This is a genomic window from Sphaerisporangium fuscum (assembly GCF_018531465.1).
Lineage (GTDB): Bacteria > Actinomycetota > Actinomycetes > Streptosporangiales > Streptosporangiaceae > Sphaerisporangium > Sphaerisporangium fuscum.
Genome location: NZ_JAHDTF010000003.1, coordinates 287,673 through 403,015 on the forward strand (window position 1 = coordinate 287,673; position 115,343 = coordinate 403,015).

At 72.0% G+C, this 115,343-nt stretch carries 95 protein-coding genes (2 of these 95 cut by a window edge); 52 read left to right on the forward strand and 43 right to left on the reverse strand.

From position 1 onward, the window contains the following. Positions 1-11, forward strand: partial view of an alpha/beta fold hydrolase gene (locus tag KIK05_RS04130; protein WP_214409171.1) — the final stretch only. 766 nt of this gene lie to the left of the window's left edge; 11 of the gene's 777 nt are visible here — the last part of the coding sequence; its start codon lies beyond the left edge, outside the window; it ends in the stop codon at positions 9-11. Positions 12-148: 137 nt separating this feature from the next. Here KIK05_RS04130 and KIK05_RS04135 read toward each other — a convergent pair whose 3' ends face one another. The 3 genes from KIK05_RS04135 to KIK05_RS04140 all read right to left on the reverse strand — a co-directional run bounded on the left by KIK05_RS04135 (position 149) and on the right by KIK05_RS04140 (position 2,432). Continuing rightward, positions 149-1,288: a CASTOR/POLLUX-related putative ion channel gene (locus tag KIK05_RS04135; RefSeq protein WP_308249738.1), complete on the reverse strand. Its 1,140-nt coding sequence runs from the start codon at positions 1,286-1,288 to the stop codon at positions 149-151. 44 nt (positions 1,289-1,332) lie between these two features. Beyond that, positions 1,333-1,647, reverse strand: coding sequence for a hypothetical protein (locus KIK05_RS46570; protein WP_250562193.1), 315 nt, complete (start codon positions 1,645-1,647; stop codon positions 1,333-1,335). Positions 1,648-1,817: 170 nt separating this feature from the next. Beyond that, complete coding sequence (locus KIK05_RS04140; protein ID WP_214409172.1) at positions 1,818-2,432, reverse strand: TetR/AcrR family transcriptional regulator; 615 nt, start codon at positions 2,430-2,432, stop codon at positions 1,818-1,820. A gap of 283 nt (positions 2,433-2,715) precedes the next feature. On the opposite strand from KIK05_RS04140, the gene KIK05_RS04145 reads away from it, so the two are divergent. Beyond that, positions 2,716-3,084, forward strand: coding sequence for a YciI family protein (locus KIK05_RS04145; protein ID WP_214409173.1), 369 nt, complete (start codon positions 2,716-2,718; stop codon positions 3,082-3,084). A gap of 503 nt (positions 3,085-3,587) precedes the next feature. Here the strand turns inward: KIK05_RS04145 and KIK05_RS04150 are convergent. After that, the gene (locus tag KIK05_RS04150) at positions 3,588-4,046 is read right to left on the reverse strand and encodes a MerR family transcriptional regulator (RefSeq protein ID WP_214409174.1); all 459 of its coding nucleotides are present in this window, start codon (positions 4,044-4,046) and stop codon (positions 3,588-3,590) included. 55 nt (positions 4,047-4,101) lie between these two features. Between KIK05_RS04150 and KIK05_RS04155 the strand changes: the two genes are divergently transcribed. Together KIK05_RS04155 and KIK05_RS04160 are read left to right on the forward strand one after the other, a co-directional pair. Next, positions 4,102-5,043, forward strand: coding sequence for an SDR family NAD(P)-dependent oxidoreductase (locus KIK05_RS04155; RefSeq protein WP_214409175.1), 942 nt, complete (start codon positions 4,102-4,104; stop codon positions 5,041-5,043). Positions 5,044-5,325: 282 nt separating this feature from the next. Then, positions 5,326-5,892, forward strand: a complete 567-nt coding sequence (locus KIK05_RS04160; RefSeq protein WP_214409176.1) for a hypothetical protein — start codon at positions 5,326-5,328, stop codon at positions 5,890-5,892. A 13-nt stretch (positions 5,893-5,905) separates the two neighbouring features. On the opposite strand, the gene KIK05_RS04165 is transcribed toward KIK05_RS04160, so the two are convergent. Further along, on the reverse strand, positions 5,906-6,799 hold the full coding sequence (locus KIK05_RS04165) for a helix-turn-helix transcriptional regulator (RefSeq protein ID WP_214409177.1): 894 nt from the start codon (positions 6,797-6,799) through the stop codon (positions 5,906-5,908). An 88-nt stretch (positions 6,800-6,887) separates the two neighbouring features. Here KIK05_RS04165 and KIK05_RS04170 point away from each other — a divergent pair, with 88 nt between their 5' ends. After that, positions 6,888-7,268 carry a nuclear transport factor 2 family protein gene (locus tag KIK05_RS04170; protein ID WP_214409178.1) on the forward strand — a complete coding sequence of 127 codons (381 nt, stop codon included), beginning with the start codon at positions 6,888-6,890 and terminating at the stop codon, positions 7,266-7,268. A 98-nt stretch (positions 7,269-7,366) separates the two neighbouring features. Here KIK05_RS04170 and KIK05_RS04175 read toward each other — a convergent pair whose 3' ends face one another. Then, entirely contained in the window at positions 7,367-8,398 is a 1,032-nt protein-coding gene (locus KIK05_RS04175; RefSeq protein WP_214409179.1) for a saccharopine dehydrogenase family protein, read from the reverse strand. Between the two features lie 109 nt (positions 8,399-8,507). Between KIK05_RS04175 and KIK05_RS04180 the strand changes: the two genes are divergently transcribed. Further along, positions 8,508-9,503, forward strand: a complete 996-nt coding sequence (locus KIK05_RS04180) for a helix-turn-helix domain-containing protein (RefSeq protein WP_214409180.1) — start codon at positions 8,508-8,510, stop codon at positions 9,501-9,503. Here the strand turns inward: KIK05_RS04180 and KIK05_RS04185 are convergent. Further along, positions 9,455-10,126 (reverse strand): response regulator, encoded by a 672-nt coding sequence (locus KIK05_RS04185; protein ID WP_214409181.1) that lies wholly within the window; start codon positions 10,124-10,126, stop codon positions 9,455-9,457. The genes KIK05_RS04180 and KIK05_RS04185 overlap by 49 nt on opposite strands. A gap of 225 nt (positions 10,127-10,351) precedes the next feature. Between KIK05_RS04185 and KIK05_RS04190 the strand changes: the two genes are divergently transcribed. Further along, entirely contained in the window at positions 10,352-11,368 is a 1,017-nt protein-coding gene (locus KIK05_RS04190; protein WP_214409182.1) for a carboxymuconolactone decarboxylase family protein, read from the forward strand. A 48-nt stretch (positions 11,369-11,416) separates the two neighbouring features. On the opposite strand, the gene KIK05_RS04195 is transcribed toward KIK05_RS04190, so the two are convergent. The 3 genes from KIK05_RS04195 to KIK05_RS04205 form a co-directional block, all read right to left on the reverse strand. Beyond that, on the reverse strand, positions 11,417-12,571 hold the full coding sequence (locus KIK05_RS04195) for a UDP-N-acetylglucosamine--N-acetylmuramyl-(pentapeptide) pyrophosphoryl-undecaprenol N-acetylglucosamine transferase (RefSeq protein WP_214409183.1): 1,155 nt from the start codon (positions 12,569-12,571) through the stop codon (positions 11,417-11,419). A gap of 166 nt (positions 12,572-12,737) precedes the next feature. After that, a complete protein-coding gene (locus KIK05_RS47930) occupies positions 12,738-13,319 on the reverse strand; it encodes a TetR/AcrR family transcriptional regulator (RefSeq protein WP_308249739.1) in 582 nt (193 codons plus the stop codon). Between the two features lie 54 nt (positions 13,320-13,373). Further along, on the reverse strand, positions 13,374-14,078 hold the full coding sequence (locus tag KIK05_RS04205) for a TetR/AcrR family transcriptional regulator (protein ID WP_214409184.1): 705 nt from the start codon (positions 14,076-14,078) through the stop codon (positions 13,374-13,376). 68 nt (positions 14,079-14,146) lie between these two features. Here KIK05_RS04205 and KIK05_RS04210 point away from each other — a divergent pair, with 68 nt between their 5' ends. Further along, positions 14,147-15,121 carry an LLM class flavin-dependent oxidoreductase gene (locus KIK05_RS04210; RefSeq protein ID WP_214409185.1) on the forward strand — a complete coding sequence of 325 codons (975 nt, stop codon included), beginning with the start codon at positions 14,147-14,149 and terminating at the stop codon, positions 15,119-15,121. Between the two features lie 49 nt (positions 15,122-15,170). Here the strand turns inward: KIK05_RS04210 and KIK05_RS04215 are convergent, their stop codons facing one another. Further along, the gene (locus KIK05_RS04215) at positions 15,171-16,346 is read right to left on the reverse strand and encodes an MFS transporter (protein ID WP_308249740.1); all 1,176 of its coding nucleotides are present in this window, start codon (positions 16,344-16,346) and stop codon (positions 15,171-15,173) included. Between the two features lie 269 nt (positions 16,347-16,615). Here KIK05_RS04215 and KIK05_RS04220 point away from each other — a divergent pair, with 269 nt between their 5' ends. The 13 genes from KIK05_RS04220 to KIK05_RS04280 all read left to right on the forward strand — a co-directional run bounded on the left by KIK05_RS04220 (position 16,616) and on the right by KIK05_RS04280 (position 32,858). After that, positions 16,616-17,734 (forward strand): phosphotriesterase family protein, encoded by a 1,119-nt coding sequence (locus KIK05_RS04220; RefSeq protein WP_214409187.1) that lies wholly within the window; start codon positions 16,616-16,618, stop codon positions 17,732-17,734. An 8-nt stretch (positions 17,735-17,742) separates the two neighbouring features. Beyond that, on the forward strand, positions 17,743-18,498 hold the full coding sequence (locus KIK05_RS04225; RefSeq protein WP_214409188.1) for a TetR/AcrR family transcriptional regulator: 756 nt from the start codon (positions 17,743-17,745) through the stop codon (positions 18,496-18,498). Positions 18,499-18,620: 122 nt separating this feature from the next. Next, positions 18,621-21,587 (forward strand): aminotransferase class III-fold pyridoxal phosphate-dependent enzyme, encoded by a 2,967-nt coding sequence (locus KIK05_RS04230; RefSeq protein ID WP_214409189.1) that lies wholly within the window; start codon positions 18,621-18,623, stop codon positions 21,585-21,587. 228 nt (positions 21,588-21,815) lie between these two features. Beyond that, complete coding sequence (locus KIK05_RS04235; protein ID WP_214409190.1) at positions 21,816-23,462, forward strand: ABC transporter substrate-binding protein; 1,647 nt, start codon at positions 21,816-21,818, stop codon at positions 23,460-23,462. Positions 23,463-23,468: 6 nt separating this feature from the next. After that, complete coding sequence (locus KIK05_RS04240) at positions 23,469-24,413, forward strand: ABC transporter permease (protein ID WP_308249741.1); 945 nt, start codon at positions 23,469-23,471, stop codon at positions 24,411-24,413. Then, complete coding sequence (locus KIK05_RS04245; RefSeq protein WP_214409191.1) at positions 24,410-25,315, forward strand: ABC transporter permease; 906 nt, start codon at positions 24,410-24,412, stop codon at positions 25,313-25,315. Before KIK05_RS04240 ends, KIK05_RS04245 begins: the two co-directional genes overlap by 4 nt. Beyond that, on the forward strand, positions 25,312-26,334 hold the full coding sequence (locus tag KIK05_RS04250) for an ABC transporter ATP-binding protein (protein WP_214409192.1): 1,023 nt from the start codon (positions 25,312-25,314) through the stop codon (positions 26,332-26,334). Before KIK05_RS04245 ends, KIK05_RS04250 begins: the two co-directional genes overlap by 4 nt. Then, on the forward strand, positions 26,327-27,136 hold the full coding sequence (locus KIK05_RS04255) for an ABC transporter ATP-binding protein (RefSeq protein WP_214409193.1): 810 nt from the start codon (positions 26,327-26,329) through the stop codon (positions 27,134-27,136). The genes KIK05_RS04250 and KIK05_RS04255 overlap by 8 nt, the downstream gene beginning before the upstream one ends. Next, positions 27,133-28,593 carry an amidase gene (locus KIK05_RS04260; RefSeq protein ID WP_214409194.1) on the forward strand — a complete coding sequence of 487 codons (1,461 nt, stop codon included), beginning with the start codon at positions 27,133-27,135 and terminating at the stop codon, positions 28,591-28,593. Before KIK05_RS04255 ends, KIK05_RS04260 begins: the two co-directional genes overlap by 4 nt. Positions 28,594-28,616: 23 nt before the next feature. Beyond that, positions 28,617-29,504 carry an amidohydrolase family protein gene (locus tag KIK05_RS04265; protein WP_214409195.1) on the forward strand — a complete coding sequence of 296 codons (888 nt, stop codon included), beginning with the start codon at positions 28,617-28,619 and terminating at the stop codon, positions 29,502-29,504. Beyond that, positions 29,501-31,057, forward strand: a complete 1,557-nt coding sequence (locus KIK05_RS04270; RefSeq protein WP_214409196.1) for a class I adenylate-forming enzyme family protein — start codon at positions 29,501-29,503, stop codon at positions 31,055-31,057. The genes KIK05_RS04265 and KIK05_RS04270 overlap by 4 nt, the downstream gene beginning before the upstream one ends. Positions 31,058-31,089: 32 nt before the next feature. Next, positions 31,090-32,523 (forward strand): gamma-aminobutyraldehyde dehydrogenase, encoded by a 1,434-nt coding sequence (locus KIK05_RS04275; RefSeq protein WP_214409351.1) that lies wholly within the window; start codon positions 31,090-31,092, stop codon positions 32,521-32,523. Positions 32,524-32,615: 92 nt separating this feature from the next. Continuing rightward, positions 32,616-32,858 (forward strand): oligopeptide/dipeptide ABC transporter ATP-binding protein, encoded by a 243-nt coding sequence (locus KIK05_RS04280; protein ID WP_250562262.1) that lies wholly within the window; start codon positions 32,616-32,618, stop codon positions 32,856-32,858. Between the two features lie 53 nt (positions 32,859-32,911). Here the strand turns inward: KIK05_RS04280 and KIK05_RS04285 are convergent, their stop codons facing one another. Next, the gene (locus KIK05_RS04285) at positions 32,912-33,592 is read right to left on the reverse strand and encodes a DJ-1/PfpI family protein (RefSeq protein ID WP_214409197.1); all 681 of its coding nucleotides are present in this window, start codon (positions 33,590-33,592) and stop codon (positions 32,912-32,914) included. 69 nt (positions 33,593-33,661) lie between these two features. Here KIK05_RS04285 and KIK05_RS04290 point away from each other — a divergent pair, with 69 nt between their 5' ends. The 3 genes from KIK05_RS04290 to KIK05_RS04300 all read left to right on the forward strand — a co-directional run bounded on the left by KIK05_RS04290 (position 33,662) and on the right by KIK05_RS04300 (position 37,969). Next, a complete protein-coding gene (locus tag KIK05_RS04290; protein ID WP_214409198.1) occupies positions 33,662-35,212 on the forward strand; it encodes a GMC family oxidoreductase in 1,551 nt (516 codons plus the stop codon). A gap of 198 nt (positions 35,213-35,410) precedes the next feature. Beyond that, positions 35,411-36,880 carry a DUF2079 domain-containing protein gene (locus tag KIK05_RS04295; RefSeq protein WP_250562194.1) on the forward strand — a complete coding sequence of 490 codons (1,470 nt, stop codon included), beginning with the start codon at positions 35,411-35,413 and terminating at the stop codon, positions 36,878-36,880. 108 nt (positions 36,881-36,988) lie between these two features. After that, positions 36,989-37,969: a D-alanyl-D-alanine carboxypeptidase family protein gene (locus tag KIK05_RS04300; RefSeq protein ID WP_214409199.1), complete on the forward strand. Its 981-nt coding sequence runs from the start codon at positions 36,989-36,991 to the stop codon at positions 37,967-37,969. Here KIK05_RS04300 and KIK05_RS04305 read toward each other — a convergent pair. Genes KIK05_RS04305 through KIK05_RS04320 form a run of 4 tightly spaced genes read right to left on the reverse strand, consistent with a single transcriptional unit; the run spans position 37,941 to position 42,227 of the window. Continuing rightward, positions 37,941-39,293, reverse strand: a complete 1,353-nt coding sequence (locus KIK05_RS04305; RefSeq protein ID WP_214409200.1) for an alpha-L-fucosidase — start codon at positions 39,291-39,293, stop codon at positions 37,941-37,943. The two genes, KIK05_RS04300 and KIK05_RS04305, sit on opposite strands and share 29 nt — an antisense overlap. Before the next feature lie 9 nt (positions 39,294-39,302). Further along, a complete protein-coding gene (locus tag KIK05_RS04310) occupies positions 39,303-40,124 on the reverse strand; it encodes a carbohydrate ABC transporter permease (protein WP_214409201.1) in 822 nt (273 codons plus the stop codon). Beyond that, positions 40,114-40,956: a carbohydrate ABC transporter permease gene (locus tag KIK05_RS04315; RefSeq protein WP_214409202.1), complete on the reverse strand. Its 843-nt coding sequence runs from the start codon at positions 40,954-40,956 to the stop codon at positions 40,114-40,116. The genes KIK05_RS04310 and KIK05_RS04315 overlap by 11 nt, the downstream gene beginning before the upstream one ends. After that, the gene (locus KIK05_RS04320) at positions 40,953-42,227 is read right to left on the reverse strand and encodes an ABC transporter substrate-binding protein (protein ID WP_214409203.1); all 1,275 of its coding nucleotides are present in this window, start codon (positions 42,225-42,227) and stop codon (positions 40,953-40,955) included. Before KIK05_RS04320 ends, KIK05_RS04315 begins: the two co-directional genes overlap by 4 nt. Before the next feature lie 108 nt (positions 42,228-42,335). On the opposite strand from KIK05_RS04320, the gene KIK05_RS04325 reads away from it, so the two are divergent. After that, positions 42,336-43,472 carry an ROK family transcriptional regulator gene (locus KIK05_RS04325; protein ID WP_214409204.1) on the forward strand — a complete coding sequence of 379 codons (1,137 nt, stop codon included), beginning with the start codon at positions 42,336-42,338 and terminating at the stop codon, positions 43,470-43,472. A 60-nt stretch (positions 43,473-43,532) separates the two neighbouring features. Here the strand turns inward: KIK05_RS04325 and KIK05_RS48700 are convergent, their stop codons facing one another. After that, positions 43,533-44,489, reverse strand: a complete 957-nt coding sequence (locus KIK05_RS48700) for a GNAT family N-acetyltransferase (protein ID WP_308249742.1) — start codon at positions 44,487-44,489, stop codon at positions 43,533-43,535. A gap of 50 nt (positions 44,490-44,539) precedes the next feature. On the opposite strand from KIK05_RS48700, the gene KIK05_RS04335 reads away from it, so the two are divergent. Then, positions 44,540-45,130, forward strand: coding sequence for a TetR/AcrR family transcriptional regulator (locus KIK05_RS04335; protein WP_214409205.1), 591 nt, complete (start codon positions 44,540-44,542; stop codon positions 45,128-45,130). Here KIK05_RS04335 and KIK05_RS04340 read toward each other — a convergent pair. After that, positions 45,120-45,326: a hypothetical protein gene (locus KIK05_RS04340; RefSeq protein ID WP_214409206.1), complete on the reverse strand. Its 207-nt coding sequence runs from the start codon at positions 45,324-45,326 to the stop codon at positions 45,120-45,122. The two genes, KIK05_RS04335 and KIK05_RS04340, sit on opposite strands and share 11 nt — an antisense overlap. A 169-nt stretch (positions 45,327-45,495) precedes the next feature. Here KIK05_RS04340 and KIK05_RS04345 point away from each other — a divergent pair, with 169 nt between their 5' ends. Next, entirely contained in the window at positions 45,496-46,620 is a 1,125-nt protein-coding gene (locus KIK05_RS04345; RefSeq protein WP_214409207.1) for a glycosyltransferase family 4 protein, read from the forward strand. Here the strand turns inward: KIK05_RS04345 and KIK05_RS48705 are convergent. Continuing rightward, entirely contained in the window at positions 46,604-47,218 is a 615-nt protein-coding gene (locus KIK05_RS48705) for a trimeric intracellular cation channel family protein (RefSeq protein ID WP_214409208.1), read from the reverse strand. The two genes, KIK05_RS04345 and KIK05_RS48705, sit on opposite strands and share 17 nt — an antisense overlap. A gap of 248 nt (positions 47,219-47,466) precedes the next feature. Here KIK05_RS48705 and KIK05_RS04355 point away from each other — a divergent pair, with 248 nt between their 5' ends. Further along, positions 47,467-48,096 (forward strand): TetR/AcrR family transcriptional regulator, encoded by a 630-nt coding sequence (locus tag KIK05_RS04355; protein ID WP_308249743.1) that lies wholly within the window; start codon positions 47,467-47,469, stop codon positions 48,094-48,096. A 14-nt stretch (positions 48,097-48,110) separates the two neighbouring features. On the opposite strand, the gene KIK05_RS04360 is transcribed toward KIK05_RS04355, so the two are convergent. The 7 genes from KIK05_RS04360 to paaA are packed head-to-tail and all read right to left on the reverse strand — an operon-like array spanning position 48,111 to position 54,251. Further along, a complete protein-coding gene (locus KIK05_RS04360; RefSeq protein WP_214409209.1) occupies positions 48,111-48,959 on the reverse strand; it encodes a 3-hydroxyacyl-CoA dehydrogenase family protein in 849 nt (282 codons plus the stop codon). After that, entirely contained in the window at positions 48,956-49,708 is a 753-nt protein-coding gene (locus tag KIK05_RS04365) for an enoyl-CoA hydratase/isomerase family protein (RefSeq protein WP_214409210.1), read from the reverse strand. The genes KIK05_RS04360 and KIK05_RS04365 overlap by 4 nt, the downstream gene beginning before the upstream one ends. Further along, positions 49,705-50,883 carry a thiolase family protein gene (locus KIK05_RS04370; protein WP_214409211.1) on the reverse strand — a complete coding sequence of 393 codons (1,179 nt, stop codon included), beginning with the start codon at positions 50,881-50,883 and terminating at the stop codon, positions 49,705-49,707. Before KIK05_RS04370 ends, KIK05_RS04365 begins: the two co-directional genes overlap by 4 nt. 54 nt (positions 50,884-50,937) lie before the next feature. Continuing rightward, positions 50,938-52,029, reverse strand: a complete 1,092-nt coding sequence (paaE, locus tag KIK05_RS04375) for a 1,2-phenylacetyl-CoA epoxidase subunit PaaE (RefSeq protein ID WP_214409212.1) — start codon at positions 52,027-52,029, stop codon at positions 50,938-50,940. Positions 52,030-52,070: 41 nt separating this feature from the next. Beyond that, on the reverse strand, positions 52,071-52,982 hold the full coding sequence (gene paaC, locus KIK05_RS04380) for a 1,2-phenylacetyl-CoA epoxidase subunit PaaC (RefSeq protein WP_214409213.1): 912 nt from the start codon (positions 52,980-52,982) through the stop codon (positions 52,071-52,073). A 16-nt stretch (positions 52,983-52,998) separates the two neighbouring features. After that, entirely contained in the window at positions 52,999-53,292 is a 294-nt protein-coding gene (paaB, locus tag KIK05_RS04385; RefSeq protein WP_214409214.1) for a 1,2-phenylacetyl-CoA epoxidase subunit PaaB, read from the reverse strand. Further along, a complete protein-coding gene (gene paaA, locus KIK05_RS04390; RefSeq protein ID WP_214409215.1) occupies positions 53,289-54,251 on the reverse strand; it encodes a 1,2-phenylacetyl-CoA epoxidase subunit PaaA in 963 nt (320 codons plus the stop codon). The genes paaB and paaA overlap by 4 nt, the downstream gene beginning before the upstream one ends. A 139-nt stretch (positions 54,252-54,390) precedes the next feature. Between paaA and paaZ the strand changes: the two genes are divergently transcribed. Then, positions 54,391-56,445: a phenylacetic acid degradation bifunctional protein PaaZ gene (paaZ, locus tag KIK05_RS04395; RefSeq protein ID WP_214409216.1), complete on the forward strand. Its 2,055-nt coding sequence runs from the start codon at positions 54,391-54,393 to the stop codon at positions 56,443-56,445. A gap of 45 nt (positions 56,446-56,490) precedes the next feature. On the opposite strand, the gene KIK05_RS04400 is transcribed toward paaZ, so the two are convergent. The 3 genes from KIK05_RS04400 to KIK05_RS04410 all read right to left on the reverse strand — a co-directional run bounded on the left by KIK05_RS04400 (position 56,491) and on the right by KIK05_RS04410 (position 58,965). Further along, a complete protein-coding gene (locus KIK05_RS04400) occupies positions 56,491-57,798 on the reverse strand; it encodes an MFS transporter (protein ID WP_214409217.1) in 1,308 nt (435 codons plus the stop codon). 77 nt (positions 57,799-57,875) lie between these two features. After that, on the reverse strand, positions 57,876-58,355 hold the full coding sequence (locus KIK05_RS04405; protein WP_214409218.1) for a GNAT family N-acetyltransferase: 480 nt from the start codon (positions 58,353-58,355) through the stop codon (positions 57,876-57,878). A 100-nt stretch (positions 58,356-58,455) separates the two neighbouring features. Further along, on the reverse strand, positions 58,456-58,965 hold the full coding sequence (locus KIK05_RS04410; RefSeq protein ID WP_214409219.1) for an Lrp/AsnC family transcriptional regulator: 510 nt from the start codon (positions 58,963-58,965) through the stop codon (positions 58,456-58,458). A gap of 119 nt (positions 58,966-59,084) precedes the next feature. Here KIK05_RS04410 and pdhA point away from each other — a divergent pair, with 119 nt between their 5' ends. Genes pdhA through KIK05_RS04425 form a run of 3 tightly spaced genes read left to right on the forward strand, consistent with a single transcriptional unit; the run spans position 59,085 to position 62,507 of the window. Continuing rightward, positions 59,085-60,191: a pyruvate dehydrogenase (acetyl-transferring) E1 component subunit alpha gene (gene pdhA / locus KIK05_RS04415; protein WP_214409220.1), complete on the forward strand. Its 1,107-nt coding sequence runs from the start codon at positions 59,085-59,087 to the stop codon at positions 60,189-60,191. A gap of 1 nt (position 60,192) precedes the next feature. Then, the gene (locus KIK05_RS04420) at positions 60,193-61,209 is read left to right on the forward strand and encodes an alpha-ketoacid dehydrogenase subunit beta (protein ID WP_214409221.1); all 1,017 of its coding nucleotides are present in this window, start codon (positions 60,193-60,195) and stop codon (positions 61,207-61,209) included. Beyond that, positions 61,206-62,507 carry a dihydrolipoamide acetyltransferase family protein gene (locus tag KIK05_RS04425; protein WP_214409222.1) on the forward strand — a complete coding sequence of 434 codons (1,302 nt, stop codon included), beginning with the start codon at positions 61,206-61,208 and terminating at the stop codon, positions 62,505-62,507. The genes KIK05_RS04420 and KIK05_RS04425 overlap by 4 nt, the downstream gene beginning before the upstream one ends. Positions 62,508-62,702: 195 nt before the next feature. On the opposite strand, the gene KIK05_RS04430 is transcribed toward KIK05_RS04425, so the two are convergent. Then, positions 62,703-65,528, reverse strand: coding sequence for an AfsR/SARP family transcriptional regulator (locus tag KIK05_RS04430; protein ID WP_214409223.1), 2,826 nt, complete (start codon positions 65,526-65,528; stop codon positions 62,703-62,705). Positions 65,529-65,887: 359 nt separating this feature from the next. Here KIK05_RS04430 and KIK05_RS04435 point away from each other — a divergent pair, with 359 nt between their 5' ends. The 4 genes from KIK05_RS04435 (at position 65,888) to KIK05_RS04450 (ending at position 82,879) form a co-directional block, all read left to right on the forward strand. Then, a complete protein-coding gene (locus KIK05_RS04435; protein WP_214409224.1) occupies positions 65,888-71,764 on the forward strand; it encodes an RHS repeat domain-containing protein in 5,877 nt (1,958 codons plus the stop codon). A gap of 200 nt (positions 71,765-71,964) precedes the next feature. After that, on the forward strand, positions 71,965-76,164 hold the full coding sequence (locus KIK05_RS04440) for a LamG domain-containing protein (RefSeq protein WP_214409225.1): 4,200 nt from the start codon (positions 71,965-71,967) through the stop codon (positions 76,162-76,164). A gap of 59 nt (positions 76,165-76,223) precedes the next feature. After that, positions 76,224-82,349, forward strand: a complete 6,126-nt coding sequence (locus KIK05_RS48710) for an RHS repeat domain-containing protein (RefSeq protein WP_214409226.1) — start codon at positions 76,224-76,226, stop codon at positions 82,347-82,349. After that, positions 82,346-82,879, forward strand: coding sequence for a hypothetical protein (locus KIK05_RS04450; protein WP_214409227.1), 534 nt, complete (start codon positions 82,346-82,348; stop codon positions 82,877-82,879). Before KIK05_RS48710 ends, KIK05_RS04450 begins: the two co-directional genes overlap by 4 nt. A gap of 106 nt (positions 82,880-82,985) precedes the next feature. Here the strand turns inward: KIK05_RS04450 and KIK05_RS04455 are convergent, their stop codons facing one another. Further along, on the reverse strand, positions 82,986-83,399 hold the full coding sequence (locus KIK05_RS04455; RefSeq protein ID WP_250562195.1) for a DUF6223 family protein: 414 nt from the start codon (positions 83,397-83,399) through the stop codon (positions 82,986-82,988). A gap of 277 nt (positions 83,400-83,676) precedes the next feature. Between KIK05_RS04455 and KIK05_RS04460 the strand changes: the two genes are divergently transcribed. The 4 genes from KIK05_RS04460 to KIK05_RS04475 all read left to right on the forward strand — a co-directional run bounded on the left by KIK05_RS04460 (position 83,677) and on the right by KIK05_RS04475 (position 87,491). Further along, positions 83,677-84,930, forward strand: a complete 1,254-nt coding sequence (locus KIK05_RS04460) for a sensor histidine kinase (protein ID WP_250562196.1) — start codon at positions 83,677-83,679, stop codon at positions 84,928-84,930. Further along, complete coding sequence (locus tag KIK05_RS04465; protein WP_214409228.1) at positions 84,927-85,625, forward strand: response regulator; 699 nt, start codon at positions 84,927-84,929, stop codon at positions 85,623-85,625. The genes KIK05_RS04460 and KIK05_RS04465 overlap by 4 nt, the downstream gene beginning before the upstream one ends. Positions 85,626-85,726: 101 nt before the next feature. Next, positions 85,727-86,062: an enoyl-CoA hydratase-related protein gene (locus KIK05_RS04470; RefSeq protein WP_214409229.1), complete on the forward strand. Its 336-nt coding sequence runs from the start codon at positions 85,727-85,729 to the stop codon at positions 86,060-86,062. Between the two features lie 10 nt (positions 86,063-86,072). Further along, positions 86,073-87,491, forward strand: a complete 1,419-nt coding sequence (locus KIK05_RS04475) for a PI-PLC domain-containing protein (protein WP_214409230.1) — start codon at positions 86,073-86,075, stop codon at positions 87,489-87,491. A 66-nt stretch (positions 87,492-87,557) separates the two neighbouring features. Here KIK05_RS04475 and KIK05_RS04480 read toward each other — a convergent pair whose 3' ends face one another. Continuing rightward, positions 87,558-88,403: a M55 family metallopeptidase gene (locus KIK05_RS04480; protein ID WP_214409231.1), complete on the reverse strand. Its 846-nt coding sequence runs from the start codon at positions 88,401-88,403 to the stop codon at positions 87,558-87,560. 189 nt (positions 88,404-88,592) lie between these two features. Between KIK05_RS04480 and KIK05_RS04485 the strand changes: the two genes are divergently transcribed. Genes KIK05_RS04485 through KIK05_RS04505 form a run of 5 tightly spaced genes read left to right on the forward strand, consistent with a single transcriptional unit; the run spans position 88,593 to position 95,127 of the window. Continuing rightward, a complete protein-coding gene (locus KIK05_RS04485) occupies positions 88,593-89,954 on the forward strand; it encodes a serine hydrolase domain-containing protein (RefSeq protein WP_214409232.1) in 1,362 nt (453 codons plus the stop codon). A gap of 55 nt (positions 89,955-90,009) precedes the next feature. After that, entirely contained in the window at positions 90,010-91,584 is a 1,575-nt protein-coding gene (locus tag KIK05_RS04490; RefSeq protein WP_214409233.1) for an ABC transporter substrate-binding protein, read from the forward strand. After that, the gene (locus KIK05_RS04495) at positions 91,581-92,537 is read left to right on the forward strand and encodes an ABC transporter permease (protein ID WP_214409234.1); all 957 of its coding nucleotides are present in this window, start codon (positions 91,581-91,583) and stop codon (positions 92,535-92,537) included. Before KIK05_RS04490 ends, KIK05_RS04495 begins: the two co-directional genes overlap by 4 nt. 2 nt (positions 92,538-92,539) lie before the next feature. Continuing rightward, positions 92,540-94,408 (forward strand): dipeptide/oligopeptide/nickel ABC transporter permease/ATP-binding protein, encoded by a 1,869-nt coding sequence (locus tag KIK05_RS04500; protein ID WP_214409235.1) that lies wholly within the window; start codon positions 92,540-92,542, stop codon positions 94,406-94,408. Continuing rightward, positions 94,405-95,127, forward strand: coding sequence for an ABC transporter ATP-binding protein (locus KIK05_RS04505; protein WP_250562197.1), 723 nt, complete (start codon positions 94,405-94,407; stop codon positions 95,125-95,127). The genes KIK05_RS04500 and KIK05_RS04505 overlap by 4 nt, the downstream gene beginning before the upstream one ends. Before the next feature lie 36 nt (positions 95,128-95,163). Here KIK05_RS04505 and KIK05_RS04510 read toward each other — a convergent pair whose 3' ends face one another. Next, positions 95,164-96,102 (reverse strand): alpha/beta hydrolase, encoded by a 939-nt coding sequence (locus tag KIK05_RS04510; protein WP_214409236.1) that lies wholly within the window; start codon positions 96,100-96,102, stop codon positions 95,164-95,166. A gap of 268 nt (positions 96,103-96,370) precedes the next feature. Between KIK05_RS04510 and KIK05_RS04515 the strand changes: the two genes are divergently transcribed. Together KIK05_RS04515 and KIK05_RS04520 are read left to right on the forward strand one after the other, a co-directional pair. After that, positions 96,371-96,973, forward strand: a complete 603-nt coding sequence (locus KIK05_RS04515; protein ID WP_214409237.1) for a PadR family transcriptional regulator — start codon at positions 96,371-96,373, stop codon at positions 96,971-96,973. Then, complete coding sequence (locus tag KIK05_RS04520; RefSeq protein WP_214409238.1) at positions 96,974-97,948, forward strand: glycoside hydrolase family 5 protein; 975 nt, start codon at positions 96,974-96,976, stop codon at positions 97,946-97,948. A 46-nt stretch (positions 97,949-97,994) separates the two neighbouring features. On the opposite strand, the gene KIK05_RS04525 is transcribed toward KIK05_RS04520, so the two are convergent. Both KIK05_RS04525 and KIK05_RS04530 read right to left on the reverse strand, forming a co-directional pair. Then, positions 97,995-99,062 carry an alkene reductase gene (locus KIK05_RS04525; RefSeq protein ID WP_214409239.1) on the reverse strand — a complete coding sequence of 356 codons (1,068 nt, stop codon included), beginning with the start codon at positions 99,060-99,062 and terminating at the stop codon, positions 97,995-97,997. 54 nt (positions 99,063-99,116) lie between these two features. Further along, positions 99,117-99,857, reverse strand: a complete 741-nt coding sequence (locus KIK05_RS04530) for an MFS transporter (protein ID WP_250562198.1) — start codon at positions 99,855-99,857, stop codon at positions 99,117-99,119. Here KIK05_RS04530 and KIK05_RS48715 point away from each other — a divergent pair. Beyond that, positions 99,840-100,706, forward strand: coding sequence for a nitroreductase/quinone reductase family protein (locus KIK05_RS48715; RefSeq protein WP_308249744.1), 867 nt, complete (start codon positions 99,840-99,842; stop codon positions 100,704-100,706). The genes KIK05_RS04530 and KIK05_RS48715 overlap by 18 nt on opposite strands. A 169-nt stretch (positions 100,707-100,875) precedes the next feature. Here the strand turns inward: KIK05_RS48715 and KIK05_RS04540 are convergent, their stop codons facing one another. After that, the gene (locus KIK05_RS04540; RefSeq protein WP_250562273.1) at positions 100,876-101,298 is read right to left on the reverse strand and encodes a MarR family winged helix-turn-helix transcriptional regulator; all 423 of its coding nucleotides are present in this window, start codon (positions 101,296-101,298) and stop codon (positions 100,876-100,878) included. A 533-nt stretch (positions 101,299-101,831) separates the two neighbouring features. On the opposite strand from KIK05_RS04540, the gene KIK05_RS04545 reads away from it, so the two are divergent. Then, a complete protein-coding gene (locus KIK05_RS04545) occupies positions 101,832-103,508 on the forward strand; it encodes an ABC transporter ATP-binding protein (protein ID WP_250562199.1) in 1,677 nt (558 codons plus the stop codon). Next, positions 103,505-105,367: an ABC transporter ATP-binding protein gene (locus tag KIK05_RS04550; RefSeq protein ID WP_214409242.1), complete on the forward strand. Its 1,863-nt coding sequence runs from the start codon at positions 103,505-103,507 to the stop codon at positions 105,365-105,367. Before KIK05_RS04545 ends, KIK05_RS04550 begins: the two co-directional genes overlap by 4 nt. Before the next feature lie 67 nt (positions 105,368-105,434). On the opposite strand, the gene KIK05_RS04555 is transcribed toward KIK05_RS04550, so the two are convergent. The 6 genes from KIK05_RS04555 to KIK05_RS04580 form a co-directional block, all read right to left on the reverse strand. Continuing rightward, positions 105,435-106,391: a YbgA family protein gene (locus tag KIK05_RS04555; RefSeq protein ID WP_214409243.1), complete on the reverse strand. Its 957-nt coding sequence runs from the start codon at positions 106,389-106,391 to the stop codon at positions 105,435-105,437. Positions 106,392-106,408: 17 nt separating this feature from the next. Next, positions 106,409-106,933, reverse strand: coding sequence for an RNA polymerase sigma factor (locus KIK05_RS04560; RefSeq protein ID WP_214409244.1), 525 nt, complete (start codon positions 106,931-106,933; stop codon positions 106,409-106,411). A 146-nt stretch (positions 106,934-107,079) separates the two neighbouring features. Continuing rightward, on the reverse strand, positions 107,080-108,021 hold the full coding sequence (locus tag KIK05_RS04565; protein WP_214409245.1) for a MerR family transcriptional regulator: 942 nt from the start codon (positions 108,019-108,021) through the stop codon (positions 107,080-107,082). A gap of 236 nt (positions 108,022-108,257) precedes the next feature. Then, complete coding sequence (locus tag KIK05_RS04570; protein WP_214409246.1) at positions 108,258-109,148, reverse strand: carbohydrate ABC transporter permease; 891 nt, start codon at positions 109,146-109,148, stop codon at positions 108,258-108,260. Positions 109,149-109,150: 2 nt separating this feature from the next. After that, positions 109,151-110,068 carry a carbohydrate ABC transporter permease gene (locus KIK05_RS04575; RefSeq protein ID WP_308249745.1) on the reverse strand — a complete coding sequence of 306 codons (918 nt, stop codon included), beginning with the start codon at positions 110,066-110,068 and terminating at the stop codon, positions 109,151-109,153. After that, positions 110,065-111,420 carry an extracellular solute-binding protein gene (locus tag KIK05_RS04580; protein WP_308249746.1) on the reverse strand — a complete coding sequence of 452 codons (1,356 nt, stop codon included), beginning with the start codon at positions 111,418-111,420 and terminating at the stop codon, positions 110,065-110,067. The genes KIK05_RS04575 and KIK05_RS04580 overlap by 4 nt, the downstream gene beginning before the upstream one ends. 345 nt (positions 111,421-111,765) lie before the next feature. Here KIK05_RS04580 and KIK05_RS04585 point away from each other — a divergent pair, with 345 nt between their 5' ends. Then, positions 111,766-114,183: a beta-xylosidase/alpha-l-arabinosidase gene (locus tag KIK05_RS04585; RefSeq protein WP_214409247.1), complete on the forward strand. Its 2,418-nt coding sequence runs from the start codon at positions 111,766-111,768 to the stop codon at positions 114,181-114,183. 53 nt (positions 114,184-114,236) lie between these two features. Here KIK05_RS04585 and KIK05_RS04590 read toward each other — a convergent pair whose 3' ends face one another. Further along, positions 114,237-115,085, reverse strand: coding sequence for a CAP domain-containing protein (locus tag KIK05_RS04590; RefSeq protein ID WP_308249747.1), 849 nt, complete (start codon positions 115,083-115,085; stop codon positions 114,237-114,239). A gap of 194 nt (positions 115,086-115,279) precedes the next feature. Between KIK05_RS04590 and KIK05_RS04595 the strand changes: the two genes are divergently transcribed. Beyond that, a protein-coding gene (locus KIK05_RS04595) for an NAD-dependent protein deacetylase (protein WP_214409248.1) crosses the window boundary here: on the forward strand, positions 115,280-115,343 show its 5' portion. It continues 797 nt past the right edge of the window; 64 of the gene's 861 nt are visible here — the first part of the coding sequence; it begins with the start codon at positions 115,280-115,282; its stop codon lies beyond the right edge, outside the window.

Genomic DNA, 115,343 nt, shown 5'->3' on the forward strand with positions numbered 1-115,343 from the left:
CGCCCCGCTGATCATCGGGGTGCACCGGCCCCTTCCCTCACGCGCCGCGCGGAAGGGGCCGGTGCGCACGCAGCACGCCCTCGAAGGGGATGCCGAGCCGCTCCAAGGCCCGGCGGCGGTGGTCGCGCGTAGCCGACATCGGCGTCGCTCAGCTCTGGGCCACGATGATCACGCTGTCGTCGGGGGAGAAGGTCAGCGGCCCGGTCTTCGACGGGTTGAGTACGACCCCGTAGGAGGTCGGCTCGTCGTGGAGGTGCTTCAGCCGGTAGCCGATGGCGGTCTCCTGCCGGCGCCGGGCCGCCTCGATGACCGTCGCGAAGTTCACCTCGGTACCGGGCTTGACGTAGTCGTCCGCGGGCCTGAGATAGATCTCCGATCCGTCCGGGTCGAACAGGTCGGCGAACACCGCCTGCAGATGGGGGTTCTCGACGAGCTGGGTGAGCAGCAGGCTGATCAGCTTGTTGCTGACGATGAAGTCGTCGGCCTTGGTGACCTGGGCGACCTCCCGGTTGCTGTCGTCGTTCATCTCGGTCACGATCGAGTACGGGTCGCCCAGCCGTACTTCGATGTCACGAAGGTGCAGAAGTGTCACGAGTGTGCGGTCGTCGGCGTGGTCGGCGTCGACGCTCTCGTCCGAGAGCACCACGATGTGCTGGTAGCCGCCCAGTTGAAGCCCTTCCAGAGATCGCCTGCTGGTGGGCACGCACGGCTTGTAGCCGACCGTCAGATTGGCTCGTCTGCCCAGAGCCGTCTCCGCCGGCTCGAGCGGAGCCGCGATGTCCACCGACGATCCGGGTGCCACCCAGCGGTCGAGCAGGTCGATGATCTTGGGGGCGCGCGAGTTCCAGCCGATGAGGAGTGTGCGGTCGGGGGCGGGCCGGACGCCCGGCTCGGAGATGATCGCTTCTTCCGCTATGTGAGGCGGCGTGGTGGCGAGCTGGATCAGAAGATCGTCCTCGGCGATCACGATGATCTCGTCGCCGGCGTTCACCGGTGTTTCCATCGGCGGGTTGACGGTCACGCCTGCGCTCGCGCTGCGCAAGCCGATGGGAATGCCGCGCTCGTAGGCGTTCAGCGTCTCCCCGTAGGTCCTGCCCACCAGCGAAGGTTCGGGCCGCATGTAGATCTCGTTGCCGGCGAAGTCGAGGAGATCCGCGCAGACGGTGGACAGGCCGGTCTGCCGGTGGGACTGCACGACCAGGCGTACGGCGATGTCGTCGGCGTCGATGACCTGCGCCTCCGGGCCGGCGGCCAGCCGGGCGGCCGCCATGTTCTCGCTGTCCTGCACCGCGGCCACCACGTGGGGGCGTCCGTTGGGCCAGGGGCGGGTGTTCAGCAGCAGCAGTGCCTTGATGACGTCGATGTCCCGATGGTGACCGCGAACATCAGGGCGAGGAAGGCGACGCTTCCCTTGTCCCCGCCGATGGTCCCGGGATCGATGGCGCGGAGCAGGGTCATCCATGCGACGTTGAGCCAGCCGTCGTTGTCCTTGGCGTCCTCGGGGGCCAGTAACAGGACCAGACCGGTGACCAGGACGATCAGCGCGGCCGACGCCAGGCCGAGCCAGCCGATCAACGCGGGCGTGCCCCGGTCCATGGTCCCGTCGAACCAGTACCGCAGCCGGTTCCGCAGCCTCAGCTTCTTCACGTTTCCCCCGCCGGTTCATGAGCTCCTGCGGGGAATGTATCGGTCGGATCTCCGGTCCAGCAGGCGGAATGAGGACAACGCCGCGCCGCGGCTGGGAGCCCGCCACCCCGCCCGTGACCCGCCGTCACCACTGATCGAGCGCGGACCTGGGACTGGGCGGCACGGCGGGGTCATTCCGCGTGCCGGGCCAGTCCTGCGGCGACGATGTCGATGAGCAGGTCGAGGATCTTCGGGTGGAGGGCCGGTTCGCCGAGCCGTTCGACGAACATCGGTACCAGCAGCACGCACTGCAGGACACCGATGATGACGGCGGGCTCGGCGGCGACCAGCTCGCCCTGAGCCCCGCGGGCGGCGACGTACTCGGTCAGGGCCGTGGCGGGGCTGTCGGACATGGCGGCGACCCGTTCGGGGTCCAGCTTCCGGGCCACGGCCTGCATCTCCTCCGGATGGGTCATCAGGCGGCGCCACAGCGGGTTGACCGCCAGTTCCTCGATGGTGGCGCGCAGGAAGCGGCGCAGCCCTTCACGGGGGTCGTCTGCGCTCAGCAGCGCGCCGTCGATGACCCGGCGTTTCACCTCGCCGGACTGGCGCAGCATCAGCTCCAGGTACAGCGCCTCCTTGGAGTCGAAGAAGACGTAGAAGCTGCTCTTGGCGACTCCGGCGGGCGCCATCAGCTCCTCCAGGGAGGTCTTGCGCAGCCCTTGACTGGTGAACAGCTTCTCGCCGGTCTCCAGCAACAGGGCGGTGATGCGGGCCTTCTCCTCGGCGGTGAACGCGGGCGGCATGGGAGACAACCTTCCGGTAAATGTACGTTTCGTTCATATGTTTTCACGGACACGTGCGGACACCGCCCCGCGCCGGCGGCGGCCATGGCGATCGGCCAGGGCCTCGAAGGCTCCTCCCTCCGTGGCCGTTGAGCGGGTAACGGCCCAGGTCGGGAGCCCTTCCGGATATAGGTTGGGCCTGCGGCGGAATTCGTGCCGTCCGGCGGCGCAAGAATGCCGACCCGGCTCCGACTCCATGGTGAACGGCGTCCGGGGGACGCAAGCCGAGCATCGAGGAGATGACATGAAATTTCTGTTGATCATGCACGTGAACCCGCGGATCTGGGACACGCTGACCGAGGAGGAGCGCAACGAGGTGATGAGCGGCCACGGGGCGTTCATCGAGACCATCACCGAGTCGGGGGAGATGATCAGCACCGTCGCGCTGGCCGACCCGTCCCAGAGCGCCGTGGTGCGGGTCCGGGGCGGCGTCCCGGTGGTGACGGACGGACCGTACCTCGAGGTCAAGGAGTACTTCGGCGGCTATTACCTGGTGGAATGCGACAGCCGGGAGCGCGCGCTGGAACTGGCCGGGCTCATCCCGGACGCCGGCGTGGAGGGGCTGGGCATCGAGGTGCGGCCGGTGGTCTTCGCGGGCACGGCCGGCGACTGAGCCCACCGTGAAGTTCCTGCTGAACGCCTACCTGGACGCCAGGGCCTGCCCGGGGAAGGGCACGACCCCGAGCGGTTCCTGGCCACGGCCGGGCAGACGGGGGAGCTGATCTGCGGAACGTGCTCGCCGACCCGTCCATCAGCGCCGTCGTCCGGGTCCGGGACGGCGTGGTGACGGTGGCCGAGGGCCCGTACCTGCGGACCCCGGATCATGTCGCGAACCAGTAGACGCTCGACTGCGAGAGCCGGGAGCGCGCCCTGGAGCCGGCCGCCCTGATCGTGAACGGTCAGGGCGGCGTTGAGGTGCGGCCACTGATGGACTCGGCCGGGATGGAGATGTGAGCACGTCCGAACATCTCGGGGACCTGCTGCGCGAACCGGCGCCGCAGGTCCTCGCCTCCACGCCGTCCGGGCCCACCTGCAGGAGCTGACGGGGGAGTACGCCGCCGCACGGGAGAACTACCGGCCGGCGGCCCGGCGCACCACCAGCCTCCCCGAACAGCGCTACCTGCGGGACAGGGCGGCGGGGGTGGGCGCCCACAGTCCGGCCGCCGTGCCCTCGCGCACGTGCTTCTCGTAGATGACGACCTTCCCGTGGATGATCTCGAGGCACGTGTTCAGCGTGGCGACCCTGGCCCGTACGGCCTGTTCGTGCTCCCGGAGCAGCGCCAGCCGTTCGGGTTCGTTGCCGGGACCCGAGCGGACCAGCCCGGCGAACCTCTTCAGCGTGGCGATCGGCATGCCCGAGTCGCGGAGGCGGTTGCAGAGCAGCAGCCAGTCGACGTCGGCGGGGTCGTAGACCCGCTGCCCGCCGGCTGATCGGGGGATCGGACGCAGGAACAGGCCCTCGCGTTCGAAGAACCGCAGCGCGTGCACGCTCAGGCCCGTCGCCTCGGCGACCTCCCCGATGGACAGCCCGCGGGAGCCGACGCCGGCACCGTCCTCACCCACGTCCTCGCCCATGCGGACGACTGTACAGCTTGACCTAGAGAGAACTCTAGGTTTTAGCGTCGACGGCATGACAGTGAAGCAACACAAGATCGGCTCCGGTTTCGGCCCCACCAGTACGGCGGACGATGTGCTGGCGGGCATCGACCTGTCGGGCAGTACCGCGCTGGTGACCGGCGGCTATTCCGGGCTCGGGCTGGAGACGACGCGTGCGCTGGCCCGGGCCGGCGCACGCGTCGTCGTCCCCGCCCGGCGGCTCGCCGTGGCGCGGGAGGCGCTGCGCGGCCTGCCCGGCACGGAGGCGGAGGAGGTCGACCTGGCCGACCTGGAGAGCGTCCGCGCGTTCTGCGACCGGTTCCTGGAGACCGGCCGCGCCCTCGACATCATGATCAACGGCGCGGGGGTCATGGCCTGCCCCGAGACGCGCGTCGGCCCCGGATGGGAGGGGCACTTCGCCATCAACCACCTCGGACACTTCGCCCTGGTCAACCGGCTTCGCCCGGCGCTTCCGGCCGGGGCGCGCGTGGTCTCGGTGTCCTCGTCGGGGCATTTCCTGTCCGGCATCCGGTGGGACGACACGCAGTTCACCGGTGGCTACGACGGGTGGCTGGCCTACGCGCAGTCGAAGACCGCCAACGCGCTCTTCGCCGTGCACCTCGGCACCCTGGGCGTGCGGGCGTTCGCGGTGCACCCCGGCAGCATCCTGACCCCGTTGCAGAGGCACGTACCCCCTGAGCAGCAGCGCGCCCTGGGGTGGGTCACCTCCGCCGGCGAACCGGCGCCGGGATTCAAGACCCCGCCGCAGGGCGCGGCGACGGCCGTGTGGGCGGCGACCTCGCCGCTGCTGGAGGAGTACGGCGGGGCGTACTGCCAGGACTGCGACGTGGCCGACCCCGCGACCGGCGACGACATGCTCGTCGGGGGAGTGAAGCCCTGGGCGGTCGACCCGGCCGAGGCCTCCCGGCTGTGGGAGCTCTCCAGTGAGCTGACCGGGCTGGACGCCTTCTCGTAGCCGATCGCGCTCGGGGGGACGGGGGCGGGCGGCCGCCCGCCCCCTGCCTGTCCGGCCGGATCCGGCCAACGGTCCTCGCGCGCCACCGGAAGCCGAGGCGGACCCCAGGTCAAGGCCATATCGGCTGGATCGTCAGCCCTCGGGACGCGGGTGATCCCCCCTTGCCCCACCGTGGAATATCACTTATGGTCATCGACTGATTACGGAAGGTGCCGCCCATGGTTCCTCGGCATGACAGCCGGACCACGGCACAACCCCCGATCCGTTTCCAGGAGTGATGTGATGATGTCCTGCAAACTCGTCCGTGCGGCGCTGCCGGCGCTGCTGGCCGTTACCGTGCTCGCCACCCCCGCCGCGGCCGCCTCCCCCGCCGCGCCCGTGCCGGCGGCCGTCACGGTGCTCGACTACAACAGCACCGGCTGGCGGTACCTCCAGGTGGCGTCCAACACCACAACACCCACGTTCCAGGATCCGAAGTTCGACGACAGCGAATGGCCCACCGGACAGGCGGCGTTCGGCACCAGCACCGGCTGCGCGTTCAACGCCTCGGTCAAGACCTCGTGGCAGCCGAACACCGACATCCTGGTGCGTCACTGGCTCCATATCCCGGCCGGCGCGCGAGACGTCCGCATCCAGGGCACCATCGACAACGACGCCCAGATCTACCTGAACGGCCGGCTCCTGCAGACCGTCCGCAGCGGCTACTGCCGCGCCGACAACATCGACGTCAGGGTCCCGGCCGACGCTCTGAGCTGCACCTGCGACCTGCTCGCCATCCGCGGCCACGACTACGGCGGCTCCACCTTCCTCGACGTCCGCGTCACCTACACCAGGCCCGACCGTCCCTGACCCGGCCGGCAGGTCAGCCCGCGGTTCCTCCCCGGGCGCCCGAACCGGTACGGGCCGGCCTGGGACCGCCCCCCAGGCCCGTCGCCCGCGGTCCTGTCCATCCCGAGGCTTCGGTGTCCGGCGCCACCGAATCGGCCCCGCCGCGCAACGCGAGCGCGGTGCGGGCGTCGGCGGGGAAGTACGCCTCGATCGCGATCTCCTCGAGCGTGACGTCGAAGGCGGCGCCGAACGTCGTGATCGTGTTGATGAGGCTCAACTCGGCCCCCCGGTGCCGGATCCGGATGGGCATCGCGATGTCGGCGGGATCCGGCGGCCGCACCGGGTCGGGAGCACCATAGGAGAGGAGTTCCGAGTAGAGGTCGCTCAACTGCGGGTCCCCGGTCCGGTGCACCTGCCGTGCCAGGCGTGGCAGCAGGAATCCGCGAACCTGATCCAGGTTGAGCAGCCGGGGCGCGAACCCGGCGGGATGCAGGCCCAGCCGCATCATGTTGACCGGTGGTTCCAGCAGGGCAGGTGCGACACCGTCCAGGAACACGTCGGCGGCGGAGTTGGCGAACACCAGGTTCCAACGGCGATCCACCACCAGCGCGGGGTTCGGCTCGTGCCCCCGCAGGATCTGGTGGAGGGCTTCGCGCGCCGCGGTCAGATCCGGGTCGTCCAGCGGGCGCTCCTGGTAGACGGGGGCGTAACCCGCGGCGACCAGAAGCCGGTTCCGGTCGCGCAGCGGAACCCGCAGATGTTCGGCCAGATGCAGGACCATCGGGCGGCTGGGGATCGTGCGGCCGGTCTCCACGAAGCTGACGTGGCGGCTGGAGACCTCCGCCTGGATGGCCAGGTCGAGCTGGCTCAGCTGCCGCCGGCGGCGCCACTCGCGCAGGAGCTCACCGACAGGACGATCCTTCGACATGGACCCGGTTCTATCGTGAGCGCGCGCCGCATCGCCATTACAAGGCATGTAATCGACGGCGCGATCCCGGCGCGCCACCGTTACCCGCATGCTGGAAACCACTGAGACGGAACGCAACAGGAAACTCGTGCTCGAAGGCTTCGCGCGGTTCGCCAGGGGCGACATCGCCGTCCTCCGCACGCTGCTGGCGGAGGATTTCGTCGAACACAGCCCGGGCAACCCCTCCGGCCGGGACGCGTTCATCGACTTCATCGCGCACGCTCCGGTGGCGGGCGCCCGGCTGGAGCTCAAGCGCGCCATCGCCGACGGGCAGTACGTGGTCGTGCACTACCTCATGATCCCGCCGGGGGAGGAGCGCGGCACCGCGGTCGTCGACATCTGGCGGCTGGAGGACGGGCTGATCGTCGAGCACTGGGACGTCGTCCAGCCTGTGCCGGAGCCCGCGGAGATCCCCAACGGGATGTTCTGAGCGCCCGCCCGGCCGCGTGGTGTGAGCCGGGCGCCGGGAGCACGGCGTGGTTGGGGTCACTCGCGGAGGCCCGGCGCTCGGCATGGGCGGTGCGCTCGCTAGGGACGCGGTTCCAGGGTGATGTGCGGGGACAGCGCGCGGAGGAAGTCGGGGGCGTCGAAGATCTCGCCGGCGGAGGCGACACCGACGGTCCTGGTCCGCCCGGTGAGAATGCGGTCGACCGCTTCCACCGCGAGCGGCGCGGTGACGGCGTAGATGTCCTGTCCGCTTGCCACGGCGCGCCGCTGACTGCCGCCGGAGCGCACGACGACATCGACGAGGAATGTCTGCGCGGACCGCCCGCGCTCGTCGGCCGCGGCCGGCGCCGGAGTGTCCGGGTCCGACAGGTCGCCGGCCGCCTCGACCGTCATGTAGGTGCGCACTTCGGGGACGGGCAGGTGACTGGGCACGGTGACGACGTCGGCCATCGTGAACTCCCCGATGACGGCACGGGGCCCCATCGGCTCAGGGAAGGGCCACTCCAGGGTCGGCAGGTCGTCGTGGTGGTACTCCAGCCCGCCGTTCCTGTAACGGACGCGTCGGCCGTCCCGCCGTCGCCCGGAGACCGCGCCCGCGACACGTGTCCCGGTGGTTGGGTGCCAACTGCTCAGCCCGTACGCGACGTGTACCTCGTCGGCCGTCGTCCAGTCGCCCATCGCGGCGGTGGTCAGCAGGTCGCCGAGGCCGCCGTAGAAGGCCATCGCGGGGACGATCACCGCTCCTGCCGCGCGGGCACGGTCGGTGAAGTGCGTGAACGTGTCGACGTTGGCCTCGATCTCGGCCGCCACGTCCACGTAGGGGATCCCGGCGCGCAGCGCCGCCTCGATCACGGGGGCGGCCGTCGTGGCGAAGGGGCCGGCACAGTTGATCACGGCCGCCGCGCCGGCCAGCGCGCGGTCGAGCGCGGCCGGGTCGTCGACCGACGCCGGGCGGACCTCCGCTCCCGATTCGGACGCGGCCAGCCCCTTCAGCTTGCCGGCGTCGCGCCCGGACAGCACCGGGACGAACCCGCGATCCCGCAACTGCGCCACCACGAAGCGTCCGGTGTGCCCGTAAGCGCCGTACACCGCTACCGTGAGCCCTGATCCCATGGGTTCCCCAGTGTTCGAATGATCTGCTGCGTTCTGCCGTGAACATCCTGGCGAGGACCGGCATACCGCCGCGAGTGTCCGGAACGCCATGACCCGTACAATTTCGGACATGGGTACTCTCGCGCTGGCCGTCACCGACGGAATGCTGCATTTCGAGCTGTCCTTGGCGTACGAGGTCTTCGGCGTGGGCCTGCCCGACATGGCCATCCCCTGGTACAGCGTCGTCGTCTGCGGGCCGGGCGCCGTGCGGGCCGGCCGGTTCCGGCTGGAGCCCGACCACGGCCTCGACCAGCTCCCGCGCGCCGACACCGTGATCGTCCCGGGCTGGGCCGACGTCGACGAGGACCCACCCGCCGACCTGGTCGACGCGGTGCGCGCGGCCCACGAGGCAGGCGCACGCGTGGCCTCCCTCTGCACGGGCGCGTTCGTGCTGGCCGCCGCCGGCCTGCTGGACGGGAAGCGCGCGACCACGCACTGGGCGCACACCCGAGTCCTGGCGGCCCGCTACCCCCAGGTGGAGGTGGACCCGGACGTCCTGTACGTGGACAACGGCAGCGTGCTCACCTCCGCCGGCAAAGCCGCCGCCATGGACCTGTGCCTGCACCTCGTCCGCCTCGACCACGGCTCCTCGATCGCCAACGCGGTCGCCCGCCGCCTGGTCGTGCCCCCGCACCGGGACGGCGGCCAGGCCCAGTTCCTCACCGCTCCGATGCCCGCCCCGGACAACCACCCGCTCGCCGAACTGTTCCCCTGGGTGATCGAACGGCTGGACCATCCGCTGACCGTGGAGGACCTGGCCCGCCAGGCGCGGATGAGCTCGCGGAACCTGGGCCGCCACTTCAGGTCGGTGACCGGCACCACCCCGCTGCAATGGCTGTTGACCCAGCGGATCCGCTACGCCCAGGAGTTGCTGGAGACCACCGACGACAGCGTCGACACCATCGCCGCGGCCACCGGCATGGGCACCGCCGCGACACTGCGCCGGCACTTCAACCGCACGGTCGGCGTGCCTCCGGACACCTACCGCCGTACCTTCCGCTCACGGACCGGGGGTCCTCACCGGCCGGGCCGGGTGTCCTCCGGGGTGACCAGGCCGGACTGGTAGGCGAAGACGACGAGCTGGGCGCGGTCGCGGGCGTGCAGCTTGGTCATGGCGCGGCTGATGTGGGTCTTGGCCGTCGCCGGGCTGATCACCAGGTGGGCGGCGATCTCGTCGTTGGACAGCCCTCGAGCGGCCAGTGCGGTCACCTCGCGCTCCCGCTCGGTGAGCCGCTCGGCCCCCGCCGGCGCCGGTCGCGGGCGGCGGGCGACGAACTCGGCGATCAGACGGCGGGTGATGGCCGGCGACAGCAGTGCCTCGCCGCGGGCGGCGACGTGGATCCCGTGCAGGAGGTCGGCCGGTTCGGTGTCCTTGACCAGGAACCCGGTGGCGCCGGCACGCAGGGCTTCGTAGACGTACTCGTCCAGTCCGTAGTTGGTGAGGATGATCACGTGGACGCCGGACAGGGTCGGGTCCGCGGCGATCCGCCGGGTGGCCTCGATGCCGTCCATGCCGGGCATCTGCACGTCGATGAGGGCGACGTCGGGCCGGTGCGCGCGGGCCAGCGCCAGCCCCTGAGCGCCGTCGGCGGCTTCGCCGACCACCTCGAAGTCGTTCTCGGCCTCCAGCAGCGCGCGGAAGCCGGCGCGAATGAGGGGCTGGTCGTCGACGAGGAGGATACGGATCACGAGAGGTCCTTGGCGGGGGAAACGAACTACCCCCCGCACCTTACGGGCGATTCGGGATCCGCTCATCCCTGCGCCGCCGTACGCGGGACTACTCCCGCCGCCGTAGTCCGGCCGGTCGTTGCGCCCGGGGTGGTAGCGGCAGATGACTCCGCTCGTGGGACGCCCCCGAACCGCGGCCGGACGACGATTGCGGTCATGAGAACCGCGATCATTTAGGAGTCCCACATGTCGATTCGCCACGTCGCGCCCGTCCCGAGGAGAACCGCCACCGGACGGGTCGCCGAGGTCTACGCCCAGTCCGCCGCCGACTTCGGGCAGGCCGCGCTCATGATGCTGTCGCCCGCACCCGACGTCCACGCCGCCGCCTGGGCGGTCCTGCGCGAAGCGGAGCTGGCGGGACTCGCGCCCCGCGCCGACAAGGAAGTCGTCGCCGTCGCCGTGTCGCACGCCAACCGGTGCCGCTTCTGCATCGACGCGCACAGCATCCTGCTCCACGCCCTCGGTGAGCATCGGCTCGCCGAGGACCTGCTCCACGACCGCACCCCGGCCGAACCCGGACACGCCGAGCTCGTCGCCTGGGCGAAGGCCACCCGGCCCTCCGGCGCGGCCCAGCCGCCGGCACCCCCGTTCCCCGCCGCGCTCGCCGCCGAGTACGTCGGCACGGCCTTGACCACCCACTTCGTCAACCGCATGTTCTCGGCCCTCACCGACGAACGGCTCCTCCCCGGCAACCTGCAACGATCCCGGTCGGTACGCCGCATCGGGGCCATGGGGTACTCCCGCACCGTGCACCGCGAGCTCGCTCCGGGGGCCGCGCTTCCCCTGCTGGCCGGGATCACGATGGGGCGGCCGGCCGCCTGGGCCGGCGACACACCGATCGCCACCGCGTTCGCCGCGCTGCGCGGCGCCACGGCCGCCGGCGGCGCACTGCTGAGCGAACCGGCCCGGGAACTCCTGCTGAGCACCGTCGCCGAGTGGGACGGCACGCACCCGCCGTCGCCCGGCACCTGGCTCACCCGACGCGTGGCGATCCTGGCCGAGGCGGACCGGCCCGCCGCCAGACTCGCGATCCTCGCCGCCCTCGCCCCGCACGACGTCAGCGAGGAGGAGGTCGACGCCTGGCGCGCCACCGCCCACGCCACCGACGCCGACCTGGTGCGGCTGCTCGCCTACGGCGCCGTCACCGCCGTCGACCGGATCGACCAGGCCGTCACGGGCGGGACGGCCGCTCGGCGAGGGTGACGTCCACCGTTCGGCTCACGCCGCGGCGGCGCTGCCGAGGACGCCGGTTCACATGAGCGAGAGGATCACCCGCGCCAGCGCCTCAGCGGCGTCGACGCGTCCGAGGGCCCTCGCGTTCGCGGCCGTCGACTGCCGGAGCCGGGAGTCGTCGAGGAGCGCGACCAGCTCGCCGAACAGTTGCGCCGGTGTGGGGGACGGTTCCAGCAGCGCGCGCGCCGCCCCCGCGGCGACGAGATGGCGGGCGTTGCCACGCTGCTCGTCCCCGCCGGTCGGGATGAGGGGGATCAGCACGGACGCCTTGCCCACGGCGGTCAGCTCGGCGATGGTCCCGGCGCCGCTGCGGGACACCACCACGTCGGCGGCGGCCAGGACGTCGGGGAGTTCCGTCCCGACGTAGGGGACCGGCAGGTAGCGGCGCCGCAGCGCCTCGGGCAGGGCCTCCCGGGCCTGCTGGAGCTGGTCCGCCCACGCGGGCCCGCACTGGTGGAGCACCTGGGTGCGTCGCAGCAGGTCGGGCAGAACGGCCTCGACCAGGGTGTTGATCTGACGGCTGCCCTGCGCGCCTCCGGTGACGTAGACCAGCGGGGTCCCGTTCTGGAAGCCGAAACGCCGCAGGGCCCGGAGGGCCACTCCCTGGAGGATCTCCGCGCGGATCGGGTTGCCCGTCACGACGGCCTTGTCCCTGGCCGACGCGGGCAGGTGGCCGACGGAGCTTTCGTGCGTGAGGGCCACCCGGGTCGCCATCCGGGCGAGGACGCGGTTGGCCAGGCCGAGTGTGGTGATCTGCTCGTGCATGACCAGGGGCCGCCGCAGCAGACGCGCCGCCACCCCGACCGGGACCGCGACGTACCCGCCGGTGGACAGCACCACGTCCGGGCGATGGCGCGCCACGGTGGCGATGGCCTGCAGGATGCCGAACGGCACCCGGAACGCGTCGGCGACGTTGGTGGCCAGCTCGCGCAGGTTCGGCCGGCGGCGGACCTTGCCGGTGGTGATCGCCCGGAACGGGATGCCGTGCTCGGCGCTCACGCGGGCCTCGAGCCCGTGGGCTGTGCCGACCCAGAGGACGTCCACGTCGAGGCCATGCGCGGCGGCGAGCTCGCGTACCGTCGTGACGGTGGTCAGGGCCGGGTAGGTGTGCCCCCCGGTGCCTCCACCCGTGACGCACAGACGTTTGGCACGGCGGGTGGGTGCCGTCGACATGACGATCTCCTTGAGGGTCGGCTCTGTGGTGAGAGGGGGCGCCGGAAGACGGCCGCGCGGCCCGATCGCGAAAGCGATCATCCTCACCGTCTCACAGGAACGGCACGGGCACGTACTCGTCCCTGGAGCGCGGCACCAGGCGCGCTTGGCGCGACCACCGGTCAGGTCAGCGCGCCCGGACTCCCTCGATGGCGATCGCCAGCAGGTGGTCGGCCTCGGCCCGGCCGTCGGGTTCCTGCTCGGTGGCCACGGAGATGGCGCCGACGAGCTTGAGCAGCCGGGTGACGTCGATCTCGGGGCGCACGGCGTCCGCCGCCCGGGCGCGGGTGAGGAGCCTCTCTCCTGCGGTGACGATCTTGTCGTGGCAGGTGCCGCCGAGCGTCGGGTCGCCCCCGTCGCGCATCAGTGCGGCGCCCAGGCCCCGGTTGGCCGCGGCGTGGGCGCCGACGGCGCGGAGCCAGGTGAACAGCGCCTCTCCCGGATCTGGGGCGGTGAGCAGGTCGCCGGCCTTGGCGCAGAGCGCCTCCACCCGATCCTTGAAGACCGCTTCCAGGAGCGCCTGCCGGGTGGGGAAGTGGCGGTGCAGGGTGGCCGAGCCGACGCCGGCGCGGCGGGCGATCTCCTCCAGGGACGCCTCGGCGCCGTGCTCGGCGATGACGGCCCCGGCGGCGGCCACGATCCGGTCGAAGTTGCGGCGGGCGTCGGCGCGCATCCGCTGCTGGGGCGGTACGACGGCGTCCTTGGACACGGCGGCTCCTGACGGCTTGCCAAGTGGGGCGGCCCTCCAAATCGTAGCGGACGGCTACCCGCCGTTCCGTTCGCCGGTGGCGCGGCGGCGGCGTTCCTCCAGCCCGCTCAGGGTGAGGTCGAGACCCAGGCGGAAGCGCTCCTCCATCGTGCGGGCGGTCAGGTCGTCGGCGACCAGGAGGAGACTGGGGAACTCTTCGGCGGGCAGCGCCTTCAGCTCGCGGTTGGCCTGGGCGAGCACCTCCTCGGGAGCGGCGCCCCGAGCCTCGGCGGCGTTCATCGGGCTGAGCTCCTGCAGGACGAACCCGGTCACGTAGCTGCTGAGCAGGAAGCCGACCTGGGCGGCCTCCCGGCCTTCGAACCCGGCCGCGAGCAGGGGCGTCACGAGCCTCTCCATCGCGCGCAGGGTGTTCGGCCCCGTCACCCAGCGGCCGGCCACGATCTTTGCCGCGTCGCGATGGGCCAGCAGCAGCCTGCGGAACTCCAGCGCGACCGCCTCCAGTTGCTCCCGCCACGGCAGGCCCGGATCGGGCGGGCGCGCGCCGGCCATCAGGTCGTCCGCGAGCAGGTCGAGCAGGGCGTCCTTGTTGCGCACGTGCCAGTAGAGCGAGGAGACGTCGACGCCGAGGCGGGCCGCCAGGCGTCGCATGCTCAGCCGCTCGACGCCCTCGTCGCGCAGGAGCTCGCGGGCGACGGCGACGACGGCCGCGCTCGTCAGCTCCGAACCGGACGCGGGCCGTCCTCGCCGAGTTCCCGTCACACCGACCTCTCTTTCGGGGTACGGTTCATCGTACAAAACCAACACTGTTGGATTGTTTGGAGGAGCTGATGTTCGATTCACGGTTCGGCCTGCTCATCCCGCAACGCGGGGCTCGGTTCGGGCTCGACTCCCTCGACCGTCTCCTGCGGCTGGCCGTCGACGCGGAGGACAGCGGCCTGTTCGGCTCGGTCTGGGTGGGCGACAGCCTGACCGCCCAGCCGCGCGCCGACTCCCTGTCCCTGCTCGGCGCGCTCGGCGCGATGACCGGACGCGTCCGCCTCGGCACCGCGTGCCTGGCCAGCTTCTCGCTGCGCGACCCCGCGCTCCTCGCCTACCAGTGGGCCACCCTCGACCAGATCTCGAACGGGCGCATGGTGCTCGGCGCCTGCACGGGGCTGGTGTCCGGCGGCGTCAGCGCGCGCGAGGGAGCCCACTGGGGAGTGGCCGACCGGGAGCGGGCGCCCCGCCTGGAGGAGAACATCGAGATCTGCCGGCGGCTGTGGACGGGCAAGCCGGTCGACTTCGACGGCCGCTTCCACTCCTACCAGGGCATCAGCGTCGACCCGACCCCTGTCCAGGACCCCTGTCCGATCCTGATCGCCGCCAATCCCTGGGAGCCCCGGTTCGCCGAGCGCGCGATGCGCCGCGTCGCCACCATGGCCGACGGCTGGATGACGGCCGGCAGCTGGCCGGGCCTGTTCGAGGCCCTCTGGGGCCTGCTGCGCGACCAGCTGGCCGAGGCCGGCCGGGACCCCGACACGTTCCCCGTCGTCGCCATGCACAACATCAACATCGGCCCCGACCGGGACGAATGCCTCGCCGAGACCGGGCGTTTCATCGCCGTCCACGAGAACGATGACGAGGTCCCGGCGCCCATGCTGGAGGCGTGGACCGCCGCCGGCCCTCCCGGCCGCTGCGCCGCCGACCTGTCCGGCCTGCTCGCCAAGGGGGCCGGCCACATCGTCCTGCGGATCACCTCATGGGACCAGCGGGGCCAGCTGCGGCGGCTCGTGGAGGAGGTCCTGCCTCAGGTGAACGGCTGAGGCGCCACCGCGTACCGGCCCGGCCTCCCTTCCGAGGCCGGCGGGAGCGTCATGAGCGCCTCCCGGCGGCGGAAGCAGGAGTCAGGAACAGCCCGAGCATGAACGCGGCGATCGGGACGAAGCAGAGCAGAGTGAACACCAGAGGTGTGCCCTGCGCGTCGGCCGCCAGCCCGAAGACCGGGGTCAGCAAGCCACCGACGCTGACGCCGAGCCCCAGCGTCACCCCGGCCGCGGTGCCCGGGCGTGCGGGCAGGTAGTCCTGGCCGAGCCGGACCAGGACCGCGAACGGGATGTTGAGCGCCAGGCCCACCAGGGCGGCGAACGGCAACGGCGACAGCGGCCCGGGGGCCAGCCGCAGTCCGATGAGCATCGGCACCGCCAGCGCGGCGCCGAGCTGAACGGTGCGAACCTGACCGATCCGGTCGGCGAGCCGGCCGCCCGCGAGCGTGCCGGCCACGCCGCCGCCGAGGAAGCACGCCAGCGCCGCCCCGGCCAGTGTCCGTGAGCCGCCAAGGTGGCCGATCCAGTACAGGCCGATGAAGGTGGCGACGGCGGCGAACACCGCCGACCGGACGACCGAGATCACGGTGAGGACGGCGAACGGCCACCACTGGTCCGGGCCCGCCGCCACCGCGGAGGCGTCGGCCTGCCGCCGGCCTGCCGCCCTGGCCAGGACGAACGCGGCGAGGATCGCCGGAGGCAGGAAGACCGGGCTGCCTTCGACGCCCCAGGCGTTCAGGACCGGGACGGCCAGCACGGGGGCCAGGAAGAACCCCACGCTGCCGCCCGCGGCGAAGACGCTCATCCCGGTGACGCTGTCACCGGCGGCCTGCCGGGCGGCCTTGCCGGCCGCCGGATGGAACATCGCCACTCCCAGACCTGACAGCAGGAGCAGAATCCACACCGCCGCGTAGGAGTCCGCCGCCCCGGACAGCGCGAAGCCCGCTCCGGCGAGCAGGACGCCGGTGGCCGCCAGCCGGGGCAGCCGCAGCCGGTCGACGGCGATGCCGATCAGCGGCTGCGGCAGCGCACTGCCCAGGGTCGCCGCGAGAGTGAGCCCGCTGGCCGCGACGTAGCTGTAGTGCCGTTCGAGGACGAAATAGGGAACGGAGGCCGGGACCAGTCCCTGGTAGAAGTCGTCGACCGCGTGGGCGGCGGCCCACGTCCACATCCGCCGCAGGACGGGCGGCGCCCCCTGCGGGGCGATCTCGCTGCTCGCTGTCACGCCGTCCAGCTTCATGAACGCCGGTGGCTACGGGCTACCAGGATTCCGCCCATATGTATCGATAACCCGCCACGATCCGGACTCCGGCGATCTGGGTCCGCGGCCGGGCTCTGCCGGCGACCCCAGTGGACGACCTCGGTGACCGGGACCCGCCGCGCGGGTCGGAACCGCGTGCCGATCGTCCGGACGACGGGGATGAGCGCGCGCCGGTGCGTTCCGTGATCGCGTGGAGCGCTGGAATTTGTCCAAACGATCGATAGACTACGTGGATGGAGCAGCTCTCGTCGCGGCCGGCCGGCCGCGTTCGCACGGTGCTGGGGGACGTCGATCCTTCCGCGCTCGGGCACACCCAGCCGCACGAGCACGTCCTGTGTGACATGTCGGCCGTCATCCGGCCGTGGGGCGTCCGGCCGGTCGCCGACGGCCGGAGTCCCTCCTCCGAGGGGCGGGCGGCGCACGAGTTCCCGGCGTCCGAGCGTGACCGGGTGACCGAGCCGGTGCGCCTGGACAACTACGACTGGATCCGGCGCTCGGTGCTGAACGTCGACAACCTGCGACTGCGTTCGGAGTCCGACGCCGCCGAGGAGCTGCGGCTCTACCGGTACGCCGGCGGCGGCACGGTCGTCGACTCGACCTCGGTGGGGCTCGGCCGCGACCCGCTCGGGCTGGCCCGCGTGTCACGTGCCAGTGGTGTCCACATCGTGATGGGCAGCGGCTACTACCACCACGACTACCACCCGCCCGGCCTGGCCGGGACGCCGATGGAGGCCGTCCGTGACGAGATCACGCGGGACGTGCTGGACGGCGTGGGCGACAGCGGCGTCCGCGCCGGGCTGATCGGCGAGATCGGGCTGAGCTGGCCGGTGCATCCGGACGAGGAGAAGGTGCTGCGGGCGGCGTGCCGGGCACAGGTGGACAGCGGGGCGCCGCTGCAGATCCACCCCGGCCGCGACCCGCGCGCGCCCTTGGAGGCCATGCGCGTCGTCCGGGAAGCGGGCGGGCTGCCGGAACGTACGATCATGTCCCACGTGGACCGCACGCTGTGGCGGCCCGACGACCTGCTGGAGCTCGCGCGCACCGGCTGTTACGTGGAGCTCGACCTGTTCGGCCAGGAGTCCAGTTACTACGCCTTCAATCCCGACGCCCGCAGGCCGAACGACCGCACCCGGGTCGAATGGCTCCAGGCGCTGATCGAGGCGGGCTTCGGCGACCGTCTCCTCGTCGCCCAGGACATCTGCCAGAAGGTGTACCTCCGCCGGTACGGAGGCCCTGGATACGGCCACATCCTGGAGAACGCCGTCCCCCTGATGCGGCGGGCGGGCATGAGCGAGGCCGAGATCACGATGGTGACGAGGGACAACCCGGCGGTCGTCCTGATGATGAGATAGTCGAGGCCATGGCCACCACCAACCAGACCGGAGCGACCCGCCGGGCAAAAGGCGGGCGTATCAAGGCCGGCACCGCGCGCCGAGCCCAGTCCGAGCAGACCGAGATGCTGCTGCTCCGGACCGCCACCTGGCTGTTCTCCGAGCGGGGCTTCCACGGCACCGGCATCCGTGACATCGCCGAGGCGGCCGGGGTCGCGGTGTCGGCCATGTACTACTACGCCTCCTCCAAGGACGAGCTGCTCGAGGCGGTGATGCGCCGTACCCTCGACGTGCTCACCACGAGCAGCCGTGACACCTTGGACGGCCTCGACGACCCCGCCGACCGGCTGGCCGCCCTCATCGCCGTGCACGTCGCCTTCCACGCCCGCAACCCGCGCGCCGCCCGGGTGGCCGACCACGAGTTCCGCGCCCTCACGGGGGAGACGCGCAAGGACGTCCTCGGCCTGCGGGACGCCTACGAGGCCGTCTGGGAGTCGGTGCTGAGCGAGGGCGTGCGCGCCGGCGTCTTCGAGGACAGAGGGAAGGTCGCCCGGCTGGCGCTGCTGCAGATGGTCACCGGCGTGGCCCACTGGTACCGCCCGCGAGGGGAACTGGGCGTCCTCGAGCTGTGCGAGCGCTTCGCCGACATGGGCCTCGCCCTGATGGGCGCCGCTCGCGAAGGACGGCCGCTCCGGGCGGGCGATGTGAACCTCCCGGAGATCGAGCTGCTTCTCCCGCGCGTCGAGCTGACGATCGAGCCGCGCCGTAAGCCTCCGGGCCTCTAGCGGGTTCCGCCGTTCGCCGCCGGCCTTCCGCGTCGAAGAAGGCCGGCCCCCTTGACAACGACCACATCTTTGAGCGATCGTTCGACAAATTTAAGCTTCCGGGGACATCGGTGAGAGGTGCGATGCGCGTGGTGGGTGACTACCGTGACGAGAACGATCGGCGGGCGACCGGGACCGGCGAAGGCGAGCGGCCGGGCGTCCCCGGTTCCGCGGAGACCGCGGGCGAGCTGGAGCGGGCCGCCGAGCTCGTGCGTGCCCTGTACGGCCTGGAGGGCGAGCTGACGCGCCTGCCGGGGGAGAGGGACCTCAACTTCCGGCTGTCGGCCGCAGGGGGCGAGCGATACGTCGTCAAGCTCCATGTGCCCGGCACGGACCCGGCCGAGCTGGATCTGCAGAACGCGGTGCTCTCGCACCTGGAGGCCCAGCACGCGCCGCCCCCGGCTCCCCGGGTCGTGGCCGCCGGGGACGGGCGCGGCGCCGTACCGGTGCCCTGGAGCGACGGCGAGCGCACGCTACGGGTGCTGACCTGGATGCACGGCAGGCCCTGGACCGAGGTGGAGCCGACGCCCGGGCGCCTGCGCGACCTCGGACGCCACGTGGCGGGCGTCGACCGGGCGATGCGGGACCTGACCCATCCCGCGATGCGGCGCGAGCTGCTGTGGAACCTCACCAGCGCCCCGCGGGTCGAGCCGTTCGCCGCCGCGGTCGACGGCTCGCTGCGGCCGCTGGTGCTCCAGGTGTTCGACCGCTTCCGCGCTCACGTCGCGCCCAGGCTGCCCTCCTTGCCGCACCAGATCATCCACAACGACGGCAACGAGTTCAACATCCTGGTCGACGACTCCGGCGGCGTCGCGGGCCTCATCGACTTCGGCGACGTGGTGTGGAGCCCGAGGATCTGCGGACTCGCCGTGGCGGGCGCCTACGCGATGCAGGGCCACCACGACCCTGTGCGCGCCGTGCTGCCCCTGGTGGCCGGCTACGACGAGGTGGCGCCGCTCGCTCCGGCCGAGCTGGAGGTGCTCTACGACCTGATGCGCACGCGGCTGGCCATGAGCGTGTGCATGGCCGCCCGCCAGCACGCCGGCGACCCCTCCAACGACTACCTGCTGGTGAGCCAGGAAGGGGTGAGGGACGTCCTCCGGCGCCTCGCCGGGGTGAGCCCCGATCTCGCCCACTTCCTCTTCCGCGACGCCGTCGGCTTCGCCGCCGATCCGTCGTCCCGCCTGGTCCGCCAGTACTTCGCGTCGGGCGGGGCCCGCCCGACGCCGGTCCTGGACCGTTTCGAGGTGGCGACCGGGCGTCATGGCGAGGGCCGCCGGACCTGCCGGGCCCCGCTCCCCGAAGGGGCCGGGGGAGCGGAGGAAACGGTTCACCTGGGCCGTGACCTGGCGGCGGAGAAGGGGAGCGTCGTCCGCTGCCCGCTCCCCGGCGTCGTCCGCACCGTGCTCCCCGGCCCGGGGGGCGAGGCGGACGGGCTGGTCATCGTCGAGCATCACATGATCGCGGATCAGGAGGCCGGAGTACGGCCCACGGGCGCCGACCGGCGCTTCTGGACCCTGTACCGCCATCTGGAGCCCGGGCCGATCAAGCCCGGCGAGGTGCTGGCGCCGGGCGCCCCGCTCGGCACCGCTGGTTCCTTCCTGCACCTCCAGCTGGTGACGCACCTGCTGGGGCTCGGGGCCGGCTTCCCCGGCGCCGTGCCCGAGGGCGAGGCGGACGTCTGGACGAACCTCAGCCCCGACCCGAACCTCCTGCTCCCGACGCCGCAGGGCGGCGCGGCCCGCCCGCGCCGGAGCGCGGCGGGCATCGCGGCGCGGCGCCGGACGAACATGAGCGGGGCGATGAGCCTGTCCTACCGAGAGCCGCTGCACATCGTGCGAGGCGAGGGCGCCTACCTGATCGACGGCTCCGGCCGGCGCTGGCTGGACATGGTCAACAACGTCTGCCACGTCGGCCACTGCCATCCACGTGTCGTCGAGGCGGGCCGGCGCCAGATGGGAGTGCTCAACACCAACACCAGGTACCTGCACGAGTCGGTCGTGGACCTGGCCCGGCGGCTCGTCGAGCTGCTGCCCGACCCGCTGAAGGTCTGCTTCTTCGTCAACTCCGGATCCGAGGCCAACGACCTGGCGCTACGGCTGGCCACCGCGCACACCGGCGCCTCCGACCGCCTGGTGGTCGACCACGCCTATCACGGGCACCTCTCCTCACTGGTCGCGCTGAGCCCGTACAAGTTCGACGGCAGGGGCGGGCACGGGCGGCCGGACACCACACACGTCTGCGAGCTGCCCGACCCCTACCGGGGACGGCTGCGCGCCGGGCGGGACGCCGGCCTCGGGATCCGGTACGCGGAATCGGTCGCCGGACACCTCGCCGGGCTGCGGGCGGCGGGCCGGCGACCGGCCGCGTTCTTCGCCGAATCCCTGCAGAGCTGCGGCGGCCAGATCGTCTACCCGGACGGCTACCTGCGAGCCGCGTTCGAGCACGTCAGGAAGGCCGGCGGCGTCTGCGTCGCCGACGAGGTGCAGGTGGGGTTCGGCCGCGTGGGCCGGCACTTCTGGGGGTTCGAGCTGCAGGGCGTCGTCCCCGACATCGTCACCATGGGAAAGCCGATGGGCAACGGGCACCCGCTGGCCGCCGTGGTGACGACCCCCGAGGTGGCGCGCTCGTTCGTGACGGGAATGGAGTGGTTCAACACCTACGGCGGCAACCCGGTGTCGGCGGAGATCGGCCTGGCCGTGCTCGACGTCATCCGCGACGAGCACCTGCAGGCCCGCGCGCGTGCCCGCGGCGAGCGGCTCCTCGCGGGCCTGAACGCGCTGCGGAAGCGGCACCCCCTCATCGGGGACGTCCGCGGCGAGGGGCTGTTCCTCGGCGTCGAACTGAGCCTTCCGGGGCGATCGCCGGCGACGGCGCAGGCCGGGGCGGTGAAGGAGGCCGCGAAGGCGCGCGGCGTCCTGCTGTCCACCGACGGCCCGGACGACAACGTCCTGAAGATCAAGCCGCCCCTCGTGCTGGCCGAGGAGGACTGCGACCTGTTCCTGGAGGTCCTCGACGAGGCCCTGGGCGAGGTGGAACGCGTCGTGTGAGCACACGCGCTCCGGCTCCCGCGTCCCGTGCGCCGAGCGCTCCCCGGGAGGACGGGCAAAGCCGTCCCCTGTGGGTCTGACATGCCTCCGAACTGGGCGTCCGGATGCCCGGCGAGGCCTGCCGAGGTCTTGACATCACCCATTCTTTGAGCGATCGTTCGACTACATTCACCCGCTGTCCGGACGGCGGTGATCCTCTGCCACGATTGGCGAACCGAAATGCAACACATGCGGCACAGGGCCGCCGCGGTGGCGGCCATCGCGCTGATCCTCACCACGGCCGGTTGTTACAAGAGCAGCGACGACAAGGCGGCGGGCGCCGCACCGGACGGCGCGGGCAGGCGGGAACTCGTCACCACCACCCCGCCCGGCGTCGGGAAGGTCGACAAGGTCACCTGGGCCCTCTACCGGGGGACCACCTCGATCGACCCGATCACCACCGGCGACTACCCCGAGATCACCGTCACGAGCCTGATGTGCGAGTCGCTGTTCCGGCAGGCTCCGGACGGCTCCGTCGAGCCCGGGCTCGCGACCGGCATCGACTACCCCGACGCCGGGACCGCGGTCGTCAAGCTCCGCGGCGGCGTGCGCTTCTGGGACGGGACGCCGATGACCGCCGAGGACGTCGCCTTCAGCATCGAGCGCAACCGCGACCCCGAAGGCGGCGGCTACTGGGTGCCGGTCCTCGACAGGATCACCTCGGTACGCGCCACCGGGCCGCTCGAGGTCACCCTCAAACTGAGCAAGCCCGACTACTGGCTGCGCGACGTCCTGTCGTACATGCCCGGCATGGTGGTCGCCAAGCACTACGTCCAGGCCAAGGGGAAGGACTACGGCACCGTCAACGGCGGCGCCATGTGCACCGGGTCGTTCAAACTCGGCCAGTGGCGCACCGGCGACGTGCTGTCCGTCGTCCGCAACGACGGCTACTGGAACCGGGCGGAGCTCCCGCTCGTGCGGCAGATCGACTTCAAGGGCATCCCGGACGAGGCCACGCTGACGGCGGCGCTGCTCACCGGCGAGGTGGACGGCGCCTACCTGGAGCTGCCGCTGTCGACCATCGACCAGATCCGGGCGAGCGCCGCCGTCAAGGTGTACCAGGGGCCGTCGTACCTGATCGACGCGTTCATCGTCTCCGACATGAAGAAGGGCCCGCTGGCCGACGCCCGCGTCCGCCGCGCCCTGTCCCTGGCCGTCGACCGGGACGCCTACATCCGCACCCTCTACAAGGGCGCCGCCCAGCCCGCGAGAGCGCTCGGAAGCCCGGGGACGTGGGGCTACGAGAAGGACACCTTCCAGAAGGCGTGGGACGGCCTCGGCGCCCCGAAGGTCGACCTGGACGCGGCGCGCAAGCTCGTCCAGGAGGCCGGCGCGACCGGCAGGACGGTGACGTTCGGCATGAGCAACGAGCTGAACAAGCTGGCCACCGAGGCCAACCTCTACAAGGCCGCCGCGGAGAAGATCGGGCTCAAGGCCGAGCTGAAGGCGGTCTCGGTGGACGCCTACAGCTCCTTCTTCCTCGACCGGCAGGCCCGCGCCCAGGTCGACGGCTTCTTCACCACCAACTACCCCAACTGGGCCGATCCCGCCGCCCTGTACGCGACGTTCTCCCTGCCCGGCGGCCCGCAGGACTACGGCGGCTACCGCGACCCCCGGGTGGCCGGCCTCCTGGAGCGGGCGCGCGGCACGCAGGAGCCGGCGAAGCGGGCCGAACTGGCGGTCCAGGCGCAGCAGGCGGTGACCGAGGACCTGCCGTGGATCCCGAACGTCGCCCCGGACACCGTCCTGGTGCTCAACTCCAAGCTCACCGGAGCCACCGTGTCCTCCCAGCATCTGTTCGCGCCGTGGGCGGCCAAGCTCGGCGCGGTGGGGTGAGCGCGCGTGGCCGCTTACCTTCTGCGCCGCCTGGCGATGCTGGTGGCCACACTGGTGGTGTCCAGCTTCGTGGTGTTCGCCGGGCTGTCCGTGGCTCCGGGGAACCCTCTGGCGACCCTCTCGGGAGGCCGTTCCCTGCCGCCCGGGAGCGTCGCGGTCCTCGTGGCGCGCTACCACCTCGACGAGCCGTTCCTGGTGCGCTACCTGGCCTGGGCGGGCAACGCCCTGCGAGGCGATCTCGGCCTGTCCATCACCCTGCGCCAGAACGTCTCCGACCTCATAGCGGCCCGCGCGGGCACCACCGTCGCGCTCGTCCTGTACGCGTCCGTCATCGTCGTGGTCGCCGGCGTCGCGATCGGGCTGCTGGCGGCGCTGCGGCCGGGCCCGCTGGACTCGCTGGTCGTGGCCGCCACGGCCACGGTCGTCGCCGTGCCGCCCTTCGTCGCGGCGATCGCGCTCATCGGCGTCTTCGCCGTGGGCCTGGGCTGGCTGCCCGCGTTCGGCAACGGGTCAGGTCTGTGGGAGGGGCTGCGGCACCTGACGCTCCCGGCCGTCGCCCTGGCGGCGTCCGCGACCGCGGCCGTCGCCAGGGTCACCCGCACCAGCGTGCGGGAGGAGCTCGGCAGGGAGCACGTGCAGACGGCCGTCAGCCGGGGCGTCCCGTACGCCGCGGTGGTCCGCCGCCACGCGCTGCGCAACGCGGCCGTTCCCATCATCACCCTGACCGGGATGACGACCGCGTCCATGATCGCGCTGGCGGCGGTGGTGGAGCGGGCGTTCGGGCTGAACGGCCTCGGCGCCTACCTCGTCAGCGCCACCTTGTCCAAGGACTTCGCCGTCGTGCAGGGCATATCCCTCGTCCTGGTCACGGCGTTCGTCCTCGTCAACACCGTGGTCGACGTGGTCGCCGCGCTCCTCGACCCGCGCATCACCCTAGGGAGGCGATCATGAGTGGCATCCCCGCGCCACCGGCCGCCGTACGCCGCCGGCCCGGACGCGGCGCAGGCCTCGGCCCGCTCGGCACGGCTGCGACCGTGGTGATCGTCGCCGCGGTCGTCCTCGCGGCGGCCGGCCCGGCGCTGCTGTCCACCGATCCGAACGCCAGCGACTTCGCGCACGCGTACGCCCCACCCGACGCCGGGCATCCGCTCGGCTACGACGGCCAGGGCCGCGACCTGCTCGCCCGGCTGCTGACCGGCGCGCGCACCTCGCTTCTCGGACCCCTGTGGGTCGTGGCGCTGAGCATGACGGCAGGCGTGGTCCTCGCCGTCCTGGCCGCGTGGGCGGGCGGGTGGCTGGACTCGGTGGTGTCCTCGGCCCTGGAGGTGGTGTTCGCCTTCCCGGGCGTCCTGCTGGCCATGCTGGTGGCCGCGGTGTTCGGCGCCGGGCTCACCGCGGCGGTGATCGCGCTCGCCGTCGCGTACGTGCCCTACATCGCGAGGCTGCTGCGCGGCGCCGCCCTCGCCGAGCGCCGCAAGGCCTACATCCAGGCGCTGGAGGTGCAGGGGGCGGGCGCGGTGCGGATATGCCTGCGGCACCTGGTGCCCAACCTGCTGCCGCTCATCGGCGCGCAGGCCACGCTGTTCTTCGGATACGCCATGGTGGACCTCGCCATCATCTCGTTCTTCGGCCTCGGGGTGCGTCCTCCCGGCTCCGACTGGGGGGTCATGGTCGCCGGCGGGCAGTCCGGGGTGCTCCAGGGGTACCCGGCCGAGTCGCTGTCGGCGGGCGGCTGCATCGTCGTGCTCGTCGTCGCGTTCAACATCCTCGGCGAGCGCCTGTCGGCCCCCGCCAGGACGGGACGGACCGCGCCGCCCGGCCGGTGGCGCCGCCTCCTCGGGGCCGCCGCGTGAGCGCCCTGCTGGAGGTGGCCGGCCTCACGGTACGGCTGCCGGTCGGCGGCGAGCCGAGAACGGTGCTCAGCGACGTCTCCCTGCGCGTCGGCGAGGGCGAGGCGGTGGGCCTGGTCGGCGAGTCGGGATCGGGCAAGTCCATGACGGCCCGGTCGATCGCCCGGCTGCTCCCGCCCGGCGCGCACGCCGAGGGCTCGATCCGCTACCGCGGCACGGACGTCCTGGCGCTGCGCCGGCAGGCGCTGCGCGAGTTCCGCTCCGAGGTCGCGGTGGTGTTCCAGGACCCGCGCGCCCACATCAACCCCCTGCGCACGATCGGCGACTTCCTGACCGAGGCGCTGCGCGTGAACCGGCGGGTCCGGCGGCGGGAGGCGGAGGAGCGCGCGGTGCGGGTACTGGACGAGGTCGGTGTCGCGGACGGCCGCCGCCGGCTCCGCCAGTACCCGCACGAGCTGTCGGGCGGGCTCCTGCAGCGAGTGATGATCGCCGGCGCGCTGCTGTCCGCGCCGTGCCTGCTGCTCGCCGACGAGCCGACCACGGCGCTCGACGTCACCACGCAGGCCGAGGTCATGGCGATCCTCGACGAGCTGCGGCGCGAGCGCGGGCTGGCGCTGCTGTTCATCACCCACGACCTGGAACTGGCGGCGGCGGTGTGCGACCGCACCGTGGTGATGTACGCGGGCCGGGTCATGGAGACCCAGGCGTCCTCCTCACTGCACGATCTGCCGCTGCACCCGTACACCGCCGCCCTCGGCGCGGCCCGGCCGTCCCTGGAGCGCCGCACCGACCGGCTGCCCACCACACCGGGGCGCCCGCTGTCGGCCTTCGAGGCGCCCGCGGGCTGCGCCTTCGGCACCCGGTGCCCGCACGTGGCGGAGCGCTGCCGCGCCGTCCGCCCCCGCCTGCGGCCGCTGGCGGGCGGGGAGGTCGCCTGCGTGCGGGCCGAGGAGCTACTGGCGGCCCCCGTCGGGGACGGCCGGAGCCGCGACGAGGAAGGGACGGTGGCGGGCGGTGACTGAGCCGATCCTGGAGGTCGAAGGGCTCCGCAAGGTCTTCGGCGACGCCGTCGCGGTGGAGGGCGCGAGCTTCTCCCTCGCCCCGGCCGGGGCGCTGGCCATCGTCGGCGAATCCGGATCCGGCAAGACGACGATCGCCCGGATGATCGTGGGGCTGGAGCGGCCCACCAGCGGGCGCGTCACGGCCTGCGGCGCCGACCGGTCGGCGCCGGCCCGCTCCGCCCGCGAACGCCGCAGGCGCGGCCGGGAGGTCCAGATCGTCTTCCAGGACCCCTACCTGAGCCTCGACCCCCGCCAGACCCCGGCCGCCGCCATCGACGAGGTGCTGAGGCTGCACTCCACGCTGGACGCCCCCGCCCGTCGCCGCAGGGTCGCCGAACTCGCCGAACTCGCCGGCCTGGACGACCGCCAGCTCGCCGCGCTGCCCGCGCGGCTGTCGGGCGGCCAGCGCCAGCGCGTCGCCATCGCCCGCGCGCTCGCGGCCGAACCACGCGTCCTGATCCTCGACGAGGCCGTCGCCGCGCTGGACGTGTCGATCCAGGCCCAGGTGCTCAACGTACTCGCCGACGTGCGCGAACGCACCGGGGTCGCCTACCTGTTCATCAGCCACGACCTCGCCGTGGTGCGCCAGGTGACCGACGACGTCGTCGTCATGCGGCGCGGCGCGATCGTCGAGCGGGGACCGACCGGGCAGGTGCTGGACGACCCCCGCCACGAATACACCCGGCTGCTGCGCGAGAGCGTGCCCCGCCCCGGCTGGCGGCCCACCCGCCGTCTCACCCCTTCCACCGAGGAGACACCATGACCCGGACGGACCCCTCACCCGGCCTCGCCCCACCGGCGGGCACCGGCCCGGACGGCTGGCCGAGCGCCACCGAGCTGGCCGCGCGCATCGCCGCCGGCGAGATCGGCGCGCGGGAGATCCTGGAGAGCCACCTCGCGCGCGTCGACGCCCTCGACCCCGCGCTCAACGCGATCTGCCACCTCAGCCGGGAGGAGGCCCGCGAGGCGGCCGACGCCGCCGACGCCGCCGTCGCGCGCGGTGAGCCCCTGCCGCCGTTCCACGGCGTGCCGATGGCGATCAAGGACCTGCACCCGGTACGCGGCTGGCCGCTGTGCGGGGCGTCGAACGCCGTCGCCCACGACGTCATGCCGCAGGACGCGCCGGCGGTCCGGGCGCTGCGCGAGGCCGGCTTCGTCTTCGCCGGGGCCACCACCTCGCCGGAGTTCGGCACCCTGTCGATCACCGAGTCGCACCGGCACGGCGTGACCCGCAACCCGTGGGACCTCCGCCTCAGCCCCGGTGGGTCGAGCGGTGGCGCGGCGGCGGCCGTGGCGGCCGGCATGTTCCCCATCGCCCACGGCTCGGACGGCGCCGGCTCCATCCGCGAGCCCGCCAGCTACTGCGGCCTGGTGGGCATGAAGCCGAGCCGGGGCCGCGTCCCGACGGCCGCGCACTGGCTCGAAGGCTGGACCACCGAAGGGGTGCTCACCAGGACCGTCATGGACACCGCCGCCGTCCTCGACGTCTTCGCCGCCGCCCCGCCCACCGGCTGGTACGGAGCCCCGCCCGACCACACGCCGTACCGGCAGCGAGCCGAACGCGACCCGGCGCGGCTGCGGATCGGCGTCAACATCCAGCCCGCCTTCCCGGCCGAGGTCGACCCGGTCGCCGCCGCCACCGTCCGCCGCGCGGCCGACATGCTGGCCGACCTGGGCCACGAGGTGGTCGAACAGGACGTGCCCGGCCTGGACGCCGACTGGTTCAAGGCCCGCTTCGACATCCTGTACGCCACCGGCTCGGCCGACAGCGAGATCGCCGACGAGGAGGCCGTCGAACCGCTCAACCGGACGCTGCGCGAGGCCGCCCGGCGCACCGACTCGCTGACCTACGTGACCGCGGTGCTGGACCTGCAACTGCGGTCGGCGGAGATGTACACGGCCTGGGACGCCGTCGACGTGCTGCTCACCCCGACCAACCCCGTCCTCGCCTCCTACGAGGGCGCCCTCTGGGAGGGGCAGGAGGAGGACCCGTGGCTGCCGATGCGACGGGTGGAGGAGACCGCGTCGCTGACCGTGCTGTCCAACATGCTCGGCCTGCCGGCGATCTCCGTGCCCGTGGTCGAGCCGCTCGGCCGTTCGCCGCTCGGCGTCCAGCTCATCGGCGGGCGCTGGCGCGACGGCACCGTCATCTCCCTGGCCGCCCAGCTCGAGCGGGCCCATCCGTGGCGGCACCGCGTCCCCACCGGCCTCGCCCTGTGACCCCCGACAACGGAAAGGAACCCATGAACCCGTCCGGCACCACGTCCTCGCCGGTGATCGACTTCCGCGTGCGCGTGCCCAGCGCCGTCCGCCCGCCCATCGCCGACGGGGGTGACGTCTACACGCAGTACGAGGCCGTCCTCGACATCGGCAACGGCTGGCACAAGGGCATGGACGAACTGCTGGCCGAGATGGACGCCGCCGGCGTCTCCCACGCCGTGCTGCACGCCGAGTTCGAGCACGGCGACTACGCCGACGCCCTGAACGAGGAGGTCGCCGAGCAGGTCGCCCGCCACCCCGGGAGGTTCTCGGGGTACGGCACCGTCACGCTGGAGCCGCTGCGCGTCATGCCCGCGGTACGCCAGGTGGAGCGGGCCGCCGCCCTCGGGCTGCGCGGGATCAACGTGCAGCCGTCGTTCTTCGGCCACGCGATCGACGACCGGCAGCTGTACCCGGTGTACGCCAAGGCCACCGAGCTCGGCCTCGCCGTCGCGCTCCACACCGGGGTGAACTACTCGCGCCGCCATCCCATCGACGCCGAACGGCCCGAACGGCTGGACAAGGTCGCCTGTGACTTCCCCGAGGCCACCCTGATCGCCTGCCACGGCTCCTGGCCGTGGATCCCGGAGATCGTGGCGGTGGCACGGCGTCACCCGAACCTCCTGATCGACTTCGGCGGTCTCGCCCCCAAATACATTGGCGTGCCGGGTTCCGGGTGGGACGTCATGTTCCGCTTCATGGACCGGCTGCTGCGCGACCAGATACTGTTCGCCACCGACTGGCCGGTGTTCCCGTTCCAGCGGGCTCTCGACCAATGGCGGGAGCTGGGCCTGCGGCCCGAGACGCTGGAGGCGCTCATGCACGGCAACGCCGGCCGGCTGCTCGAGGGAAGGAAGGCCGTACCCGTATGAGTGTGCCGCGGCTGCCACTGATCACCGACTACGTCGGCCACTGGGCCACCCGTCATCCGGAGCGGGAGGCGCTGGCCGGGCCGGGCGGGCGCTGGACCTACCGCCGGCTGCGCGAGGACGTCGACCGCTGCGCGGCCGGGCTGCTCGCCGCCGGCGTCCGGCACGGAGACCGGGTCGCGCTCCTCGGGCACCCCGGGCCGGAGTGCTATGTGGTGTTCCTCGCGACCGCGGGCATCGGCGCGGTGTGGGTGGGCCTCAACCCCAAGTACACCGTGGCCGAACTGGCCCACGTCGTCACCGACAGCCGGCCCACGCTGCTGTTCGGCATGCTGGACGGCGACCCGTCACAGGAGGGGACGCTGAGCGCGCTGCGCGACCTCGGGCCCATGCGGGTGATCACGCGGGGGCGCGCGGTGCCGGGGCTGTCGATCTCCTACGAGGACTTCCTGGCCGAGGGGGAGGAGGCCGCGCCGTCGCTCCCTGGCGCCCGGGCGGGCGTACGGCCGCTCGACCCCGCGGCGATGATCTACACCTCGGGCACCACCGGCAAGCCCAAGGGCGCTCTGGTGCCCAGCGGCGGGCTGGCGTACTGCGGGGTGGTGCAGGCCGGACGGTGGTACGGCGACGCGCCGCGCAAGCTGTGCGACCTTCCGCTGAACCACATCGGCGGGCTCGGCGACATCTGCACCTCCGTCCTCGCCGGCGGCGGCACGGTCGTCTTCATGGAGCGTTTCGACCCCGCCGGGGCCCTGCGCACCGTGGAACGCGAACGGCTGACCCACCTGTACTGCATCCCCACGCAGTTGCTCGCGGCGGTGCGGACCGAGGAGTGGGCCGAGCGCGACCTGAGCTCGCTGGAGTGGATCCTGTGGGGCGGCGCCGCCGCCCCGCTGAGCCTGCTCACCACCCTGGCGAAGACCGGCGCCCGGCTCGGCACCAGCTACAGCCTCACCGAGTCGACCGGCTCGGTGACCTATACCGATCCCGGCGACCCCCTCGACGTCCTGGCGTGGAGCGTCGGCCGGATCGACCCCCACTACGAGGTCACGCTGCGCCGTTCCGACGGGACGGCCGCAGGCCCCGGCGAGGCCGGGGAGATCCTCGTCCGCGGTGACTTCATCACCCGCGGCTACTTCCGCAACCTCGAGGCGACACGCGCGGCGATCGACGAGGAAGGCTGGCTGCACACCGGCGATCTCGCGACCGAGGAGCAGGGCGGGCACATCCGCCTGGTGGGCCGCCTGAAGGAGATGTTCAAGTCGGGCGGCTACAACGTGTACCCGCGCGAGATCGAGGCCGCTCTGGAGGACCACCCCGCCGTGGCGCTCGCCGCGGTGGTCGGCGTGCCCGACGAGCGCTGGGGCGAGGTCGGGCACGTGTTCATCGTGCCGGCCGCGCCGCTGACGCCGGAGGAGATCCAGGCGTACGCCCGCTCACGGCTGGCCAACTACAAGGTGCCGAAGGTGTTCCGGCTCGAACGGGACCTGCCGAAACTCCCCATCGGCAAGATCGACAAAGTGGAGCTGCGCAGGCGCGCCCAGGAGGGCGCGTGACCTCCGCCAGCAAGGACGATTCGGAGACAGAGATGCACGACAGACCGGTGCTGCGGAACTTCATCGACGGCGCCTTCACCGACGCGACGGGCGGCGGGACGACCCCCGTCCTGGATCCGGCGACCGGCGAGACCATCGCGCACGCTCAGCGATCGGGCGCGGAGGACGTCGACCGGGCCGTCGCGGCTGCCGCGGCGGCGTTCGGCCGCTGGGCGGACACCACTCCCGCCGAGCGGGCCCGCGCGCTGCTCCGGCTGGCGGACGCGGTGGAGGAGCACGGTGAGGAGCTCGCCGAGCTGGAGTCGGCGAACGCCGGCAAGCCGCTCGCGACCGTGAAGGCCGACGAGATCGGCGCCATGGCCGACACCCTGCGGTTCTTCGCGGGGGCGGCCCGCTGCCTGGAAGGGAAGTCGGCCGGGGAGTACGTCGCCGGGTACACCTCCATCATCCGCCGGGAGCCCGTAGGGGTCGCCGGCCAGATCGCGCCGTGGAACTACCCGATGATGATGGCCGTGTGGAAGATCGGGCCCGCGCTCGCCGCCGGATGCACGACGGTGCTCAAACCCGCCCCCACGACACCGGTCACCACGGTGAGGCTCGCCGAGATCGCCGCGGACGTCCTCCCTCCGGGCGTGTTCAACGTCGTCCTCGGAGGCGACGAGGCGGGTGCGGCGATCGTCGAGCACCCCGGCGTGGACCTGGTGTCGCTCACCGGCTCCGTCGGCACCGGCAAGTGGGTGGCCGAGCACGCCGCCCGCACGCTGAAGCGGGTGCACCTGGAACTGGGCGGTAAGGCGCCGGTGGTGGTCTTCGGCGACGCCGATTTGGAACACGCGCTCGACACGATCGCCGGCGCGGGCTACTACAACGCCGGCCAGGACTGCACCGCCGCCACCCGCGTGATCGCGGCCGGCGCGGTGTACGACAAGGTCGTCGCGGGGCTCGCGGAGCGGGCCGGACGCCTGGTGACGGGGGACACGCGGTCGCGGGCCACGACGCTCGGCCCGTTGAACAGCGCGCGGCAGCGCGAGCGCGTCGCGGGACTGGTCGGCCGCCGGCCGGGCCACGCCGAGGTCGTCACCGGCGGGCGCGCCGCCTCCCGTCCGGGCTTCTTCTACGAGCCGACCGTCGTCGCCGGCCTGCGCCAGGACGACGAACTGGTACAGGAGGAGATCTTCGGGCCGGTGATCACCGTCCAGCGCTTCGGTGACGAGGAAGAGGCGATCGCGCTGGCCAACGGCACACCCTACGGGCTCGCGTCATCGGTCTGGACCCGCGACGTCGGCCGCGCGCTGCGCCTTTCGAAGGCCCTGCGCTTCGGCTGCGTCTGGGTCAACGACCACGTACCGCTCGCCTCCGAGATGCCGCACGGCGGGTACAAGCAGTCGGGGTACGGCAAGGACCTCTCCTCCTACGCCGTGGAGGACTACACCCATGTGAAGCACGTGATGGCGAACCTGCGCTGACGGCGGGGGCGCCCGCCGACGGGGACGGCCGCGCCAGCATCATCTATCGATCGTTCGAAAACCGGAGGAACGATGGAGCGGTTCTCCAAGCGCTGGACGCCGCCTCGGGCACGGGCGGGCGCGGTGTCGTGGTGCGAGGGGAGCCGCCGAGCCCGCTCCATCTGCTGTCCGGCTGCCGCTTCCACCCGCGCTGCCCGGCGGCCGCGGCGGTCTGCGGCGAGGACGCCCCGCCGGTGGCACGCCGGGGCGGGCGGCGGGCGGTGTGCCACTTCGCCTGGCAGGACGACCGTCTCACCGCGGTGGCGCGCCCATCTCTTCCCGGCACCGAGGACTGAGGGATCGTGACCGCCCGGCAGGCGTAGCAGGCCCGCCGCCTGCCGGGCGGGACTCAGGAGGAGTTCGCGCCGGTCTCCGCGGCCGTGCGCTCGGCCCAGGAGGGCCCGTAGGAGCCCGCCATCATCTCCCACATGGAGCGGACGACCTCCGGCGGGGCCTTCTCCACCGAGCCCGCGTCGTGCGGCGGCTGCGGGTCGTACTCGATGCCGAGCTGCACCGCCTGCGCGTACGCCGCCCCTTCGAGCCGGTCGCACACCGTCAGCGCCATGTCGATGCCCGAGGAGATCCCCGCCGCGGTGATGATCCTCCCGTCCTCGACGACCCTTCGCGAGGTCGGCTCGGCGCCGAAGCGGCGCAGGCTCTCCAGCTCGTACCAGTGGCTGGTCGCCCGGCGCCCCCGCAGCAGCCCCGCCGCCCCCAGCAGCAGCGAGCCGGTGCACACCGACGTCGTCCACGTGCTCGTCTCGTGGGCGCTCCGCAGCCAGCCGATCAGCTCGCCGTCGTCCAGGTGACGCTGTGTGGTGCTGCCGCCCGCCACGACCACGACGCCCGGCCGTTCCATGCTCGTCAGCGGGTCGGCCACCAGCCCGAACCCCGGCTGGTCGGCGGGGCACATCCCCGGGGACGACGACACGAACCGGACCCGGGCGGCGGGCAGCCGGCTGAGCACCTCGAACGGCCCGGTCGCGTCGAGCGCGGTGAAACCCGGGTAGATGACGATGGCGACGTCCATGATGTACCTGCTCTCCCTGGCCTGCGTACAGGCATTGAGTTTATCGACCGATCGATTAAACTCAAGCGCATGGCGAACGTTCGCGACAGCACGGCTCCAGACATCCGCGCCGACGTGGCCGTCCTCGGAGGCGGCACGGCCGGCGCGGTGGTCGCCGCCCGGCTCGTCGAGAGGACCTCGCTCACCGTCGTGGTCGTCGAGGCCGGGCCCGACTACGGAGCGCTGGGCGACGGACTGTGGCCCGCCGAGCTGCTCGACTCCACCACGCTGCCGGCCACCCACGACTGGGGTTACCAGGGAGCGGGCCCGCTGCCCGGGCGGCGGCTGCCGTTCGAGCGGGCACGTGTGATCGGCGGCTGTTCCTCCCACAACGGCTGCTCGCAGACCGTCGGCCACGGGCCCGACTACCTTCGGTGGGGGCTGTCCTGGAGCGACGAGCGGCTCGCGGCACTGATGCGGGAGGGCGCCGCGAAGCTGCGCGTCCGGCGGGACGCCGACGACGAGCTGACCCCGTTCCAGGCGGCGGCGATGGAGGCGATGGTCGGCTGCGGCATCCCGCGCACCGACGACCTCGACGACCTTCACGCGGGCGCCGGATGCGGGCCCTCGCCCGTCAACAACCCTGGCGGCGTCCGCTGGAACAGCGCCTTCGCCTACCTCGACCCGGTGCGCGGTGAGTCCCGGCTCCGCGTCGTCGACCGCGCGCTGGTCGACCGGCTCGACCTCGACGGCCCCCGCGCCCGCCGCGCGCACCTGCGGCGCGGGAAGGCCCGGCTCACCGTGGAGGCCGGCCGTTTCATCGTCTGCGGCGGCGCGTACGGCAGCCCGGAGATCCTGCTGCGCAGTGGCATCGGTCCCGCCGACCAGTTGCGGGCCGTCGGGGTGCGCCCTCACCTCGACCTGCCCGGTGTCGGCCGCAACCTGCACGACCACCCCACGGTGGAGTTGAGGTTCGCCGCGAGCGAGGAACTCACGCGCCTGCTGGACGACCACGGGCGCGGCCGGGCGCTGCCCGACGAGCAGGTCATCGGCAAGGCGCGCTCGGCCGGCGGCGACGAGCCGTACGACCTGCACCTGCTCCCGTGGACCTCCAAGGAGCGCGGGGGATGGATCTGCGTCCTGCCCGCCGCCTGCCTGACCCCGAGGTCACGGGGCGCTCTGAGGCTCGTCTCGGCCGACCCGGAGGTGAAGCCGGTGATCGAGCACGACTACCTGACCGATCCCGAGGGCGCGGACCTGGCCGTGCTGCGGGACGGCGCCGCCCTCTGCGCGGAGATGGCGCGGTCGGCTCCTCTCGCACCACTGCTCGGCCGCCCGCTGGACGCCTTCAGCGGGAACCCGGGCGCGGGGGACGCCGCCATGCTCACCACCTCCGCGCATTACTGGCATCCGGTGGGCACCTGCGCGATCGGGCCGGACCCGGCCACCGGGGCCGTCGTCGACGCCACCGGCCGGGTCCACGGGACGGAGAACGTCTGGGTCATCGACGCCTCGGCCGTCCCGGTCATCCCGAGAGCCACGACCAACCTTCCGGTCATCGCCCTGGCGGAGCACCTCGTGGAGTCCGTCGCGCCGCTCGGTGCCCCGGCGGACGTGGGGAGTCACCACCGAAGCCGCTGATCGCGGAGATCCGCCACCCGATCCTGCGCCGTTCACCGTCGGAGCCCCGGGCGGTCACCGGCTGGATCAGAGGTTTGGGCTCAATGGCCGAGATGCTACTTTTCTGCCTCTGGTACCCGGCGTCCAGGAGGCGAGGCTGTGGGCTCGCGGTCCGATACGACCGAAGATGGAGCACAGAGGGACGTAGGCTTACGGGGGTTGTGGGCCAGGGTCCGGTCGCCGATCACGTCCTCGCCGCGGCCGGCGGCCCGGACGCGGCACGCGGTCGCCCTCACAGCCGTCATCCTGGCCGCGACCGGGGTCTACTGTCTGCTCGGGCTGGTGAGGTTCCACCTGTTCCGGGCGACCAGCATGGACCTGACACTGTTCGACCAGACGGTCCGAGGGTTCGCCTCGTTCAGCGCCCCGACGAGCCCGGTGCGCGGGATGAACCTCGGCAAAGGCATGGATTTCATCCAGCTGGGCGAGCACTTCTCGCCGATCCTGGCGGTGCTCGCCCCGCTGTACTGGCTGCACGACGGACCCGAGACGCTCATCGTGGCCCAGGCCGCGCTGTTCGCGCTCGCCATACCGTCCTTGTGGCTGTTCACCCGGCGCGTGCTCGGCACCGCCCCCGCCTACCTGGTCGTCTTCGCCTACGCCCTCTCCTGGCCCATCGCGCGGGCGATGAACTTCGACTTCCACGAGGTCGCGTTCGCCCCGCTGCTCACCGCCGTCATGATCGAACGGTTCAGCGCCGGCAGGCACGCGGTGGCCGCGGTGGCGGCGGCGGCGTTGCTGCTGGTCAAAGAGGACATGGGCTTCATGCTCGTCGGTTTCGGCGGTTACGTCCTGCTCCAGGGCCGGCGCCAGGACGGGGTGACCTACATGGGGTGCGGCCTGGCGTACACCGGCTTCGTCCGCGCCATCTTCATCCCGGCCGTCGGCGGCGACCCGAACATGTACTGGGCCTACGGTCAGCTGGGCGGCACCCTGTCGGCCGTGGCCCTGAAGGCCCTCACCGATCCGCTGGACGTCCTCGGTACCCTGCTGAGCCCGCAGATCAAGGTCGACACCCTGGCGTTCCTGCTGTGGCCGACCCTGCTGACCTGCATCTTCTCGCCCCTCATGCTGATGGCGCTCCCGCAGCTTCTGGAGCGCATGCTGTCGGACCGCCAGCAGTGGTGGGTCACCGACTTCCACCACAGTGCCTTCACCGTGACCATCCTGCTGTGCGCGGGGGTCGACGGGACCGCCAGGCTGATCCGATGGGCGCGGCGCCGCCACCCCGCCCTCGGCGAACGCGGCGCGTCCCTGATGTGGGCGGCGGCGGTCTGCGTGGTCGCGCTCACGCTGGTCCCGCGCTTCCCGTTCGACCAGCTCATCAGGCCCGACTTCTACGACAGGAAGCCCGAGGTCGTCGCGGCCGAGCAGGCGGTGGCCGCCGTTCCGTCCGGAGTGGTCGTCGAAGCCGTCAACCACGTCGGCCCCCGCCTGTCCGCCCGCACGACGGTCCTGCTGTGGGAGGACAAGGAGCCCACGGCCGCCTGGATCGTGGCCGACACCGCCCGCGTCGCCTACCCGTGGGGCTCGGCCGACCGCCAGCGGCAGCGGGTGGACGAGCTCAAAGGCCTCGGCTACCAGGTCGTCTTCGACAGCGAAGGGTACGTGGTACTGCATCGCGTGTGACGGCGTCCCGCGATCCCACCTGGGCTGATACACGGGTGATGCACGGTCGCGCCCGGGCGGAGACGCGGTCGCGGCCGGGGGGACACGTGGGCGGCGCAATGTGGCCGCATGCGACGTTTCTTGATGTTCGTCCTGCTGGCAGGAGCCCTGGCGGGCTGCGGGACCGTACCGCCCGTCTCCGGGGCCACCGTGCCGGCACCCCTGCCGTGGCCGGCCGAGGGCCAGGCGGCGGTCGAGGTGGAGGGCGTGGGCAGCCTGGGCGTCAGCGGCCGGCCGGACCCGGTGCCCATCGCCAGCGTGACGAAGGTCATGACCGCCTACGTGATCCTGCGCCGGCACCCGCTCCGGCCAGGGGACGACGGCCCGCTGATCGAAGTGGACCACACGGCCGCCGACGAGTCCTACATGCGGCAGGAGTCCACCGTCCCGCTCAGGGAGGGCCGGCGGATACGGCTGCGTCGCATGCTGGAGCTGATGATGGTGCCGTCGGGCAACAACGTGGCCCGCCTTCTGGCCCGCTGGGACGCCGGCTCGCAGGAGCGCTTCGTCGAGCGCATGAACGCCGCCGCCCACCGCCTGGGCATGACCGGCACCAGGTACACCGGCGCCAGCGGCAACGAGGACACCACCGTCAGCACCGCGCCCGACCAGCTCAAGCTGGCCAGGGAGGCGATGGGCGACCCGGTCTTCCGCGCGGTGGTGGCGCAGGCCGACACCGCCGTCCCCGGCGACACGAGAAGACTGTCCAACACCAACACGCTCCTGAACAGGCACGGCGTCATCGGCATCAAGACCGGCTCCGGCACCGCCGCGGGCGGCAACCTGATGTGGGCCTCCCGTGTGCGGGGCCGCCTGGTACTCGGGGTGATCCTCGGCCAGGCGGCGGGCACCGACCCGGCCGCGGGGAAGGCGGCGGCGCTGGAGGCGGGCGGGAAGATGAGCGCGGCGGTCGAGCAGTGGCTGGCCGAACGGGAGGGAGCGCCGGCTGCCCGGACCACCTTTCTCCAGCGGACGGCCGCCGGAAGCGGCACCGCGACCCGCCGCCAGGCCGCCTCCGGCCTCAGTCCGGCGCAGCCTGGGGGAGGGTGAGGACGGCGGCCGGCAGGTACCGCAGGGCCGGGGGGACGGTGACCGTGCCGTCCGGGGAGACCTCCGCGTGCGCCTCGCCCCATCGTGCGTCCCGGTGGTGCCGCAGGTCGGGGGCGAGGGTGACGCTGCCGTACGCCGGGTCGAGGGCGATCACGTTGAGCGTGCCGTCGGGGCGGAGGGTGTAGCGGAGCGGGGGCCCCTCCGGTTCGGCGTGGCGGCGCCAGGGCCGGGTGCCGTAGACGGCGCCGGGGTGGCCGGCGAGCCATCGGCCCAGGTGGCGGAGCCGGTCCACCTGGTCGTCGGGCAGGGAGCCGTCGCCGCGGGGGCCGATGTTGAGCAGCAGGTTCCCGTTCTTGGCCACGGTGTCCACCAGCAGGTGGACCAGCTCGGTGTGGCCGATGAGGTGTGTGCCGTCCTCGGCCCGGTTGTACCCGAACGAGGTGCCGAGGCCGCGGGTGGCCTCCCAGGGCCAGGGCGGCGTGGCGGCCTCGGTGAGGTACTCGCGGGTGCGGTACCCCAGGTGCGGCACGCCCCACCGGTCGTTGACCACCCCCTCGGGCACCCGGTCGTAGTACCGCTCGAAGAGCGCGGCCAGGCTGTGCGGCCCGGCGGCCTTGGCCGAGTCGGGCCACTCGATGTCGTTCCACAGCACGTCGGGGCGGTGCCGTTCGACGAGCTCGGTCACCTGCTCGAAGCAGTAGCGGGCGAAGCCGGGGTCGTTGCGCCGGAGGGTGAACAGGTCGGTCAGCGACCGGATGGGCGGGAAGTGCGACACGTGCCAGTCGAGCGCGCCGGAATAGTAGACGCCGAACCGGAGCCCGGCCGCGCGGGCCGCGGCCGCCAGGTCCGCCACGACGTCGCGGCGCGGGCCCCGGTGGACGCTGGTGAAGGGGGTGGTGGCCGTGTCCCACAGGCAGAAGCCGTCGTGGTGCTTGGCCGTCGGCACCACATAGCGTGCCCCGCACTCGGCGAACAGCCGCACCCAGCCCTCGGGGTCGTAGGCCTCGGCCGTCCATCCGTCGGCGAGGTCCTCGTACGACGTGCCCACCCCGAACGCGGCCTCGTGGAACGCCCGGGTCGGCGAACCGGGGATGCGCAGGGTGTTGGCGTACCACTCGGCGTACTGGTGGTGGCTGTACTCGAGCTCCACCGGCACGTGCCGCCCCGGGGTGCGCGGCTGCGCCCACGCGGCGACCGAGTACAGCCCCCAGTGCACGAACACGCCGAACTTGGCGTCGCGGTACCAGTCCGGCACCGGCCGGTCAGGGTATTCCGGCGCGTCCGGCCCCAGGTCGGGTCCGGTACGGCGATCGAAGAGAAGCATGGGTTCCTTTCAGCGCCCGGCCAGCCCGGCCGTGGCGATCCCCTTCACCAGATGTCTCTGCAGCGCGACGAGCAGCAGCAGGGTGGGCACGATGGAGATGACCGAGGCGGCCATGACCAGGTGCCACTGGTTGCCGTTCTGCCCGAAGAACAGCTGCAGCCCGAGCGGCACGGTGCCGCGCGCGCTCACGTCGTTGATCATGATGAGCGGCCAGAGGAAGCTGTTCCAGTAGTTGATGAACGTGAAGACCGCGAGCACGCCCAGCGCGGGGCGGGCCAGCGGCAGCATGATCTGCAGGAAGATGCGCAGCTCGCCGCCGCCGTCCAGGCGCGCGGCCTCGCGGAGTTCGCCCGGCACGCTCTTGAAGAACTGCCGCAGCAGGAAGGTGCCGAACGCGGTGAACGCCCAGGGGAAGATCAGCGCCTGGTAGCTGTCGACCCAGCCGAACGCCTGCATGAGCAGGAACATCGGCACGACGAGCACCTCCTGCGGCACCATCAGCGTGGCCAGGAAGACCAGGAAGACCGCGTCCCTGCCGCGCCAGCGGAGGCCGGCGAAGGCGTAGGCCGACAGCGCGGAGGCGGCCAGCACGACGACGGTTCCCGCCCCGGCGACCAGCAGCCCGTTCAGCATGTAGCGCTCGAACGGCACGTAGGCGAACACGTCGGAGAAGTTCCGCCAGCGCACCCCCGAGCCGAGCAGGGAGCCCGGCGAGGCGAACGTCTCCCCGGGCGGCTTGAGCGCCGTGGCCACCGCGAAGATCAGCGGGTAGATGAACGCCAGCGCGACGGCGGCCAGCAGGACGTGGGAGACAAGGCGCCTAGCTTTCATAGTGCACCCACCGCTTCTGGCCGAGGAACTGTACGGCCGTCACGGCCAGGATGATCGCGAACAGCACCCACGCGCCGGCCGCGGCGAGGCCGAGGTCGCGGGACTCGAATCCGGCCCGGTAGACGTTCATCACCAGCGTCTCGGTGGCGCTGCCCGGCCCGCCGGCGGTGAGGATGTAGGGCTGGGTGAACACCTGCAACGCGTTGATCATCGTCATCGTGGCGGCGAAGAACAGCGCGGGGGAGATCAGCGGGAGCTGCACGCTGACGAGCCTGCGCAGCCCGGTCGCCCCGTCGAGCGAGGCCGCCTCCAGCACGCTCGGCGACATCTCGTTGATCGCCGCGGAGAAGACGATCATGTTGTAGCCGAAGCCCTGCCACACGCTCATCGCCACCACCGACAGCAGGGCGGTGCGGCCGTCCGCGAGCAGGCTGGGCTCCCGGCCGACGAGCTGGAACAGCAGCTTCCAGATCACGGCGTTGGCCACCATCGGGGTGATGGCGGGGACGAAGAACAGGACCCGCCAGAAGTTCGCCCAGCGCGAGTTGGCGATCCAGAAGGCCAGGCCGAGCGCGACGAGGATGTTCGACGGCACGTACAGCCCGGTGAAGACGAACGTGTTGCGCAGCGCGGCCAGGAAGTCGGGGTCCTCGCCGAAGAGGTACTTGAAGTTCTCCAGGCCGACGAACTCGTGCGCGCCCAGCATCGGCCACTGGAAGAAGCTCATGACCACGGCCATGGCGACCGGGAACAGCGTGAACAGTCCGAGGCCGAGCACGCTCGGAGTGGCGAACCCGAGCGCGCTCCACTGCTCTGTGCGGCGGGGGTTCACTGCCCGCGCGCGCCCTGCTGCTGGATGGCGGCCAGGGCGTCCTTGGGCGCCTGGGCGCCCGTGTAGACCTGGATCAGGTCCTGGGCCATGAGCTTGCCGACGCTGTCCCAGTTCTTCGTGGTGAACAACGGCACTCCTCCCGTCAGGCCCTCCTTCAGCGACGCGATCGCGCCGCGGACCGCCTCGGCGTTCTTGGGGTCGTTCTTGACCAGGAACTCCTCGTAGTCGGCCTGGCGTGCCGTCCGTGAGGGGAAGCTGCGGCCCTGGCCGGCGAGGTAGGCCTGGGCGTCGTCGCCGGTGAGCACCGAGACGGCCTTGATCGCCTGCTCCTGGTAGGGGCATCCCTTGGCGACGCCGAATCCCGAGGCGGCGACGTAGGTCTTGGATCCGGCGGAACCGGCGGGCAGCGGCGCGAAACCGACCGCGAACTTGGCGTCCTTGGTGGTGGAGCCGATGTTCCACGACCCGTCGACCGCCATCATGGCGTTGCCGTTGACGAACTGGGTCTCGCCCCAGCCCAGGTCGGAGGAGCTGGCCGGCACCAGCCCGGCCTTGCTCCTGCCCAGGCCCGCGTACCAGGTGAGCGCTTCCACCATCGCGGGGCTGTCGAACTGGAGCTTGACGTCGGGGGTGACCGGCTGGGCGCCGTTGTAGGACAGCATCAGCGACAGTGAGTGCAGGTCGGCGAACGACATGCCGAACCCGGCCTTGCCGCCGGTCGTCAGTTTCTTCGCGGCCTGCTCGAAGTCGGCGACCGTCCAGCCGCTCCTGGGCTCCGCCAGGCCCGCCTTGGTGAAGGCGTCCTTGTTGTAGTAGAGGAGCATGGAGGCCAGGTCGTACGGCAGGGCGAGCTGCTTGCCGCCCATCTTCAGCGTGTTCAGCGCGGCGGGCGCGAAGCCCTGGGTGTCGGCCTTCCCGTCGAGCGGCTGCAGCACGTCGGCGTAGGCGCCGAGCCGCAGGCTCTGCATCGAGACCACGCACGGCTGCTTGCCGGCGGCGAACTCGGTCTGCAGCTTGGTGAAGTAGTCGTTGAACGGCGCCGTGCGGAGTGCGATCTTGATGTCGGGGTACTTCTGGGTCACCATCCCGGCGAGGTGTTCGAGCTGGGCCTTCTCGTCCTCGCTGCCGGCCCACATCTCCCAGTCGAGCGTCACGGCGCCGCCGGCGTCCTTGACGCCACCGCCCGTGGCCGAGCCTCCGCCGCCGCACGCGCCCGTGGCCAGTATCCCCATCAGGGCGAAGGCCGTGAGGGCCTTCCTGCGCACTCCCATGTGCGCTCCTTCCTCGACGCCGCCCGGTATTATTTCGGCGGCGAATTTATTTGATGGCCGACCTTAGGGTTGATCGCCGGGTGCGTCAAGAGAGGCAGAATGAGCGGCATGCCCACATCCCCCTACCGGGAAGACCTGATCAAGGCGGAGATCCTCGCGATGACCGGATCGCGGCCGCTCAACCGGTCGGAGATCGCCGCCCGGCTCGGTCTCGGCGCGGCCACCGTCAGCGACCACACCCGCCGCCTGATCGAGCTGGGCTTCCTGCGCGAGCTGCCGCCGCAGATCGCCGGCAGGGGGCGGCCCAAGGTCCCGCTGGAGGTGGTGCCCGACGCGGCCTACACCCTCGGGCTGCGGGTCCACCCCGACCACCTCATCGGCGTGCTCATGCGGCTGGACGGCAGCGAGGTGCGGCGCTTCACCCGGCCGTTCCGGCCCGGCGAGGACCCGGTGGGGCAGCTGGCCGCCGCCTGCGAGGAGGTCCTGGCCGATCCGGCCGTGGGGGCGCGCGTGCTCGGCATCGGCCTGGCCGTGCCAGGGGTGATCGACCCCGCGACGGGGACGGTACGCCTGTCGCCGCGCCTGGGCTGGACGGACTTACCGCTGCGGCCGCCGCTGGCCGAGCGGCTGCCGGTCCCGGTGCTGATCGACAACGACACCAGGGCGTCCACCGCCGGAGAGCTGCTGTTCGGCACCGGACGCGACCACGACGACTTCCTCGTCCTGGCGATCGGTGACGGTGTCGGCATGGGCATCGTGCTGGAACGCCGGGTGCACCGCGGCCCCGCCGGAGTGGCCGGCGAGTTCGGCCACGTGCCCACCAGCCCGGACGGCCCGCGCTGCGTGTGCGGCCGGCGCGGCTGCGTCGACGCCTACGTCGCCGACTACGCCCTCGCCGCGCAGGCGGTGGCGCGCGGCCTGTGCGAGGAGCCGCCGTCGCCGGATCGGCTGCGCCGGATGGCGGAGGACGACGCGCCGGGCGTCCGCGCCCTGCTCGCCGACGCGGGCGAGATCCTCGGGCGGGCCGCGGCGGGCGTGGTGAACGTGCTGGCCGTGCCGGCGCTGACGGTGATCGGCGAGAGCCACGTGCTGTGGCCCTACCTCACCCCCGGCTTCCAGCGTGCCGTCGACGCCGGCGTCATCGGGGTGCTGCCCGACCTGGAGATCACGGTGCGCGCGTGGGACGACAGCGGTCACGCGCGCGGCGCGGCCAGCCTGGTGCTGGCCGCGAGCCTGGCGGCCTGACCCGCCGCGGCACCGGGCCGTCCGGCGACCCGCGCCGGCCCGGCCGCGCGTGCGCTACCGCTACCGGTCGTCGTCCCAGGTCAGAGCCGTCATCCGCCAGCCGTCGGCCGTCCGCAGGAAGTGGATGCTCTTCGTCCCGGTCCCGGTGAACGGCTCACCGGCGAGGATCCCGCTCTTCCGGTAGCGGCACAGGCGCCGGGCGACGTCGCCGAAGATCTCGGTGCGCTCCCAGGTCTCCTCCTCGGTGAACTCGACGAGCTCGCCCGAGGTGAGGAGTCGCTGCCGCGGCTCGGCGAACGAGTCCAGGTCGTGGACCTCCTGGTTCGGGCCGCCCTTGACGATGATCCCGCCGGGGACGAACAACCGGTGGACGCGGCCGCAGTCCGGGCGCAGGCCTCCCGTGTTGGTGAACAGGCGGAAGAAGGCCGCGGTCAGTTCGTCGATCTCGGCCTTGTCCGCGGCGGCCCGTTCGCCGCGCGCCCGCCACTCGCCGGCCAGCACCGACCAGATCTCGATGTCGGCCCGGCGGTCGTCCCGGGGGAAGACCTGCCGCAGCGTGCCGTCGCGGACCATGCCGAGGCGCCTGGCGACGCCGATGCTGCGCGCGTTGCGGGCGTCGGTGCGCCACTCGACGCGCTGGATGCCGCGCTCCGTCACCGCCCAGTCGATGATCCGCTCGGCGGCGCGGGTGACCAGGCCTCGTCCCTCCGCTCCGGGTTCGAGCCAGCATCCCGCCTCGCACACGCCCTGGGCGAGGTCGAACGACACCAGCAGCACCCCGCCGACGAGGGTGCCCTCCAGCCAGATCCCCCAGATGCCGCCCTCGTCACGGGCCCGCTTGCCGGCGTGGCGTCGCAGCACCGCGGCCGCCTCTTCGAGGTCGCCGGCGACGAAGGACGGCGACACCCAGGGCGAGATGTGTTCGCGCGCCCGGTCCATGTGGGCGAGGAATTCGCCGGACATGTAGGGCTCGAGCGGCCGAAGCTCGGCGTGCGCGGTGAGGGGCAGCGAGAACATGGGAGCTCCACGTGTACATAACAAACGTTCGGTACGTACACTAACGGACCATGAGCCCCGCCCGCACCGACCACGACGCCCGGCGCCACGACGTCTCGGAGGCGGTCTGGCGGGTCCTCGCCGAGAACGGATTCGCCGGCCTCACCCTGCGCGCGGTCGCGACGGCCATGGGGGCCTCGACCGGGCTGGTGACGCACTATTTCGCGGGCAAGCGGGAGCTGGTCATCCACGCCCTCGACATCCTGGAGGAGCGGACGCGGCGGCGCCCGCGCCTCACAGCGGCCGCCGCCGGGCTGCCGGCCCTGCGCGTCCACATGCTCAACATCCTCCCGCTCACCCCCGAGGGGGCCGCGATGAACCGCATCTGGGTCTCCTCCTGGGATGTCGCCCTCTCCGACCCCGCGCTGTACACCGCACAGCAGGCCCGCTACGAGCGCATCCGCGCCCAGCTGCGCGAGGCGATCGACGACGCCCGGCGCCTGGGCGAGCTCCCCGCCGGCGCCGACCCGCACCGGCTGGCGGCGAGCGTGCTGTCGTTCACGCACGGCCTGGTGGTGCAGGCGCTCTTCGATCCGGAGAGATTCCCGCCGGAACGGCAGACCGAGCTCGTCGACGGCTTCCTCGCCGCGCTCACCCGGTGACGTCCACCGTCCGCGACGCCGTGGCGGAGGCGGCCGCCGCGAGCCTCGCCGCGTGCCCGGGCAGATGCCGGGTCGCGCGTAGACCGATCAGGTCGATCCAGGACAGGTCCTGCTCGGGAAGCGGTCGGCCGTCGCGGCCGAACAGGCCGAGTCGCACGGGCGTGGTGGCGAGGTGCTCGGGGATCGCCTGGACCACCGGCGTCCATCGGGGGCGCCGGCCACGCGGACGGCTCTCCCCGCCTCTGAGGAAATCCTCCGCCACGGTCGTTGATGTGCTCAGACGATCATGAGAAGGTTCACTGGCAGGCCACGGTCGGCTTCCGCCCGACCGGGTTCGACGGCAGGGGGCCACCCGGGAGGGCCGCGTGAGGATCCTTCGCGTGGTGTACCGGTTGCCGCCGGAGCCCGGCGGCATGGAGCGCCACGTCGACCGCCTCACCCGCGAGCAGCTCGGTCGCGGCCACGACATCGTCCTGGCCCACCGGTACGGCCGGGCGCCGGACGCGGCGCGTGTCCTGGCGCCGCCGCCCACGCTCGCCGGCCGCCTGGCCGCCCTCAGGTCCGGCACGGCCGCGCTGGCCGTGGACGTCGCGCGGGCCCTTCCCGGCGTGCGCGGCCTCGACCTCGTCCACCTGCACGGCGACCACCGCGAGGCGCTCAGCCTCGGCCCCGCCGCCCGCCGCCTCGGCGTCCCCCTCGTGGTCACCGTGCACGGCGCCCTCACCACGCGCCGCCGGTGGCTGCTCTCGTGGGCGTTCCGCCTCGTGGACGGGTTCATCGCGCTGGGCGACCGGCCGCGCGACGACCTGCTCGCCGCCGGTGTGCCGGCGGAGGCGATCAGCGTGATGTCCAGCGGCCTGGACCTCTCCCGTCTCGACCGGTTCCGGGGACGCGCGCCGGTGGAACGGGGCCTGGTGGTCGGCGTCGGCTCGCTGGAGAAGGTGAAGAACCACGGGCTGCTGATCGAGGCCCTCCACCAGGTGCGTGCCACCTGCCCGTGGGCCCGCCTCGTCATCGCGGGGGAGGGCGCCGAACGCGAACGGCTGGAACGGCTGGCGGGAACCGGCGGCGCGGTCGAGTTCGCCGGGCGGCTGACGGCCGGCCGCGTCCACGCTCTGGTCGCCCGGGCGCACGCCTTCGTCCTGGCCTCGCGCAGGCTTCCCACGATCGGTGAGGGCGTGCCCACCGCGGCCCTGGAGGCGCTCGCCCTCGGCACCCCCGTGATCGTCTCCTCCGACGCCTCCCTCGGCCCGGCCGTGGCGGACGGCGGCGCCTACCGCGTCTTCCGCTCGGGCTCCCGGCAGGAGCTGGTGGCGCACCTGCTCGCCGTCCTCGCGATGGAGCCGGGCCACGCCGAGACCGCCCGGCGCGGGCGGCGGGCCGTGGACGGCCTCGACTGGCGCCAGATGACGTCCCGCGTCGAGGAGTGCTACCAGGCCGTCACCGCCCGGTCGCGCCGCCGCGCCGCACCGGTCACTCGGGCCCGCTGATGCCCCTGGCCAGAGGCGCGCGCCAGCCGTACCGCATGGCCAGGATGCGGAAGGTGAAGGCGAGCACGGCCGAGGACAGGGTGGCGGCGAACCCCCGCACGTCCAGCGCGTTCAGCATGGCCATCGCCGTCGAGCCGAGGATCGCCGGTACGGCGTAGAGCTCGCGATCGTAGAGAAGGGTCGGCGTCTCGCCGGACAGTACGTCTCTGATGACGCCGCCGCCGACCGCCGTGCAGACCCCGAGGAACACCGCGTGCATCGGCGTGAGGCCGTAGAACAGCGCCTTGGAGGTGCCGACCGCGCAGAACAGGCCGAGGCCCGCCGCGTCGAAGACCAGCACCCCGGGCATCGCCCGCTCGACCTGCGGATGCCAGAAGAAGGCGATGACGGTGGCCGCGACGGGCACGAGGAGGTATCCCGTGTCCCGGAACGCGGCGGGCTGCACGCCGATGAACAGGTCGCGCATGATGCCGCCGCCGACGGCGGTGAAGAACGCCAGCACCGCCATGCCGACCACGTCGAGCCGTTTGCGTACGCCCTCCAAGGCGCCGGACAGGGCGAAAACGAAGATTCCGGCGAGGTCGAGCACGGGGGTCACAGGTCTTCAGTCTCCTATGGACCGCGATGGCCGCCGCGTCAAGATCGGCATGATTGTGGCCGTGGCGGCAGAAGGCGAGGACAAATTAGCACATCCACCCCAAAACCCCGCCGGGTTCCGAGCCGCCCGACCTCGCCCCCGCGGGGTCCTCGCCGTGCCGGCCCACCTCCGGGCCGTGGCCGTCCACCCGCCCGCGCGGCCTCCGAGCGTCGTCAGAACCGCCCGGCCTCGCGTGAGATGCTGCATGCGTGACGACGACCGAGCCTGCCGGACCGCCCTCGCGCCGTCGGCGTGGCCGCCCCGGCTATGACCAGCCGGCGATTCTGCGCGCCGCGGTCGAGCTGTTCAACCGCAGGGGCTATGACGCCACGAGCATGGGCGACCTGGCCAAGGAGCTCGGGCTGACGAAGCCGGCCATCTACCACCACGTCACCAGCAAGGAGCAGTTGCTCGGCCAGGCCCTGGACGACGCCCTCGACGAGCTCACCGCCGTGGTGACCGAGGCGTCCCGGGAGCGGGACGGCGCGACCGCCTACGGGCGCCTGCGCGAGGTGATGCGGCGCAGTGTCGAGGTCCTCGTGGCCCACCAGCCCACCGTCACGCTGCTCCTGCGCGTGCGGGGCAACAGCGAGGTCGAGCTGGCCGCCCTCGAACGACGCCGCTGGCTCGACGACCGTCTCGCCGCGCTCGTCGCCGACGCCGTCACCGAGGGGGCCCTGCGCGACGACGTGCCGCCGGCGCTGGTGAGCCGGCTGCTGTTCGGCATGGTGAACTCCCTGGTCGAGTGGTACCGCCCGGACGGCGCGTTCGACCCGGCGACGGTCGCCGACGCGATCACCGCCATCGCCTTCGAGGGCCTGGCCCGGCACGAGACCTGAGACCGCCGCCCGCTTCACCAGGTGTAGAAGCCCTGTCCCGTCTTGCGCCCCAGGTGCCCGGCGGCGACGAGATCGCGCAGGACGCGCGGCGGCTCGAACCGGGGGCCGAGCTCGCGTGCCAGGTGCTCGGCGATCGCGAGGCGCACGTCGAGGCCCACGATGTCGGTGGTCCGCAGCGGCCCGACCGGGTGGCGGTAGCCGAGGGTCATCGCCGTGTCGATGTCCGCCGCGCGCGCGACCCCCTCTTCGAGCATCCGCATCGCCTCGAGCGCCAGGCAGACCCCGAGCCGGCTGCTCGCGAAACCCGGCGAGTCGGTCACGGTGATGGGCGTCCTGCCGAGCGCCGTCACCCACCCTTGGGCCCTCGTCACGAGTGCGGGCTCGGTACGGGAGCCTGCGACGATCTCGACGAGGTCGCTCACCGGGACGGGGTTGAAGAAGTGCAGCCCCAGGAACCGGCCGGGCGAGGCCAGGCCGGCCGCGAGCCCGTCCAGCGACAGGCTGCTCGTGTTCGAGGCGAGTACCGCGCCCGGGGCCCGCTTCTCGGCGACGGCGAGCACCTCGGCCTTGAGCGCCGCGTCCTCGGGGACGGCCTCGACGACGAGGTCGCACCGGGCCAGCTCACCGGGGTCGGCCGTCGTCCACAGCCGCGACAGGGCGTCCTCGACCGGCTCGCCGAGCGTGCCCTTCGCGTGCGCCTTGGCCAGGCTGCCGGCCACCCGCGCCCTGGCCGCGGCGGCCGTCTCGGCGGCGCTCTCCACGACGACCACGTGGCCGCCCGCGGCGAGGAACGCGTGCGCGATCCCGGCCCCCATCCGCCCTCCGCCGAAGATCCCCACCGTGCTGGGCAGGTCACCGTTCATCGGGTCCGTCCTTTCCGCCGATCCAGGAACGCCGTCATGCGGGCGTGCTTCTCCTCGGTCTCGAACAGGACCGCCTGCGCCACGTCGTCGACGAACGGGTGCGCGTCCCGAGGGGCGTGGAAGACCGCCTTCATGAGCCGCGTCGCCAGCGGCGCCCGCTCGGCGACGCGGTCGGCGAGCCGGTGCCCGGCGGCGAGCAGGTCCTCCGACTCCACGACCTCGTTGAGCAGGCGCACGGCCTGTGCCTCGTCCGCCGTGAGCACCCGGCCCGCGAGCAGGATCTCCTTGGCCAGGGGCTCCCCGACGAGCGCCGCCAGGCGCCAGGCCGCGCCGGCCGCCGCGAGGATGCCGAGGCCGGTCTCCGGGTTCCCGATCCGGGTGCGCGGCGTGCCGATCCGGAAGTCGCAGGCGTAGGCGAGTTCGGCCCCGCCGCCCAGGGCGTGCCCGTCGAGGAGGGCCACGGTCGGCATCGGGAGGCGGTGGATCCGGTCGAAGATCTTCGAGTTGATGCCGCGCAGCGCGTCGTGCCGGTCGCGCTCGCGGAGCTGGGCGATGTCCGCCCCGGCCGCGAAGGTCGTCCCCTCGCCGATGAGAAGGACGACCCGCGGCTCCTCCTCGACGGCGGCGCAGGCCTCGTGGAGGGCGGAGACCAGCTCGCGGTCGATGGCGTTGCGGACCTCGGGACGGTTGAGCCGCCACACGACCCGGTCGGCGCCCTCCTCGACGACCAGGCTCGGACCGGCGCTCACGGACGCTCCACCAGCAGGGCGCTGCCCTGGCCGACCCCGACGCACATGGTCGCCAGCCCGCGCCGGCCTCCGGTGCGTTCGAGCCGGCCGAGCAGGGTGACGAGGATCCTGGCGCCGGACGCGCCCAGCGGGTGCCCGAGGGCGATCGCGCCGCCGTCGGCGTTGACCCGTTCGAGGTCGAGCCCGAGATCGCGCACGCAGGCCAGGGACTGGGAGGCGAACGCCTCGTTGAGCTCGACCGCGTCGAGGTCGTCGACGGCCCACCCGGTGCGTTCGAGCACCTTGCGGGTGGCCGGGACCGGGCCGATCCCCATGATCTCCGGCGGCACCCCCGCGTTCGCCGCCGCCACGAGCCGCGCCCGCGGCGTCAGGCCGGACCGCTCGAGGAAGCGGTCGCTCACCACGACGACGGCCGCGGCGCCGTCGTTGAGCGAGCTGGAGTTACCGGCGGTGACGAGCCCGTTGGGACCGTTGACCGGGCGCAGCCGCGCCAGCCGTTCCATGCTCGTGTCCGGCCGCGGCCCCTCGTCGGCGTCGACGACGCCCTCGCCGACCGGCACCGGGACGATCTCGCCGGCGAACCGGCCCTCCTTGGCCGCCGCGACGGCCCGCTGGTGGGAGCGCAGCGCGAACGCGTCGAGCTCCTCGCGGGTCAGGCCCCAGCGCTCGGCGACGGTCTCGGCGGTCTGCGGCATGGTGGCGGTGGTCGCGGTGTCGAAGCGGGGGTTGGTGAACCGCCAGCCGATCGAGGTGTCGAAGGACGGCCCCGGCTTGGCGAACGCCTTGGCCGGCTTCTCGGTGACCCACGGCGCCCGCGTCATCGACTCCACTCCGCCCGCGACGACGACTTCGGCGTCTCCCGCGGCGATGAGGGCGCGCGCGGTCGCGACCGCGGTGAGGCCGGAGGCGCACAGCCGGTTGACGGTGAAGCCCGGTACCGAGTCGGGCAGCCCCGCCAGGAGGACGGCCATCCGGGCGACGTTGCGGTTGTCCTCGCCGGCCTGGTTGGCCGCGCCGAGCACCACCTCGTCGACCTGTTCGGGGGCGATCCCGGCTCGGGCGACGGCCTCCCGCACGACGAGGGCGGCGAGGTCATCGGGGCGGACATGGGCGAGCGCGCCGCCGTAACGGCCTATCGGCGTCCGGACGCCGGAGACGACGAAGGTTTCTGGCACGGGAGGCTCCTGTGGTCGGTGGATGTGCGTGGACGGAGGCGGTGGAGCGGGGATTCAGGCGTCGAAGTCGACGGTCACCTTCTCGCTGACCGGGAACGTCTGGCATGTCAGGACGAACCCGGCGTCCACTTCGGACGGTTCGAGGGCGTAGTTGCGGCGCATGTCGGTCTCGCCGTCGCGGACGACGGCGCGGCACGTCCCGCAGACGCCGCCCTTGCAGGCGAACGGCAGATCGGAGCGCGTCGCCTGGGCGCCGTCGAGGAGCGTCCTCTCCCGGGAGACGGCCGACGTCGTCCGGACGCCGTCGAGCACGGTCGTCAGCTCGGTCGTCGCGCCGGGCGCGATCCTGTCGCCGGGCCGCCGGGGCCGCGGCGGTGGCTCGTCGACGTGGAACAGCTCGACGTGCACGCGGTCCGCGGGGACGCCGAGCTCGGTGAGCACCGCGCGCGCGTGCTGGACCATCCGCAGCGGGCCGCAGAGCCAGACGTGGTCGAACACCTCGGCCGGTACCGGGCCGGTGAGCAGGCGGCGCAACCGGTCGCCGTCGAGCCGTCCCGAGAACAGCTCGACATCGCGCGGCTCGCGCGAGAGCACGTGGACCAGCTGCAGGCGCGGGCCGTACCGGTTCTTCAGGTCGCCGAGCTCCTCGGCGAACATGACGGTGCGGCTCGTCCGGTTGCCGTACAGGAGCGACACCTGGGCTCCGGGGTGGGTGAGCACCGTCGAGGCCACCGACAGCATCGGGGTGATGCCCGACCCCGCGGCCACGCACAGGTGCCGCTCCCCCCGGGCCGGGTCGGCCCGCCAGGTGCCGGTCGGCGTCCGCACCTCGATCCGCGTCCCCGGCGCCACCTCGCGCAGGAGCCAGGAGGAGAACAGGCCGCCGGGGATCTCGCGGACGCCGATCCGCGGCGCGGCGCCGGCCGGCGCGCAGATCGAGTAGGACCGGCGATGCTCCCGCCCGCCGACGACGCGGCGCAGGGTGAGCGACTGCCCGGCCCGGAAGGCGTACGCGTCGCGCAGCTCGCCGGGGACGTCGAACGTGATCGCCACCGCGTCCTCGCACAGATGGTCCACGGCCGCCACGGTCAGCGGGTGGAAGGCGGCGGTCCGGGCCGGCGCGAGGCCCGGCGCGGGCATGCTCATGTCAGATCTCCTTGACGTGCTCGAAAGGCTCGAGGCAGCGCTCACCAGCGTCCGCTCGGGTGTGCGCGCGCGACCACCTGCATCTCGGCGAGCAGCCGGTCGAGGGCCTCGGTGTGCGCGCCGTCACGACCTCCGCCGGCGACGGCCGGCGGCGCGAGGTCCGGGCGGTCGACGCCGCTCACGGCGAGGACCTGGTCGAGGACGACGTCCACCTCGTCGCGGATGGAGGCGGGGTCCACGGCGGCGCCGGCCCGGGCGAGTGAGAGCTCGACGGGATGCGTGACGAGCAGTTCGGCCCGGAGCGGCCACAGGGCGTCGAGGGCCGTGAGCAGCCTGCGGCGCGACTCCTCGGTGCCCTGCGCCAGGACGAGGAACCACCGCCCCGCCCAGTCCCGGTGGTAGGCGACCTCCTTGACGCCCTTGGCGGCCACCGCGGCCAGCACCTGGTCCGTGCTCGCGCGCAGCCGCTCCAGCAGCGCGTGCCGGGCCACCGAGAACAGGAGCAGGCGGACGACGACGTGCGCGAAGTCGCCGTTCGCCACCTCGGCGAGGCGCACGTTGCGGAACCGCCCGGCGTCCCGGAAGAAGGCCAGCGCGTCCTCCGGGGGCACCGGCGAGCCTTCGGGGAGGGCGGGGACGACGCCGGGGTCGGCGGCCGCGGCCCGCGCCAGGAGCAGGCGCGCCTGCCCGAGGAGATCGAGGGCCATGTTCGCCAGCGCGATGTCCTCCTCGAGGTCCGGCGCACGGCTGCACCACTCCGACAGGCGCTGCGACATGATCAGGGCGTCGTCGCCCAGCATGAGGCAGTATCCGGCCAGGTCGGTGGAGGCCACGCCGGCCGGGGTGGTCGTGTCGACGCCGGCCAGGGGGTCCTCGAAGTCGCTGCCGAAGGCCCACTGGGAGGAGTCGCCCCCGATCAGGCCGTCGAAGACGCTGCCGTGCTCGTCGCTCATGGTGGTCGGTCTCCGATCACATGTGGGGCACGTCGCGGGGGATCTCGTAGAAGGTCGGGTGCCGGTAGACCTTGTCGCCGTTCGGCGCGAACAGCGGGTCCTTCTCGTCCGGGCTGGACGCCGTGACGGCGGCGGCCCGCACGACCCAGATGCTCACGCCCTCGTTGCGCCGGGTGTAGACGTCCCGCGCGTGCCGCACGGCCATCACGTCGTCCGGAGCGTGCAGCGATCCGACGTGCACGTGGTTGAGCCCCCGCTTGCCGCGGACGAACACCTCGTAGAGCGGCCACTCCCGCCGGTCGGCGCTCATCGGGCGCCCGCCCGGGCCGACCGTTCCGCGAACGCCGACGCCGCCTCGCGCGCCCAGGCTCCCTCCTCGTGCGCGGCGCGGCGATGGGCCAGCCGCCGCGCGTTGCAGGGCCCGTCGCCGCGGATGACCGCGGCCAACTCCTCCCAGTCCGGCTCGCCGAAGTCGTGGTGACCCCGTTCCTCGTTCCAGCGCAGGCCGGGGTCGGGCAGCGTCACCCCGAGCGCCTCGGCCTGGGGGACCGTCATGTCGACGAACTTCTGGCGCAGTTCGTCGTTGGAGTTGCGCTTGATGCGCCAGCCCATCGATCGTTCGCTGTTGGGGGAGTGGGCGTCCGGCGGGCCGAACATCATCAGGGCCGGCCACCAGAACCGGTCGACCGACTCCTGCACCATGGCGCGCTGGGCGTCGGTGCCGCGCATCATCGTCATGAGCAGCTCGTAGCCCTGCCGCTGGTGGAAGGACTCCTCCTTGCAGATGCGGATCATGGCCCGGCCGTACGGCCCGTAGGAGGTGCGGCAGAGCGGGACCTGGTTGCAGATCGCGGCGCCGTCGACGAGCCAGCCGATCGTGCCGACGTCGGCGTAGGACAGGGTCGGGTAGTTGAAGATCGAGGAGTACTTCTGCCTGCCTGTGAGCAGCAGGTCGGTCAGCTCGGCACGGGAGACGCCGAGGGTCTCGCACGCCGAGTACAGGTAGAGGCCGTGCCCGGCCTCGTCCTGCACCTTGGCCAGGAGGATCGCCTTGCGGCGCAGGGACGGGGCGCGGCCGATCCAGTCGCCCTCGGGCTGCATGCCGATGATCTCGGAGTGCGCGTGCTGGGCGATCTGGCGTACGAGCGTCGCGCGGTAGGCCTCCGGCATCCAGTCACGGGGCTCGATGCGGTCGTCGCGCGCGATGGTCGCGTCGAACGAGGCCCGCAGCCGTCCATCCGCGTCCGGCTCCGTGGGGGTCGTCGTCATCTTCCCTCCGAGACGTCGAGCTTATTTACTTATCGCTCGGTCAGTAATAAGGTCGCACAGGTCGGGCCGTACGCGCAACAGGTGAAGGTTCGCGTCCCATCCGCGAGGTCCCCCTGATGCCCCGCCAAGAGGAGACAGTGTGAGCACGATGCTGGAGAGCTACGCCGCCGGACGATGGTTCCGCGCGGCGGACGACGGGGAGCCTCTGCTCGACGCCGCCACGGGTGAGGAGGTCGCACGGGTCTCCAGCCGGGGGCTGGACGTCGCCGCGATGGTCCGGCACGCCCGGCGGGCCGGCGGCCCCGCCCTGCGATCCCTGACCTTCCACGAACGAGCCGCCATGCTCAAGGCGCTGGCCAAGCACCTGACCGCGCACAAGGAGGAGCTCTACGCGCTGTCGGTGCGGACCGGCGCCACCTCACGGGACACGATGGTCGACGTCGACGGCGGCATCGGCACCCTGTTCAGCTACGCGAGCAGGGGAGTACGCGAGCTTCCGAACGACACGGTCGTCCTGGACGGCGGCCTGGAACGCCTGGGCAAGGGCGGCACGTTCGTCGGCCGGCACGTCTACGCGTCCCGGCCCGGCGTCGCGGTCCAGATCAACGCCTTCAACTTCCCCGTCTGGGGGATGCTCGAGAAACTCGCCCCCGCGTTCCTCGCCGGACTGCCCTCGATCGTCAAACCCGCGAGCCAGACCGCCTACCTCACCGAGCTCACCGTCCGGCTGATCATCGAGTCGGGGATCCTGCCCGAGGGCACGCTCCAGCTCCTCGCGGGCGGCGCGGGGACACTGCTCGACGAGCTGACGGTCCAGGACTCCGTCGCCTTCACCGGCTCGGCGCACACCGCCAGGATCCTGCGCCGCCACCCGAGCGTCCTGGACGGCGGCGTCGTCCTCGGCGTCGAGGCCGACTCCCTCAACTGCTCGATCCTCGGACCCGACGTACGGCCGGAGGACCCGGAGTTCGACCTGTTCGTCAAGGGAGTCGTCACCGAGATGACGGTGAAGGCGGGGCAGAAGTGCACCGCCATCCGCCGGGTGCTCGTGCCCGGGACGATGGCCGGCCGCGTGGTCGAGGCGCTCGCCGCGCGCCTGGCGAAGGTGACCGTCGGCGACCCGCGCAACCCGGACGTGCGGATGGGCGCGCTCGCGAGCCTCGGCCAGCGCGACGAGGTGCGCAAGGCCGTCGAGGCGCTGAAGGCGAACGCCGAGGTCGTCGTCGGCGACCCCGGGGGAGGGGCCCTGCTCGACGGCGACCCCGAGCGCGGCGCGTTCATGACCCCGCTCGTGCTGCGCGCGCGGCCCGGCGCCGCCGAGCCGCACGACGTGGAGCCGTTCGGCCCGGTGAGCACCGTGCTCACCTACGACGACCTGGAGTCGGCGATCGGCCTGGCGGCGCGCGGCAAGGGCAGCCTCGTCGCCTCCGTCGTCACCCACGACCCGCAGGTCGCGCGGTCCGTCGTGCTCGGGCTGGCGCCCTGGCACGGCCGGGTCCTCGTCCTGGACCGGGACGACGCCAAGGAGTCCACCGGGCACGGCTCGCCGCTGCCCGTCCTGGTGCACGGCGGCCCCGGGCGGGCCGGCGGCGGCGAGGAGCTCGGCGGCGTCCGCGGGGTCCTGCGCCACATGCAGCGCACCGCCGTCCAGGCCTCCCCGGACCTGCTCACCGCGGTCACCGGGCAGTGGACGACCGGCGCCGCGCGCGCCGAGTCGGATGTCCATCCCTTCCGCAAGTCGCTGGCGGAGCTGCGGATCGGGGACGGCATCTCCTCCGTGCCGCGGACGGTCTCGCTCGCCGACATCGACCACTTCGCCGAGTTCACCGGCGACACCTTCTACGCGCACACCGACGCCGACGCCGCCGCGCGCAACCCCCTGTTCGGCGGCATCGTCGCGCACGGGTACCTGGTGGTGTCCCTCGCCGCCGGTCTCTTCGTCGACCCGGCGCCCGGGCCGGTGCTGGCGAACTTCGGCGTCGACGGGCTGCGCTTCCTCACCCCGGTGAAGGCGGGCGACGCCATCGCCGTGACGCTGACCGTCAAGCAGATCACACCCCGCGTCAACGCGGACTACGGCGAGGTCCGCTGGGAGGCGGTCGTGACCAACCAGGACGGCCAGGCGGTCGCCACCTACGATGTGCTCACCCTCGTGGCCAAGACCTGGCCCGCGACGTCCGCGCCGTCCTGCTGACCGGCGCGGGCGAGGCGTTCTGCGCCGGCCTGTTGGCCGACGCCGTCAGCGCAGGTCACGGCCTCCGCCTCCATCTCCCGCCTTGATCCGGCGAAACCGCCGCCAGGCGGTCGCGCCGGGCCGGTGCTCTCCGCGGGCCGTGACCGTCAGGGCGACGGCGGTCAGCGCGGAGAGCAGGGTCCAGCTCGGCGCGAAGCTGCCGGTCAGGTCCCTGAGCAGGCCGAGAGCGGGCGGCGCGAGGACGACGGCGATCTGGTTGAGGGCCATCACCGAGCCGAGGGCGAATCCCGTCTTGCCCGGTGGCGCCGATTCGGCCACATGGGCGACCCACGGGCCGTACCAGCCGATCCCGAAGAACCCGAGCCAGATGAACAACAGGCAGGCCGCCACAGGTGAACGCCCCACGGGAGTGATCAGCGCCGACATCCCCGCGGTCACAGCGGCCATACAGGCCAGGACACAGACGTAGCGTCCGGACCTGCTGCGGTCGCTCCAGGCCGCCAGGCAGACGCGGCCGGCGACGCCCGCCCCCTGAGCCGCCACCAGAACGAGGGCCGCCGAACCTTCCTCGACAGCCGTCACCTCGTGGAGGTACAGCACGGTCAGGACGCCTACCCCGCTGTGCACCGAGACCAGGCTCATCCCGGACAAAATGAGCTTCACCATGGACGGTTCACGGAGCATCCGCAGCCGGGCACCCGACCGCGACGCGAGCGAGGCATGCGACCGCGCGTCAGGAGGAGTGCCGTCCCGGGAAGGGCTTCGGGCGGGCGGCCGGCGGTAGAGGCCCATGAAGGCGATGGCCCCCAGCAGCGCGACGACTGCGCCGGCCATGAGCGCCGCGCGCAGGCCGAGAGCGGCGGCGAGGACGGGCAGCGCCGCCGCGGCCAGTACGCCGCCCAGCGGCAGACCCGCCTGGCGGATCCCCATCGCCACCCCCCGCCGGGAGGCGTCGAACCAGGACGCCACCGACTTGCTGCCGCCGGGCTGGACAGTGCTGTATCCCGCACCGACGATCAGCAGGACAAGGAGCAGGGAGGAATATCCCCGCACCACGCTTCCCACACCGAGACTCACGGCGACCACACCGGCCCCGATTCCGACGACCCACCGCTCGTCGTAGCGGTCCAGCAGTTCCCCGGCCACCAGCAACCCGACCAAGGGGACCAGTTGCGCCGCCGAGAGCAGGAGACCCAGTTGCGCCGTACTCAGGCTCAGATCATGTCGCAGGTGGATGCCCATCGCCCCGATGCCCTGCACGAAGAACCCGGAGGCGGCCTGGGTGAAGGTGGCGACACCGAGGACGACCCACCGGTATCGCCACGTGTGGTGCGCCGGCTCGCCGCCGCTCATCCGGCTCCCCGCTCTGGACGAGGTTCCATCGGTCTTCACGGTCGCGCGGCCGATCGCCCCGTACCGCCGGGCATCCGTCACGGACGCCAGCACAGCGCGGGGTCGGGGTGGTCGAAGAAGCCGAGTTCCCGGTAGAGCGGCTCGCCCTCGCGAGAGGCGTACAGATCCACCCGGACGGCCTCACGTTCCCGGAACCAGTCGAGTAGGCCCCGCATGATGGCGCGGCTGTGGCCACGTCGTCGATACGCCGGGTCGGTGACCACGCCGATCACGTGTCCGATCCGGCCGTTCCGGGAGTGCGGGCCGGGAAACCACTGCTCGATGGTGCCGATGCCGCAGGCGGCGAGGCCGTCGTCACCGTCCACGACCAGGATCCGTGCGTCGTCCTCCGCCAGCTTTTCCTCCAGGACCGCGGCAAGGGTCTCCCGCCAGTCGCCGCCCGCTGACGAGGGGTTGAAGAAGTCTCCGCCGAGGTCCTCGAACAACAACGCCCGCAGACGGACGAGTTCGGTGATGTCTTCCTGGGACGCCGGCCGTACATCGGTGTGAGCTGTCATGCCGATCAGACTCGTGTAAGGGTCTTGTACACATCAACCCTTACATCGAGAACGTCGTGCACCTGGCCGACCGGCGGCCGCCAGGCCTTCAGGCCGTCCCTCAGTTCCCGACCTTCCCCCACTCCGCGCCCCGGCCGCGGGCCTCGTCGAAGACCAGCCACGTACGCGTGGCGCGGACGCCGGGGACGTCCTGGATGCGTTCCAGCACGACGTGCCTGAGCGCCGCGTTGTCCGGGGTCCTGACCAGGATCAGGACGTCGTAGTCGCCTCCGACCATCGCGAAGTGCTCGACGTAGGGGATCTCCTGGAGCCTCGCCGACACCGTGCGCCAGGAGTTCTGCTCGATGGTGACCGAGACGTACGCGCTGGTGCCCAGGCCCGCCTTGTGCGGCGCGAGCTCGGCGGTGAAACCGGTGATCACCCCGTCGTCGATCAACCGGGTGAGCCGCGCGTAGGCGTTGCCGCGCGAGATGTGGACGCGTTCGGCGAGGGTCCGCACCGACATCCGGCCGTCGCGCCGCAACTCGGCGATGATCGCGCGATCCACTTCGTCGAGCCGTCCGGCCGAATGTCCCGGCCATCCCTCGTCGACGCCCCCTCCGGTCAACATTTGGCCCTCCACGAGTCCACTAGAGACCATTTGTCGCTGATTGTGCCCTATGTCTTGAACGGTTGGCTCCCTCGCCGGAGGCTTCTCTCGTCAAACGTCCAGAGAAAGCGAGCGACGCCATGTCCGTGAGGACACATCCCCAGGTGGTCGACGGCCTTCTTCCCTCGCCCGCCCCCGTGCGCTTCGTCGACGAGGACGGCAAGCCCCTCGAACCGCCCGCCGGTTACCGGGCGCCAGGGGACGAGCAGCTGCTGGAGGCGTACCGCCGGATGGTCCTGGGCCGGCGCTTCGACCGCCAGGCGACCGCGCTGACCAAGCAGGGCAGGCTCGCCGTGTACCCCTCCAGCCGCGGCCAGGAGGCCTGCCAGATCGCCGGGGTGCTCGCGCTGCGCGAGGACGACTGGCTGTTCCCCACCTACCGCGACTCGGTGGCCCTGGTCTCCCGCGGCATCGACCCCGTCGAGGTGCTCACCCTGCTGCGGGGCGACTGGCACTGCGGCTACGACCCGGTGGCCACGCGCGTCGCCCCGCAGTGCACGCCGCTGGCCACCCAGACCATCCACGCGGTGGGCCTGGCCGAGGCGCTCCGCCGCAAGGGCGAGGACGCCGTCGTGATGGCCTTCATCGGCGACGGCGGCACCAGCGAGGGCGACTTCCACGAGGCGCTCAACTACGCCGCGGTGCTGCGCGCCCCCGTCGTGTTCTTCGTCCAGAACAACAAGTACGCGATCTCGGTACCGCTGGCCAGGCAGACCGCGGCCCCCGCGCTCGCCTACAAGGGGATCGGCTACGGCATGCGGTCCGAGCAGGTGGACGGCAACGACCTCGTCGCGGTGCTGTCGGTGCTGACCGAGGCGGTGCGGCACGCGCGGGAGGGCGGCGGCCCGTTCCTGGTGGAGGCGCACACCTACCGCATGGACTCGCACACCAACGCCGACGACGCCACCCGCTACCGCACGAGCGAAGAGGTCGAGCAGTGGGAATCGGCCGACCCCCTCGCCCGCCTGGAGACCTACCTGCGCGACCGGGGGGCGCTCGACGCGGAGGGGGTCGCCGCGGCGAACCAGGCCGCCGAGGAGTTCGCCGCCCGCCTCCGCGACGCGATGAACACCGATCCGGAGACGGACCCGTTCGAGCTGTTCGACCACGTCTTCGCCGACCCCACCCCCCAGTTGCGCGAGCAGCGGGCCCTGCTCGCGTCCGAGCTGACCGCCACGGAGGACTGAGATGACCGCGATGACGATGGCGCAGGCGCTGAACACCGCCCTGCGGGACGCGTTGCGCGAGGACGAGCGGGTTCTCGTCTTCGGGGAGGACGTGGGACCGCTCGGCGGGGTCTTCCGCATCACCGACGGGCTGACCAAGGAGTTCGGCGAGGAGCGGTGCTTCGACACCCCGCTCGCCGAGTCGGGGATCGTCGGCCTGGCCGTGGGCATGGCGATGGGCGGCTTCCGGCCCGTGGTGGAGATGCAGTTCGACGCCTTCGCCTACCCGGCCTTCGAGCAGATCGCCTCGCACGTCGCCAAGACCCGCAACCGCACCCGCGGCCGGCTGTCGCTGCCGATGGTGATCCGGATCCCGTACGCGGGCGGCATCGGCGGCGTCGAGCACCACTGCGACTCCAGCGAGGCCTACTACGCCCACACCCCCGGCCTGAAGGTCGTCACGCCCGCGACCCCGGACGACGCGTACTGGCTGCTGCGCGACGCCATCGCCGACCCCGATCCGGTGATCTTCATGGAGCCCAAGCGGCTGTACTGGTCGAAGGGCGAGACCACCCCCGGCGACCGGCGCGCCGCGGGCTTCGGGCGGGCGGCGGTACGGCGCGAGGGACGTGACGCGACGCTCGTCGCCTACGGGCCCGGCGTCCCGGTGGCGCTCGAGGCGGCCGAGACCGCGGCCCGCGACGGCGTCTCCCTGGAGGTGGTGGACCTGCGCACGCTCGTCCCGTTCGACGACGAGACCGTCGTGTCCTCGGTGCGCAAGACGGGACGCTGCGTGGTGATCCAGGAGGCCCAGGGATTCGCCGGAGTGGGCGCCGAGATCGTGGCACGCGTCCAGGAACGCTGCTTCCACTCGCTCGCCGCCCCCGTGCTGCGCGTCACGGGCTTCGACATCCCCTACCCGCCCCCGAAACTGGAGCACTCACACCTGCCGGACGCCGACCGGGTCCTCGACGCGGTCGACCGGCTCCAGTTCGAGGACGAGCCCGACGTCCTGCACCTGGTCCGGGAGGCATCATGACCACCGCTCCCGCGCGCCAGGTTTTCCGCCTGCCCGACCTGGGGGAGGGCCTGACCGAAGCCGAGATCATCGAATGGAAGGTCGCCGCCGGCGACACGGTCGAGGTCGACCAGATCGTGGTGGAGGTCGAGACCGCCAAGGCGGTCGTGGAGGTGCCGATCCCCTACGCGGGCATCGTGACGCGCCTGCACGCGGAGGCGGGCGGCGTCCTGTCGGTGGGCGAACCCCTCATCGAGGTCGGCCCGGCCGACGCCGCGGAGGTCCACCCCGCGGCGGCCCGCTACCGCGAGGAGGAACAGGCCGGCTCCGGCAACGTCCTGATCGGCTACGGCACCGGCCACGCCTCCGGCACGCGCCGGCGCCGCCACGGCCGCTCCCGGCCCGCCGCCGGGACGGCCCCCGCGACCGGCACGCCGCAGGCCCCTCGCGTGATCTCCCCGCTCGTCCGCAGGATCGCCCGCGAGCACGGAGTCGATCTCGCCGGCGTCAGCCCCAGCGGGCCGCACGAGGTGATCCTCCGCCGCGACGTCGACCGGGCCATCGCCCGCGGGACGGCCGAGAAGCCCGCGCCCCCCTCCTCCCCGGCCGGGACGGCCAAAGCCCTCACGGCGGAACGGATCCCCCTGCGCGGGCTGCGCCGCGCGGTGGCCGACAAGCTGAGCCGCAGCCGCAGCGAGATCCCCGACGCCACCACCTGGGTGGACGTCGACGCCACCGGCCTGCTGGAGGCGAAGAACGCGCTCCGGCAGACCCAGCCCGAGCTCGGAGTGGGGCTGCTGGCCATGCTCGCCCGCATCTGCGTCGAGGGACTGCGGCGGTTCCCGGAGCTGAACTCCACCGTCGACACCGGCCGGAGCGAGATCGTCCGGTACGGGCACATCAACCTCGGCTTCGCCGCGCAGACCGACCGCGGTCTCGTCGTGCCGGTGGTCCGGGACGCGCACCTGATGACGACCGCCCGGCTCGCCGCGGAACTGACCCGGCTCACCGGCCTGGCGCGCTCGGGCAAGCTGCCTCCCGAAGCGCTCACCGGAGGGACGTTCACGCTGAACAACTACGGGGTCTTCGGAGTGGACGGATCAACCCCGATCATCAACCATCCCGAAGCGGCGCTCCTCGGCGTCGGCCGCATCATCGACCGGCCCTGGGTGACCGGCGGCACCCTCACGGCGCGCAAGATCACCCAGCTGTCCCTCACCTTCGACCACCGGGTCTGCGACGGCGGCGTCGCCGGCGGCTTCCTGCGCTACGTGGCGGACTGCGTGGAGAACCCGGCGATCCTGCTCGCCCACGCGTAGCCCGCGACGCGCCGGCCGAGCCGCGGCATGCATCTCCGGGCACGACGACGTGGACGCAGATGCCGGCCGCGGCTCCGTCGTCGCGGCGGCGTGAGGGCCGGCGCAGGTGGCGAGCGTCTCCTCCCGATCCCGAGCGCGACGACGGGAGCGGCGAGTGACGGCTCTCGAGCACCGCCGTCCGGCCGGCGATCACCTTCACGCCGTCGCGGCCGCGTATTCGGCGGCGGCCTTCGCCCTCACGTATGTCACACCGAGCGTGTCGGCGATCGCCACGGCGGCCTTGGCGCAGTTCACCGCTGTGACCGTGGCGCCGAGCAGCCGCCATGTCCGGGCCAGGGCTATGAGAGACGTCGTCTCGCCTCTCCGGTACCGGATCCGGCGCGCGCGTTCGACGCTGCAGGTAAGCACGTCCGCCGCATCCTTCAGGCGGCCGAGGTCGATATAGATCAACCCGAGCCGCTGCAGCGTCGCGCTTCCGTTGTAGTCGTCGTTGGCCTCGTCGTACCAGGCCAAGGCCTTCTCGGTGAACCGGATGGCTTCGTCGTACCGGCCGAGCTGATGGTACGCCTGGCCCAGGGCGCTCAACGCGAACACCTCGCCGACCGCGGCGCCGATCTGCCCGGCCACCGCCCGTTGCCGCTCCAGGCACGCGATCGCCTCGTCGGAGCGGTTCTGCAGGAGGTAGGCGACCCCCAGGTTGCCCAACGCCCGCTGCTCGCCGAACCGGTCACCGAGCTCGCGGCAGATGGGCAGTTCGGCGGCGAGGTGCGTTTCGGCCTCATCGGGGCGGCCGGCCAGCGAAAGAGCGAGGCCGATGATGCCGTTGGCGTACGCTTCCGAGCGCCGGTCACCCAGCCGCCTGGCCAGGGAGACGGCCCGTTCGTTGAGTTCGATCATGTCGTGTGGGTAGCCCTCCATCACCAGGAACCAGTGCAGCGCCAGGGTCAGCCCGACACCGAGGCGGGCGTGTTCGTCCGGGCCGTGCCATGACTGCCGGATCAGGGCCAGGATGTTCGCCCGTTCCGTCTCCAGCCAGCGGCGGGCTTCATCGGGGCCGGCGAACGGGCGCCGGGCCGCGGGGACGTCCGGGACGGGGTAGTGGGTGCGGCTCGGATAGGCCAGGTGGGTCGCGCTGCGGGTGGTGGCGAGGTAGTGACCGAGCAGCCGGGTGACCGCGACGGTGGCTTCGCGGGCAGGAATCGTCTCGGCGGCCAGCTCGTGGGTGAACAGCCGGACCAGGTCGTGCATCTGGTAGCGGTCGGCCCCCGACGGCTCGACCAGGTGGGCGTCCAGCAGGCGCTCGATCATCCGCTCCGCTTCGGTCGCCGAGGTGCCGGCCAGTGATGCGACGACGTCGGCGTCCATGTCGGTTACGGGACTCAGGCCGATCATGCGCAGCGCCCGCGCGGCCGCTCGGTCGCCCGGATCCTCGCTGCGTTGCAGGATCGTGTGGCTCAGAGCGAGGCTGCTGCGCACGGCGAGGTCGCCCGCGGCCAGTTCGGTGAGCCGGTGCCGCTCGTCGTCGAGGCGGTCCACCAGGCAGCGGACGGGCCAGTTCGGCCTGGTCTTGAGCCGGGAGGCGGCGACGTGGAGACCAAGCGGCAGATGGTCGCACAACTCGGCGAGGCGACCGGTGGCCGATGGATCGGCCGCCGCACGGGCGTCTCCGATCAGAGCCGCGAGCATCGCACGCGCGGCGTCCGGGTCGAGCGGGCCCAGGCGAAGATGAGTGGCACCGTTGAGCGTGGTCAGGCCGGCGCGGCTCGTGACGAGCACGGGCGTGCCGGCCGTGCCCGGTAACAGCGGACGCACCTGCGCCGCGGCCGCGGCGTTGTCCAGCAGGATCGCCATGCGCCGGCCGGCCACCAGGCTGCGGAACACCGCTGCCGCCTCGTCGACGTCGGAGGGAACGTCCGCCGCTGCGACGCCGAGTGCGCGCAGGAACCGCCCCAGGGCCTCGCCGGAGGCGAGCGGCTCCACTCCGGACGTCGCACCTCGCAGGTTCACATACAGATGCCCGTCCGGTAGGTACGCGGACCAGAGGTTCACCGCCCGCACCGCCAGCGCCGACTTGCCCGCACCGGGCGGGCCGTGGATGACGACCGCCGGAGCCGTGCCGGCCACGTCGCCTGGTGCCAGCACACCGCCCAGCGCGGCAAGCTCGTCGTCGCGGCCGACGAAAGTGGCGACGTCGGGGGGGAGCTGCCGTGGCCTGATGGCGGCGTCGAGCCGGGCCTCTGCGATGGCCACCCCGAAGGACGCGGTCAGTGCCGGATCCGAATGGAGGATCCGGCTCTGCAGAGTCCGCAGTGGAGCACTCGGCTCGATACCGATCTCGTCGATCAGGTGATCGCGCAGGCGCTGGTAGGCGGCGAGCGCATCGGCCTGCCGACCGTCCCGGTACAACGCGAGCATCAACTGCCCCCACAGCCGCTCGCGCAAGGGACGCCGGACGACCCAGCTCTGCAACTCCCCAACGACCTCGGTGTGCCGGCCCAGGGCAAGACGGGCGTCGAAAAGCTCCTCCACCGCTGTCAGCCGTTGCTCTTCCAGTCGCTGCGCGGTGGAGACGAGCGCATCGGTCGTGAGCGGCACGTTCTCCAGCACCGCCCCCCGCCACAGGCTCAGCGCCTCTTGCAGCCGGCTCGCCGCCGCCCCGGAGTCGCCCCGGCAGCGCACATCGGCACTGTCGGCGATCAGCCGCTCGAACGCCAGCATGTCCAGGCGCTCCGGCGGGACGACGATCGTGTAACCGTGTGGGTCGGTCATGATCGGCGCAGTCGCCGGATCGGCCGGCGCCAGCAGGCGACGCAGCGACCATACGTACGTCCGCAGATTCGACAAGGCCGATTCCGGTGGACGGGGCCCCCACAGGCCGTCCACCAGACTCTCCACCGAAACCAGCGTGTTGGCTCTGGCCAAAAGAATAGCAAGGAGGAGGCGGAGTTTCGGGCGGCCGATTTTCACATCGCTTCCGTCGGCCCCGGTCACCTCCAGCGGCCCAAGCAGACGGAACTGCATCCGCGCTCCCATCTATCGAAGAAGGTCAGCTTATTAACCGTTTCGGCTCCGGTGAAGAACCTTTGACGTTCATGTTTCACGTGGCCGGCCAGGGGCCGGCCGGTGGGACCGGCCTGGTGTATCCGTTTTAGATCACGGGTGTATCCGCTCCGGCTACGTTCAGCGGGACCCGAAGGCCTCTATTGCCCACCCGGCGCCTTTTGTTCCCAACTGGTCGCCGTCGCCATTCAGTGATTTCACTCGTGCACGGAAAGCCGGGGAGGGCTGATGCCCTCGCCGCGCCCGATGTCGCTCTGACAAACATTTCGTCTCGCCGGCGTCCGGAACATGATTGCCGGGCGGCGCTGCCGGAGGTGCTCATGGTGCGTTGGATTGGACGGCTGCTTTCGGTGGGAATCGCCCTGATGTTGCCGTTGTCGACGTGCGGCGGGACATCACTGGCCGCCGGGAAAAGAGGGCAGGCGGCCGTCTCACGGCCGGAACCCGTCAAGGTCGAGGCCGCCGGCAGGCGGGCGGTGCCCGTTGACGCCGAAGCCAAGGACGTGCTGCGCGAGACACCGAAGGTGGTGTGGCCGTCCGCCTCGACGATCCGGGTGGACCAGGGCGACGTCCGTGTCGAGGTGCTCGATCGGGCGGCGGCGGCCAAGGCCGATGTGTCCGGGGTCTTGTTTCACACGACAGCGACAAGCGAATCAGGCCCGAAATCAGCGGCGAACGCGAATGAAGCAGAGAGAACGGCCCGCATCACCATCGATTACGGTGGATTCGCGCACGCGTACGGAGGCGACTGGGCGACTCGCCTGTCCGTCATGCGCCTGGGGAAGAACGGTGAGCGCACGCGCGTGCCGGCCGCGAATGACATGGCCCGGCAGACCTTGACCGCCCGCGTCGCGGATGCCGAGGGCCTGTACGCGCTGACGTCCACGGCGAGCGGCCCGATGGGCTCGTACGCCCCGACCTCCCTCGCCCCCACCGCGATCTGGCAGGTCGGCCTGCAGTCCGGCGACTTCGAGTGGTCGTATCCGATGCGCGTCCCGCCCGTACCCGGCGGGGCGCCCGACCTGGCGCTGTCGTACAGCTCGGGAGGAATCGACGGGCACGCCGCGGCGACGAACAACCAGCCGAGCTGGGCGGGCGAGGGGTTCGACCTCAACGCGGGTGGCTACATCGAGCGGTCGTACAAACCGTGCAAGGAGGACGGGCAGGCGGCCTCCGGCGACCTGTGCTGGGGCTCCTACAACGGCAAGGTCGCCCAGAGCGTGACGGCGATCCTGCCCGACCTGACGAGCGAGCTGGTCCTCGACGAGCGCACCTCGGTCTGGAAGGCCGAACGGGACAGCGGATACCGCGTGGAACTGCTGACCAGCACGACCAACGGCAACGGCGACGACAACGGCGAGTACTGGCGGCTGACCGGCCCGGACGGCACCCAGTACTTTTTCGGGCGTAACCGCCTTCCCGGCTGGGCGGCGGGCAACCCGGAGACGAAATCGGTGCTGACGGTGCCGGTGTTCGGCAACAACTCCGGCGAGCCGTGCAGTTCGGCCACGTTCGCCACATCCTCCTGCTCACAGGCCTACCGCTGGTACCTCGACTACGTCGTGACCCCGCACGGCGACGTGACCTCCTACTTCTACGAGCAGGAGGCCAACTACTACGCGAAGAACGGCGGCACGCCGGTCGCCTACGCGCGCGCCGGCCATCTCGGCCACATCGACTACGGCCAGCGAGACGGCCAGGTCTTCTCGACGGCGCCGGCCGCCCGCGTCGTCTTCACCCCGGCCGGCCGCTGCCTCGACGGGTCCGCCTGTACGCAGCAGACGCCGCAGGACTGGCCGGACACGCCATGGGACCAGGCGTGCGGCGCGGCCTCCTGCCCGGTCGCGTCGCCGACCTTCTGGACGTCCCAGCGCCTCGCCAAGATCACGACGCAGGTCAGGGACGGCACGATGTTCCGTGACGTCGACTCCTGGACCCTGAACCACCAGTACCCGCGCACCGGCGACGCCGGAAGCCCGATGCTGTGGCTGAACTCGATCGCCCACTCGGGCCACGTCGGCGGCGGAACGTCATCGCTTCCGGCCGTCCGCTTCGACGGCGACAGCTTCCCGAACCGCGTCGTCTCCGACCCGGTCGACCAGCTGGCCTTGAAGAAGCGCCGTGTGACGAAGATCTACAACGAGCTCGGCGGTGTCGTCGAGGTCACCTACGCGCCGAACGAGTGCACGACGACCGCGCTGCCGGCCCCCGACAGCAACACCAAGCGCTGCTTCCCGGAATACTGGGTCCCCGAGGGCGCCCCCGCTCCGAAACTCGACTTCTTCCACAAGTACGTCGTCAACCAGGTCACCGAGCGGGATCTGGCCGGCCTCAACACGCCGAAGGTCACTTCGTACCAGTACATCGGCGGCGCGTGGGCACACGACGATCTCGAGATGGTGCCGGACGCGCGTAAGAGCTGGGGGCAGTGGCGCGGTTTCCTGCGCGTGAAGGTGCGTACGGGCAGCGCGGCCCTCGGCGTGCCGCAGACGCTGACCGAGCACCTCTTCCTTCAGGGCATGGACGGCGACCTCAACGCCGACAACACGCACAAGCACGCCGAGGTCGTCGACTCCAGAGGCGTCAGCACGCCCGACCTCCCGGTCAGGCGCGGGTTCAGCCGGGAGACGGCCACCTACGAGGGGGACGGCGGCGCCCTCGTCTCGATGTCGCTCAACGACCCCTGGGAGTCGTCCGCTCCGACAGCGCAGCGCGCCCGGTCGTCTGGAACGCTCGCGGCCTACCTCACCGGGGTGAAGCGCGTGCGGACCCGCACCGCGCTGGCCGAGGGGGGATACCGCGATACCGATCAGCAGATCGACTACGACGACTACGGATTCCACCGGCAGACGAACGACCTCGGTGACGTCTCGACGGCGGCCGACGACGAGTGCACGAAAGTGTCCTACGCCAGGAACACCGACGCCTGGATTCTCTCGACGATTTCCCGGGTCGAGAAGTACGGGGCGGCCTGCGACGCGACGCCCTCCTTCCCGGCGGACGCGATCTCCGACACGCGGTACTTCTACGACGGCTCGGCGACCCTTGGAGCCGCCCCCACGAAGGGGGACGCGACCAGGCGGGAGGAACTGTCCGACTGGTCCTCGGGCCCGGTCTACACACCCGTCTCGCGGGCGTCGTACGACGCGCACGGCCGGGTGGTGGAGGAGTACGACGCGAGGGACGCGAAGACGACGACCACCTACACCCCCGCGACCGGCGGGCCCGTGACGAAGGTGACGACGGTCGACCCGCTCGGCCAGGCCTACCAGGAGGAGCTGCAGCCCGCCTGGGGCCTGCCGGCCGCGCGGATCGATGCCAACGACCTCGCGACGACGTCCGACGACAGGCGCACCGAGCTTCGCTACGACGGGCTCGGCCGGCTGGAGAAGGTCTGGCTGCCCGGCCGGGCCACGACGGCCACGCCGAACCGGCAGTTCACCTACACCGTCCGGCAGGACGCGGCGTCCTCGATCGCGACCAGGAGGCTCGCCGACGACGGCGTCGTCAGCACGGCGTACACGCTCTACGACGGCTTCGGCCGGGTGCGCCAGACGCAGTCCACTCCGGCCTCGGGGGCGCCGGGCCGCGTCCTGACCGACACCTGGTACGACTCGCACGGCAACCTGGCCAAGCGGAACGCGCCCTACTACGACCCGGACACGTCCGCGGGCACCGTGCTCGGCCTGGTGGCGTCCGACGTGCCGTCGCAGACCGTCTACCAGTACGACCGGGCGGGACGGCAGGTGACGGAGAGCCTTCGTTCCAGGGGAGCGGAGCTGTGGCGGACCACCACGTCCTATGGCGGGAACTGGAGGAAGGTCGACCCGCCGGCCGGCGGGACCGCGACGCAGACCTTCACCGACGCGCGCGGGCGCGTCACCGAGCTGCGGCAGTTCCACGGAGAGTCACCGTCGGGTGCCTACGACGCCACGACCTACCAGTACAGCAAGGCGGGGCGGCTCGCGAAGGTCACCGATCCCGCGGGCAACGTCTGGCGGTACGGCTACGACCCGCGTGGCCACCTGACCCGTGCCGAGCAGCCCGACCGGGGTGTCACCACGACCGGCTACGACGCGAACGGGAACGTCACCTCGCGCACGGACGCCAGAGGCCTGACGATCACGTACGTCTACGACGCGCTGAACAGGAAGACCGCCGCGTACGAGGGGAGCACCAAGCTCGCCGAGTGGACGTACGACACCCTGTCCAAGGGGCTGCCGACCTCGTCGACGCGGTACACCGGTACGGGCGGCGCGTACACCGTCGGGGTGACCGGATACGACGGCCGTGACCGCCCCACCGGGCAGATGGTGACGGTCCCGGGCGGCGACGGCTTCGGGTTCACCACCCTCACCACGTCGCTCACCTACACCGAGGACGACCAGCCCGCGACCAGGACGCTCCCCGCCGTCGGCGGACTGCCCGCCGAGAAACTGACCTACGGCTACAACGAGCAGGGCCTGCCGTCCTCCCTCACCAGCGACCGGACCGCGTATGTCGCCGCGGACTACACCGAACTCGGGGAGCTGTCGAGCCGGGCCCTCGGCGAACCCGGACGTGGTGTCTCACAAATGATCTCGTATGACGAGGCGACCCGCCGCACTATCGGGAGCAGCACCTCGGACGACCAGGGCGATGTGGCGGACCTGTCATACACCTACGATCCTGCGGGTAACGTCACCAAGCTTGCGGACCAGTCTGACGTGCAATGCCTGCGCAACGACTACCTGCGGCGCCTGGTGGAGGCCTGGACGCCGGCGAACGGTGACTGCGCCGCGGACCCGGCCACAGGCGCACTCGGCGGCCCGTCGCCGTACTGGCAGAGCTTCGGCTACGACGCCACGGGCGACCGCCTCAGGGAGACCCGGCACGCGGGCGCCGGTGACATCACCGCGACCTCCACGTATCCGGCGGCGGGAACACCCCGGCCGCACGGGGTCACGTCCGTGCACAGGCAGGGCCCCGGCCTCGACCGAACCGACGATTTCACCTACGACGCGGCCGGCAACCTCACCAACCGGACGGCCGGGGCCTCCGCACAGACCCTGACCTGGGACAGCGAGGGCCTGCTCGCCTCGGTCGCGGAGGGAGCGAAGACCGTCTCCTACCTGTACGACGCGGACGGCGGCCGGCTGATCCGGCGGGAAGGCTCCACGACCACCCTGTACGCGGGCGACACCGAGGTCACGGTCAGCGGCGGAACCGTGACAGCGACCCGTTACTACCGGCACGGCGACCAGGTGATCGCGGTGCGGCCGGGTGGCGGATCGCTGTCCTGGCTGGTCTCCGACCTCAACGGCACGGCGATCGCCGCGGTCGACGGGCGGACTCTGGCGGTCAGCAGGCGCAGGTACCTGCCCTTCGGCGAACCGCGCGGGTCGGCCCCGGCGAGCTGGCCCGGTGATCGCGGTTTCGTCGGCGGCGTCCAGGACGAGACAGGACTGACGCAGCTCGGCGCCCGCGCCTACGACCCGGCCACCGGGCAGTTCGCCTCGGTCGACGCCATCGCCGACCACGCCGAGCCGCAGCAGGTGAACGGCTTCGCGTACGCCGGCAACAGCCCGGTCACCCTTGCCGACGCAGACGGGATGAAGGCGAAGAAGGCGCCCAAGGTGGTGAAGGCGAAGCCGTCGAACCCCACGTCCCGACAGAAGCCGCAGAAGGTACAAACCCAAAAGACCTACCACGAGTACATGCCGAAACCCAACAGGAAACCCGGGGGCGGCTCACCCTGGCCCAACTCCGTCCTCACGGTTCTCCTGAACAGGGTCCTGAACTATCTGGCGGGCCCTCAGACGCGATCGGCCTATGAGCCGATCACGATCTGGGACGGGGAGTTCACCTACGCCACTTACGAGTCGGGCTGGGACGGGCCGGACGACGACGAGGCGTACCCGCAGCCGGCGAGCTACGGGGACGTCGACGACGTCATGGATCCGCCGGGGCCGAGCTGTGGGAACTGGAGCGACTGCCTCCCGCCTCCGAACAACGGTGAGGCGCCGCCGTTCCTGACCGCGCCGCGCCCGAGCGGCGGAGCTCCGGCCGCCGCCTACCAACCGGTCCCCGGTGTCCCGTTCGCCTCCCCGCTCCGCGACCCGGGCGCGAGCACCGAGAAGACGGCGAGCCTGGAGGTGTACCTCGGTCCGCCGTCGACGGCCGAGGCTCGCACGCACGGCCTGGACGGCCGCCGGTGATCCGGATCCGGGCCGCCGTGGCGGCCGTGGCGGTGACCGCACTGCTCACGGCCGCCGGACCCGTCGCCTCGGCCGGGACCTCGCCGGAACCACCGATCCCCCCGGGAAACGAGGCCGCCGTACCGGCTGGGACGACGCCGAACCCAGCGGGGCCTGTGCGGGGGCCGGCCTTCGCGGAGACCGAAGCGGACGGAATCCGCATGGCACGGCGGCTCGGCCGCCGCGTGCAGGTACAGGCCGCGGGGTCGGAGACGACCGAGGTGTTCGCCGATCCGGACGGTGACCTCACCGCCGAGATCCACCCGTTTCCGGTGCGGGCCAGGCGGGGAGACGGCTGGGCGGCGATCGACACCACGCTGCGGCGGCGCGCCGACGGCCGGATGGAACCGGTCGCCGTCGCCGCCGACGTCTCCCTCTCCGGGGGCGGTGAAGGTCCGCTCGCCACGATCAGGCGGCACGGTCGCACGCTCTCCTTCAATTGGCCGGCGCCGCTGCCCTCTCCGGACCTCGACGGGCCGAAGGCCACGTACCGCGACGTCCTGCCCGGTGTGGATCTGGTCGCCGAGGTCACCGAGGCGGGGTTCTCGGAGGTGCTGGTGGTCAAGAACGCCGAGGCCGCCCGGGATCCGCGGCTCCGGCGGCTGCGGTTCGGGGTGTCGGCGGACGGCTTGAAGATGCGCGTGGGCAAGAACGGCGGCCTGTCGGCCCTCGACGCGCGGGGCCGCACGCTGGTGTCGAGCGCCGGGCCCTGGATGTGGGATTCGACCAGGCAGGGCGGCGCGGTGGGCGAGGGGAGGCGCAGGCCCATCGGGGTCGAGGTCACGGGCGGCGGGATCGACCTGATTCCCGACGCCGGGCTGCTCACGGACCGTACCGCCGTCTTCCCGCTCTACATCGACCCGTCCTTCGAGGTGCTGGAGCAGCACTGGGTACTGGTCAGCGAGGCGTACCCGTCCGCGTCCTGGGTGGACTCGGGGTTCAACGCCCGTTCGGGAGCCAGTCCCGATGAAACGGTCAACGGCGTCTTCGCCCCTTTCTACCGGTCGTTCTTCCAGCTGTTCACCGCCCCCTTGATCGGTAAGATCATCAAGACGGCCAAGTTCCAGGCGTTCGTCGAGCGGGCGTACGACTGCACGCCCGCCGAGTGGCAGCTGTGGCGCACCGGTCCGATCAGTGTCGAGACGACCTGGCAGAACCAGCCCTCCTGGCTGCGGAAGATCGGCTCGAAGAGCGACTCCCACGGCGGAGACCCGGTCAAGTGCCAGCCCGACATGGTGGGCTTCGATCTGACCTCCTTCCTCACCGAGGAACTGGCGGCCGGTTCCGAGACCGTCACCATCGGCCTGCGCGGGGCCGAGGCGACGCACACCGGCGGCAAGGAGTTCCGGCTCCGCGACCTGATCTTCGCGGTGGAGTACAACACGGCCCCCGAGGTGCCGAAGCCCGTCGAGACGAGCGGCGGCATGCGGTGCGCGCAGGACTGGACCGGCGTTCACGTCCGGACCACCACTCCCGAGTTGAACGTGACACTGTACGACGCCGAGCAGCGCGTCAGGGCGACGTACGAATGGCAGGCCGAGGACGGCACGCCGCTCGGATCGGTGTCCACGGAGTACGGCACGCCCGATGTCGGCCACACGGTGGTGATCCCCGACGGCGTCCTGACGAACGGCGGCCGGTACCGCTGGCACGCGCGGGCCGACGACGGCGACGCGACCACCGCCTGGTCGCCCTGGTGCCAGTTCACCGTCGACACCCAGCCGCCCGCGACCTCCCCGGTCATCTCCTCGGCCGAGTTACCCGCCGGCAGCCGCAACGGGTGGCAGTACCAGCCGGCGACCTTCACCTTCACCGCGGGCGGCTCCGCCGACGTCGTCGCCTTCAAGTACGGGCTGAACACCTACCCGGCCACGCTGGTCACGGCCGACACGCCGGGCGGGAAGGCAGCCGTCACCCTGACCTCCACCAGGAGCGGGAGCAACTACGTCTCCGCCCAGGGCATCGACAGGGCGGGGAACTCCGGTCCGATCCGCACCTACTCCTTCACCCTCCAGCGGGTCAGCGGCCCGATCGCCTGGTGGCAGCTGAACGACGGCTCGGGCGGCACCGCCACGGACAGCGCGGGCAACCTGCACCCGGTCACCTTCCTGGGCGGCGCGACCTGGAGCGCGGGACGCGGCGACGGGGGCATGCGCCTCGACGGCACGACCGGCGAGGGGACGACCGGGCATCCCGTCGTCGACACGACCAAGAGCTTCACCGTGATGGGCTGGGTCAAGCTCGACAACCGGAACAGCGACTGGCCGATCCTGACCCAGGACGGCCCGGGGGCGAGCGGCCTCGCGCTCGCCTACAACTGGCTCTCGCAACGCTGGTCGCTCTGCGTCCGGCCGCCGGACGGCGAGTCGTGCGCGCTCGCGAACACGACCGCGCAGGCCGGAGCGTGGACGCACGTCGCGGGAGTGTACGACGCCGAGCGGCACGAGCTCCGGGTCCATGTGAACGGCCGGCTCGCGGGGACGGCGCCGTACACCGGGTCGTTCAGCGCGGACGGTCCGCTGCGCCTGGGGAAGATGACCCGATCGGATGGGTTCGCCTGGTTCCTGCCGGGCGAAATGGACGACGTCCGCGTGTTCGGCAGGGTCGTTTCCCCCACCGAACTGCGCCTGCTGATGGCAGGGCCGAGCTACCTGCCGAGCGGCGAGTGGAAGCTGGACGAGGGCGCCGGGAGCGTACTGGCCGACGAGACCGGCGACGGGCACACGATGGTGACCTCCCCGTCCGGCACGTCCTGGACGACCGGCAGGCACGGCGGCGCGCTGCACCTCGACGGCGCCGGCGGATACGCCTACGCGGCGGGCCCGGTGCTGCGGACGGACAGGAGCTTCAGCGTCGCCACCTGGGTCCGCCTGGCAAGCCTTCGCGACTACGCCGCGGCCGTCAGCCAGGACGGCGACGACGACGGCAGCGCCTTCAGCCTCGGCTACAAGAAGAACTGGGGCCGGTGGAACTTCGCCGTGGCGGGCGACGCGGACCACCGGGACGGGGCCTACTCGAACTCCTTGCCGGTAGCCGGTGTCTGGACCCACCTGGCCGGGGTGTACGACGCGGGCATGGGGCAGGTCCGGCTGTACGTCGACGGCCGGCTCGCCGGATCCGCCGCCCAGCCGTCCGCGGGGGCGAGCGGCGGCTCGTTCGTGGCCGGGGCCGGGCGCGGCTCCGGCATGCGGACGACATTCTGGCCGGGCGACCTCGACGACGTACACGTCGTGGACCGGGTGCTGAGCGCCGGGGAGATCCAGCAGATCATGAACGCCTCGCCCACCACGCCGGGCGGGATCTTCCGGCTCGACGAGGGCGCGGGGACGACCACCGCCGACGCGAGCGGCAACGGCAACACGCTTCAGGTGGCGGACGACGTCGCCTGGACGGGCGGCGTGCTCGGCAGTTCGCTCGCGTTCAACGGCTCGGCCACCAGGGGCGCGAACGCGAACGGCCCGCTGATCCGCACCGACACGGACTTCACGGTCGCCGCGTGGGTCCGGCGCGACGCGAGGACGCCGAAGGCGCGCGCGGTCGCGCTCAGCCAGGACGGCCAGGTCAACAGCGGCTTCAGGCTCGGATACGACGCGGACCTCGACCGCTGGGAGATCGACGCCCCGAAGTCGGACTCCTCGGGCGCCCCGACGGTCCGGGTCACCTCCAGGAGCCTCGCCCTCACCGGGCGGTGGACCCACCTCGCGGGTGTCCTCAAGGCCGAGACCGGCATGTTGCAGCTTTACGTCGACGGTGTGCTCCAGGGCAGCGCGACGCTCTATCGCACCTGGACGGCCACCGGCTCGTTCGCCATCGGCCGCGGTCAGCGGGACGGTTGGTGGGGCGACAATTGGGCCGGTGCGGTCGACGACGTACGGGTGGGCCAGTTCGCCGCCTCGGCCGCGCAGGTGCGCGAGATGTACGGCATGCCGGATCCTCCCGCCCCGGGCTCGATCAAGATCAGGTCCGTGGGCTCAGGGCTGTGCCTGACCGAGCAGGGCGGGCCGAGCGGCTTCCTCTACCAGGGCTCCTGTGACGCGGTCACACCCGCGCAGACCCTCGAGACGACCGGCTCGGCTCACCGCGTCACCACCCTCCACCCGCTTTACGGCCCAGGCTGCATGGGCCTCGACCCCTACTGGAGCACGACACGTCCGGCGGACGGCTCCTGCGCCGACACCATCGACACCACGCTCCTGCTCAAACCCGTGATCAGCCCCCTGCGCGGCTTCCAGATCGTTTTCAGCGACTTGGGCCGGTGCCTCGCCATCGCCGGAGACTCCACCGCGAGCGGTGCCGACACGACCTTCGCGACCTGCGACCCGACCTCCAGGGGACAGATCTTCGCCTTCGACACACGCTGATCGTTTCCTGGCTCTTCTCCTCCTCAGCACCGCGTCCTCTCTACGAACTGGAGGTGGTAGTGAACCGGCTCAAGTGGTTCGCGGCAACACTGGCGGCGTCCTTCGTGATCCCCCTGCCGCAGATGACGAGCGCGGCGTCCGCGACGCCGGACAAGCCGCACCTGACGCGGCTCGACAGCGACGAGCGGCCCGTTCCCGGGAAGGCGGCGCCGCCCAGAGCGCTGCCTCCCGACCCGGAGCGGGCCGTCGAGATGCGCACCAGCCCGGCCGTCACATGGCCGGGAACGGGCAAGGGCGCCGTACGCGCCCTTGCCGGGACCGGTCCGCAGGTGAGCGTGCTCGACCGCGCGACCACAGCACGGGCGGGCGTACGCGGCGTGCTCTTCCGCGTGGGTGGCGCCTCCCGGCTCAACGGGGCCGCCGCCGGGGCGGACGTGCCGGTGGAGATCGACTACTCCGGTTTCAGGAACGCCTACGGCGGTGACTGGGCCAGCCGATTAACCGTCGTACGGCTCCCCGAATGCGCGCTCACCACGCCCACCGTCGCCGCATGCGCGAAGCCCACGGCCACGAAGAGCAGTAACCATCTCAAGGCGGGCAAACTGTCGGCGACGCTGCCCGCGGGCGGCCTGTTCGCGGTCACGGCGGCCTCCGGTGGCTCGGCCGGGAGCTACAAGCCGACATCGCTGTCCCCCTCGGCGACTTGGCAGGTCGGGACGCAGTCGGGCGACTTCACCTGGAGCTATCCGATCGATTCCCCCGACCTGCCCGGCATCGGACCCGACATCGATCTCTCCTACTCCTCGAGCTCCGTCGACGGGCGTGTCTCGGCGACCAACAACCAGCCGAGCTGGCTCGGCGAAGGGTTCGACTACCAGGCCGGATACATCGAACGGTCGTACAAGTCGTGCAAGGACGACGGTGCCGCCGCGACCCCTGGCGACGAGTGCTGGTCGACCTGGAACGCGCACGTCGTCCTGCCCGGCGTGGCGGGCGAACTCGTGCGCGACGCCACCGACACCACCAAGTGGCGGGTCGAGGAGGACGACGGCTGGCGCGTCGACCTGCTGACCGGCGCGGTCAACGGCGACGACGGCGACGCGGGCAAGGACAAGGGCGAGCACTGGCGGCTGACCTCGCCCGACGGCACGCAGTACTTCTTCGGGCTCAACCGGCTGCCCGGATGGACGTCCGGCAAGCCCGAGACCAACTCCACCTGGACCGTCCCGGTGTACGGCAACAACGCGGGAGAGCCGTGCAACGCGGCGGGCTGGTGCCAGCAGGCGTACCGCTGGTCACTCGACTATGTCGTCGACCCCCACGGCGACGTCATGTCGATCTACTACAACAAGGACGTCAACCACTACGCGCGAGGCGGCACGGCGGTCACGCCGTACGCGCGCGGCGGCGAGGTGGACCGCATCGAGTACGGCCAGCGGGACCAGCAGGTGTACTCGACGACCGCGCCTGGCAGGGTGGTCTTCACGACGGCCGGCCGGTGCATCCCCGGATCGGCGTGCACCCAGGCGAGCCCCCAGGACTGGCCGGACACGCCCTGGGACCAGAGCTGTGACGCCTCCAGCTGCGCGATCACCTCACCGACGTTCTGGAGCGCCAAGCGCCTCGCGAAGATCACCACACAGGTCTACTCGGACGGGGGCTACCGGGACGTCGACTCCTGGACCTTCACCCACTCGTTCCCCGCCGCGGGCGACGGCAGCGGGGCCGCGCTGTGGCTCGACTCGATCGTCCACTCCGGTCACACCGGCGGCACACTCTCCCTCCCGCCGGTCCGCTTCGACGGGACCACGATCGCCAACCGGGTCGCCGGCGACAGCGACGACCGCGTCGCGATGAAGAAACGGCGCCTCTCCTTCATCTACAACGAGACCGGCGGGCGCGTCGGCGTCACCTACTCCCTGGAGTGCCAGGCCGGGATGACCGCGCCCGCTCCGGACGCCAACACCAAGAAGTGCTTCCCCGCCTTCTGGACCCCTGAAGGCGCGCCCGCCCCCGAACTGGACTGGTGGCAGAAGCCCGTCGTCACCCAGGTCGTCGAGGAGGACCTGGTCGGCGGCAACAGCAGGGAGATCACGCAGTACGAGTACTTCGGCGACCAGGACATCCAGGGGGCCGCGTGGCGCCGGGACGACTCGGAACTGGTTCCCGACAAGTACAAGACCTGGGGTCAGTGGCGCGGGTTCGCCAAGGTCAGGATCCGGTCCGGCGACCCGGCCAAGGGGCCGCAGGACGTGTCCGAGCAGGTGTTCTACCGAGGGATGGACGGTGACCTCAAGGCCGGCGGCGGCACCAGGACCGCGCGGGTGTACGACTCGCAGGGCGGCACCCGTCCCGACACCCAGGTCCTCAAGGGCTTCGTCAGGGAGACGACCGAGTACAACGGACCGAACGGCGCCTGGAGCGAGCGGACCGTCTCCGAGCCCCAACTGATCGGGATGACGGCGCACCGGGCAAGACCGGACGGGGGACCCGAGCTCCAGGCCTGGCTGACCGAGGAGAAGACCGAGACCACGTACACCGCCCTCGCCGGCGGCCGGGTCCGGGTCACCGAGAACCGCAGGCACTTCGACTCCCTCGGCATGGTCGACCAGGTGTACGACCTCGGTGACACGTCGACCACGGCGGACGACACCTGCACGACGATCACCTACGCGCGCAACGAGAGCCGTTGGATCATGGACACCCGGTCGCAGGTCGTCGAGGTCTCGGCGCCGTGCGGGACCACGCCGAGCTATCCGGGCGACCTCCTCTCGGGGAAGCGCTACTACTACGACGGCTCCACGTCCTGGGGGGCGGCTCCGGCGCGGGGCGACGTGACAAAGGCCGAGGAGATGGCCTCCTTCGACGGGGACAAGCCGGAGTACGCCAAGTCCGGCAGCGCCGTCTTCGACCAGCACGGCCGTGTGACCGAGGAGTACGACGCCTACGACCACAAGGAGACGATGTCGTACACGCCGGCGACCGGCGGCCCGCTCACGTCGCAGACCGCCACCAACGCCCTCGGGCACACCGCGACCACGACCTTCGACCCGCTGCGCGGCCTCCCGGCCAAGACGGAGGACGCCAACGCCAAGGTCACGGAGCTGTCCTACGACGCGCTCGGCCGGCTGACCGGAGCCTGGCTGCCGGGCCGGTCCAGGACGGCCAACCCGGCCGCGCCGAACACCGAGTACACCTACACCGTCAGGAACACCGGGCCGACGGCCGTAAAGACCAAGTCCCTGCTCGGCGACGGGTCCTCGTACGTCACCTCGTACTCCCTGATGGACGGCTTCCTGCGGGAGCGGCAGACGCAGGCGCTGTCGCCGGCGGGCGGCAGGATCGTCTCCGACACCTTCTACGACTCCCAGGGGCGGCAGGCCAAGTCCAACGCGGGGTACTACGAGGAATCCTCGCCCCCGTCGGCGAGCCTCTGGGTGGCCCAGGACGATGCCGTTCCCTCGCAGACGGTGTACGAGTACGACGCGGCGGGCCGGGAGACGGCGGAGATCCTCAAGTCGCACGGGACGGAGAAATGGCGGACCACCACGACGTACGGTGGTGACTGGACGGCCGTGGACCCGCCCGACGGCGACACGCCGGAGATGGTGATCACCGATGCGGACGGCCGCACGATCGAGCGGCGGCAGTATCACGGCGGCACCCCGAGCGGAGCCTACGACGCGACGAAGTACACCTACGACAAGGCCGGCGCGCTCGAGTCCGTCACCGACCCTGCGGGCAACGTCTGGCGCTACGCCTACGACCTGCGCGGCCGCAAGGTGCGGGAGGAGGATCCGGACACCGGTGTCAGCACATCGACGTTCGACGAGCTGGACCGCGTGGTCTCCACGACCGACTCGCGTGGCAAGAGCATCTTCAACGACTACGACGCGCTCGGCAGGCTGACGGCGACCCGCGAGGGTTCCGCCACCGGGCCGAAGCTGACCGAGCGCGTCTACGACACCCTCAGCAAGGGCGCCCTCACCTCGACCACCCGGTACGCGGGCGGGAACGTCTACCGGACCGAGACGCTCGGCTTCGACGCCGCCGGCCGTCCCACCGGAACCCGCGTGACGATCCCGGCGGCCGAGGGCGGCCTCCAGGGGACCTACGACACGACCTTCGAGTACAACGCGGCCGACCAGATCGTGAAGCAGAAGCTGCCCGCCGGGGGAGGCCTGCCCGCCGAGACCCTGCAGCGGGATTACGACCCCGTCACCGGGCTCGCCGCCGGGCTCGGCTCCGCGCTCGGCGCGTACGTGTCCGAGACCGGATACTCCGACGTCGGCGAGCTGGCGAGCACGTATCTCGGACCGACGGGGCACGGCGTCCTCCAGCAGTTCGAGTACGACGAGGCGACCTCGCGGCTCAACCGCATCCTGGCCGAGCGCGACCTCGAGCCGGCGGCGATCTCGGACGTGAACCTCGTGTACGACCCCGCGGGCAACGTGCTGAAGGTCGCCGACGACACCTCGTCCGACGTGCAGTGCTTCACCTACGACTACCTGCAGCGGCTGACCGAGGCCTGGACGGCCACCGACCAGTGCGCCGGCTCCCCGTCCCTCGCCTCGCTCGGCGGCCCGGAGCCTTACTGGCACAGCTACCAGTACGACGAGACGGGCAACCGGACGAAGGAGGTACGGCACGCTTCAGCGGGTGACCTGACCAGGACCTACACCTATCCGGAACCGGGGTCCCCGCAACCGCACACGCTGCGGTCCCTGGTCGGCAGCGGGCCGGACGGGACGGCGACCGACACCTACGGCTACGACAGCGACGGCAACACCGTGAGCCGGAAGGTCAAGGGCGTCGACCAGGCCCTGGCGTGGGACGCCGAAGGCCACCTGGCGAGCGTGACCAAGGGCGCCGAAACCGAGTCGTACGTGTACGACGCGGACGGCGACCGGCTGATCCGGCACGGCACGTCGAGCACGACCCTGTACCTCGGCGACACCGAGCTCGAGCTGAAGAACGGGACCGTCAGCGGCACCCGCTACTACGCGCACAACGGGTCCGTGGTCGCGGTGCGCACGGCGAAGGCCGGCGGCACGTCCCTGTCCTGGCTGGTCTCCGACCATCAGGGCACCCAGCAGGCGGCCGTCGACGCCGCCACGCTGAAAGCGACGGTACGGCGAAGCCTGCCGTTCGGCGGCACGCGCGACGCGGACCCCTCGGACTGGCCCGGGAGCAGAGGCTTCGTCGGCGGCACGAAGGATCCCACCGGCCTCACCCACCTGGGAGCGAGAGAGTACGACCCGGACACGGGCCGGTTCGTGTCGGTGGACCCGATCATCGACGTCGACGACCCGCAGACGATGAACGGATACGCCTACGGCCTCGACAACCCCGTCACCATGTCCGACCCGGACGGCATGAAGGCCAAGAAGTGCGAGAACCCGCGCCAGTGCGACCACGTCACTCCCAAGGCCAAGACGAGCAAGCCCAAGACCAAGGCCAAGCCGAAGCCCAGGGCGAGGTGTGAGAACCCGCGCCAGTGCGACCACGTCACCCCCAAGCCCAAGACGCCCAAGCCCAAGGTGAGGTGCGAGAACCCGCGCCAGTGCGACCACGTCACCCCCAAGCCCAAGGTCAGGAAGTGCGAGAACCCCCGGCAGTGCGACCACGACGGCCCCGCGCCGTCCAAGCCCGGGAAACAGCCGGCGAAGAAGGCTCAACCGGCGAAGAAGGACGGTTGCAACTGGCTGTGCAGTGTGGGCAAGCATCTCAGGGACAACTGGCAGACGTACGCGGGAGCCGTCGGCTTAGGGGTGTGCGTCGTGGCATCGGCAGGGGCGTGCCTGGGGGTCGGTGCGGCGATCTGGGCCGGCGGCGTCCTCGACGACGCCATCCGGAACAAGGGGGATGTGAACTGGGGGCATCACGCGTGGGCTGCCGTCTGGCTCGTTGCAGGCGGAACGCTGGGCCGCGTCGTCGCCGGTTCGAGAAGTGCGTTCTGGAGCGAGTCCGCGATCGCCCGGGATCCTGTCCTCACCCGCGGGAGCAAACGTCCCATCTACTCGAACGGAAAGGTCGTGACACGGAAGAGCCAGGCATCGCGGCCCTATTATCAGAACAACGGACCCATCAACTGGCACGCCACAGGTAGCACGGCCTCGGTCAACTACGGGCAGTGGATGGCGTCCAACGGAATCGGGTGGGAGCCTTGGGCGAAAAAGAAATGACGACACGGTACCGAAACCGCTGGACCGTGACGGCCGGGGTCGTGGGAGGGCTGTTCCTGCTGTCGATGTACGGCCGCGGCGTGACGACCGCGTCCTTTCCCACGCTGCCCAGCCGGCTGTTCTTCGGGACATTCGTCACGCTGAGCTGCTGGGTGGCGGCCGCGGGAACCTTCTTCCCCTCGGTGAGTCCACGCCGGGACGAGCTGGTGGTGGACAACCTTCTGTTCACCTACCGCATCCCCTGGCGGCGGGTCCTCGACGTGGAGCCGGTCGGGGGGATGGAGATAAGAACGCGCGGCGCGGGCGAGATCGGGTGCTTCGCCTTCTCCGGTTCCCTCCTGGGCGCGCTGACCGGCGACCGTACCTCCAGGCGGGTCTCGGCGGCCATCCTCGACTACCGCAAAGAGCAGGCCGACAAGTCCGGTGACGCCGAGGTCACCCGTGAGATCCCCGTGCTGCGGCACGTGGTCTGGCTGGTGTGCTCGTGGCCCCTGCTCACCTGGGCGCTACCGGCGATCCTGTCGCCGTGAGCGCGACCTGACGTCACGGCGCGCGGGCGCGCCATCGTTCGTGCGCGCCCGCGAGCCGGAGACGGCGCCTGATCGACGTAGGCACCGGCCCGGCGCCGGCGCCGGGTCAGGCGGTGCGGCGGGACCGGGCCAGGGCCAGTCCGCCGAGGACCACGGCGGCCGGCCCGACCACCAGGTCCACATAGCCCCCGACTATTCCGTAGCCGGTGCCGGGACCACCCTCGGCGGCGGCCACGACCAGCCCGCCGATGGTCGTGCCGGCCAGCCCCGCCGCCAGGGCCACGATGGCTCCCTTTTTCCCGGTGCCGGCGCCGATACGACCGGCGGACCGGGCCAGGGCCAGCCCGCCGAGGACGACGCCGGCCAGCCCCAGCAGCGCGGCCACCAAGGACCAGACGCGGCCGGAGGTCAAGGTGTAAGCACCGACGGGCTGGACCAGAACGTGCGCGGCCGCCGGTGTGGCGAGCCCCGAGATCCCGCGCAGGACGGCTGCGGCGGTGGCCGGCAGGCTGACGGACATGAGGATCCTTTCGGTCGGACGACGGGTGTCGGCAGCGTGCGGCGCGATGGGCCGCCCATGCCGGCCGAGGTGCAGGTGACCAGCACGAGCACGAGCACCTGGGAGGGGTTTCACGGAATCGAGCATCACGCCGTCGAGGCGGCAGCGGCATCCGACAGCGGATGGCAGCGCCTACGTAGTTCTGCGTAGACGACTCATGTCTCGGTACGCTCGCCGTCGTAGGCGGTCGCGCGTCCGGGCGGAGTGTTCTCGCCGGCGGCGACCGTAGGATCGCGGCATGGAACACCGCCTGGTGTGGTCGCGCCTGCCGGTGCCGGCGCAGGACGTGTCGCTCGCGCTCTTCATCACCGTGATGCAGGTTCAGGGCACGATGGTCCGCAACGCCGGCGAGGTGGTGGAGCGGCCGCTCACCGACCTCGGATACCTGGGATACGTCCTGCTGGTCGTGAGTGGTGCGGTCGTCGTCGTCCGCCGCCGGTGGCCGGTGCCGGTGTTCGTCACCGCCGCGCTCGCCAGCCTGGTGTACTACACCCTTGACTTCCCGGACGGGCCCGGCTGGCTCGGGCTCTTCGCCGCCCTGTACACCCTCGCCGCCTACGGGAACGGGCGCCGGTCGCTCGTGACGGCCGGCGTGGGCATCACGGTGCTCGCCATCGGCTGGCTGGTCGCCGCGGCCGACATCGAGCCACGCGCCGCCATCGGCTGGGTATTCTTCCGGATCGGCGCGTCGATCATGAGTGCTGCCCTCGGCGAGTCCGTCCGAGCCCGGCAGGTCATCGCCGCCGAAGCTCAGAAGCGTGCCGAGCTGGCTGAGCGGACCCGCGAGGAGGAAGCGCGGGCGCGTGTCGACGCTGAACGGCTGCGGATCGCGCGCGAGGTCCACGACACCGTCGCCCACGCCATAGCGATCGTCAACGTTCAGGCCGGTGTCACCGCGCACGTGCTCGACAAGCGGCCGGAGCTGGCGCGCGAGGCGTTGCGCGCCATCGAGCAGACCAGTTCCCGCGCACTGCGGGAGATGCGGGCCATCCTCGGGGTACTCCGTGACGACGACGGTGACGACGACGGGCGGGTGCCGTATCCCGGGCTGGAGCAGATCGACGAACTGGCCGCCAAGGCACGCGAGGCGGGACTCGATGTCAAGCTCGAGGAGACTTCGCCCGCGGCGCCGTTGCCCAGCGCGGTGGGAAGCGCCGCCTACCGAATCGTTCAGGAATCGATCACCAACGTGGTCCGCCACGTCGGTCCGACACGGGTGACGGTGGCGCTGAACCCCGGGATCGAGGCCTTGGAGATCCGCGTGACCGATGAGGGCCGCCGTGCCGCCCCAGGTCGTGACTGCGCAGATCCGCGTCTGGCGGGACGGCGACCGAGCAGCACGGGCAGCTCGGCCAAGCCCGGCCGCGGGATCGCCGGCATGCGCGAGCGCTGTCAGCTGCTGGGCGGAGAACTCGACGCCGGGCCGATTCCGGACGGCGGGTTCGAAGTCAGGGCACGGCTGCCCCTCGCGCCGGCCGGGTCGCGCCTATGAACGCGTCGGCCGCCTCACCGTCGACCAACGCTCCGATCAAGGTGCTGCTCGCCGATGACGAGCGTCTCGTGCGATCCGGGTTCAAGGTCCTGCTCGACCTCGAGGAGGACATCACCGTAGTGGGGGAGGCCACCGACGGCGCCGAAGCCGTCGAGCGGGCCCGCGCCACCCGTCCCGACGTCGTCCTCATGGACATCCGGATGCCGAAGCTCGACGGGATTCAAGCCGCCGCCCAGATCGCCGGGACGCGGGGGCTGGAGCAGGTCCGAGTCATCATTCTCACCACCTACGACACCGACGAGTACGTCTTCGACGCCTTGCAGGCCGGTGCCAGCGGCTTCCTGCTCAAAGACGCCGGGCCGGCCGAGCTCCTGCATGCCGTCCGGGTGGTCGCCGCCGGAGAGGCGCTGCTCGCGCCGCGGATCACCCGGCGCCTCATCGGCCGGTTCACCGCGCAACGCAAAGCCGCCCGGGCCGGGGAGGACCGGCTCGCGGTGCTGACCGAGCGCGAGCGCGAAGTGCTGGCCCTTGTGGGACAGGGACTGAGCAACCACGAGATCGGTGTCGAGTTGTCTCTCAGCCCGGCGACTGCGCGCACTCACGTCAGCCACGCGATGGCGAAACTGGGTGCGCGCGACCGTGCGCAACTGGTCGTCATCGCTTACCGAACAGGACTGGTCGACCCTGCGATGTAAGGCCCGATCATGCCCTGTACCGCGCTCGGCGCCGATGCCCACGACGGATCGGTAATAGATTGGGGCCGGTTGGCCCGGCTGTGGGACGGCGGAGGTTGGCGATGGCTGACGTGCGGGTCGAGGTCGAGGGCACGACCACCACGATCTGGATGGATCGGCCCGACCGGCGCAACGCCGTGGACGGGCCGATGGCAGCCGAGCTGCGGGCGGCGTTCGAGGAGTTCGAGGCCGATCCGGGGCAGCGCGTGGCGGTGCTCGCGGGGGCCGGCGGGACGTTCTGCGCCGGTGCCGATCTCACGGCGGTGAACGATCCGGCCCGCCGGAACGAGCTCGGATGTGATCCTCTCCAAGGAGAGCGGCCGCGACCCGTGTGCCGCGCGTCACCGGTGACTCCCCGGGCGCTTCCGCCCGGGTGCGAAGACTTCCCCCCACCGTGAGGATCCGAGGATGACCCACTCGAGGGCCCTGCCGTCCGTGCTCGCCGTGGCCGCGTCCGTGCTGCTGGTCGGCGGCAACGCCCGGGCCGACGCGGAGGTGCCGTTACCGTCGGCGGTCTTCCGCGCCACGCACAACAGCTACTCCGGCAACGTCGACGGCGCCAGGAACTCCATCACCTACCAGCTCGACCACGGCGTCCGCTTCATCGAGCTCGACGTCCACGACAACGGGTACGCGACCGCGCACGACTACGCGATCGGCCACGACGCGCCAGGTGATCAGGTCGACCACTCCGGCAACCCGGCTTCGAACCTGCTGCGCGACTGGCTCGACGTGATCGACACGTGGTCCGAGGGCCATCCGGCCGCCGCTCCGCTCGTCGTCATGTTCGACCTCAAGGACGACCTGACCGACAACCCGTCGTTCGCCGCGGGCAACCTGGGCGCGCTCAACCAGGAGCTCGTCTCCGTCTTCGGGCCCCGGCTGCTGGCGGCCGAGGACTACCCGGCGACCCCGCCGGCGGTGGACACGCTGCGCGGCCGCGTCCTGCCCCTGCTCTCCGGGAACGCCAAGAGCCGCGCGGAGTACAAACGCGACCTCGGCAACTCCCCGGCGGTCGCGCTCAACGCCGCAGGGCAGATCGTCGAGGTGCACGACTCCGGCTCCGGCACCCTGTGGTACTGGACGGGCACCTACCACGACGGTCGTGTGACCTGGCTGCGCCACGGGAAGTACGACACCGGCCGGACGCCCGCGGTCGCGCTCAACGACGACGGCGACCTGGTCGAGGTCCACCAGTCCGAGAACGCGACCACGCTGTGGTACCACACCGGGCATCTCGGCGCGGACGGCGAGATCAGCTGGTCCCCCAGCCGCCAGTACGACAACGGCGTCCTGCCGACGGTCGCGTTCACGAACCCGGCCGGCACCCAGGTGCGCGAGATCCACCGCAGCCAGAGCAACAGTCAGAACTGGCAGTGGAACGGCGTCCTGAACACCGGGACGTCGACGGTCTCGTGGAGCGGGAACGCCAGGACCTCCGACGCCCGTTTCGACAAGTCCACCTCGGCCCGCGGCGCGTCGAGCGTGCGCGTGTGGACCGGAGCGGACGGCCCCACCCCCGCACAGACCCTGCGCGTGGACACCGACCGGTTCGCCGGGGACCGTATCCGCTACCGGCAGGTGGCCTTCGACGAGTTCCAGAAGGGCGACAGCGCCGAGCTCCAGCAGGGGGCCCTCTTCTACGCCGCGCCGGCGACCGAGTCCGCCTTCATCACCGCGGCCCGGCGGTCAGGGCGGCTGGTGCGCGGCTGGGACTTCGACTCGGCGGACCTGGCGACGTCTCCGCCGGTCGGCTATCCCGCGACCAACCACCCCTACGACGCCTGGTACGAGAACCTCCTCACCCGGTCCGGCGCCGTCCAGTGACGCCGGCGATCCCTTCGGGCGGCCGCGCGACGCGGTCGCCCGAGGGGTGGGAGCCCGAGCGACGGGCTAACGGCGGTCCAGCAGCGGCAGGCGGGATCTGGCGGCCAGGGCGGCGGCGCAGTACCACACGTTGATCAGCCCCATCAGCCGGCGCAGGTCGGCGACCTCGCAGGTCACCGTGTGCTCGTCGACGCGTTCGGCTCCGGGGACGTCCGCCGCGGCCTCGGCGGCCGTCGGGATCTGGAACCCGGCCGTCAGCACGAGGCGGCCGGGGATCTCGACCGGGCGGAGCGAACCCGCGCGCCGCACCGCCTCGGCCGCCGCCGCACGGATGAGCTCCTGCGCCTTCCTCGGGTGCAGGGTGTCGGCGGCGGTGTACCCCTCGGCCTTCTTGACGGCCGCGGTGACCACGCCGGGGAATCGTTTCCCGGCCACCGCGCAGATCTGGACGTCACCGGTCACCAGCCCGACGGGGACGCCGTGCTCGGCGGCCAGAAGGGCGTTGACCTCGGCCTCCGAGACGATCTGGTCGTTGAGCCGCAGCCAGCTGAAGAACGAGGAGAAGCTGTGCGCGAGCACGCCGGGGCAACCCCCCGCCGCGTGGTAGCCCACGAACAGCGCCACCCCGTGGTCCCCGTCGAGCCCGTGCGCCATGCACTGCGCCTTCGGGCTGCCGGTGATCAGCCGGGCACGCTCGTCCAACCCGTCCTGCAGGAAGTTGTCCATCGTCCCGTGGCTGTCGTTGACGACGACCGAGTCGGCCCCGGCGTCGAACGCGCCCGCGATCGCCGCGTTCGCCTCGCCCGTCATCAACTCCTGCGAGCGCGGGTAGTTGTGACCGCCGCGCACGATCTGGTCGACCGTGGCGATCCCGGCGATCCCCTCCATGTCGACGGAGATGTAGACGTCCATCCGGCTCCTTCCAGCGTCCTGCCGAGCGATCCCCTCTGAGGATTCGGCCGTGGCCGCAGCGGTGTCTTCGGAGCGCCGCACATGGAGCGGCCGGTTTTTTCGTACCGCAGGACGAACTGTGGTCCCCGTCACGATGCCTAATGTTCACCCACTCGGCGGCGGAGCGCCGCTTCGACGGAGGTGATCAGGGTGGACGCGCAGAAGCTGCAGGAAAGGCTCGCCGAGACGGCCCGGGAGCACGGCATCCCCGGCCTGGTCATCGCCGTCCAGCGGGATGAGGAGATCGTCGAGGCGGCGCACGGCGTACTCGACAAGGAGTTCAACTATCCGGTGACCACCGACTCGATCTTCCAGACCGGGTCGATCACCAAGGTCTGGACCGCGACCCTGCTCATGCAGCTGGTCGACGAGGGCCTGGTGGACCTGGACGCCCCGGTGGCCCGCTACCTGCCCGGTTTCCGGGTCGCCGACGAGACGGTGAGCGCAACGGTCACCGTACGACAGCTGCTCTGCCACGTCGGTGGCTTCGAGGGCGACATCTTCGACGACCACGGGCCCGGCGACGACGCCGTCGAGCGGTACGTGGCCTGCCTGGCCGGCCCCGCGACGCAGCTGTTCCCGAACGGGACCATGTGGTCGTACTGCAACAGCGGGTATGTGGTGCTCGGCCGGATCGTCGAGGTGCTCACCGGCCTGACCTGGGAGGCGGCGCTCCGCGAGCGCATCGCCCTCCCGCTGGGCATGACGCATGTCGTGACCTCGCCGGCCGAGGCGATCAGGCACCGGGTGGCCATGGGGCACGTGACGGGTCCGGACGGCGACGTCGTCAAGGCCCCCATCTGGGCCATGCCGCGATCCAACGCCCCCGCGGGCTCGACCCTCACCCTCACCGCCCGCGACCAGCTCCGCTTCGCAAAAATGCACCTCAGCGGCGGTGTAGCGCCGGACGGGACGCGGGTGCTCTCCGAGGAGAGCGTCCGCGCGATGCGGGAACCGCAGGTCGCCGTCCCCGTGACCGGGACGCTCGGCGACCACTGGGGGCTCGGCTGGGAGCTGTTCGAGTGCGAGGGCGGCCAGGTCATCGGCCACGACGGTGGGACGGTCGGCCAGCTGTCGCTGCTGCGTGTCGTCCCCGGGAAGGACGTCGCCGTCGCCGTCCTCACCAACGGGGGCGCGTTCTTCGGCCTGCACGCGCTGGTCACCGAGCTGCTGGACGAACTGGCCGGGGTGAGGTTGCCGCCGTTGCACGTCCCGCCCGCCGAACCGGCCGCCGTCGACACGGGCTACTTCACCGGCCGGTACGAGTCGGGGACGCTCGGCGCCGAGGTGACCGAGACCGATGAGGGTCTGTCGGTGGTCGTACGGCCCTTGGGAGCCGCCGCCGCGTTGCACGGCGAAGGCCCGCTGAGCAGCGACGTCATGGTGCCGCTGGACGCCCGCACTCTCGTCGGCGTCGAGCCGCAGGACGGTCGGCATGTGACGTACACCTTCCTCGGTGACGGCGAGAAGGCCCGCTTCCTGCACCTGGGGCGCGCCGTTCCCCGTGTCTGACCCATGTCCGCCCGACGGTGCCAGGGCTCGCGGCCCCGCCAGCGAGGAGCGAAAGATGAGAAGAAGTACCACTGGCATGGCCGCCGCGGTCGCCGCGCTCGGGCTCGCCGCGACCGGATGCGGCGACGGGAGTTCGGCCGGGGCCCAGAGCGGCGGGGGCGGCACCGTCACCATCGCGATCTCCGCCGACCCGGGGAGCCTCGCCCCGCTCACCACGCTGGCGAGCACGGCGCTCTTCCTCAACACCTACGCCTACGACACGCTCGTCCACGTCGCGCAGGACGGATCCCTCGTCAGCGGGGTGGCCGAGAAGTGGACCGCCACCACCACCTCCGCCCAGTTCACCCTCAAGTCCGGGGTGACCTGCGAGGACGGCTCGCCGCTGGCGGCCTCGGACGTGGCCGCCGAGTACAACTACATCGCCGCCCCCAAGAACCAGTCGCCGCTGCTCGGGCTCTCGGTGCCGCAGACGGCCACCGCCTCGGCCGACGACGCGGCCCGAACGGTGTCGGTGAAGACCACCAAGCCGGCGCCGTTCATCCTGGAGATGACCAGCCTGCTCCCTCTGGTCTGCAAGAAGGGGCTCGCCGATCCCAAGGCGCTGGCCCGCGCCTCGAACGCCTCCGGCCCGTACCGCCTGGCCGAGGCCGTCCCGGGCGACCACTACACCTACGTCAAGCGGTCCGGCTACACCTGGGGCCCCGGCGGTGCCCCTGCGACCGGGATGCCCGACAAGGTGACCTTCAAGGTGGTGGCCAACGAGTCCACCGCCACCAACCTGCTGCTGTCGGGCGACGTCAACGTGGTGCAGGTGAACGGCTCGGATCGGCAGCGGCTGGCCGCGGCCCAGGTGCTGCAGCGGAGCGTCCGGCAGACGCTCGGGCAGTTGCTGTTCAACGAGGCGCCCGGCCATCCGACCGCCGACCCCGCCGTCCGGCGGGCCCTGGTCACCGCCGTCGACCTCAAGCAGATCGGGTCCGTCGCGGCCAACGGCCAGAACGAGCCGCCCACCAACCTCGGAGTGGTCAAGCCGACGCCGTGCACCGGCGACTCGGTGACCGGGAACGTCCCCGGCCGCGACACCGCGCAGGCCGCGGCGGCCCTCACCTCCGCCGGATGGACCAAGACGGGCGACCAGTGGACCAAGGACGGCAGGACGCTCACGGTCACGTTGCCGCACCCGACCAACCTCGGCCCGCAGGTGCTGGCCGCCGTCGAGCTCGCCGTCCAGCAGTGGACGGCGTTCGGCGTGAAGGTGACGCCCAAGCCCGTGACCCCCGCGACGGTCACCAGCACCATGATGTCCGACGGCTGGGACATGGCCTGGCTGCCGATCAACGTGTACCTGCCCGACCAGCTGACCCGCTTCTACGACGGGCCACGGCCTCCGCAGGGCACCAACTTCGGTGGCATCGCCAATCCCGACTACAAGCGGCTCACCGCCCAGGCGTCCGCCAAGCAGGGCACCGCGGGGTGCGAGCTGTGGACCGCCGCGGAGAGCGCGCTGATCAAGCGGCTGGACGTGGTGCCGTTCGCGACGTTGTCGCAGACCTTCTACGGCAAGGGGGTGTCGTTCCAGATCGACGGCGCCGGCGTCGTCCCGCAGACCCTGCGAAGGACGGCCGGATGATGAGGGCCCACCCCTGGGTCGCGTTCGCGGTCCGCCGGGCCGGGCGGCTGGTCGTGTCGCTGCTGGTCCTGGTCACCGCGTCCTTCGCGATGATCCACCTGGTCCCCGGGGACCCGGTGCGGGCGGCGCTCGGCACGACCGCCGACCCGCAGCTGGTCGCCGCCCGCAGGCACGCGCTCGGACTCGACCAGCCGCTGCTCACCCAGTACTGGAACTTCATCTCCGGCCTGCTGCGCTTCAGGCTGGGCGAGTCGATCAGCGTCGACCTCCCCGTGTCGCAGATCATCTCGACCCGGCTGCCGGCCACGCTGCAGATCGCGGTACCGGCCTTCGTCCTCATCATGGCGCTCGCGATCCCCGTCGGGATGACGGCGGCCGTGCTGACCCGAGAGGGCCGCAGGCGGCGCGGCGAGCTCGCCTTCACCGCGGTCACCGGCGTCTTCGGCGCGGTGCCGGAGTTCCTGCTCGCCGTCGGCCTGGTCGCCCTGTTCGCGGTGGCGTTCCCGCTCCTGCCGGTGGCCTCGCGCGGCGGCCCCTCGTCGTACGTCCTGCCGATCCTCTCCCTCACGCTCATCCCGGCCGCGGCCCTGTCCCGGATCGTCAGGGTGGAGGCGCTGCGGGTGCTCGGCGAGGACTACATGCGCACCGCGCGGGCCAAACGGCTGCCCGCCAGGCTGGTCTACCTGCGGCACGCCCTGCCCAACCTCCTCACCTCCTCGCTCACCCTGGGCGGCCTGCTGTTCACCTCGCTGATCGCCGGGACCGTCCTGATCGAGAACGTCTTCGCCTGGCCGGGCCTGGGCACCTCCATCGTCCAGGCGATCACGCAGAAGGACTATCCGCTGGTGCAGGGCGTGGTCCTGGTGTACGGGGTCGCGGCGCTGCTGCTGACCTTCCTCGTCGACCTCGCCGTGGCCGTCGCCGACCCCCATTCCACGATCCGCGGGAGCTGACGATGTCGTTCGCGCACCGACTCCGGCGCACGCTGCGGACGCCGCTGGGCGTCGCGGCCGTCGCCGCCGTCGCCGTGCTGGTCCTGGTCGCCGTGCTCGGCCCGCCGCTCGCCGGACCGGCGGCGGGCCGGGTGAACACGCTGGCGATCGACCGCGGCAGCAGCGCGGCCCATCTGTTCGGCACCGACAACCTCGGCCGGGACATCGCGGCCCGCGTGGTCGTGGCGACCAGGCTGACCCTCGAGCTCACCCTGCTGGCCACCGCCGTCGGGCTCGCGGGCGGGCTGCTGCTCGGTGTCGCCCCGGCGGTGCTCGGCAGGCGGGCGGGCCGCCTGGTGACCGCGGCGGTCGGCGTCCTGGTGGCCTTCCCGGGACTGCTCTTCGTGCTGGTGCTGGCGACGATCTTCGGAGCGGGCAGCACGGGGGCGGTGCTCTCGGTGGGGCTGGCGATGGTGCCGCCCGTGGCGCGGCTCGTGCAGAACCTCACCGCGTCGGTCGCCGGATCGGACTACGTCGCGGCGGCGCGGATCCTCGGCACGGGACGGTTCCGGATCGTCACCCGGCACATCCTGCCGAACATCGCCGAACCCGTGACGCTCTTCACCGCGCAGATGGCCGCGAACGTCCTCGTCTCGTTCTCTGGACTGTCCTTCCTCGGGCTCGGCGTGCAGTCACCCGCCTACGACTGGGGCCGCCTGCTCAACGAGGAGCTCAACCGCATCTACGTCAACCCGGTCGCGGCGCTGGCCCCCGGCGTGGCCGTCGTGCTCACCGGGCTGGTGTTCAGCCTCGTCGGCGAGGTGCTGGCGCAGGCGAGCGGCCGGCGCGCGCCGCACCCGTCCGCGGAGCCGCCCGCCGGGGCCGCCCCGGTCGCGGTCGCTCCGGCCGCTCCGCCCGGCACGCTGGTGCGCGTCGAGGACCTGCGGGTGTCGTTCCCCGGCGGCCGGACGGCCGTACGAGGGGTGTCGCTGGCGATCGGCGCGGGGGAGGCCGTCGGGCTGGTCGGCGAGTCCGGGTCGGGCAAGAGCCTGACCGCGCTGGCGCTGGCGGGGCTGGTCCCGCACCAGGGCGAGGTCAGCGCCGCGACGCTGCGGTTCGACGGCCACGACATGCGGGCCGACCCGAAGCTCGGCACGTCCCTGGCCATGGTCTTCCAGGACCCGATGGCGTCGCTGAACCCCGCGCTGCGCGTCGGCCGCCAGTTGGCCGAGGTCGCGGAGGTCCACCTGGGGGCGTCCCGCGCGCAGGCCGCGGCCCGCGCGGTCCAGCGGCTCTCGGCGGTACGGATCGCCTCGGCCGCCCGCCGGGCACGCCAGCGCCCGCACGAGTTCTCCGGCGGCATGCGGCAGCGCGCGATGATCGGCATGGGGCTGATGGGCGAACCCAAGCTGATCATCGCGGACGAGCCGGCCACCGCGCTCGACGTCACCGTGCAGCGCCAGGTCCTCGACCTGCTCGCCGAGGTGCGCCGGGAGTCCGGCGCCGCGCTGCTGCTGATCTCGCATGACATCGCCGTCGTCGCCCAGGTGTGCGAGCGGGTGGTGGTCATGTACGCGGGTCTGGTCGTCGAGGAGCTGCCGGTGGCCGACCTGGCCGGACGGGCGGCCCATCCGTACACCCGCGCGCTGGTGGGCACCGTCCCCACCATGACCACCGACCGCGACGTCGCCCTGGCCACCATCCCGGGACGGCCGCCGGAGCCGGGGGACCGGCTGGAGGGCTGCCCCTTCGCGCCGCGCTGCGAGCGGGCACGGCACCGCTGCCGGACCGCCGTCCCCGTACTCGTCGACCACGGCGGTGGCCGTCGCGTCGCCTGCTGGTACCCGGTGACCGAAACGGCCGAACTCGTCCAGGAAGGCACCACTCCATGAGCTCACTGGAGATCCGCGGGATCACCGTGCGGTACGGCCGGTTCACCGCCGTCGACGGCGTGGACCTCGACGTGCCGGACGGCACGGTGACCGGCCTGGTGGGGGAGTCGGGCTCGGGCAAGTCCACGCTCGGCCGGGCCGTGGTCGGGCTGGCGCCGGTCACCGCCGGGCGGATCCTGGTGGACGGGAAGGACATGGGCAGGAGGCCGCGGCGCGGGCCGGTCCAGCTCGTCTTCCAGGACCCGTACTCCTCACTCGACCCTCGGATGCCCATCGGCGCCTCCGTCGCCGAGGCCCTCCCGCGCGACGGCCGCGGCGAGGTCGCGCGGTACCTGGAGATGGTCGGGATCGATCCCGGCCGCGCCTCGGCGACCCCGGACGCGCTCTCGGGCGGCCAGCGGCAGCGGGTGGCGCTGGCCCGCGCGCTGGCCGCCCGGCCCGGGGTGCTCGTCGCCGACGAGATCACCTCCGCGCTCGACGTGTCCGTGCAGGGCGCAGTGCTCAACCTGCTGCGCGAGCTGCAGCGCGAGCTGGGCTTCGCGATGCTGTTCATCTCGCACAACCTGGCCGTCGTCCGCTACCTGGCCGACACGGTCGCCGTCATGGACGCGGGCCGCCTCGTCGAGTGCGGGCCCGTGGACGACGTGCTCGAACGTCCCTCCCATGACCTGACCAGGGCCCTGCTGTCCTGCGTGCCCACGCTGGAGACGAGCCCATGACCAGGTGCGATCCCTCCCGGGGTCGTTCCAGGCGGGTCAGGCGGACAGCACCGTGCGGAGGAAGGAGACGGCCTGGGAGATGGCGGCCTCGGCGGCCTGGGTGCCACGCAGGGCGTTCAGCATGACGAAGTCGTGGATGACGCCCTGGTACCGGACCGCGGTGACCGGCACGCCGGCCTGGCGGAGCTTGTCGGCGTAGGCCTCGCCCTCGTCGCGCAGCACGTCGGCCTCGGCGGTGATGACCAGCGCGGGCGGCAGGCCGGCCAGGTCCTCCAGCGAGGCGCGCAGCGGGGAGGCGGTGATCTCGGCGCGCTCGGCGGGGTCGGTGGTGTACTGGTCCCAGAACCACTGCATGCCGTCGCGGCGCAGGAAGTAGCCCTCGGCGAACTGCTGGTAGGAACCGGTGTCGAACGACGCGTCGGTGACCGGGTAGAACAGCACCTGCCCGGCCAGCCGGATGGTGCCCTGCCGCTTGGCGGTCAGGGTGAGGGAGGCGGCCATGTTGCCGCCGACCGAGTCGCCGGCCACCGCGATGCGGGAAGGGTCGAGGCCGTGGTCGGCGCCGTGCCGGGCCACCCACTCCAGAGCGGCGTGGTTCTGCTGCGTGGCGACCGGGTAGCGGGCTTCGGGGGAGAGGCTGTAGTTGACGAACACCACGGCGGCACCGGTTCCGGCGGCCAGCTCGCGGGCGAGGCGGCCGTGGGTGTGGTCGTTGCCGAACACCCAGCCCGCGCCGTGGATGTAGAGGATCACCGGCAGCGGGCCTTCGGCCTCGGCCGGCCGGAAGACGGTCAGGGAGAGGCCGTCGTCGACGCTCAGGCTCTCCTTGCTGGTCCCCGGGACCTCGATCTCGGGGGTCTGGGCGTCGTCGACGGCCTTACGGCCTTCGGCCGGCGGCAGGTCGAACAGGTAGGGCGGGTTCGCGGTGGCCTCGGCGAACGCCTGCGCGGCGGGCTCGAGTACAGGCTTTTTCATGATCTGCGTCCTTGGTTGACGACGGCCTTGGCGGCACAGGGAAGTGAATCGGCCGGGCCCGGTGGCCCCGGACGACGGGAAGGCTAACGGCAATATTCCTCGTGCACAAGTTGATCGAGTAAAATTCCCTCGCGCAAAAGGTTATTTAGGTGCGGGTGACCGCGAGGCGACGCCCGGCCGGCCGTCGCCACGAGCCCGTCGTTTTCGGGCGCTCCGTTTCGGCTATAGTCGAGTTCGTCTAGTCGAATTCGACTATAAGGAGTTCCGGGTGCCGGCACGCCTCTTGCGTACCCCCGTGACCGTGGTCGTCCTCGGCCTGCTGGCCGAGCGCGCGCGGCACGTCTACGACATGCGCCGGGAGATGCGCGAGCGCGGCCACGACCGCACATTGAAGATCAAGAACGCGTCGTTCTACGACGCCCTGCCCCGCCTGGTCGGCGCGGGCCTGATCACCGAGGGCGAGACGGTTCGCGAGGGCGCCCGGCCCGAGCGGACCGTCTACCGCATCACCGAGAAGGGCGGCTCGAGGCTTCGAGACTGGCTGCGCGAACTGCTCGACGGCCCCGAAGACGACACCACCGGTTTCATGGTCGCGCTGATGTTCATGTTCGCCCTGCCCCGAACCGAGGTGATCGCCCTCCTCGAACGCCGCGCCGAGCGGATGGAGCAGCAGGTCGACGAAACCGGCCAGGCGCTGGACGCCGCCGCCCGAAGCGGTGTCGCGCCGGTGTTCCTGGCCGACCACGCCTTCCCCCAAGCCCTGCGCCGCGCCGAACTCGACTGGCTGCGCGCGTTCACCGTCCGACTGCGCGACCCGGCCACCTACTGGCCCGGCCCCGCTTCCGACTCCCCCACGAAAGACGGCAGGTAGATGAACATTCACGAGACCAACCGCCTTCTGGCCCGCACCATCAACATCGGCGCCGACTTCGGCGCCGAACTGGAACGAGGATGGACCGTCCCGGTCGGCCCGCGGCATCTCGACCTGTGCCACGAGGCCGGATTCTCCGCCGTCCGGCTGGCGACCTGCTGGGCCGCGCACACCACCGAGTCCAGGGGACGATTCACCGTGGACCCGGCGGTCCTCGACCGCGTCGACCTCCTCCTCGACCAGGCGGCCGAACGTGGACTGAGCGTCGTCCTCAACAACCTGCAGGACCCCGAACTGCACGCCGACCCGCCCCGCCACCTCGACCGGCTGCTCGCCACCACCCACCGGATCGCCGAGCGCTTCTCCGGCCGCCCCGCCCAGGTGATGCTCGAACCCCTGGCCGAACCCCGTGGCCCTCTCGATCCCCTCTGGAACGACTACCTGCGCCAGATCCTCACCGCTGTGCGCGAGGCCGACCCCACCCGAGCCGTCGTCCTCGGCCCCGCCTCCTACAACAACATCCGGCGCCTGCCCGACCTCGACCTCCCCGGCGACGACCGCAACCTGATCGTCACCGTCCACCAGTACTGGCCCACCACCTTCACCATGCAGGGTGAGACCTGGCTCGGCACCGACACCCCGTTCGGCGACCCCGCCTCCTGGCTCGGGACCACCTGGCGAGGCGACGACGAAGAGCAAGCCGTGCTGGCCGACGCCTTCGACCGCCTCGCCGAGTGGGCCCGTGCGCACGACCGGCCGATCTTCGTCGGCGAATTCGGGACCAGCGGCAACGCCGACACGCCGTCGCGCGCCCGCTGGGCGTCGTTCAACCGGCGCCTGGCCGAGGCGCGGGGCTTCTCGTGGGGCTACTGGTCCTTCGGTCCGACCTTCGCCCTGTACGACGAGAGCGCTCAGCGCTGGAACCCGGACCTCCTGGACGCCCTCGGCCTGGGTTCCGTCCGATCGGCGGTGTGAGCCGGCGGCGGGCGGAGCGGGCGGGCCGTCCCGAGCGGCGTGGTGGTCAGGAGGGCAGAGCCGGGTAGTCGGTGTAACCGGCCGCGTCGCCGCCGTAGAAGGTGGCCCGGTCCGGGGTGTTGAGCGGGGAGCCGGTCGCCAGGCGGCGGGGCAGGTCGGGATTGGCGAGGAAGAGCTGCCCGAAAGCGATCAGGTCCGCGGTCCCGTCGTCGATCAGCTCCAGTTCCTCCGGACCGGTCGGGCGGGCGCCCGTGTGCGGGTTGAGGATGAAGGCGCCAGGGAACCGCCGCCGCATGGTGTGCGTCAGTTCCCGGTGGCCGGCGGCCTCCATGATGTGCAGGTAGGCCAGGTCCAGGGTGGCCAGCCGCTGTACGAGCGCCTGGTAGACGGGGCCCGGGTCGGGTTCCTGGATGTCGTTGCTCATCGCTCCGGGTGACAGACGCAGGCCGGTGCGGGCGCCGCCGATCGCGGAGGCGACCGCGGAGACGACCTCCACGGCCAACCGGATGCGGCCGGAGGTCGAGCCGCCCCAGCCGTCGGTGCGCCGGTTGGTGCCGGCGGCGAGGAACTGGTGGATCAGGTAGCCGTTGGCGCCGTGCAGTTCCACCCCGTCGAAGCCCGCCTCGACGGCGTTGCGGGCGGCACTCACATGGTCGGCGATGGTCTGCTCGATCTCCGCGGCCGTCAGTTCGCGCGGGGTGACGAAGTCCTTCATGCCGTCGGGGGTGAACAGCTGCCCCCGCGCGGCGACCGGCGACGGCGCCACCGGGACCAGGCCGTCGGGCAGCAGGACGGGGTGGCCGATCCGGCCGGTGTGCAACAGCTGGGCGAAGATCCTTCCACCCTCGGCGTGCACCGCGTCGGTCACTTTGCGCCAGGCGGCGACCTGCTCGGCGGAGTACAGGCCGGGGGTGAACGGATACCCCTGACCGATCACCGACGGCTGGACGCCCTCGGTGATGATCAGTCCGGCGGAGGCGCGCTGGGCGTAGTACTCCGCCGTCAGTTCCGTCACCAGCCCGCCCTGCGCGCGGCTGCGGGTCATGGGGGCCATGACCATCCGGTTGGCGAGCCGCGTGCCGGCGACGGTGATCGGGTCGAATGCGCTGGTCATGGTTGTCTCCTCTTCATTGAAATGTGCGGACACAGGGGGCGAAGGGGCAGGCGGTCAGCGGCGGCGGCGCCGCGGCAGGAGCGAGCTGACCAGGGCGATGGCCAGGCCGAGCCCGGCCGCGATGAGGAAGACCAGGTCGTAGCCGGCGGCGAGGGCGGCGGGGGAGTCAGCGCCGGCCGCGGCCGTGGTGCCGGCGGCCGTGGCGAGCACCGCCAGGCCGATCGACCCGCCCACCTGACCGGCCGTCTGGGCCAGGCCGCCGATGGTCCCCGCGTCGCCCTCGGGAGCGTCGGCGGTCGCCGCGGCCATGAGGGTGGGGAAGGTCAGCCCGATGCCGGCCGCGACGAGCAGCGTGGGCCCGAGCACACCGGTGAGGTAGCCGCTGCCGGCGTGGGCCAGCGAGAGCCACCCGAAACCGGCCAGGAAACAGGCGCTGCCGGCCAGCACCAGCGGACGCACACCGGTTCGCGGCAGCAGGGTGGCGGCCCACCGCGCGACCAGCATGAACGCCACCGCCGCGGGCGTCTGCCCGAGCCCGGCCCCGAGCGCGCTGAAGCCCAGGACGTTCTGCAGGAACAGCGAGGTGAAGTACCACATCGCGATGGAGATCCCGCCGAACAGCAGCAGCATGCCGTTGCCGACCGCCACCCCCCGGATCCTGAACAACCGCAGGGGCACCATCGGCCGGCCGGCGAAACGCGCCTCCACCAGGATGAACACCACGAGCAGCAGCAGCCCCGCCACCACCGGCCCGACGACCGGCCCGGACGTCCAGCCGTGATCGGCGCTCCGCATCACCCCGTAGACCAGCCCGGCCGGCCCTACCGTCCCGGTGACCGCGCCGACGAGGTCGAGCGATCGCTTCCCGCCGATTCGGGTGCGGGCGAGCGAGGTCAGGGTCACCGCGATCAGCACCGCGCCGATCGGCCCGGCGGCCACATCCGCCGCACCTCCGCCCCCTCCGACAAGCGCGCCAGCGTCGTCGAGCTCACCGACAGCGGCAAAGCCCTGGCCGACCAGGTCAAGCAGCTGTGGTGCGACCTGGCGGAGGAGACCGTGAGCGGCCTGCCCGCCGAAACGGTGGCGGCCCTGCCCGGCATCCTCAACACCTTGACCGGCAACGTGGACACCAGGCGCCCCCGCCTCCCGCAGGGCGGCCGGCACGGTCCGGCCACCGGATCACGCGGGGCCGGCCAGGGCATCGGGTCGGGTGGCGATTACGAGCCGAGCGCGTTGGGGTGGGTCCGCGAGCACGTCGAGCGGATCGTGCGCACCGGGACGACCGACGGCGTCACGATCAAGGGGTTGCCCACCGTGCTGATCACCTACCGGGGCGCCAAGACCGGCAAGGTGCGTAAGACGCCGGTGATGCGTGTCGAGCACGAGGGGCGCTACGCGGCCGTCGCGTCCAAGGGCGGCGAGCCGGCCAACCCGCAGTGGTACGCGAGCCTGGTCGCCGAGCCGGTCGTCGAACTTCAGGACGGCACGGTGACCCGGGGGTACCGGGCGCGTGAGGTGTCCGGGGACGAGAGGGCCCTCTGGTGGCGCCGGGCGGTGGAGGCGTACCCGGACTACGCCGACTACCAGCGCAGGACCGACCGGCAGATCCCGGTCTTCGTGCTCGAACCGATCAGCGAGGGCTAGTGCCGCGAGTCGTTCGTCCGCGCGCGGTGGCGGGCGATGGACTCGGGGATCGGCGGACGGTCAGGGCCGGCCGTTCCCGGTTCGACCGGGCACGGAGGCCGGCGCCGGATTCGGGTAGGGAGCGGTGGGCGCCATGTGATCAGGGCGGCACGACACCGGCGCCCCTGCCCTACGCCCCGGTGTGGCCGTAGGCGACCACGTTCGCCGTCAGGCGCCGGAGTGTGGCCAGGGTGCGTTCGAACTCCTCCGGCTCCAGCTTCATCGCGTCACCGATCATCGCGGGGATGTCGTGGGCCCGCTCGCGCAGCTCGGCGCCCTCCTCGGTGAGCGTGATCTGCACGGCGCGCTCGTCGTCGGGACGGCGCCGCCTGCGCAGCAGCCCGTTCGCCTCCAGGCGTTTGAGCAGCGGTGTCAGCGTGCCGTAGTCCAGCTGGAGCGCGGTGCCGAGGTCCTTGATGGAGACCCCGCCGGAACCCTGGCGCCACAGCACCAGCAGGACCAGGTACTGCGGGTAGGTCAGCCCCAGCTCCTCGAGCACGGGCCGGTAGAGGCCGGTGACGGCACGCGAGGCCGCGTAGAGGGTGAAGCACATCTGATCATGGAGGATCAGGGAGAGGTCCCGGCTCTGGTCGGAGTGCGCGCTGTTCACCGCACCACAGTAACTCGCCCACAAGGTATCCCTGTCGGGCGCCGTGGCACGGCTCGTCCGCCCACGCCGGTCTTCTGTGCGCGCGGGACCTGTGGGCATCCTGCCGTGGACCAGCGGTATGTGGGCCGCGGCCGCGCAGTGGGTATGCCGAACCAGGGCCATCAGCCGGCCGGTCGAGTATGGCGTGCGCCCGAAAATCGGTTGATCGGGGAGCAGCGGGCTTGGAAGGTGAAGGTAACGGCTGCGGCTGTGGCCTCTCCCGCGCCCCCCCGAGGCGCGGTGCCACCTCAGCGTCCTCCACCGTCCATCGCGCCGACAGCGCCGACTCGTAAGGAGTGCCCTGCCTCCCCATGCCTTCCGACGGTAAAGACTCAGAGCCTGCTTCCGTCCCTCCTGATACCCCCCGTGGCGCGCGGTCGCGCTCACTGCGGCGGCTCACGCCGTACCTGCGCCCCTACGTCCCCCGCCTGGTCCTCATGTGGCTCGCCACCATGGCGGGCATCGCCACCAGCACCGCGATCCCGCTGGTGGGCAAGGACATCATCGACGACGCCGTCGGCGACGGCCACGGCGCGGCCCTCCTCCCGCTCGGGCTGCTCGTACTCGCCCTCGGCGTCACCGAGGCGTTCCTGACCTTCGTCCGCCGGTGGACGCAGACCAAGGCCGTGCTCGGACTGGAGACGGCGATCCGCAACGACGTCTACCGGCATCTGCAAGAACTGCCGATGAGCTTCCACGGCGACTGGCAGTCGGGCCAGCTGCTGTCCCGCGTCACGACCGACCTGTCCACGATCCGCCGGTTCCTCGGGTTCGGCCTGCTGTTCCTCGTCATGAACGTCGTGCAGCTGACCACCGTGGCCGGGCTGCTCCTGCGGATGTACTGGCCGCTCGGCCTGCTGATCGTGGTGGCCGCGGTGCCCATCTTCGCGGTGTCGCTGCGGTTCGAGAAGAAGTACCGCCGGATCTCCCGCGAGGTCCAGGACATGCAGGGCGACATCGCCACCTACGTGGAGGAGTCGGCGCTGGGGATCCGCACGATCAGGGCCTTCGGGCGCCGGGCGCACGTGTACGGCGAGTTCGACGCCGCCGCGCGCGAGGTCCACCGGGTCTCGATGGACAAGGTGCGGCTGGCCTCCCGCTTCTTCACCTTCCTGGAGGTGATCCCGAACGTCACCCTGGCCATGGTCCTGCTGCTCGGCGCGCTGGCCGTGGGCTCGGGCTCGCTGACGCTCGGCACGCTGGTGGCCTTCACCACGCTGATGCTCCAGCTCGTGTGGCCCATCGCGTCCCTCGGCTACATCCTGGCGATCGCGCAGGAGGCCATGACCTCCGCCGACCGGGTCGTGGAGGTCCTCGACACCGAGCCGGAGATCGTCGGCGGCGCGGAGGTGATCGAGCGGCCGCGTGGGCACCTGCGGTTCGAGGGCGTCGGCTTCCGGTTCCCCGGCGCCGACCGGCCGGTGCTGCGGGACGTCTGGCTGGAGGTCCGGCCGGGTGAGACGGTCGCCATCGTGGGGGCCACCGGCTCGGGCAAGACGACGCTGACCGCCCTGGTGCCGAGACTCGCCGACGTCACCGCCGGCCGCGTCACCATCGACGGCCGGGACGTCCGCGACCTGAAGCTGCCGGCGCTGCGGTCGGTGGTCGCCACCGCCTTCGAGGAGCCGACGCTGTTCTCGATGAGCGTGCGGGAGAACCTCACCCTCGGCCGGGGCGAGGCGACCGAGGACGAACTGCGGGAGGCGCTGGAGATCGCCCAGGCCACCTTCGCCTACGACCTGCCATGGGGGCTCGACACGCGGATCGGCGAGCAGGGCATGTCGCTGTCCGGCGGCCAGCGGCAGCGGCTCGCCCTGGCCCGCGCGGTGCTCAGCAAGCCGAGGATCCTCGTGCTGGACGACACCCTGTCGGCCCTCGACGTCGAGACCGAGGCCCTGGTGGAGGAGGCCCTGCGCGGGGTGCTCGCCGACGCCACCGGCCTCGTCGTCGCGCACCGCGCCTCCACCGTGCTGCTCGCCGACAAGGTCGCGCTGCTCCGTGACGGCACCATCACGCACGTCGGCCTGCATCACGAGCTGCTCTCCACGGTCCCCGAGTACCGGGAGCTGCTGGCGCAGGACACCGACCTCGACCCCGAGGAGGCGCTGCGATGAGCGGCACGACCACCGGCCCGCACGACGGCGCGCGCGGGGCCCCCGAGGCGGGACGCTGGCGCGGCGTGGCCGCCGAGAAGCAGGACGAGCTGCCCGACAAGGTGTCGGTGCTGCTCCGGGCGCGGTCCCGGCGGCTGCTCGGCGACCTGCTGCGCCCGCACCGGCGGGCCATCGCCGTGCTGATCGCGGTCATCGTGCTCTCCAACGCGGCCGGCCTCGCGATTCCCTACCTGGTGAAGGTCGGCATCGACGCGGGGATCCCGCCGATGCTGCGGCACCAGGGCGCCGGGACGCTGCTCGTGGCCGTCTCGGCGATCCTGGCCGCGACGCTGACCCAGGCGTTCACCCGTCAGGTCTTCCTCCAGATCTCCGGGCGTATCGGGCAGGACATCCTGCTGGAGCTGCGCCGCCGCGTCTTCGACCACTTCCAGCGGCTGTCGCCGGCGTTCCACGAGCGGTACACATCGGGGCGGGTCATCGCCCGGCTCACCTCCGACATCGACGCGATCGCCGAGATGCTGCAGTCGGGCTTCGACAGCATCGTCACCGCCGTCCTCACCCTGTTCGGCACCGCCGTCCTGCTCCTGGTGCTCGACCTGCCGCTCGGCGCGGTCGCGCTGGTGCCGCTGCCGGTCCTGTTCCTGATCACCCGCTGGTTCCGGTGTCAGTCGAGCATCGTCTACCGCCGGACCCGCGAGGCGGTGGCGCTGGTCATCGTCCACTTCGTGGAGTCGATGACCGGGATCAGGGCGGTCCAGGCGTTCCGCAGGGAGCCGCGCAACCAGGAGATCTTCGAGGAGCTGAACACCGACTACCGGGACGCCAACGCCGGCAGCATGTACCTGGTCGCGGTGTTCATGCCGGGCATCAAGCTGATCGGCAACGTCACCATCGCGGCGGTCCTGCTGTACGGCGGCTGGCTCGCGATCCACCACGCGGTCACGGTCGGCGTGCTCGCCGCGTTCCTGCTGTACCTGCGGCAGTTCTACGAGCCGATGCAGGAGATCTCGCAGTTCTACAACACGCTCCAGTCGGCCGGCGCGGCGCTGTCCAACCTCTCGGGGGTGCTGGAGGAACGGCCCATGGTGGCCGAGCCCGACGACCCGGTGCCGCTCCCGCACCCGCGCGGCGCGGTGCGGTTCGAGGGGGTCGAGTTCTCCTACATCGACGACGTGCCGGTCCTGCCCCGGCTGGACCTGGAGATTCCGCCGGGACAGATCGTCGCGGTGGTCGGCGCGACCGGCGCGGGCAAGACCACGCTGGCGAAGCTGATCGCCCGTTTCTACGACCCGACGGCGGGACGCGTCCTGCTCGACGGCGTCGATCTGCGCGACCTCGGCGAGGCCACGCTGCGGCGGGCCGTGGTGATAGTGACGCAGGAGAACTTCCTGTTCAGCGGGACGGTGGCGGACAACATCAGGTTCGGCCGGCCCGACGCCACCCCGGCCGAGATCGAGGAGGCGGCCCGCGCGATCGGCGCGCACGAGTTCATCACGGCGCTGCCGGACGGCTACCGCACCCAGGTCGGCAAGCGCGGCGGCCGCATGTCGGCGGGGCAGCGGCAGCTGCTGGCGTTCGCGAGGGTCTTCCTCGCCGACCCGGCCGTGGTGATCCTCGACGAGGCGACCTCCAGCCTGGACGTTCCCAGCGAACGCCTCGTCCAGCGCGCCCTGCGCACCGTGCTCGCCGGCCGCACCGCCCTCATCATCGCCCACCGCCTGTCGACCGTGGAGATCGCCGAACGGGTGCTCGTCATGGACTCCGGCCTCGTCGTCGAGGACGGCCCCCCGGACCGTCTCATCGCCGAGGCGGGCCGTTTCGCCGGCCTCCACCGTGCCTGGCTCGACAGCCTGGCGTGAGGGCGGTCCCGGAAGCGGGGGCCCGGACGCGCGCCGGTCGCCCCGGTGTCACGGCGAGGGCCGTCCGTCACGCCGCGACGTGGTTGCGCAGGCGGAGCCGGTCGGGGTACGGCGACAGGTAGGACTGCCCGCCCACGTACGCCGCGCCCTCGCCCCTGGCGTGGTGGCGCAGCAGGGCGACCGGCACGCTGAGCGCCACCTCCCCGGCCCGGTAAGACGCGATCACCTCCACCAGGTCGGCCCGGCGGGCCCGGTCGAGGCGCTCGCTGATCATGCCGAGGCAGTGGAGCAGGACGTTGACGTGGCGGCCGACGGTGGCCTTGCGGGCCAGGGCCACGCGGAACGCCAGGCCGTACTCCCGGGCGAGCGGCTCGTGCGGGGCCGTCCCGGCCGCGGCGACGAGCCGGCCGAGCCCGCGGTAGGCCTCCGGCGCGTGGGCGAGGATCTGCATCTTGTGCCGGGAATGGAAGGCGACCAGGTCGCGGGGGCGCCAGTCGCCCGACAGCAGGGCCCGCAGCCGGGCGGCCGCGAAGATCCGTTCCACGAACGCCTCGCGCAGCCCGGCGTCGCGGAGCCGGCCCTCGTCCTCCACGGCGAGCAGGGGGTGGGCGTCCATCACCGGCCCGGCGAACAGCCCCCTGTGGCGCCGGTCGGCCACGCCCTCCCCGCTGTAGAGGGGGACGCCGTGGATGCCGCAGCTCGGGCTCTTGGCCTTGAAGACGTAGCCGTCCACGTCGAGTGAGCCGGCACGCTCGGCGGCGAGGGACGTCATCGGGGTGGTGAGGTCGGCGTGGCTCCGGCGGGTCACCAGGCGCGGCCCCTCGGGGGAGCGCTCCAGCCGCAGCGTCTCCCTCGGTGTGCCCAGCCCGATCTCCATCTCGGGGCAGATGGGCACCCAGTCGACGTACCCGGACAGCTCGGCGGCCAGGAACCGGTCGCGGCTGTGCCCGCCGTTGTACCGCACCGGGCATCCCAGCAGGCAGCTCGACACGGCCACCCTCGGTCTGGCGTGCTCCGTCGTCATGATCCCTCCTTGGACGGTCACGCGGCGGCCCGCGGGAGCAGCCGGGAGAGGCGCTCCAGGCCGCGGGCCGTGCGGGCCTTGACGGTGCCGAGCGGCACCCGTAGCCGGTCGGCGATCTGCCGCTGGGTCAGGTCGCCGTAGTAGGCCAGCTCGATCGCTTGGCGCTGCGCGTCCGGGAGGGCCGCCAGGGCCCGGCGGACGCGGTCGCGGTCGTCGATCTGGTCGCCGTCCACCCGGCCGTCGTCGCCCGCCGGGTCGGCCACGGCCTCCAGCGGCACGGTGGCCGGGGTCCGCGCGCGCAGGTGGTCCACGGCCCGCTTGTGCGCGATCCCCATCAGCCAGGCGGGCAGGCTGCGGGCCGGGTCGAAGCGCCGCCGGCAGCGCCACACCTCGGCGAAGACCACCTGCAGCACGTCCTCGACGTCCTCCCGTGGCACGTATCTGCCCAGGTAGGAGCGGACGGCGGGGGCATGGGTCCGGTAGCACTCGCCGATCGCGCCGGTCTCGCCCGAGGCCAGCCGGAACTCCAGCGTCTCGTTCATGAGTGCCCCCTCGCCGTCGAAACTTATTCAAAACCTATTCATAGCTCGCCGCGTGGAGAGAGCGCAACCACGGCACAGGGGTGCGGGGTTCAAGAAAGCGTCAACGATCCGAGGGCCTCGCGGCAGGCCGTCACCGGCGGCCGGCCTCACCCCACCAGGGCCATCACCGTCGAGACGGCCTCCTGCAACGTGGTCACGCGCCTGCTGCCCTGCGGCAGTTCGCCCGTCCAGCCGGGGCCGCCCACCACCAGGTGGCTCGGCGGGCGAAGCCGGGGCAGGCCGGCGAGCGGGGCCGCGTCGCCGGTCTCCCGCTGCTGCGACCAGACGAACACGACGGCCGGCGCCGTCCTTCGCACGGCGTCGGCGAGCGCGGGGTACGGAGTGCGGGCGCCGAGCACCCGGGTCTCCACGGCCAGCTCGCCGAGCACGCCCGCCAGGGCGTGGGCGGGCAGGCTGTGCTGCTCGTCCTCGGCGCAGGCCAGCAGGACCGGACGCGGGTACACCGGCGCGGGGGCCCGCCCGGCGTGCTCGGCGAGCGCGACCTGCAGCCGGTCGGAGAACAGATGCTCGAACTCCACACCGCCGCCCGTCCGCTCCTGCCTCCTGACGATCGTCTCGAACACCGGCCGGGCCAGCCGCTCCCAGGTCCAGGCGACGCCGTGCGCCCCGAGGGCCGCCCGCAGCCCCCTGCCCACGGTGGGCCCGTCGAGGGAGAACACCGCCCGGGCCAGCATCGCGGCGGAGGGCGGACGCGCCGCGGCCTCAGTGTCCGGCAGCCGGGGTCCGGCCACCGGCGCCGGGCGGACGGCCGGAAGGCCGCCCCGTAGTGCCTGGCGGGCGGCGTCGGCCGGCGGCATGCCCGTGTGGACGAGCCGGTTCATCTCCTCCAGGCGGCGCAGGTCGGCGTCGTCGTAGCGCCGGTGCCCGCCCGGACTGCGCCGGCTCGGCCCGATGCCGTACCGGAGGTTCCAGGTGCGCAGCGTGGGCGCGGGCACGCCGAGCCGGCGGGCCACGGCGCCGATGCCGTACCCCGTCTCGTCCTCGCCGAGCGGCGTGCCCTCGCCGCCCGCGGCGCTCTCTTCCGTCACCCTCCGGCCCCTCACCTCGTCGCCGACCGGCGCCGGCCATGCTCGTGCCCCGCGGACGCGGGGCCGGCCGCCCCTGGACTTGTTTCGAGGAGCGGGCCCGGCCCGGATGCGACCGGCACGGCGGAAAGGCAGGAGAACTCTACTGAAGCGACGGCTCCCGGGAACGGATGCCGGACGTCCCCGGGAACCGCGCGTCCCTCGCGCGGCTCGTCAGGCTCGCGGACGAGCCGGCGTGGTCACTTGCCGAAACCGGCCGTCAGGCCGCTGAGCAACTGGCGGCGGCCGACCACGTAGAGGACCAGGATCGGGAGGGTGGTCAGCACGACGGAGGCGAGCACGGCGGGCACGTTCACGCTGTACTGCCCCTGGAAGCTCCACAGCGCCAGGGGCAGGGTGCGCTTGTCGGGGCTCTGGGTGAGGATCAGCGGCAGCAGGAAGCCGTTCCAGATCGTCAGGGCGTTGTAGATCGACACGGTCACCACGGCCGGCCGGGTGAGCGGGAAGGCCAGGCGCCACAGCGTCATCGTCTCGCCCGCGCCGTCCAGCCGCATCGACTCGAACAGCTCCTTGGGCACGTCCCGGATGAAGTTCGCCAGGACCAGCACCGACAGCGGGATCGCGAACGCGATCGAGGGCAGGATCAGCGCCGTCAGCGAGTCGTACAGGTGCAGCCGGATGATGATCAGGTAGATCGGGATGATGGTCGCCTGCAGCGGGATGGCCAGGCCCATGAGGAAGAGCGAGTTCACCGCGCGCAGGAAGCGGCCCCCGCCGCCGCGCACGATCGCGTACGCCGCCATGAACGCGAACGCGACCGCCGGGACGACCGCGCCGACGGTGACGATGAGGCTGTTGAGGAAGTACAGCGGGAAGTCGGACTCGACGACCATCTTGTAGTTGTCGAGGGTCGGGGCGGTGGGCGGCGCCAGCGGGTTGGACGCGTAGTAGGTGCTCTGCGACTTGAAGCTGGTGACCACGATCCAGTAGATCGGCACGATCACGACCGCCAGCCACAGCCAGCCCACGGCCCCGCCCAGCCAGTTGGGGCGCTCGCCGCGCCTGCCGCGCGGGCGGGTGCCGGGCGAGGCGGCGGCCCGTTCGAGTTCGGTCGTGTGGGTGAGGCTCATGATCAGGCACCTTCCAGCTGGCTGGCGCCGGGGTCACGGCCGCCGAGCCGGCGCAGCAGCAGCGCCAGGGCGAGGCCCACCAGGACCAGGATGACCGCGATCGCGCTGGCCGGTCCCATGAGGTTGGCCTGGAACCCGCGCTTGTACATGTCCAGGGCGAGCACCCGGGTGGCGTCGCCGGGGCCGCCCGCCGTCAGCACGAAGATCAGGTCGAAGAATGTCAGCGAGCCGACGACCATGAGCGTCGACGACGTGATGATCGTGTACTTGAGCTGCGGCAGGGTGATGCTGAAGAACTTGCGCACCCGGCCCGCGCCGTCCAGCTCGGCGGCCTCGAACATCGACCTCGGGATCTGCCGCACGCCGCCCTGGTAGATCAGCGAGTGGAACGGGATGAACTGCCACGACACCACGAAGATCACGACGCTGAACGCCAGGACCGGCTCGCCGAGCCAGTCCTGCGTGAGCAGCGCCAGGTGCAGCCCGGCGCCGAGCCCGAAGTTCGGGTCCAGCAGCGCCTTGTAGGTGATGGCGATGGCGGCCGAGCTGAGCAGCAGCGGGATGAAGTACAGCACCGCCAGCACCGCACGGTAGCGCTGGTGCCCGGCGAGGAACACCCCGATCAGGATGCTGGCGGGCGTCTGGACCGCCCAGGAGGCCGCCATCACCAGGAACGTCACCCACAGCGCGTGCGGAAGACCGGGGTCGCCGAGGACGGCCCGCCAGCTCGTGAGCCCTGAGATCTGGAGGTCGCCGAGCCCGTCCCAGGTCGTGAAGCTGAGGAACAGGACCCCGGCGAGCGGGATCACCCCGAAGGCGACGAACATCACCAGGGCCGGCACGGCCAGCCACGGGAGGACCCCGCCGGAGGCCCGCCGCGTGGCGGCCGGCGGGGTCTGTGTCCGCGTGGGGCCGCTCACTTGCCGATGACCGCGTTCATGTTGGTCGTGAACTGCTGCGGCGAGATCGACAGCTGGAACAGCTTGGCGATGTTGTCCAGCAGCACCTCGGCCGCGGTCGGGCTGAGCGCCTGGTCCCAGGACTGGGCGAACGTCTTGGCGTTGCTCGCGATGCCGTAGATGAACTTCAGGAAGTCGGCGTCCTTGGAGGCGGCGAACGCGCTGTCGGCGCCCTTGACGATCGGCACGCCGCCGGTGTCCACCCACTCCTTCACTTCCTGGTCGCCGAGCACGCCCGTGGCGAAGAACTTCTTGGCGATCTCCTTCTGCTCCGGCGTCGCCTTGGAGGAGATCGACAGGTACTGGCCGGGGTTGCCGACGGTGTCGCTCGGGTCGCCCTTGCCCCCCTCGACCGGGGGGAAGTTCATGTAGCCGAGGTGGCCGCCCGGGACGAAGTCGCCGCCGTCGTGGAGCATGCCGCCGTACGTCCACGCGCCGTGCAGCATCATCGCGGCCTTGCCGGTGTACAGCAGGGCCTGGTCGGCGTTGGAGTCGGCGGTGATCGAGGAGAAGCCTTTGATGAACCCGTTGGCCTTGATGAGCTCCTGCATCTTGGTCAGGGCCTGGATGGCGGCGGGGTGGGACCAGGCGTCCTTCTGGCCGTCGAACACGGCCTGGAACACCTCCGAGCCGCCGATGCGGTCGAAGAGGAACTCCAGCCACATCATGTTCGTCCAGCGGGACTGGCCACCGAGGGAGAACGGGGCGATGCCCTTGGCGTTGAACTTCGGGACCAGGTCCATGATGTCGCCCCAGCTCTGCGGGGGCTGCGCGCCGATCTGCTCGAAGAGCTTCTTGTTGTAGAACAGCACGACGGGCTGCACGGTCTCGCACGGCATCGCGTAGATCTTGCCGTCGATCGTCGCCGCGCCGAAGGAGGAGGGGAACAGCCGGTCCTTCACGGCGGGGTTCTGCTCGAACCACGAGGTGAGGTCCTCGACCTGGCCGGCCTTGACGTACGTGCGCAGCGTCCCGCCGCCCCAGCCCCAGATGATGGTGGGCGCCTGGCCTGCTCCGATGGCCGTCTTGATCTTCGTCTTGTACGCGTCGTTCTGGAAGGTCGTCCCCGCGACCCGGCTGTTCGGGTTGGCCTTGTTGAACCGCTCGAGGGCCCGGGTGCGCACGCCTTCCTGGGGCTGCACCGACAGGTACCAGTAGCTGGCCGCGGCCTTGCCCGCGCCGCCGCTGCTCCCGCCGCTCGCACCGCCGGCCCTGGTCGGGCCGGAGGTGCCGCAGGCGGCCAGCGCGGCGCCCAGGGGAAGGCCCATGGAGAGGCTGAGGAAGGTGCGGCGAGATGTCGTCCTGGACTCCACGCTGATCTCCGTATGTCGAAATGCCGAGGCTGTCCGCGGCTCATGTGAAAACCCGGATGCGGTGGCATGGATCGCACCTCCGTGCCACGCGTCCGCTCCTCCTTGGACTCAGTTCTTCGAAACATTTCGAGACAGGCCGCGTGGCACGCAATGTAGATTTCCGTCACTTGCGTGTCAAGGGCAGGATCACACCCTTGCCGGATCGGGGTGAAATATCGGTAATGTACTCTCGCATCGGCCTTCACCTGGGTGATCGCACGAGAGCCGGAGGCGTCGAGCGGAACCGCCACAACGTGCCGAAAGTTTCGGGGAGCTCCGGAGCGGATTACTTCTCAAGGAGAGCAAATGACGGCGCTAGATCGGACCTCGGCGGCGGAGCGGATCCTCCCGCCGTGGCAGGACCCTACACGGCCCCCGGCCGAGCGGGTCGACGCCCTCCTGGCGGAGCTGACCCTGGAGGAGAAGGTCGGCCAGCTCGGCAGCCGGTGGATCGGCAATGACATGCGGCCCGGCCAGGAGGAGGAGCCGGACGACGAGGCGGCGGGCCCGCTGAACGTGGCCCCGATGCAGGACGTCTTCGCGGCCTCGGGAACGGTGCCGCTGGAGGAGGCGGCCCGGCACGGGCTCGGCCACCTGACGAGGGTGTTCGGCAGCGCCCCGGTCACCCCGGCGCAGGGCGCGGCGGAGGTGGTACGGCTGCAGCGCGAGGTGGTGAGGCGGTCCCGTCTCGGCATCCCGGCCCTGGTCCACGAGGAGTGCCTCACCGGTTTCACCACCTACGGCGCGACCGTCTACCCGGCGGCCATCGCCTGGGGGGCGACCTTCGACCCCGAGCTGGTGGAGCGCATGGCCGCCGCCATCGGGCGGGACATGCGCGCCGTGGGCGTCCACCAGGGCCTGTCACCCGTGCTGGACGTGGTGCGCGACTACCGCTGGGGCCGGGTCGAGGAGACCATGGGAGAGGATCCCTACCTCGTCTCGATGCTCGGCGCCGCCTACGTGCGCGGCCTGCAGAGCGCCGGGATCATCGCCACGCTGAAGCACTTCGCCGGCTACTCCGCCTCCCGGGGCGCCCGCAACCACGGCCCCGTGCCGATGGGCCGCCGCGAGCTGATGGACATGATCCTGCCGGCGTTCGAGACCGCCATCGTCGAGGGCGGCGCCCAGTCGGTGATGAACTCCTACTCCGACGTGGACGGCGTGCCCGCCGCGGCCGACCCCTGGCTGCTGACCGACCTGCTGCGCGGGGAGTGGGGGTTCACCGGGACGGTCGTGTCGGACTACTGGGCGGTCCCGTTCCTCGCCACGACGCACCGCGTCGCCGCGGACACCGGCGAGGCCGGGGTACAGGCCCTGACCGCGGGCGTCGACGTCGAACTGCCCGACACGCTCGGCTTCGGGCAGCACCTGGCCGAGCGGGTGCGGCGGGGCGAGCTGCCGGAGTCCCTGGTGGACCGGGCCGCTCGCCGGCTGCTCACGCAGAAGGTGCGGCTCGGGCTGCTGGACCCGGACTGGACGCCGGAGAAGTCGGTGACGGGGGCGCAGGCCGTGGACCTCGACTCGCCGGCCAACCGCGCGCTGGCCCGCGAGATTGCCGAGCGGTCCGTCGTGCTGCTCGACCCGGGCACCGCCCTGCCCCTGTTGGGCGAGGGCCGTCCCGGACCGCGCCGGGTGGCCGTGGTGGGGCCGTGCGCCGACGACCCGCGCACCTTCATGGGCTGTTACGCCTTCCCCAACCACGTGCTGCCGCGCCACCCGGGACTCGGGCTCGGCGTGCAGGCGCCCAGCCTGCTCGACGCGCTGCGGGCCGAGCTGCCGGACGCCGAGCTCGTCCACGAACGGGGCTGCGACGTGCGGGACGAGGACCGCTCCGGCTTCGCCGCCGCCCTCGCCGCGGCCCGCGCGTCCGACCTGTGCGTCGCCGTCGTCGGGGACCTGGCCGGCCTGTTCGGGCAGGGGACCTCGGGCGAGGGCTGCGACGCCGAGGACCTGCGGCTCCCAGGCGTGCAGGAGGACCTGCTGACCGAGCTGGCGGCCACGGGTACGCCGGTCGTGGTGGTGGTCGTGTCGGGGCGCCCCTACGCGCTGGGCGCGGTGTCCGGCGGGGCCGCCGCGCTCGTCCAGGCCTTCATGCCGGGCGAGGAGGGCGGGGCGGCCATCGCCGGCGTCCTGTCCGGGCGGGTGCAGCCCAGCGGGAAGCTGCCGGTGCAGATCCCGCGCAACCATGGCGGGCAGCCGGGGACCTACCTGCAGCCGCCGCTCGGCTCCGACAGCCACGGCATCAGCAACCTCGACCCCACCCCGCTGTTCCCCTTCGGCCACGGCGTCTCCTACACCACCTTCGAGGTCGGCGACCTGCGGGTCGGCGACGCCGAGGTGCCCACCGACGGCGAGTTCACCGTGTCGGTGCGCGTGCGCAACACCGGCGGCCGGGCGGGTGAGGAGGTCGTCCAGCTCTACCTGCACGACCTGCTCGCCCAGGTGACCCGCCCGGTGCGCCAGCTCGCCGGGTTCACGCGGGTGCGCCTCGAGGCGGGGGAGAGCGCGCGGGTCACCTTCACCGTGCACGCCGACCGCACCGCCTTCACCGGACGCGACCTGCGGCGCGTCGTCGAGCCGGGGGACGTCGAGGTGCTCGTCGGCACGTCGGCGTCGGACCTGCCCTGCCGCGGCCGCGTACGGCTGACCGGCCCGCTGCGGGAGGTCGGACGCGGCCGCCGGCTGGTCACCCCCGCCGTCGTGGAACCCGCGGGCCGTTCATGAGGTTTCGGTGCCGGGCCGGGCGGTGACGGCCGTCCGCTCCGGCCCGGCGTCCGTCACCTGGCGGCGAAGTCCTGGGTCCAGTAGATCTGACCCTTGGAGTTCTTGGCCGCGCCGACGCCGATCAGCGTGTACTTGCAGTTCATGATGTTGGCCTTGTGGCCCGCGCTGTTCATCCACGAGTTCATCACCGCGGCCGGGGTCGTCTGGCCCATGGCGATGTTCTCCGCCCAGGCGCTGCCGCCGGTGAAGCCGGCGCCGCGGATGCGGTCCATGAACGAGCGGCCGTCCTTGGACGTGTGGCTGAAGTAGTTCTGGGTGGCCATGTCGGTGGAGTGGCCGAGCGCCGCCTGGTGCAGCTGCGGGTCGTGCTTGAGCGGCTGGCAGCCCCCCTTGGCCCGCTCGGCGTTGGTCAGGCGCAGGACCTCGTTCTCCTCGGCCGAGCCCACGCCGCCCGGCGTCGGCGTCGGCGTCGGCGTCGGGGACGCGCTGCCCGTCGGGGTGGGGGACGGGGAGGGCGTGGGCGTGCCGGTCGGGGAGCAGGTCAGCTTCGCGGTCGGGGACTTGGCGGTGTGGCCGCGGTAGTCGGTGGCGAACGCGTAGTAGCTGCCGGGCTCGCAGGCCAGGGTCACCGTCAGCCGGCCGGTCTTCCGGGAGCCGCTCCTGACGACGGGGTCGGGGCCCGGCTCCACACGCTTGACCTGGAGGCGGAACAGGCCGCGGCCGCAGCCGGCCCGGGTCGCGGACGACTGGATCTTGCCGGTGGAGGTGAGGCTCGGCAGGCTCACCTCCACGCGGCAGCCCGCCGCCGTCCCTGCGGCCACCGCGGCGTCGGCGGTGGCGATGGGCATGCTGATCGTCGCCAGGCTCACAAAGCCTGCGAGTACCCCTAGGGGTCTGCGCACGAGGAGGCTCCTCCGGTCGGAGTTGGACGATGGGCCCCCCATTTTGTCGAGGCGAGGTGCCTCTTGCCGGGAAATTGGCGAAATTTCCGGTAATTGGAGTAAACCTCCGAGGCTGGTGGTGCGTCTGGACCGGTCCCACGGCCGGGGCCGCGCCCCCCGGGGAGGCCGCCTCGAGGACCACACCACACAGGGCGATGGGGCAGCATGGAGGGGTGATCGAGGGGACGAGCAGACTGGCGGACCTGGTGGCCGGGGGCG

Excerpts from the sequence above, each read along its gene's own strand:
- paaA (WP_214409215.1), bottom strand. The coding sequence starts at position 54,251 with ATGACGACGACCCCCACGGAGCCGGACGCGGATGGACGGCTGCGGGCC.
- KIK05_RS04235 (WP_214409190.1), top strand. The coding sequence starts at position 21,816 with ATGCGGCACAGGGCCGCCGCGGTGGCGGCCATCGCGCTGATCCTCACC.
- KIK05_RS04530 (WP_250562198.1), bottom strand. The coding sequence starts at position 99,857 with ATGCGGAGCGCCGATCACGGCTGGACGTCCGGGCCGGTCGTCGGGCCG.
- KIK05_RS04540 (WP_250562273.1), bottom strand. The coding sequence starts at position 101,298 with ATGTGCTTCACCCTCTACGCGGCCTCGCGTGCCGTCACCGGCCTCTAC.
- KIK05_RS04265 (WP_214409195.1), top strand. The coding sequence starts at position 28,617 with ATGAACCCGTCCGGCACCACGTCCTCGCCGGTGATCGACTTCCGCGTG.
- KIK05_RS04260 (WP_214409194.1), top strand. The coding sequence starts at position 27,133 with ATGACCCGGACGGACCCCTCACCCGGCCTCGCCCCACCGGCGGGCACC.
- KIK05_RS04245 (WP_214409191.1), top strand. The coding sequence starts at position 24,410 with ATGAGTGGCATCCCCGCGCCACCGGCCGCCGTACGCCGCCGGCCCGGA.
- KIK05_RS04510 (WP_214409236.1), bottom strand. The coding sequence starts at position 96,102 with ATGAAAAAGCCTGTACTCGAGCCCGCCGCGCAGGCGTTCGCCGAGGCC.
- KIK05_RS04270 (WP_214409196.1), top strand. The coding sequence starts at position 29,501 with ATGAGTGTGCCGCGGCTGCCACTGATCACCGACTACGTCGGCCACTGG.
- KIK05_RS04555 (WP_214409243.1), bottom strand. The coding sequence starts at position 106,391 with ATGACGACGGAGCACGCCAGACCGAGGGTGGCCGTGTCGAGCTGCCTG.
- KIK05_RS04225 (WP_214409188.1), top strand. The coding sequence starts at position 17,743 with ATGGCCACCACCAACCAGACCGGAGCGACCCGCCGGGCAAAAGGCGGG.
- KIK05_RS04160 (WP_214409176.1), top strand. The coding sequence starts at position 5,326 with ATGATGTCCTGCAAACTCGTCCGTGCGGCGCTGCCGGCGCTGCTGGCC.
- paaB (WP_214409214.1), bottom strand. The coding sequence starts at position 53,292 with ATGAGCGCCGACCGGCGGGAGTGGCCGCTCTACGAGGTGTTCGTCCGC.
- KIK05_RS04470 (WP_214409229.1), top strand. The coding sequence starts at position 85,727 with ATGGCTGACGTGCGGGTCGAGGTCGAGGGCACGACCACCACGATCTGG.
- KIK05_RS04275 (WP_214409351.1), top strand. The coding sequence starts at position 31,090 with ATGCACGACAGACCGGTGCTGCGGAACTTCATCGACGGCGCCTTCACC.
- KIK05_RS04405 (WP_214409218.1), bottom strand. The coding sequence starts at position 58,355 with ATGACAGCTCACACCGATGTACGGCCGGCGTCCCAGGAAGACATCACC.
- KIK05_RS04585 (WP_214409247.1), top strand. The coding sequence starts at position 111,766 with ATGACGGCGCTAGATCGGACCTCGGCGGCGGAGCGGATCCTCCCGCCG.
- KIK05_RS04410 (WP_214409219.1), bottom strand. The coding sequence starts at position 58,965 with ATGTTGACCGGAGGGGGCGTCGACGAGGGATGGCCGGGACATTCGGCC.
- KIK05_RS04430 (WP_214409223.1), bottom strand. The coding sequence starts at position 65,528 with ATGCAGTTCCGTCTGCTTGGGCCGCTGGAGGTGACCGGGGCCGACGGA.
- KIK05_RS04210 (WP_214409185.1), top strand. The coding sequence starts at position 14,147 with ATGTTCGATTCACGGTTCGGCCTGCTCATCCCGCAACGCGGGGCTCGG.
- KIK05_RS04475 (WP_214409230.1), top strand. The coding sequence starts at position 86,073 with ATGACCCACTCGAGGGCCCTGCCGTCCGTGCTCGCCGTGGCCGCGTCC.
- KIK05_RS04455 (WP_250562195.1), bottom strand. The coding sequence starts at position 83,399 with ATGTCCGTCAGCCTGCCGGCCACCGCCGCAGCCGTCCTGCGCGGGATC.
- KIK05_RS04155 (WP_214409175.1), top strand. The coding sequence starts at position 4,102 with ATGACAGTGAAGCAACACAAGATCGGCTCCGGTTTCGGCCCCACCAGT.
- paaC (WP_214409213.1), bottom strand. The coding sequence starts at position 52,982 with ATGAGCGACGAGCACGGCAGCGTCTTCGACGGCCTGATCGGGGGCGAC.
- KIK05_RS04360 (WP_214409209.1), bottom strand. The coding sequence starts at position 48,959 with ATGAACGGTGACCTGCCCAGCACGGTGGGGATCTTCGGCGGAGGGCGG.
- KIK05_RS04145 (WP_214409173.1), top strand. The coding sequence starts at position 2,716 with ATGAAATTTCTGTTGATCATGCACGTGAACCCGCGGATCTGGGACACG.
- paaE (WP_214409212.1), bottom strand. The coding sequence starts at position 52,029 with ATGAGCATGCCCGCGCCGGGCCTCGCGCCGGCCCGGACCGCCGCCTTC.
- pdhA (WP_214409220.1), top strand. The coding sequence starts at position 59,085 with ATGTCCGTGAGGACACATCCCCAGGTGGTCGACGGCCTTCTTCCCTCG.
- KIK05_RS04150 (WP_214409174.1), bottom strand. The coding sequence starts at position 4,046 with ATGGGCGAGGACGTGGGTGAGGACGGTGCCGGCGTCGGCTCCCGCGGG.
- KIK05_RS04495 (WP_214409234.1), top strand. The coding sequence starts at position 91,581 with ATGATGAGGGCCCACCCCTGGGTCGCGTTCGCGGTCCGCCGGGCCGGG.
- KIK05_RS04325 (WP_214409204.1), top strand. The coding sequence starts at position 42,336 with ATGCCCACATCCCCCTACCGGGAAGACCTGATCAAGGCGGAGATCCTC.
- KIK05_RS04560 (WP_214409244.1), bottom strand. The coding sequence starts at position 106,933 with ATGAACGAGACGCTGGAGTTCCGGCTGGCCTCGGGCGAGACCGGCGCG.
- KIK05_RS04465 (WP_214409228.1), top strand. The coding sequence starts at position 84,927 with ATGAACGCGTCGGCCGCCTCACCGTCGACCAACGCTCCGATCAAGGTG.
- KIK05_RS04420 (WP_214409221.1), top strand. The coding sequence starts at position 60,193 with ATGACCGCGATGACGATGGCGCAGGCGCTGAACACCGCCCTGCGGGAC.
- KIK05_RS04230 (WP_214409189.1), top strand. The coding sequence starts at position 18,621 with ATGCGCGTGGTGGGTGACTACCGTGACGAGAACGATCGGCGGGCGACC.
- KIK05_RS04195 (WP_214409183.1), bottom strand. The coding sequence starts at position 12,571 with ATGTCGACGGCACCCACCCGCCGTGCCAAACGTCTGTGCGTCACGGGT.
- KIK05_RS04220 (WP_214409187.1), top strand. The coding sequence starts at position 16,616 with ATGGAGCAGCTCTCGTCGCGGCCGGCCGGCCGCGTTCGCACGGTGCTG.
- KIK05_RS04545 (WP_250562199.1), top strand. The coding sequence starts at position 101,832 with ATGTGGCTCGCCACCATGGCGGGCATCGCCACCAGCACCGCGATCCCG.
- KIK05_RS04165 (WP_214409177.1), bottom strand. The coding sequence starts at position 6,799 with ATGTCGAAGGATCGTCCTGTCGGTGAGCTCCTGCGCGAGTGGCGCCGC.
- KIK05_RS04305 (WP_214409200.1), bottom strand. The coding sequence starts at position 39,293 with ATGCTTCTCTTCGATCGCCGTACCGGACCCGACCTGGGGCCGGACGCG.
- KIK05_RS04140 (WP_214409172.1), bottom strand. The coding sequence starts at position 2,432 with ATGCCGCCCGCGTTCACCGCCGAGGAGAAGGCCCGCATCACCGCCCTG.
- KIK05_RS04335 (WP_214409205.1), top strand. The coding sequence starts at position 44,540 with ATGAGCCCCGCCCGCACCGACCACGACGCCCGGCGCCACGACGTCTCG.
- KIK05_RS04550 (WP_214409242.1), top strand. The coding sequence starts at position 103,505 with ATGAGCGGCACGACCACCGGCCCGCACGACGGCGCGCGCGGGGCCCCC.
- KIK05_RS04480 (WP_214409231.1), bottom strand. The coding sequence starts at position 88,403 with ATGGACGTCTACATCTCCGTCGACATGGAGGGGATCGCCGGGATCGCC.
- KIK05_RS04320 (WP_214409203.1), bottom strand. The coding sequence starts at position 42,227 with ATGGGAGTGCGCAGGAAGGCCCTCACGGCCTTCGCCCTGATGGGGATA.
- KIK05_RS04190 (WP_214409182.1), top strand. The coding sequence starts at position 10,352 with ATGTCGATTCGCCACGTCGCGCCCGTCCCGAGGAGAACCGCCACCGGA.
- KIK05_RS04505 (WP_250562197.1), top strand. The coding sequence starts at position 94,405 with ATGAGCTCACTGGAGATCCGCGGGATCACCGTGCGGTACGGCCGGTTC.
- KIK05_RS04525 (WP_214409239.1), bottom strand. The coding sequence starts at position 99,062 with ATGACCAGCGCATTCGACCCGATCACCGTCGCCGGCACGCGGCTCGCC.
- KIK05_RS04400 (WP_214409217.1), bottom strand. The coding sequence starts at position 57,798 with ATGAGCGGCGGCGAGCCGGCGCACCACACGTGGCGATACCGGTGGGTC.
- KIK05_RS04310 (WP_214409201.1), bottom strand. The coding sequence starts at position 40,124 with ATGAAAGCTAGGCGCCTTGTCTCCCACGTCCTGCTGGCCGCCGTCGCG.
- KIK05_RS04460 (WP_250562196.1), top strand. The coding sequence starts at position 83,677 with ATGGAACACCGCCTGGTGTGGTCGCGCCTGCCGGTGCCGGCGCAGGAC.
- KIK05_RS04180 (WP_214409180.1), top strand. The coding sequence starts at position 8,508 with ATGGGTACTCTCGCGCTGGCCGTCACCGACGGAATGCTGCATTTCGAG.
- KIK05_RS04435 (WP_214409224.1), top strand. The coding sequence starts at position 65,888 with ATGGTGCGTTGGATTGGACGGCTGCTTTCGGTGGGAATCGCCCTGATG.
- KIK05_RS04440 (WP_214409225.1), top strand. The coding sequence starts at position 71,965 with ATGGCACGGCGGCTCGGCCGCCGCGTGCAGGTACAGGCCGCGGGGTCG.
- KIK05_RS04175 (WP_214409179.1), bottom strand. The coding sequence starts at position 8,398 with ATGGGATCAGGGCTCACGGTAGCGGTGTACGGCGCTTACGGGCACACC.
- KIK05_RS04170 (WP_214409178.1), top strand. The coding sequence starts at position 6,888 with ATGCTGGAAACCACTGAGACGGAACGCAACAGGAAACTCGTGCTCGAA.
- KIK05_RS04490 (WP_214409233.1), top strand. The coding sequence starts at position 90,010 with ATGAGAAGAAGTACCACTGGCATGGCCGCCGCGGTCGCCGCGCTCGGG.
- KIK05_RS04570 (WP_214409246.1), bottom strand. The coding sequence starts at position 109,148 with ATGAGCCTCACCCACACGACCGAACTCGAACGGGCCGCCGCCTCGCCC.
- KIK05_RS04285 (WP_214409197.1), bottom strand. The coding sequence starts at position 33,592 with ATGGACGTCGCCATCGTCATCTACCCGGGTTTCACCGCGCTCGACGCG.
- KIK05_RS04425 (WP_214409222.1), top strand. The coding sequence starts at position 61,206 with ATGACCACCGCTCCCGCGCGCCAGGTTTTCCGCCTGCCCGACCTGGGG.
- KIK05_RS04450 (WP_214409227.1), top strand. The coding sequence starts at position 82,346 with ATGACGACACGGTACCGAAACCGCTGGACCGTGACGGCCGGGGTCGTG.
- KIK05_RS48700 (WP_308249742.1), bottom strand. The coding sequence starts at position 44,489 with ATGTTCTCGCTGCCCCTCACCGCGCACGCCGAGCTTCGGCCGCTCGAG.
- KIK05_RS04290 (WP_214409198.1), top strand. The coding sequence starts at position 33,662 with ATGGCGAACGTTCGCGACAGCACGGCTCCAGACATCCGCGCCGACGTG.
- KIK05_RS04520 (WP_214409238.1), top strand. The coding sequence starts at position 96,974 with ATGAACATTCACGAGACCAACCGCCTTCTGGCCCGCACCATCAACATC.
- KIK05_RS04300 (WP_214409199.1), top strand. The coding sequence starts at position 36,989 with ATGCGACGTTTCTTGATGTTCGTCCTGCTGGCAGGAGCCCTGGCGGGC.
- KIK05_RS04500 (WP_214409235.1), top strand. The coding sequence starts at position 92,540 with ATGTCGTTCGCGCACCGACTCCGGCGCACGCTGCGGACGCCGCTGGGC.